The 113,702-nt window shown below is 70.6% G+C and carries 103 protein-coding genes, 5 tRNA genes and 3 pseudogenes (1 of these 111 cut by a window edge); 57 read left to right on the top strand and 54 right to left on the bottom strand.

Going from position 1 to position 113,702, the window contains the following annotated elements:
* Together ABD366_RS20020 and ABD366_RS20015 are read left to right on the top strand one after the other, a co-directional pair.
* A protein-coding gene (locus ABD366_RS20020) for an MFS transporter (protein WP_324774721.1) crosses the window boundary here: on the top strand, positions 1 to 942 show its 3' portion. Its footprint begins 264 nt before the window's first position; the window shows 942 of its 1,206 coding nt (coding positions 265-1,206); the start codon falls outside the window, past its left edge; its stop codon occupies positions 940 to 942.
* 99 nt (positions 943 to 1,041) lie between these two features.
* The gene (locus tag ABD366_RS20015) at positions 1,042 to 1,464 is read left to right on the top strand and encodes a GlcG/HbpS family heme-binding protein (RefSeq protein WP_324774723.1); all 423 of its coding nucleotides are present in this window, start codon (positions 1,042 to 1,044) and stop codon (positions 1,462 to 1,464) included.
* 77 nt (positions 1,465 to 1,541) lie between these two features.
* Here the strand turns inward: ABD366_RS20015 and ABD366_RS20010 are convergent, their stop codons facing one another.
* The gene (locus ABD366_RS20010; protein WP_324774725.1) at positions 1,542 to 2,408 is read right to left on the bottom strand and encodes a GNAT family N-acetyltransferase; all 867 of its coding nucleotides are present in this window, start codon (positions 2,406 to 2,408) and stop codon (positions 1,542 to 1,544) included.
* 316 nt (positions 2,409 to 2,724) lie between these two features.
* Here ABD366_RS20010 and ABD366_RS20005 point away from each other — a divergent pair, with 316 nt between their 5' ends.
* Positions 2,725 to 4,143 carry a globin domain-containing protein gene (locus tag ABD366_RS20005; RefSeq protein WP_324774727.1) on the top strand — a complete coding sequence of 473 codons (1,419 nt, stop codon included), beginning with the start codon at positions 2,725 to 2,727 and terminating at the stop codon, positions 4,141 to 4,143.
* Positions 4,144 to 4,207: 64 nt separating this feature from the next.
* On the opposite strand, the gene ABD366_RS20000 is transcribed toward ABD366_RS20005, so the two are convergent.
* The 4 genes from ABD366_RS20000 to ABD366_RS19985 all read right to left on the bottom strand — a co-directional run bounded on the left by ABD366_RS20000 (position 4,208) and on the right by ABD366_RS19985 (position 6,783).
* Positions 4,208 to 4,690 (bottom strand): NUDIX hydrolase, encoded by a 483-nt coding sequence (locus tag ABD366_RS20000; RefSeq protein WP_324774729.1) that lies wholly within the window; start codon positions 4,688 to 4,690, stop codon positions 4,208 to 4,210.
* Positions 4,691 to 4,748: 58 nt separating this feature from the next.
* The gene (locus tag ABD366_RS19995; RefSeq protein WP_324774731.1) at positions 4,749 to 5,654 is read right to left on the bottom strand and encodes a LysR family transcriptional regulator; all 906 of its coding nucleotides are present in this window, start codon (positions 5,652 to 5,654) and stop codon (positions 4,749 to 4,751) included.
* A gap of 247 nt (positions 5,655 to 5,901) precedes the next feature.
* Positions 5,902 to 6,396, bottom strand: coding sequence for a low molecular weight protein-tyrosine-phosphatase (locus ABD366_RS19990; protein WP_324774733.1), 495 nt, complete (start codon positions 6,394 to 6,396; stop codon positions 5,902 to 5,904).
* A 9-nt stretch (positions 6,397 to 6,405) separates the two neighbouring features.
* A complete protein-coding gene (locus ABD366_RS19985; protein ID WP_324774735.1) occupies positions 6,406 to 6,783 on the bottom strand; it encodes a phage holin family protein in 378 nt (125 codons plus the stop codon).
* A 71-nt stretch (positions 6,784 to 6,854) separates the two neighbouring features.
* On the opposite strand from ABD366_RS19985, the gene ABD366_RS19980 reads away from it, so the two are divergent.
* From ABD366_RS19980 to ABD366_RS19965, 4 genes are all read left to right on the top strand, one after another.
* Complete coding sequence (locus ABD366_RS19980; protein WP_324774737.1) at positions 6,855 to 7,172, top strand: cupin domain-containing protein; 318 nt, start codon at positions 6,855 to 6,857, stop codon at positions 7,170 to 7,172.
* A 146-nt stretch (positions 7,173 to 7,318) separates the two neighbouring features.
* Positions 7,319 to 7,531 (top strand): DUF5326 family protein, encoded by a 213-nt coding sequence (locus ABD366_RS19975; RefSeq protein WP_324774739.1) that lies wholly within the window; start codon positions 7,319 to 7,321, stop codon positions 7,529 to 7,531.
* 184 nt (positions 7,532 to 7,715) lie between these two features.
* The gene (locus ABD366_RS19970; protein WP_324774741.1) at positions 7,716 to 8,492 is read left to right on the top strand and encodes an IclR family transcriptional regulator; all 777 of its coding nucleotides are present in this window, start codon (positions 7,716 to 7,718) and stop codon (positions 8,490 to 8,492) included.
* Between the two features lie 100 nt (positions 8,493 to 8,592).
* Positions 8,593 to 9,060 carry an SsgA family sporulation/cell division regulator gene (locus ABD366_RS19965; protein WP_324774743.1) on the top strand — a complete coding sequence of 156 codons (468 nt, stop codon included), beginning with the start codon at positions 8,593 to 8,595 and terminating at the stop codon, positions 9,058 to 9,060.
* Positions 9,061 to 9,133: 73 nt separating this feature from the next.
* Here ABD366_RS19965 and ABD366_RS19960 read toward each other — a convergent pair whose 3' ends face one another.
* Entirely contained in the window at positions 9,134 to 10,513 is a 1,380-nt protein-coding gene (locus ABD366_RS19960; protein WP_324774745.1) for a YibE/F family protein, read from the bottom strand.
* Between the two features lie 227 nt (positions 10,514 to 10,740).
* Here ABD366_RS19960 and thiC point away from each other — a divergent pair, with 227 nt between their 5' ends.
* Positions 10,741 to 12,519: a phosphomethylpyrimidine synthase ThiC gene (gene thiC / locus ABD366_RS19955; RefSeq protein ID WP_324774747.1), complete on the top strand. Its 1,779-nt coding sequence runs from the start codon at positions 10,741 to 10,743 to the stop codon at positions 12,517 to 12,519.
* A gap of 77 nt (positions 12,520 to 12,596) precedes the next feature.
* Here thiC and ABD366_RS19950 read toward each other — a convergent pair whose 3' ends face one another.
* The 3 genes from ABD366_RS19950 to ABD366_RS19940 all read right to left on the bottom strand — a co-directional run bounded on the left by ABD366_RS19950 (position 12,597) and on the right by ABD366_RS19940 (position 16,071).
* Complete coding sequence (locus ABD366_RS19950) at positions 12,597 to 13,481, bottom strand: hypothetical protein (RefSeq protein WP_324774749.1); 885 nt, start codon at positions 13,479 to 13,481, stop codon at positions 12,597 to 12,599.
* A gap of 182 nt (positions 13,482 to 13,663) precedes the next feature.
* Positions 13,664 to 14,731, bottom strand: a complete 1,068-nt coding sequence (locus tag ABD366_RS19945; RefSeq protein WP_324774751.1) for a metallophosphoesterase — start codon at positions 14,729 to 14,731, stop codon at positions 13,664 to 13,666.
* Between the two features lie 227 nt (positions 14,732 to 14,958).
* On the bottom strand, positions 14,959 to 16,071 hold the full coding sequence (locus tag ABD366_RS19940; protein ID WP_324774753.1) for a LacI family DNA-binding transcriptional regulator: 1,113 nt from the start codon (positions 16,069 to 16,071) through the stop codon (positions 14,959 to 14,961).
* 377 nt (positions 16,072 to 16,448) lie between these two features.
* Here ABD366_RS19940 and hisC point away from each other — a divergent pair, with 377 nt between their 5' ends.
* The 6 genes from hisC to ABD366_RS19910 all read left to right on the top strand — a co-directional run bounded on the left by hisC (position 16,449) and on the right by ABD366_RS19910 (position 26,864).
* On the top strand, positions 16,449 to 17,528 hold the full coding sequence (gene hisC, locus ABD366_RS19935; RefSeq protein ID WP_324774755.1) for a histidinol-phosphate transaminase: 1,080 nt from the start codon (positions 16,449 to 16,451) through the stop codon (positions 17,526 to 17,528).
* A gap of 252 nt (positions 17,529 to 17,780) precedes the next feature.
* Complete coding sequence (locus tag ABD366_RS19930) at positions 17,781 to 19,292, top strand: cytochrome ubiquinol oxidase subunit I (protein WP_324774757.1); 1,512 nt, start codon at positions 17,781 to 17,783, stop codon at positions 19,290 to 19,292.
* 21 nt (positions 19,293 to 19,313) lie between these two features.
* Complete coding sequence (gene cydB / locus ABD366_RS19925; protein WP_324774759.1) at positions 19,314 to 20,318, top strand: cytochrome d ubiquinol oxidase subunit II; 1,005 nt, start codon at positions 19,314 to 19,316, stop codon at positions 20,316 to 20,318.
* A gap of 57 nt (positions 20,319 to 20,375) precedes the next feature.
* Positions 20,376 to 23,879, top strand: a complete 3,504-nt coding sequence (gene cydD / locus ABD366_RS19920) for a thiol reductant ABC exporter subunit CydD (protein WP_324774761.1) — start codon at positions 20,376 to 20,378, stop codon at positions 23,877 to 23,879.
* Positions 23,880 to 23,945: 66 nt separating this feature from the next.
* On the top strand, positions 23,946 to 25,682 hold the full coding sequence (locus tag ABD366_RS19915; RefSeq protein ID WP_324774763.1) for a sensor histidine kinase: 1,737 nt from the start codon (positions 23,946 to 23,948) through the stop codon (positions 25,680 to 25,682).
* A gap of 141 nt (positions 25,683 to 25,823) precedes the next feature.
* Positions 25,824 to 26,864, top strand: a complete 1,041-nt coding sequence (locus ABD366_RS19910) for a M23 family metallopeptidase (protein WP_324774765.1) — start codon at positions 25,824 to 25,826, stop codon at positions 26,862 to 26,864.
* 40 nt (positions 26,865 to 26,904) lie between these two features.
* Here ABD366_RS19910 and ABD366_RS19905 read toward each other — a convergent pair whose 3' ends face one another.
* The 6 genes from ABD366_RS19905 to ABD366_RS19880 all read right to left on the bottom strand — a co-directional run bounded on the left by ABD366_RS19905 (position 26,905) and on the right by ABD366_RS19880 (position 33,365).
* On the bottom strand, positions 26,905 to 27,801 hold the full coding sequence (locus ABD366_RS19905) for an HAD-IIB family hydrolase (protein WP_324774767.1): 897 nt from the start codon (positions 27,799 to 27,801) through the stop codon (positions 26,905 to 26,907).
* Positions 27,802 to 27,890: 89 nt separating this feature from the next.
* Positions 27,891 to 28,832: an LLM class flavin-dependent oxidoreductase gene (locus ABD366_RS19900; protein ID WP_324774770.1), complete on the bottom strand. Its 942-nt coding sequence runs from the start codon at positions 28,830 to 28,832 to the stop codon at positions 27,891 to 27,893.
* A 142-nt stretch (positions 28,833 to 28,974) separates the two neighbouring features.
* On the bottom strand, positions 28,975 to 29,517 hold the full coding sequence (locus ABD366_RS19895) for an RNA 2'-phosphotransferase (RefSeq protein ID WP_324774772.1): 543 nt from the start codon (positions 29,515 to 29,517) through the stop codon (positions 28,975 to 28,977).
* A 124-nt stretch (positions 29,518 to 29,641) separates the two neighbouring features.
* Entirely contained in the window at positions 29,642 to 30,598 is a 957-nt protein-coding gene (locus ABD366_RS19890) for a MerR family transcriptional regulator (protein ID WP_324774774.1), read from the bottom strand.
* 143 nt (positions 30,599 to 30,741) lie between these two features.
* Positions 30,742 to 32,523, bottom strand: a complete 1,782-nt coding sequence (locus ABD366_RS19885; protein WP_324774776.1) for an SDR family oxidoreductase — start codon at positions 32,521 to 32,523, stop codon at positions 30,742 to 30,744.
* Complete coding sequence (locus ABD366_RS19880; RefSeq protein ID WP_324774778.1) at positions 32,523 to 33,365, bottom strand: M24 family metallopeptidase; 843 nt, start codon at positions 33,363 to 33,365, stop codon at positions 32,523 to 32,525. The genes ABD366_RS19885 and ABD366_RS19880 overlap by 1 nt, the downstream gene beginning before the upstream one ends.
* Positions 33,366 to 33,659: 294 nt before the next feature.
* On the opposite strand from ABD366_RS19880, the gene ABD366_RS19875 reads away from it, so the two are divergent.
* The 5 genes from ABD366_RS19875 to ABD366_RS19855 all read left to right on the top strand — a co-directional run bounded on the left by ABD366_RS19875 (position 33,660) and on the right by ABD366_RS19855 (position 37,630).
* Positions 33,660 to 34,685, top strand: coding sequence for an ABC transporter ATP-binding protein (locus tag ABD366_RS19875; protein ID WP_324774849.1), 1,026 nt, complete (start codon positions 33,660 to 33,662; stop codon positions 34,683 to 34,685).
* Positions 34,675 to 35,577 (top strand): ABC transporter permease, encoded by a 903-nt coding sequence (locus ABD366_RS19870; protein ID WP_324774780.1) that lies wholly within the window; start codon positions 34,675 to 34,677, stop codon positions 35,575 to 35,577. The genes ABD366_RS19875 and ABD366_RS19870 overlap by 11 nt, the downstream gene beginning before the upstream one ends.
* Positions 35,574 to 36,485 (top strand): ABC transporter ATP-binding protein, encoded by a 912-nt coding sequence (locus ABD366_RS19865; protein WP_324774782.1) that lies wholly within the window; start codon positions 35,574 to 35,576, stop codon positions 36,483 to 36,485. The genes ABD366_RS19870 and ABD366_RS19865 overlap by 4 nt, the downstream gene beginning before the upstream one ends.
* A gap of 9 nt (positions 36,486 to 36,494) precedes the next feature.
* Complete coding sequence (locus ABD366_RS19860) at positions 36,495 to 37,214, top strand: ABC transporter permease (RefSeq protein WP_324774784.1); 720 nt, start codon at positions 36,495 to 36,497, stop codon at positions 37,212 to 37,214.
* A gap of 329 nt (positions 37,215 to 37,543) precedes the next feature.
* Positions 37,544 to 37,630 (top strand) — tRNA-Ser (locus ABD366_RS19855).
* 60 nt (positions 37,631 to 37,690) lie between these two features.
* On the opposite strand, the gene ABD366_RS19850 is transcribed toward ABD366_RS19855, so the two are convergent.
* The 9 genes from ABD366_RS19850 to ABD366_RS19810 all read right to left on the bottom strand — a co-directional run bounded on the left by ABD366_RS19850 (position 37,691) and on the right by ABD366_RS19810 (position 47,673).
* Positions 37,691 to 38,515: an HAD family hydrolase gene (locus tag ABD366_RS19850; protein WP_324774786.1), complete on the bottom strand. Its 825-nt coding sequence runs from the start codon at positions 38,513 to 38,515 to the stop codon at positions 37,691 to 37,693.
* 24 nt (positions 38,516 to 38,539) lie between these two features.
* Positions 38,540 to 39,811, bottom strand: a complete 1,272-nt coding sequence (gene serS, locus ABD366_RS19845) for a serine--tRNA ligase (RefSeq protein WP_324774788.1) — start codon at positions 39,809 to 39,811, stop codon at positions 38,540 to 38,542.
* A 631-nt stretch (positions 39,812 to 40,442) separates the two neighbouring features.
* Complete coding sequence (pheA, locus tag ABD366_RS19840) at positions 40,443 to 41,375, bottom strand: prephenate dehydratase (protein WP_324774790.1); 933 nt, start codon at positions 41,373 to 41,375, stop codon at positions 40,443 to 40,445.
* A gap of 49 nt (positions 41,376 to 41,424) precedes the next feature.
* Positions 41,425 to 42,699, bottom strand: coding sequence for an iron uptake transporter deferrochelatase/peroxidase subunit (gene efeB / locus ABD366_RS19835; RefSeq protein ID WP_324774792.1), 1,275 nt, complete (start codon positions 42,697 to 42,699; stop codon positions 41,425 to 41,427).
* Between the two features lie 6 nt (positions 42,700 to 42,705).
* Entirely contained in the window at positions 42,706 to 44,679 is a 1,974-nt protein-coding gene (locus ABD366_RS19830; RefSeq protein WP_324774794.1) for a copper resistance CopC/CopD family protein, read from the bottom strand.
* Between the two features lie 16 nt (positions 44,680 to 44,695).
* Positions 44,696 to 45,073 carry a copper chaperone PCu(A)C gene (locus tag ABD366_RS19825; protein WP_411293863.1) on the bottom strand — a complete coding sequence of 126 codons (378 nt, stop codon included), beginning with the start codon at positions 45,071 to 45,073 and terminating at the stop codon, positions 44,696 to 44,698.
* 92 nt (positions 45,074 to 45,165) lie between these two features.
* Positions 45,166 to 45,819 (bottom strand): SCO family protein, encoded by a 654-nt coding sequence (locus ABD366_RS19820; protein ID WP_324774798.1) that lies wholly within the window; start codon positions 45,817 to 45,819, stop codon positions 45,166 to 45,168.
* Positions 45,820 to 45,909: 90 nt separating this feature from the next.
* Complete coding sequence (locus ABD366_RS19815) at positions 45,910 to 46,659, bottom strand: YcnI family copper-binding membrane protein (RefSeq protein WP_324774800.1); 750 nt, start codon at positions 46,657 to 46,659, stop codon at positions 45,910 to 45,912.
* A gap of 210 nt (positions 46,660 to 46,869) precedes the next feature.
* A complete protein-coding gene (locus ABD366_RS19810) occupies positions 46,870 to 47,673 on the bottom strand; it encodes a hypothetical protein (protein WP_324774803.1) in 804 nt (267 codons plus the stop codon).
* Positions 47,674 to 47,864: 191 nt separating this feature from the next.
* Between ABD366_RS19810 and ABD366_RS19805 the strand changes: the two genes are divergently transcribed.
* A complete protein-coding gene (locus tag ABD366_RS19805) occupies positions 47,865 to 48,320 on the top strand; it encodes an ATP-binding protein (protein WP_324774805.1) in 456 nt (151 codons plus the stop codon).
* 73 nt (positions 48,321 to 48,393) lie between these two features.
* On the opposite strand, the gene ABD366_RS19800 is transcribed toward ABD366_RS19805, so the two are convergent.
* Positions 48,394 to 49,857, bottom strand: a complete 1,464-nt coding sequence (locus tag ABD366_RS19800; protein WP_324774807.1) for an aminopeptidase P family protein — start codon at positions 49,855 to 49,857, stop codon at positions 48,394 to 48,396.
* A 129-nt stretch (positions 49,858 to 49,986) separates the two neighbouring features.
* Positions 49,987 to 51,495 (bottom strand): PP2C family protein-serine/threonine phosphatase, encoded by a 1,509-nt coding sequence (locus ABD366_RS19795; RefSeq protein WP_324774810.1) that lies wholly within the window; start codon positions 51,493 to 51,495, stop codon positions 49,987 to 49,989.
* Positions 51,496 to 52,008: 513 nt separating this feature from the next.
* Between ABD366_RS19795 and ABD366_RS19790 the strand changes: the two genes are divergently transcribed.
* Positions 52,009 to 52,704, top strand: coding sequence for a bifunctional DNA primase/polymerase (locus tag ABD366_RS19790; RefSeq protein WP_324774812.1), 696 nt, complete (start codon positions 52,009 to 52,011; stop codon positions 52,702 to 52,704).
* A gap of 203 nt (positions 52,705 to 52,907) precedes the next feature.
* On the top strand, positions 52,908 to 53,495 hold the full coding sequence (locus ABD366_RS19785; protein ID WP_324774814.1) for a hypothetical protein: 588 nt from the start codon (positions 52,908 to 52,910) through the stop codon (positions 53,493 to 53,495).
* A gap of 185 nt (positions 53,496 to 53,680) precedes the next feature.
* Here ABD366_RS19785 and ABD366_RS19780 read toward each other — a convergent pair whose 3' ends face one another.
* The 3 genes from ABD366_RS19780 to ABD366_RS19770 all read right to left on the bottom strand — a co-directional run bounded on the left by ABD366_RS19780 (position 53,681) and on the right by ABD366_RS19770 (position 56,284).
* The gene (locus ABD366_RS19780) at positions 53,681 to 54,643 is read right to left on the bottom strand and encodes a DUF5926 family protein (protein ID WP_324774816.1); all 963 of its coding nucleotides are present in this window, start codon (positions 54,641 to 54,643) and stop codon (positions 53,681 to 53,683) included.
* A 104-nt stretch (positions 54,644 to 54,747) separates the two neighbouring features.
* Complete coding sequence (locus ABD366_RS19775; protein WP_411293864.1) at positions 54,748 to 55,299, bottom strand: ATP-binding protein; 552 nt, start codon at positions 55,297 to 55,299, stop codon at positions 54,748 to 54,750.
* A 160-nt stretch (positions 55,300 to 55,459) separates the two neighbouring features.
* On the bottom strand, positions 55,460 to 56,284 hold the full coding sequence (locus tag ABD366_RS19770) for a glycerophosphodiester phosphodiesterase (protein ID WP_324774820.1): 825 nt from the start codon (positions 56,282 to 56,284) through the stop codon (positions 55,460 to 55,462).
* 302 nt (positions 56,285 to 56,586) lie between these two features.
* On the opposite strand from ABD366_RS19770, the gene ABD366_RS19765 reads away from it, so the two are divergent.
* Together ABD366_RS19765 and ABD366_RS19760 are read left to right on the top strand one after the other, a co-directional pair.
* Entirely contained in the window at positions 56,587 to 58,002 is a 1,416-nt protein-coding gene (locus ABD366_RS19765) for a S1C family serine protease (protein WP_324774822.1), read from the top strand.
* 73 nt (positions 58,003 to 58,075) lie between these two features.
* Positions 58,076 to 58,160: transfer RNA gene (locus ABD366_RS19760), tRNA-Ser, on the top strand.
* 145 nt (positions 58,161 to 58,305) lie between these two features.
* On the opposite strand, the gene ABD366_RS19755 is transcribed toward ABD366_RS19760, so the two are convergent.
* Positions 58,306 to 59,199, bottom strand: coding sequence for a bifunctional DNA primase/polymerase (locus tag ABD366_RS19755; RefSeq protein ID WP_324774824.1), 894 nt, complete (start codon positions 59,197 to 59,199; stop codon positions 58,306 to 58,308).
* 362 nt (positions 59,200 to 59,561) lie between these two features.
* On the opposite strand from ABD366_RS19755, the gene ABD366_RS19750 reads away from it, so the two are divergent.
* The 11 genes and pseudogenes from ABD366_RS19750 (at position 59,562) to ABD366_RS19710 (ending at position 68,922) form a co-directional block, all read left to right on the top strand.
* Positions 59,562 to 59,873, top strand: coding sequence for a hypothetical protein (locus ABD366_RS19750; protein ID WP_324774826.1), 312 nt, complete (start codon positions 59,562 to 59,564; stop codon positions 59,871 to 59,873).
* A 300-nt stretch (positions 59,874 to 60,173) separates the two neighbouring features.
* On the top strand, positions 60,174 to 61,373 hold the full coding sequence (locus ABD366_RS19745; protein WP_324774851.1) for an acyl-CoA dehydrogenase family protein: 1,200 nt from the start codon (positions 60,174 to 60,176) through the stop codon (positions 61,371 to 61,373).
* On the top strand, positions 61,370 to 62,335 hold the full coding sequence (locus tag ABD366_RS19740) for a bifunctional MaoC family dehydratase N-terminal/OB-fold nucleic acid binding domain-containing protein (RefSeq protein WP_324774829.1): 966 nt from the start codon (positions 61,370 to 61,372) through the stop codon (positions 62,333 to 62,335). Before ABD366_RS19745 ends, ABD366_RS19740 begins: the two co-directional genes overlap by 4 nt.
* A gap of 1 nt (position 62,336) precedes the next feature.
* A pseudogene (locus ABD366_RS43490) lies at positions 62,337 to 62,597 on the top strand (acyl-CoA dehydrogenase family protein); the annotation flags it as partial.
* Positions 62,598 to 62,772: 175 nt separating this feature from the next.
* Positions 62,773 to 62,916, top strand: a pseudogene (locus ABD366_RS43485) (hypothetical protein); the annotation flags it as partial.
* Complete coding sequence (locus ABD366_RS43480) at positions 62,853 to 63,644, top strand: acyl-CoA dehydrogenase family protein (RefSeq protein WP_425576966.1); 792 nt, start codon at positions 62,853 to 62,855, stop codon at positions 63,642 to 63,644. The pseudogene ABD366_RS43485 and the gene ABD366_RS43480, both read left to right, overlap by 64 nt.
* A complete protein-coding gene (locus ABD366_RS19730; protein WP_411293865.1) occupies positions 63,641 to 64,075 on the top strand; it encodes a MaoC family dehydratase in 435 nt (144 codons plus the stop codon). The genes ABD366_RS43480 and ABD366_RS19730 overlap by 4 nt, the downstream gene beginning before the upstream one ends.
* Positions 64,072 to 65,238 (top strand): lipid-transfer protein, encoded by a 1,167-nt coding sequence (locus ABD366_RS19725; RefSeq protein ID WP_324774833.1) that lies wholly within the window; start codon positions 64,072 to 64,074, stop codon positions 65,236 to 65,238. Before ABD366_RS19730 ends, ABD366_RS19725 begins: the two co-directional genes overlap by 4 nt.
* Positions 65,239 to 65,479: 241 nt before the next feature.
* Positions 65,480 to 66,223 (top strand): DUF1906 domain-containing protein, encoded by a 744-nt coding sequence (locus tag ABD366_RS19720; protein ID WP_324774835.1) that lies wholly within the window; start codon positions 65,480 to 65,482, stop codon positions 66,221 to 66,223.
* Positions 66,224 to 66,462: 239 nt separating this feature from the next.
* The gene (locus tag ABD366_RS19715) at positions 66,463 to 67,134 is read left to right on the top strand and encodes a SigE family RNA polymerase sigma factor (protein ID WP_324774837.1); all 672 of its coding nucleotides are present in this window, start codon (positions 66,463 to 66,465) and stop codon (positions 67,132 to 67,134) included.
* Positions 67,135 to 67,266: 132 nt separating this feature from the next.
* Positions 67,267 to 68,922 (top strand): long-chain fatty acid--CoA ligase, encoded by a 1,656-nt coding sequence (locus tag ABD366_RS19710; protein WP_324774839.1) that lies wholly within the window; start codon positions 67,267 to 67,269, stop codon positions 68,920 to 68,922.
* A gap of 82 nt (positions 68,923 to 69,004) precedes the next feature.
* Here ABD366_RS19710 and ABD366_RS19705 read toward each other — a convergent pair whose 3' ends face one another.
* Positions 69,005 to 73,276 (bottom strand): PAS domain-containing protein, encoded by a 4,272-nt coding sequence (locus tag ABD366_RS19705; RefSeq protein WP_344442176.1) that lies wholly within the window; start codon positions 73,274 to 73,276, stop codon positions 69,005 to 69,007.
* 195 nt (positions 73,277 to 73,471) lie between these two features.
* Positions 73,472 to 74,002 (bottom strand): SSI family serine proteinase inhibitor, encoded by a 531-nt coding sequence (locus tag ABD366_RS19700; protein ID WP_411293747.1) that lies wholly within the window; start codon positions 74,000 to 74,002, stop codon positions 73,472 to 73,474.
* Positions 74,003 to 74,168: 166 nt separating this feature from the next.
* Here ABD366_RS19700 and ABD366_RS19695 point away from each other — a divergent pair.
* From ABD366_RS19695 to ABD366_RS19655, 9 genes are all read left to right on the top strand, one after another.
* Positions 74,169 to 74,259, top strand: a tRNA-Ser gene (locus ABD366_RS19695).
* A 190-nt stretch (positions 74,260 to 74,449) separates the two neighbouring features.
* Positions 74,450 to 74,522: transfer RNA gene (locus ABD366_RS19690), tRNA-Arg, on the top strand.
* A 124-nt stretch (positions 74,523 to 74,646) separates the two neighbouring features.
* Positions 74,647 to 75,528 (top strand): DUF2797 domain-containing protein, encoded by an 882-nt coding sequence (locus ABD366_RS19685; protein WP_344442273.1) that lies wholly within the window; start codon positions 74,647 to 74,649, stop codon positions 75,526 to 75,528.
* A 112-nt stretch (positions 75,529 to 75,640) separates the two neighbouring features.
* Positions 75,641 to 75,997 carry an antibiotic biosynthesis monooxygenase family protein gene (locus tag ABD366_RS19680; RefSeq protein WP_324766551.1) on the top strand — a complete coding sequence of 119 codons (357 nt, stop codon included), beginning with the start codon at positions 75,641 to 75,643 and terminating at the stop codon, positions 75,995 to 75,997.
* Complete coding sequence (locus ABD366_RS19675; RefSeq protein ID WP_411293624.1) at positions 75,954 to 76,925, top strand: amidohydrolase family protein; 972 nt, start codon at positions 75,954 to 75,956, stop codon at positions 76,923 to 76,925. The genes ABD366_RS19680 and ABD366_RS19675 overlap by 44 nt, the downstream gene beginning before the upstream one ends.
* A 113-nt stretch (positions 76,926 to 77,038) precedes the next feature.
* Positions 77,039 to 77,788, top strand: a complete 750-nt coding sequence (locus tag ABD366_RS19670) for a response regulator transcription factor (protein WP_324766553.1) — start codon at positions 77,039 to 77,041, stop codon at positions 77,786 to 77,788.
* A complete protein-coding gene (locus ABD366_RS19665) occupies positions 77,785 to 79,329 on the top strand; it encodes a sensor histidine kinase (RefSeq protein ID WP_324766554.1) in 1,545 nt (514 codons plus the stop codon). The genes ABD366_RS19670 and ABD366_RS19665 overlap by 4 nt, the downstream gene beginning before the upstream one ends.
* Positions 79,330 to 79,355: 26 nt before the next feature.
* Positions 79,356 to 80,822 carry a bifunctional glycosyltransferase family 2/GtrA family protein gene (locus tag ABD366_RS19660; protein WP_324766555.1) on the top strand — a complete coding sequence of 489 codons (1,467 nt, stop codon included), beginning with the start codon at positions 79,356 to 79,358 and terminating at the stop codon, positions 80,820 to 80,822.
* Positions 80,819 to 83,008 carry an ArnT family glycosyltransferase gene (locus tag ABD366_RS19655; RefSeq protein WP_411293625.1) on the top strand — a complete coding sequence of 730 codons (2,190 nt, stop codon included), beginning with the start codon at positions 80,819 to 80,821 and terminating at the stop codon, positions 83,006 to 83,008. Before ABD366_RS19660 ends, ABD366_RS19655 begins: the two co-directional genes overlap by 4 nt.
* 122 nt (positions 83,009 to 83,130) lie before the next feature.
* Here the strand turns inward: ABD366_RS19655 and ABD366_RS19650 are convergent, their stop codons facing one another.
* Positions 83,131 to 83,997 (bottom strand): endonuclease/exonuclease/phosphatase family protein, encoded by an 867-nt coding sequence (locus ABD366_RS19650; RefSeq protein ID WP_324766556.1) that lies wholly within the window; start codon positions 83,995 to 83,997, stop codon positions 83,131 to 83,133.
* A 138-nt stretch (positions 83,998 to 84,135) separates the two neighbouring features.
* Here ABD366_RS19650 and ABD366_RS19645 point away from each other — a divergent pair, with 138 nt between their 5' ends.
* Together ABD366_RS19645 and ABD366_RS19640 are read left to right on the top strand one after the other, a co-directional pair.
* On the top strand, positions 84,136 to 85,650 hold the full coding sequence (locus ABD366_RS19645; RefSeq protein ID WP_324766557.1) for an MFS transporter: 1,515 nt from the start codon (positions 84,136 to 84,138) through the stop codon (positions 85,648 to 85,650).
* 82 nt (positions 85,651 to 85,732) lie between these two features.
* Positions 85,733 to 86,509 carry a TetR/AcrR family transcriptional regulator gene (locus tag ABD366_RS19640; RefSeq protein ID WP_324766558.1) on the top strand — a complete coding sequence of 259 codons (777 nt, stop codon included), beginning with the start codon at positions 85,733 to 85,735 and terminating at the stop codon, positions 86,507 to 86,509.
* Between the two features lie 32 nt (positions 86,510 to 86,541).
* On the opposite strand, the gene ABD366_RS19635 is transcribed toward ABD366_RS19640, so the two are convergent.
* Both ABD366_RS19635 and ABD366_RS19630 read right to left on the bottom strand, forming a co-directional pair.
* On the bottom strand, positions 86,542 to 87,012 hold the full coding sequence (locus ABD366_RS19635) for a PPOX class F420-dependent oxidoreductase (RefSeq protein WP_324766559.1): 471 nt from the start codon (positions 87,010 to 87,012) through the stop codon (positions 86,542 to 86,544).
* A gap of 72 nt (positions 87,013 to 87,084) precedes the next feature.
* On the bottom strand, positions 87,085 to 87,450 hold the full coding sequence (locus ABD366_RS19630; RefSeq protein ID WP_324766560.1) for an STAS domain-containing protein: 366 nt from the start codon (positions 87,448 to 87,450) through the stop codon (positions 87,085 to 87,087).
* 255 nt (positions 87,451 to 87,705) lie between these two features.
* Here ABD366_RS19630 and ABD366_RS19625 point away from each other — a divergent pair, with 255 nt between their 5' ends.
* Together ABD366_RS19625 and ABD366_RS19620 are read left to right on the top strand one after the other, a co-directional pair.
* A complete protein-coding gene (locus tag ABD366_RS19625) occupies positions 87,706 to 88,398 on the top strand; it encodes an ANTAR domain-containing protein (RefSeq protein WP_324766561.1) in 693 nt (230 codons plus the stop codon).
* Positions 88,399 to 88,426: 28 nt separating this feature from the next.
* Positions 88,427 to 89,224, top strand: a complete 798-nt coding sequence (locus tag ABD366_RS19620) for a GAF and ANTAR domain-containing protein (protein WP_324766562.1) — start codon at positions 88,427 to 88,429, stop codon at positions 89,222 to 89,224.
* Positions 89,225 to 89,242: 18 nt separating this feature from the next.
* Here ABD366_RS19620 and ABD366_RS19615 read toward each other — a convergent pair whose 3' ends face one another.
* The 3 genes from ABD366_RS19615 to ABD366_RS19605 all read right to left on the bottom strand — a co-directional run bounded on the left by ABD366_RS19615 (position 89,243) and on the right by ABD366_RS19605 (position 93,363).
* Positions 89,243 to 90,061, bottom strand: a complete 819-nt coding sequence (locus ABD366_RS19615; RefSeq protein ID WP_324766563.1) for a YceI family protein — start codon at positions 90,059 to 90,061, stop codon at positions 89,243 to 89,245.
* A 238-nt stretch (positions 90,062 to 90,299) separates the two neighbouring features.
* On the bottom strand, positions 90,300 to 92,756 hold the full coding sequence (locus ABD366_RS19610) for an MFS transporter (protein WP_458860706.1): 2,457 nt from the start codon (positions 92,754 to 92,756) through the stop codon (positions 90,300 to 90,302).
* A 100-nt stretch (positions 92,757 to 92,856) separates the two neighbouring features.
* Positions 92,857 to 93,363, bottom strand: a complete 507-nt coding sequence (locus tag ABD366_RS19605) for a MarR family winged helix-turn-helix transcriptional regulator (RefSeq protein ID WP_324766565.1) — start codon at positions 93,361 to 93,363, stop codon at positions 92,857 to 92,859.
* A gap of 197 nt (positions 93,364 to 93,560) precedes the next feature.
* Between ABD366_RS19605 and ABD366_RS19600 the strand changes: the two genes are divergently transcribed.
* Complete coding sequence (locus tag ABD366_RS19600; protein ID WP_324766566.1) at positions 93,561 to 93,773, top strand: hypothetical protein; 213 nt, start codon at positions 93,561 to 93,563, stop codon at positions 93,771 to 93,773.
* 78 nt (positions 93,774 to 93,851) lie between these two features.
* Here the strand turns inward: ABD366_RS19600 and ABD366_RS19595 are convergent, their stop codons facing one another.
* The 9 genes from ABD366_RS19595 to ABD366_RS19555 all read right to left on the bottom strand — a co-directional run bounded on the left by ABD366_RS19595 (position 93,852) and on the right by ABD366_RS19555 (position 99,449).
* Positions 93,852 to 94,685, bottom strand: a complete 834-nt coding sequence (locus ABD366_RS19595; RefSeq protein ID WP_324766567.1) for a hypothetical protein — start codon at positions 94,683 to 94,685, stop codon at positions 93,852 to 93,854.
* A 105-nt stretch (positions 94,686 to 94,790) separates the two neighbouring features.
* Entirely contained in the window at positions 94,791 to 95,738 is a 948-nt protein-coding gene (locus tag ABD366_RS19590) for an RNA polymerase sigma factor SigF (protein ID WP_324766568.1), read from the bottom strand.
* A gap of 247 nt (positions 95,739 to 95,985) precedes the next feature.
* Positions 95,986 to 96,804: an RNA polymerase sigma factor SigF gene (locus ABD366_RS19585; protein WP_324766569.1), complete on the bottom strand. Its 819-nt coding sequence runs from the start codon at positions 96,802 to 96,804 to the stop codon at positions 95,986 to 95,988.
* 207 nt (positions 96,805 to 97,011) lie between these two features.
* Positions 97,012 to 97,305, bottom strand: a complete 294-nt coding sequence (locus ABD366_RS19580; protein WP_324766570.1) for a Dabb family protein — start codon at positions 97,303 to 97,305, stop codon at positions 97,012 to 97,014.
* 45 nt (positions 97,306 to 97,350) lie between these two features.
* On the bottom strand, positions 97,351 to 97,521 hold the full coding sequence (locus ABD366_RS19575; protein ID WP_324766571.1) for a hypothetical protein: 171 nt from the start codon (positions 97,519 to 97,521) through the stop codon (positions 97,351 to 97,353).
* 197 nt (positions 97,522 to 97,718) lie between these two features.
* Positions 97,719 to 97,803: transfer RNA gene (locus tag ABD366_RS19570), tRNA-Ser, on the bottom strand.
* Between the two features lie 10 nt (positions 97,804 to 97,813).
* Complete coding sequence (gene tadA, locus ABD366_RS19565; protein WP_324766577.1) at positions 97,814 to 98,272, bottom strand: tRNA adenosine(34) deaminase TadA; 459 nt, start codon at positions 98,270 to 98,272, stop codon at positions 97,814 to 97,816.
* Positions 98,273 to 98,459: 187 nt separating this feature from the next.
* On the bottom strand, positions 98,460 to 99,038 hold the full coding sequence (locus ABD366_RS19560) for a tRNA adenosine deaminase-associated protein (RefSeq protein WP_324766572.1): 579 nt from the start codon (positions 99,036 to 99,038) through the stop codon (positions 98,460 to 98,462).
* Between the two features lie 204 nt (positions 99,039 to 99,242).
* Positions 99,243 to 99,449 carry a hypothetical protein gene (locus tag ABD366_RS19555; protein WP_324766578.1) on the bottom strand — a complete coding sequence of 69 codons (207 nt, stop codon included), beginning with the start codon at positions 99,447 to 99,449 and terminating at the stop codon, positions 99,243 to 99,245.
* A gap of 121 nt (positions 99,450 to 99,570) precedes the next feature.
* Between ABD366_RS19555 and upp the strand changes: the two genes are divergently transcribed.
* Complete coding sequence (upp, locus tag ABD366_RS19550; RefSeq protein ID WP_324766573.1) at positions 99,571 to 100,206, top strand: uracil phosphoribosyltransferase; 636 nt, start codon at positions 99,571 to 99,573, stop codon at positions 100,204 to 100,206.
* 153 nt (positions 100,207 to 100,359) lie between these two features.
* Here upp and ABD366_RS19545 read toward each other — a convergent pair whose 3' ends face one another.
* The 4 genes from ABD366_RS19545 to ABD366_RS19530 form a co-directional block, all read right to left on the bottom strand.
* The gene (locus tag ABD366_RS19545) at positions 100,360 to 101,013 is read right to left on the bottom strand and encodes a LytR C-terminal domain-containing protein (protein WP_324766574.1); all 654 of its coding nucleotides are present in this window, start codon (positions 101,011 to 101,013) and stop codon (positions 100,360 to 100,362) included.
* A gap of 112 nt (positions 101,014 to 101,125) precedes the next feature.
* Entirely contained in the window at positions 101,126 to 101,422 is a 297-nt protein-coding gene (locus ABD366_RS19540; RefSeq protein ID WP_003955420.1) for a type II toxin-antitoxin system VapB family antitoxin, read from the bottom strand.
* 286 nt (positions 101,423 to 101,708) lie between these two features.
* Entirely contained in the window at positions 101,709 to 101,846 is a 138-nt protein-coding gene (locus ABD366_RS19535) for a hypothetical protein (protein ID WP_324766575.1), read from the bottom strand.
* Between the two features lie 272 nt (positions 101,847 to 102,118).
* Positions 102,119 to 102,475: a hypothetical protein gene (locus ABD366_RS19530; RefSeq protein WP_324766195.1), complete on the bottom strand. Its 357-nt coding sequence runs from the start codon at positions 102,473 to 102,475 to the stop codon at positions 102,119 to 102,121.
* 190 nt (positions 102,476 to 102,665) lie between these two features.
* On the opposite strand from ABD366_RS19530, the gene ABD366_RS19525 reads away from it, so the two are divergent.
* Positions 102,666 to 105,413 (top strand): GNAT family N-acetyltransferase, encoded by a 2,748-nt coding sequence (locus tag ABD366_RS19525; protein WP_324766196.1) that lies wholly within the window; start codon positions 102,666 to 102,668, stop codon positions 105,411 to 105,413.
* 34 nt (positions 105,414 to 105,447) lie between these two features.
* Here the strand turns inward: ABD366_RS19525 and ABD366_RS19520 are convergent, their stop codons facing one another.
* Entirely contained in the window at positions 105,448 to 106,209 is a 762-nt protein-coding gene (locus tag ABD366_RS19520; RefSeq protein ID WP_324766197.1) for a sulfite exporter TauE/SafE family protein, read from the bottom strand.
* Positions 106,210 to 106,380: 171 nt separating this feature from the next.
* Between ABD366_RS19520 and ABD366_RS19515 the strand changes: the two genes are divergently transcribed.
* The 3 genes from ABD366_RS19515 to ABD366_RS19505 all read left to right on the top strand — a co-directional run bounded on the left by ABD366_RS19515 (position 106,381) and on the right by ABD366_RS19505 (position 109,924).
* Positions 106,381 to 107,304, top strand: a complete 924-nt coding sequence (locus ABD366_RS19515) for a LysR family transcriptional regulator (RefSeq protein ID WP_324766198.1) — start codon at positions 106,381 to 106,383, stop codon at positions 107,302 to 107,304.
* 336 nt (positions 107,305 to 107,640) lie between these two features.
* On the top strand, positions 107,641 to 107,967 hold the full coding sequence (locus ABD366_RS19510) for a cupin domain-containing protein (RefSeq protein ID WP_324766199.1): 327 nt from the start codon (positions 107,641 to 107,643) through the stop codon (positions 107,965 to 107,967).
* Between the two features lie 52 nt (positions 107,968 to 108,019).
* The gene (locus ABD366_RS19505; protein ID WP_324766200.1) at positions 108,020 to 109,924 is read left to right on the top strand and encodes a propionyl-CoA synthetase; all 1,905 of its coding nucleotides are present in this window, start codon (positions 108,020 to 108,022) and stop codon (positions 109,922 to 109,924) included.
* Here ABD366_RS19505 and ABD366_RS19500 read toward each other — a convergent pair.
* Positions 109,898 to 110,569, bottom strand: a complete 672-nt coding sequence (locus ABD366_RS19500; protein ID WP_324766201.1) for a sensor domain-containing protein — start codon at positions 110,567 to 110,569, stop codon at positions 109,898 to 109,900. The two genes, ABD366_RS19505 and ABD366_RS19500, sit on opposite strands and share 27 nt — an antisense overlap.
* A gap of 485 nt (positions 110,570 to 111,054) precedes the next feature.
* On the opposite strand from ABD366_RS19500, the gene ABD366_RS19495 reads away from it, so the two are divergent.
* From ABD366_RS19495 to ABD366_RS19485, 3 genes and pseudogenes are all read left to right on the top strand, one after another.
* On the top strand, positions 111,055 to 111,270 hold the full coding sequence (locus ABD366_RS19495) for a hypothetical protein (protein ID WP_324766202.1): 216 nt from the start codon (positions 111,055 to 111,057) through the stop codon (positions 111,268 to 111,270).
* A 43-nt stretch (positions 111,271 to 111,313) separates the two neighbouring features.
* On the top strand, positions 111,314 to 112,435 hold the full coding sequence (locus ABD366_RS19490) for an endonuclease NucS domain-containing protein (protein ID WP_324766204.1): 1,122 nt from the start codon (positions 111,314 to 111,316) through the stop codon (positions 112,433 to 112,435).
* Positions 112,436 to 112,709: 274 nt separating this feature from the next.
* Positions 112,710 to 112,883: pseudogene (locus tag ABD366_RS19485) on the top strand (MFS transporter); the annotation flags it as partial.
* 22 nt (positions 112,884 to 112,905) lie between these two features.
* Here ABD366_RS19485 and ABD366_RS19480 read toward each other — a convergent pair.
* On the bottom strand, positions 112,906 to 113,682 hold the full coding sequence (locus tag ABD366_RS19480) for an SDR family NAD(P)-dependent oxidoreductase (RefSeq protein WP_324766205.1): 777 nt from the start codon (positions 113,680 to 113,682) through the stop codon (positions 112,906 to 112,908).
* Positions 113,683 to 113,702: the final 20 nt, after the last annotated feature.

The following is a 113,702-nucleotide window of genomic DNA, read 5'->3' as shown; positions in this document are numbered from 1 at the left end:
CCCGTCTTCGCCGTGATGCTGATCGGCCGAGTGGTCGCCTCGCTCGCCCACGGCGCCTTCTTCGGTATCGGCTCGGTCGTCGCGGCCGAACTGGTCGCCCCGCAGAAGAAGGCCGGAGCGATCGCCATGATGTTCACCGGCCTGACCGTGGCCAACGTCGTCGGCGTGCCGCTCGGCACCCTCATCGGCCAGTCCGCCGGCTGGCGCTTCACGTTCACCATCGTGGCCGCGCTCGGTGTCATCGGGCTCATCGGCATCGCCAAGCTCGTACCGGATCTGCCCAAGCCCGAGGGCGTACAGCTCCGCCACGAGCTCGTCGCGTTCAAGAACGTGCAGGTCCTGCTCGCTATGGCGATGACCGTGCTCGGCTTCGGCGGCGTCTTCGCGGCCATCACCTACATCGCGCCGATGATGACGCACGTCGCCGGCTTCGCCGACGGATCGGTGACGTGGCTGCTGGTCCTCTTCGGCCTCGGCATGGTCGGCGGCAACCTCGTCGGCGGCAAGTTCGCCGACCGGGCCCTGATGCCCCTGCTCTACGTCTCCCTGGGCGCCCTCGCGATCGTGCTCGGCCTCTTCACGGTCACCGCGCACAACAAGATCCTGGCCGCGGTCACCATCGCGCTGATCGGCGCGCTCGGCTTCGCGACCGTGCCGCCGCTGCAGAAGCGGGTCCTCGATCAGGCCTCCGGCGCGCCCACACTCGCCTCGGCCGTCAACATCGGCGCCTTCAACCTTGGCAACGCACTCTCCGCCTGGCTCGGCGGCATGGTGATCTCCGCGGGCCTCGGTTACACCGCCCCGAACTGGGTCGGTGCCGTGCTCGCCGCGAGCGCCCTAGTCCTCGCCGTCGTGTCAGCCGCGTTGGAGCGCCGCACGCCCGGGCCGACCCCGGTCGCCGCCCCCGCCGAGCAGCGTCACGCCGAGCCGGCCCACCACTGACGTAGCTCTCGACAACGCCCGTCGTACGGCGCCCCGCCAGACGTCCGCGCCAGAAGCCCCCACAGAAGCCCCCACAGAAGCCCCCGCAGGAGCCCGATCATGAGCACCACCACCGCCATCGCCCCGCTGACCACTCAGGACGCCGAGACGCTCGTGGACGCGGCCCGTCGCGCCGCGGAAGCGGCCGGAGTCACCGTCAGCGTCACCGTTCTCGACGCCGGCGGTCACCTCCTCGCCTTCCGTCGCGACGACCGTGCCGTCCTCATCTCCGGAGAGACCAGCACCCGCAAGGCGTACACCGCACTGCAGCTGAACGCGCCGACCGCCGACCTCGTCGACCTGGTCAAGCCCGACGGGCCGTTCCACAGCCTGCCCACCGCGCTCGACCGGCCGCTGCTCTTCATCGCGGGCGGCCAGCCGATCCACCGTGACGGCCGGCTCATCGGGGCGATCGGTGTCGGTGGCGGCGCCCCCGAGCAGGACCACGGCTTCGCCGCGGCAGCCGTGCAAACGCTCGCGTAGCCAGCGACACACACGGACGGGCCCGCTCCCGAGAGGCCGCTGCACAGCGACGCTCGGAAGCGGGCCCGTCGGGCTTCTCAGCCGGCCGCGACCGTCAGCGGGGCGAAGCGGCGGGTCCAGTCACCGGGCAGGTCCTGGGCGCCGTAGTTCATCACCGCGTTCAGGGCGATGCCCTCGAGGCCGCGCTCCTTGAGCCAGGCGAGCAGCTCCTCGTGGCGTACGTCGATGTCGGTCCGCAGCGGCCGGTCCGTGCCTGCCGCGAGGGCGGCGACCAGGGACTTCGCCGTCTCGGTGTCGCGCGCGACGAGCGGGCCGATGACGTGCGTGTCCATATTGGGCCAGGCGGCGGCGTAACCGATGAGCCGACCACCGTCCTCGGCGACCCGCAACTGGTCCGCGAAGGCCGGAAGGCGTGCGATGACGTGGGTGCGGTCAGGACCGAACACCTCGGCGTCCAAGCGCAGGATCGCCGACAGATCCTCAGCGGTGGCCGGGCGCGTGACAACAGCGGGCTCCGTGCCGCCGGCGATGAAACGGCCGCGCACCATCTCCGCCCGGCCGGTGACCTTGAAGCCGAGTTCCTCGTAGAGCGGCTGCCCGTTCGGCGTCGCGTGCAGTGTCAGCGGTGTCGTGCCCGCCTGCTCGACGACGTACCGCATCAGACGTCGGCCCACCCCTCTGCGCGCGTGCCGCTCGGCGACCAGGACCATGCCGATCGCGCCAAGTTCGGGCCGTTCTCGGGGTCCGTATTCGGTCACCACGCAGGCGGTGACGAGTCCGCCGTCAGGGTCGTCGATGCCGTAGCCGGTACCGGCCGCGAGCAGCAGGCCCCATTTGTGTTCCTCGCGTGGCCAGCCCCGGTTCTCGGAGAGGTCGGCGCACGCGTGCTTGTCACGCGGGGTGAGACGGCGAATGGGTAGGTCGGAGAGAAGAGGTGTCGACACGCAGGTCAGGCTGTCGGACGGAGCGGGCTGGCGTCCACCGCTTTGCGGGCAGTGGCCCGATGCTGTCGACCATGTCGGCCCGGCCCCATGGGGAAGTTTCACGTGAAACAAGGCGTGGGGCCTACGTCTCAACAAAAAGGGGACTGCGGAGACCAAAGGGGCGCGCACCCAGGCCGTTGCAGCGTAACCGGACATCAAGATCGAAAACACGAACTTTCCTGTTTGCGTTCGATACGAGCGAATCTGATGGCAAGCTGCGGTGAGGGGACTGCGGACCAGGTCATCGACCCAGGATTGTTCGAGGCGAGGCATAGCAATGGACGCTCCGACCACTACGCCGACCGATTCCGGTTTGGGCGCCGGGGACGGCTGGTTCACACCGCGCATCACCCCGGGACCGCATCAGGCCCCGTCGGTTCCTGACGGGGCGCCCGGTGACGGCCGCCGGATCTCTTCGATACGTCCCGTGGGCAGGCCCAGGGCCGCCTCGGACGGGGCGGACGAGGAGCGAATACCCCAGCAGTCGCGCTCGCGCAGCCAGCCCGAGCCACCTCAGAGCTCACCCCTGGCGCGGTCCACCACCGCAGAGCCCCGCTCCAGACGTTCCGTTCGTGACAACACCACATCCGACGCGGACCTCATCCGCCGCACCATGGACGAAGTCGGACCTGTCGCGGACAAGGTCACCTCGTACTTCTACGCGCTGCTCTTCGTCCGCCACCCCGAGCTGCGCCAGCTCTTCCCTCCCGCGATGGACGCGCAGCGAGACCGCCTTCTCAAGGCACTGCTGACGGCCGCGGAGCACGTCGACAACAAGCTCGTCCTGGTTCCGTATCTGGCGAACCTGGGCCGCGGTCACCGCAAGTACGGCACGCGGACCGAGCACTACCCGGCCGTCGGCGAGTGCCTCATCGCGGCGCTCACCCGGTACGCCACCACCACCTGGGACGCGCCGACCGAGGCCGCGTGGATCCGTACGTACACGACGATCTCCCAGGTCATGATCGACGCGGCGGCCGAGGACGAGTTGAAGGCGCCCGCCTGGTGGCTGGGGGAGGTCGTCGCACACGATCTGCGCACACCCGACATAGCGGTGGTCACGGTGCGGACCGATCACCCGTACCCGTTCCTGGCCGGGCAGTACACGACGCTCGAGACGCCGTGGTGGCCGCGCATTTGGCGGCACTATTCGTTCGCGGCGGCGCCCCGTCCCGACGGGCTGTTGTCGTTCCACGTGAAGGCGGTCCCGGCCGGGTGGGTCTCCAACGCCCTGGTGCACCGTGCCCGCCCCGGCGACGTGCTGCGGCTCGGCCCGCCCGCCGGCTCCATGACCGTCGACCACAGCACCGACAGCGGCCTGCTCTGCCTTGGCGGCGGCACCGGCATCGCACCCATCAAGGCGCTCGTCGAGGACGTCGCCGAGCACGGTGAGGGGCGGCCCGTCGAGGTGTTCTACGGCGCCCGCACGGACCTCGACCTGTACGACATCGACACGATGCTGCGGCTCCAGCAGAGCCATCACTGGCTCTCGGTCCGCCCGATCATCGACCAGCTGGCCCATCTGCAACTCCCGGACGCCGTGCGGGAGTACGGCCCCTGGTACGAGTACGACGCCTATTTATCCGGCCCGCCCGGCATGATCCGCAACGGTGTCCACGCCCTGCGATCCATCGGTATCCCGTTCGACCGCATCCGCCACGACTCGATCGAGGAACTGGTCACCGTCGCGAACTGAGTCCCGTCCGCGTAGGAAGGCGACTGCGGAGAAGGCCGGTCCCTGAGAGTCGTACGGAAGAGGTTCAGCCGAGATCCGGCGCGTGCATCGCCCGTACGCCCTCGATGTTGCCGTCCAGGTAATGACGCAGGGACAGCGGCACCAGATGGACCGAGGCGATGCCGACGCGTGTGAACGGCACGCGCACGATCTCGTACTCGCCGCACGGCTCCTCGATCTCGGGGCCGTGGCGCTGGTCGAGGTCCATCGACTCCAGTCGGCAGACGAAGAAGTGCTGGACTTTCACCCCCGTCGTGGCGGCGTCCTCGCCGATGTGTTCGACGGTGTCCACGAAGCAGGGCACCACATCGATGATCTTGGCGCCGAGTTCCTCGTGCACCTCTCGGTGCAGAGCCTCCACGACAGTGGTGTCCTCCGGCTCGACGCCGCCACCTGGGGTCACCCAGTACGGATCGACACCAGGCTTGGTGCGCTTGATCAGGACGAGATCATCGCCATCGAGCAGAACGGCGCGTGCGGTGCGCTTGACCACGGGTCGGACGGTCATGGGAGAAATGTGGCCCGGCCGGTTCCACGTGAAACATTTCGCACCGGGTGCGCCCCGCTCACGACCAGTCGACAGCAGCGCGCAGCAGCCACTCGTGCGCCCGCGCGATATGCGGCAGAGCGAGTGTGCCGGTGCGTACGACGAGGAAGTACGTGCGCAGGGGAGGCACCGGCGGATCGAGCAGGGTGACGACCTCGCCGCGCTCCAGGGCGGGTGCGCAGAGATATCGGGGCAGGACGGCGAGGCCCGCCCCTGTGATCACACACGCCAGTACCGCTCGCAGATCCGGCACGACGACCGTGCCGGAGACGACGGGGCGGGAGTCGAAGACGGAGGCCCAGTAGCGCGAGACCAGCGGCAGCGATTCGTGGACCTCGACCATCGGGAACTTCTCGAGGGAGGGCGCAGCGTCGCGGTGCAGCGTGCCGGAGCCGATCCGGGCGGCCCAGCGAGGGCCGGCGACCAGTACATGCTCCTCGTCGCAGAGCGGAGTCGCCGTGAGCAGGGGGCCGCGCGGGCGGGCTGTCGTGATGGCCAGATCATGATGCCCGGCGGCGAGCCCTTCGACGGATTCCTCGGCGGTGCCGAAGGAGGCGCGTAACGCGATGCTCTGGCCGTTGTCCCTGGTCAGCGCCGTGAGCGCGGGCAGGGCTCGTTCCGCTGTGAACTCCGGGGGCCCCGCGAGGTGCAGCGTGCGGACGGCGGACTCCTCGTCGAGTCCGATCTCGGTGATCTCCACAAGGGCGTCGAGATGCGGGGCGGCCTTGTGCGCCAGCTCGTCGCCGATGGTCGTGGGGGTCACGCCACGCGCCTGACGCAGGAACAGCGGGCGGCCCAACTGCCGCTCCAGCGTCCGTATCTGAGAGGTCACCGCGGGCTGTGAGAGCCCGAGCAGCGCGGCGGCGCGGGTGAACGACCCGGCCCGGTGGACCGTCACAAAGGTGCGCAGCAGGGCGAGGTCCATGACGACGCGTCTCCCCTCCGGCCTTGGGTCGCGCTCAACTATAAATAAGTCGATAGGTCTCTGTCGCTACTGTGATTGGACACTGACACAGAGTCAACTAGCCTTGTTCGCGCGGTTCTTCGCGCGCAGAACCGGGGCGGTCCGAGCCACGAGGGGGGAGGCTCGGGCCGTCCGTTGTACGTAGCGCAGTACTAGTTGGCCGGTGAAGTACCGTCCGTGCCGACGGCTCGGCCGGCGGCCCCGGGGATCATGCCGCCCGGCCCTCCACCGTGTCGCGCACGGCGTCGAGCAGTCCGTCGCTCGCCGCCTCGACCATCCTCAGACACTCCTTGAAGCCGTCCAGATCGCCGTAGTACGGGTCCGGGACGTTCTGGTCGTCGCCGGCGGCCGCGGGATCGTAGGAGCGCAGCAGGCGCACCTTCTCCGCGTTTTGCGGAGTCGATGCCATCCGGCGCAGGGTGCGCAGGTGACCCGCGTCGAGGGCGAGGACCAGATCGTGGCGGTCGAACCAGTCCTGGTGGAACTGGCGGGCGGTGTGCTCGGCCGAGTAGCCGCCCTCCCGGAGGACCTGGACGGTGCGCGGGTCGGCGCCTTCGCCCACGTGCCAGCCGTCGGTGCCCGCGCTGTCGATCTCGACGGCGCCGGACAGACCGGCCTCCTCGACGCGGGCGCGGAAGACGTGCTCGGCCATGGGTGAGCGGCAGATGTTGCCGGTGCAGACGAAGCAGACGCGGAAGGTCATGGCAGGCGCTCAGTCCTTCTCGGGCAGGACGACGTTCAGTGCCCAGGAGACGATCGAGATGATGAGACCGCCGAGGACGGCCGTCCAGAATCCCTCGACGTGGAAGCTCAGGTCCAGCTTGTCGGCCAGCCACGAGGTCAGCAGCAGCATCAGGGCGTTCACGATCAGCGTGATCAGGCCCAGGGTGAGGATGAAGAGCGGGAAGGTGAGGACCTTCACGACCGGCTTCACAAGGAAGTTGACCAGGCCGAAGATCAGCGCCACCAGCATCAGCGTGCCGACCTTTTTGCCGGTGCTGTCCCCGGTCAGTGTGATCTTGTCGAGCACCCAGACCGCGACGGCCAGGGCCCCCGCGTTGGCGATCGTCTTGACTACGAAATTCATCATGTGTCTGATCGTGGCAGACGAGACCGGCGCGAGGCCGGTGACGAGCGTGGACAGCGAGGGCGACGAGGTCGATGAAGGCTTTCCGGCTGGACGAACTGGAGGCGGAACGCGTCGCCAACGACGGTGCGTATCTGCAGTTCCTGCGCGAGCGGAACATGTCGGTCGGGCTGTACGCGCTGAACGCGGGGGAGCACGACCCCCAGCAGCCGCACCAGCAGGACGAGGTCTATCTCGTCGTCAGCGGGCGCGCCTCGATCACCGTCGGCATGGAGACCACACAGGTCGGCCGCGGCAGCGTCGTGTACGTACCGGCGGGCGTCGCGCACAAGTTCCACCACATCAGCGAGGACCTGCGGGTTCTGGTCGTCTTCTCTCCCCCGGAGAGCTGACCCCGGACCCTGGGATTCCCTAAGGGTCGGGTCAGGGGAGGACAAGGGATCGCGAAGCCCCACGCGGGGCCCCGGCGTGTCAGCATCGGGTGCAGGAAGTCAGAAGAGTCCCGACAAAGGGCCTCGAAAGCGAAGGAGCGATGGCTGTGCGAGAGATATTCGCGGGCATGCCGTGGTGGGTGAAGTGGGTCGCGGTGCCGGTCATCGCCCTGGTCGTGTTCGGCGGGCTGATCGCCAGCGTCGTCGGATTCGTGATCGGCCTGCTCTTCAAGGTGCTGGTGTTCGCCGCGCTGGTCGGTGGACTCATCTACGTCGTACGGAAGTTCATGGCGGGGTCGTCCTCGCGCGGCGACTGGTGAGGTGCGGCGTGGACGCGGGTGAGGGCCCCGGTGGTTGCGCGGTGCGACCGTTCGCACGACCGGGGGAAGTTTCCGTACAGGACCCGCACCAAGCGGTGGCCAAGGGTTAAAGTCCGGAATCCGACGGCTCCACCCCCGTGAGCCCGGGGGTACGCGGGGGACTCACGCGTATCGGGAGTGAACCTTGGCCACGGCTGATCCCCCACCCGCAGCCCCGCAGACGCTCATCGGCTCCGTCCAGCGAGCGTTGCGGCTGCTCGAGGCGGTCGCCTCGCACAGCGAAGGTGCTCCCGCCAAGCAGCTCGCCCGGGAGGCCGGGGTCGCCCTTCCCACGGCCTACCACCTGCTGCGCACGCTCGCCCACGAGGGCTACCTCCGCAAGGAGAGGGGCGTCTTCGTGTTCGGGGACGCGGCCGAGCGGCTGAGCAGCAGCGGAGCGCGGCAGAATCGTCGCGGCATGATCACCGAGGCGCTGCGGCACTGGGGGGACGCCCTCGGCGTTCCCGTCTACTTCGCGATCTACCGCGACGGCGAGATCGAGATCGTCGCCGTCGCCGACACCCCGGCCAGTCCGGCCGTCGAGGAATGGGCCGACTTCCGCGAGACCGGCCACGCCCACGCGATCGGCCAGTGTCTGCTCTCCCAGCTCGACGAGGACGCACGCCGGGACCATCTCGACCGCTATCCGGCCCGGTCCCTCACCCCGTACACGGTGCGTGACGGCCGGGCGTTGCTGCGCAAGCTGAGGACCGTGGGGCGGATGGAACCGTTTATCGAGCGTCAGGAGTACGCGCTCGGCACGGCCTGTGCCGCGTTCCCGGTCACCATCGGCTCGACCGCGGCGGCGCTGGCCATTTCTCTCCCCACCCATCAGGCCGGGAGACTGCTGCCCGCCGCCCGTCAGTTGCAGGACGAGATCGGCAGCCTCGTAGGGACACTCGCCTTCTCTATCAGCATCTGAAAACTCACTCCTTGTAATCCCCCGTGTACGTTGAGCAAGATGCCAGCAGTGTCAGGAAGGTCATTCCTGGCCAATCGACGGCAAGTTGACGGGGTAGGCGATGCGCGAGTCGGTACAAGCAGTTCAGGCAGAGGTCATGATGAGCTTCCTCGTCTCCGAGGAGCTCTCCTTCCGCATCCCGGTGGAGCTCCGGTACGAGTCCGGGGACCCGTATGCGGTACGGCTCACCTTCCATCTTCCCGGGGACGCGCCTGTGACCTGGGCGTTCGGCCGGGAACTCCTCGTCGACGGGGTCAACGGGGCGACCGGTGACGGCGATGTCCGGATTTCCCCCGTGGAGCTCGCCGAGGGCGGCGGCACCGACCAGATGCCGGGCGAGGTGCACATCCGGCTCCAAGTGGGCAGCGATCAGGCGCTGTTCCGGGCCGGCGTCGCCCCCCTCATCGCGTTCCTCGACCGCACCGACAAGCTCGTCCCGCTCGGCCAGGAGCAGGCCCTGGTCGACTACGAGGCCGAACTCGACGAGGCGCTCGACCGGATTCTCGGCGAGGAGCAGAACGCGGGCTGACCCCCCGGCCGGCCGTCAGGGCAGTTGACGTAACGCTTCAGCAGCGCGGTGCACCCGAGCCGTTCCGCGCCGCTCAGCGCTTGCGTCGCCGCCCCCTGCCGCCGCCACGCGCCGGAGGAGCGGCCTGCGCGGGCTCCTGAGACCCCGGCCGGTCGGCGGAGACGACCAGTGCGGCCAGCGCGGTCGTCACCGGTACCGCGGCCACCAGGCCGATCGAGCCGACCAGCGTGCGCACGATCTCCTCGGCCACCAGCTCACTGTTGGCCACGTCCACCACGCTGCTCTGCGCGATCGAGAAGAGCAGCAGCAGGGGCAGCGCCGCGCCCGCGTACGCGAGGACCAGGGTGTTGACGACGGACGCGATGTGGTCGCGGCCGATGCGGATGCCCGCCCGGTACAGGCCGCGCCAGCCCATCGTCGGGTTGGCCTCGTGCAGCTCCCACACCGCGGATGTCTGCGTCACGGTCACGTCGTCCAGGACACCGAGCGAGCCGATGATGACGCCGGCGAGCAGCAGACCGCTCATGTCGATGCCCGGGTACAGCCCGTGGATCAGGCCGGTGTTGTCGTCCGTGTTGCCGGTCAGCGCCGCCCAGCCGATGAACAGTGAGCCGAGCAGCCCGATCAGCAGCAGCGACACCAGGGTGCCTAGGACGGCGACCGAGGTTCTGGCCGTCAGCCCGTGACACATGTAGAGCGCGATCAGCATGATCGCGCTCGCCCCGACGATCGCTACCACCAGGGGATTTGATCCCTGAAGGATCGCCGGGAGGATGAACAGCGTCAGCACCAGGAAGCTGACCGCGAGCGCCACCAGCGCCATGACGCCACGCAGGCGGCCCACCACGACCACGACCACGGCGAAGATCCCGGCCAGCAGCGCCATGGGGACCTTGCGGTTCACGTCGGTGACCGAGTACTGCAGGTTGTCCGGGGCGTCGGGCGCGTAGGCGACGATCACCTTCTGGCCCTCGTGCAGCCGCCGGGGTGAGTCCGGCTGCACGATCTCCGTGAACGTACGGCCCTTGTCCTTGCCGGTGTCGACTCGGATGGTGGCCTTCCCGCAGGTGCCGGTGGCCTGTTGCAGCGCGGACGAGCCCTCGGCCGTGGAGGTGTCACCGGTCGGGGTCTCACCCGAGGCGTTCACGGACTTGCAGTCGACTTTCTCGACCACGGTGACCGTGGCCTGCTGCGTCTGCCGGTCGAAGCCGACACCGGTGCGCTCATGGCCCGGGGCGCCCCCGGGCCACAGGACCGCCAGTCCGACGACGACCGCGACGGAGAACGGCACCAGGATGGCTGCGATGACCTTGCGCAAGTGCTTGGAGACGGGTGCGGCGGGGCCGTGGCTGTGGGAATGGCCGTGTCCATGGCCGCCGTCCCCTATGCCCGACGGGCCTGACCCGTGCGGCGGTTGAGGCGGCGGGGGCGGGGGCTGCTGGGTGGTGGTCACCGCCCGATCATCGCAAGAACGGCAGGGGCCCTCTATTCAACGCGTCCGAACTGACGCTAGCGTGGAGGCACCTTTGCACACGCGGGAGCTCGGAGCACCGGGCTGAGAGGGCGCTGACCTTCGTCCCAGTGCGTTTCACGTGAAACAGCGTGAAGCGCGACGACGAACAACGCTGCGTCGACCGCCGAACCTGTTACCGGGTAATGCCGGCGTAGGGAGTAGGTCTCATGACCACAACGGACGCACGCACGCCTGCCTCCAGCGGCTCGGAGCCGGAGGCCGGGAAGTCCATCGGCTGGCACAAGGGGTACATCCAGGGCTCGCGCCCGGACCTCAACGTGCCGGTACGCCAGGTGCATCTCACCAATGGCCAGGCCGTCACGCTGTACGACACCTCAGGCCCGTACACCGATCCGACCGTCGACACCGACGTCCGCCGGGGCCTCGCGCCCCTCCGAGAGAACTGGATCATCGCCCGCGGCGACACGGAGGAGTACGCGGGCCGGCCCGCCCGCCCGGAGGACGACGGCATCAAGCACACCTCGCCGCGCGGCGGACTACGCAACCTCGACGCGGTCTTCCCCGGTCGTCCGCGCCAGCCGCGGCGCGGCAGGAACGGCGAGCCCGTGACCCAGCTCGCGTACGCCAGGCGCGGCGAGATCACCCCGGAGATGGAGTACGTGGCCATCCGGGAGAACGTCACGCCCGAGGTCGTCCGTGAGGAGATCGCGGCAGGCCGAGCGGTCCTGCCCGCCAACGTGAACCACCCGGAGATCGAGCCGATGATCATCGGCAAGCGGTTCCTGGTGAAGGTCAACGCCAACATCGGCAATTCAGCGGTCACTTCGTCCATCGAGGAGGAGGTGGAGAAGATGACATGGGCGACCCGCTGGGGCGCCGACACCGTCATGGACCTCTCTACCGGCCGCAACATCCACACCACGCGTGAGTGGGTGCTGCGCAACTCCCCCGTCCCCATCGGCACCGTGCCGCTCTACCAGGCCCTCGAAAAGGTCGACGGCAAGGCCGAGGAACTGACCTGGGAGATCTACAAGGACACGGTCATCGAGCAGGCCGAGCAGGGCGTGGACTACATGACGGTCCACGCCGGCGTCCGTCTCCCGTACGTCCCGCTGACCGCCAACCGCAAGACCGGCATCGTCTCGCGCGGCGGCTCGATCATGGCCGCATGGTGCCTCGCGCACCACAAGGAGAGCTTCCTCTACGAGCACTTCGAGGAGCTGTGCGACATCCTCGCGGCGTACGACGTCACGTACTCGCTCGGTGACGGACTACGCCCCGGCTCCATCGCGGACGCCAACGACGAGGCGCAGTTCGCCGAGCTCAGGACGCTCGGGGAGCTCAACTCCATCGCGAAGCGCCATGGCGTCCAGACCATGATCGAGGGCCCGGGGCACGTCCCGATGCACAAGATCAAGGAGAACATCGACCTTCAGCAGGAGATCTGCGAGGAGGCGCCGTTCTACACGCTGGGCCCGCTGACCACGGATGTCGCTCCGGCGTACGACCACATCACCAGCGGGATCGGCGCCGCGATGATCGCCTGGTGGGGCACGGCGATGCTCTGCTATGTCACGCCCAAGGAGCACCTGGGCCTGCCCAACCGCGACGATGTGAAGACCGGCGTCATCACGTACAAGATCGCGGCCCATGCGGCGGACCTGGCCAAGGGGCATCCCGGCGCGCAGGACTGGGACGACGCGCTCTCCGACGCCCGCTTCGAGTTCCGCTGGGAGGACCAGTTCAACCTGGCTCTCGACCCGGACACGGCACGGGAGTTCCACGACGAGACGCTGCCCGCCGAACCGGCGAAGACCGCACACTTCTGTTCCATGTGCGGTCCGAAGTTCTGCTCCATGAAGATCTCGCAGGACATCCGCCGCGAGCACGGCTCCACGAAGGCCGAGGTCGAGGCGGGTATGGAGCAGAAGTCGAAGGAGTTCGCCCAGGCGGGCAACCGCGTCTATCTGCCGCTCGCCGACTAGAGCGCGCCCGCACAAGGTGAGGGGCTCGGGGCGTACAGCCCCGAGCCCGGTTCATGGCTCCGTGCTCAGCCCGGCCGTCAGTCGGGCTGGTGCTCGGGGCCGCCGTAGTCCGGGCTCGTGAAGTCCGGGCTGGAGAAGCCGGCGCGCTGTCCCGTGGCGGTGCCGCCGCCGTCGGGACTGCTGAACCCCGGCCGGTTGTAGCCGAGCTGGGGCATGCGGCTGTTGGAGCCGCCGCCCCGGCCGCCACCGAGCGGCGTGCCACCCGTCTGCGGGCCCGCCTGGGCGTTGCGCAGGAACGGCAGGATGCCGCGCTCGAGCAGTGCCTTGCCCCAGACTTCCCTGGCGCGCGTCACCTCCTCGCTGGCCTCGCCCGGGGCGTTGGCCTGGAGCGAGGTCGACCCGTTGCGCAGGGCCGTCAGGAGCAGGCAGACCGCGGCGACGAGGATGCCCGCCGCGGTGACCGCGCCGAAGACCCAGCCGACCGACAGCAGGGTGTCGGCGAAGTCCGGCGGCGGGTTGAGCATCTTCAGGATGTAGCCGACCAGCAGGAAGATCGCGGCCGCGGTCCCGGCGAGGACGGGGGCCAGCACGACGGCGACCGCGGCGATGCCGGGTCCCGTGGTCTCCGCGACCTCGCCCACGGTGGCGGCGATCCCCAGTGAGCTGCCACCACCGGATTCGGACGTGCTGGAGGTGCCTCCTTCACGTAGCGGACGGACGGGCTGTGGCGCGGTGCGCAGCTCGTCGCGGACCTTGGTGTAGTGCTCGTACTCGGTGGCGGCCGCCGTGCTGATGATCGCGGCCGCGTTGAGCGCCATGGTGCGCAGTTGTTCGGGGTTGAGCCGCTGGCCCACTGCGGCGAGATCAGGCCGGTTGGGTGCGGTACGCAGCGCCTCATCGAGGATCCGCTCGAACTCGGGGCGGTCCTCGTTCAGCAAATGCGGAGCGCTGTTCATGTGCATCCCCCGATGCTCCGTAGGGCTTGGTGGCCCGCATGGTTACGAGCCGTCGGGCAGAAACGGAGGGGAGCCTGCTACGGATAAGCCGATGGTAGAGCGGTCCCGGCACGCGGTGACAGGGGGTTTCCGAAAATTGCCCCCTGGCCTGCCGGTCCCCGCGTGCACCGCGCCTGCCCGGTGAACTGTCAGATATCCATGGGGAGTTGCTGGACCAGTAGCTTTCCGGCCATGGTCACGCCGCCGTCCATGGCGATGGCGAGGCCGCCCGCGTACACGTGAGGACCCTCGACCACCGGCCCGTTGTCCTCGCCGTCGGCGTCCTCGGTGCCGACTTCGCCCAGCAGGTACGGAATCGGGCTGTGGCCGTGCACGACGCGTGAGCCGCCGTAGGCGCCGAGCAGTTCCCGTACGGCGCCGGGGCCCGACTCGCCGTCCCGGAACGCGAAGCGCTTGGTGAACTTGCGGAACAGGTCCCAGCACTCGTCCGCGTCGTTGCGCGTGAGCGTCTCGCGGACCGTGTCGTTGACCGCCTCGATGGAGTCGCCGTAGTCGAGGTAGGCCGTGGTGTCCGAGTGCATGAGCAGGTGGTCGTCCTCGATCTCGATCGCGTCGAGCCGGGACATCCACTGCAGATGTACGTCCTGAAGGCGGTCCATGTCGGACTTCTGGCCGCCGTTCAACAACCAGGCCGCCTGAAAGGTGGCGGTGCCCGCGCCGGAGTTGACGGGCGTGTCGCCGAAGCGCTTCGCGCCGAGCAGCAGCAGCTCGTGGTTGCCCATGAGCGCCTTGCAGTAGCCGCCCGCGGCGGCCGCCTCGGCGCTCAGACGCATCACGAGGTCGATGACGCCGATCCCGTCGGGCCCGCGGTCGGTGAAGTCGCCGAGGAACCACAGGCGTGCGTTGTCCGCGGCCCAGGTGCCCTCGGCGTCGACCAGGCCCTTCTCGCGGAGCGCGGCGAGCAGCTCGTCGAGGTAGCCGTGCACGTCCCCGACGACGAACAGCGGCCCCATCTCGTCGCTCGGCCGGGACACCGGCTGAACGACCTCGACCTGCACCGTGTCCCCCCGGTTGATGACCGGCAGATCACGCTCGGTCGGGGTGTAGCCGTCGGGAAACTGCGCCGGCTCGGGGGAGTCGGGAACAGGATCGGTCGGCATCACGTTTGCCGGTACGTCATGGACGTACGCGGGAACGCGGAAGTCACGCAGCGTCTCCGTGCGCGCTGCGGGTCCCTGACCGGCCCCCTGAGTCATCGACCCCTCCACCATTGCGCCGCCTGTGCACCGGATCGGACTGCCTGGTCGCAGCGGCCCGCGGTGTCGTCCGCCCATCATAGGAATGCGGCTCGCGCTGTGTGATGCACCAGGGGTGGTGAATCGGTGACGGGCGGCTGTTCACCACACTTTTCTCCCGAATTGGTGTGGACTTTTCCTCTCGTCCGCGGGGGCGGCGGTGGGCGTCGGCGGCCGGCCGGGGCCGGTCAGCCCGGTCCCGGGGAGCGGGGCGGGCTGACCGTGGTGCGCTGTGGGCGGCGCTGTGAAGACGTCCGGACGATGAGTTCGGTCGGTATCACCTGCTCGACCGGTTGGTTGGAATCGACCCCCTCGATGGCGTCGATGAGCAGTTGGACGACGGCCGTGCCGATCCGTCGCGGTTTGAGCGAAAGGGTCGTGATGGGTGGTTCCGTGGTGGCGTACACCGTCGACTCGCTGCAGCACACGAGCAGCAGGTCGTCCGGGACGCGCAGACCGTAGCGGCGGGCCGCGGCGAGCAGATCGGTGCCGTTGGGGTCGAAGAGGCCGTAGACCGCGTCGGGGCGGTCGGGCCGGGCGAGCAGCCGGTCGGCGGCGACGGCCCCCGCGCACGGGTCGTGCGCGGGATAGGACTCGTAGACCGGCTCCTGCCCGATCCGCTCGCACCAGCGCAGATAGGCGGAGGTGGAGAGGTGCGTGTAGGTGTCCGTGGTGGTGCCGGTGAGCAGGCCGATGCGGCGCGCGCCGGCCTCGGCGAGGTGGTCGAGGATGCCGAGGACGGCGGCCTCGTGATCGTTGTCGACCCAGGCGGTCACGGGCAGGGTGCCCGCGGGACGTCCGTCCGAGACGACGGGCAGGCCCTGGCGGACCAGCTCGCTGACGACCGGGTCGTGGTCGGAGGGGTCGATGACGACGGTGCCGTCGAGGGCGACGTTCGACCACACGTCGTGGCGTGAGGTGGCGGGCAGGATGACGAGGGCGTAGCCGCGGGCCAGGGCTGCGGAGGTCGCGGCTCTCGCCATCTCCGCGAAGTACGCGAATTCGGTGAAGGTGAAAGGTTCATCCCCGTAGGTCGTCACTGTCAGGCCGATCAGGCCCGACTTGCCGGTACGGAGCGTGCGGGCGGCCGCGGAGGGGCGATAGCCCAACCGGTCGGCGACCTCGCGGACATGGCGTCGGGTGGCGTCCGGGAGCCTGCCCTTGCCGTTGAGCGCATCGGAGACAGTCGTGATCGAGACCCCGGCGGCGGCGGCAACGTCTCTGATGCCTGCCCGGCCCGGCCGGGTGCCCCTGCGGGTCGTCTCAGCCCGGCTCACCTGGTGCTTCCCTGCTGCTGTCATGGCAGGCCGATAGTAGGGCTCATGTGGCTGCATGGCGGGGGCGCATATGCACGCGTTGACAGGCACGTTTCTGCAAGGTGATATGCCGTCAGTTGCCTTTCATTGTAAGGCAGTTGGCGGTCCCGACAAGGGTGCGTCACGTGTCGGCACGCACCCGCCTGCCAAGTCGGCGATGTTGCGAGTAGGTCTCAACTCACCTTCACGGGTGATGCGCGCCACGGCGCGAGCCACCGGCGTGCGCCATGGGACGGAGCGCTCCCCCTCCCCGTACGCCTTCACGCACCTTCTGGCGGACGGCAAGGACCGGCCCATTGGGGCGGGCGGCCAATCCTCTTAAGGTGTGCAGTATTGGAACGGTGGCCACAAGGAGGACTGCGGTGAGCGAGACGAACCCCAAGCTGCGTGCGGAGCTGGCGGGGATCCCCACCTACAAGCCGGGCAGACCGGCGGCTGCCGGGGGCCCGGCGGCGTACAAGCTGTCCTCCAATGAGAACCCCTATCCCCCGCTGCCCGGTGTCATGGAGCGGGCGATCGCCGCGGCCGGCACCTTCAACCGCTACCCGGACATGGCCTGCACGGGGCTGATGGACGAGCTGGCTGACCGCTTCGGCGTCCCGGTCACGCACCTGGCCACCGGCACGGGCTCGGTCGGCGTCGCCCAGCAGCTGCTCCAGGCGACCAGCGGTCCGGGCGACGAGGTGATCTACGCCTGGCGGTCCTTCGAGGCGTACCCGATCATCACGCAGATCAGCGGCGCCACGTCGGTGAAGGTGCCGCTCACGCCGAGCGAGGACCATGATCTCGACGCCATGGCCGACGCGATCACCGACCGCACGCGTCTCATCTTCGTGTGCAACCCCAACAACCCCACGGGCAACGCCATCCGCCGGCCCGAGCTGGAACGTTTCCTCGACCGGGTGCCCTCCGACGTACTGGTCGTGCTCGACGAGGCGTACCGGGAGTTCATCCGGGACGCCGAGGTGCCGGACGGCGTGGAGATCTACCGGGACCGGCCGAACGTGGCGGTGCTGCGGACCTTCTCGAAGGCGTACGGGCTCGCCGGGCTGCGGATCGGGTTCGCCATCGCGCACGAGCCGGTGGCGGCGGCGCTGCGCAAGACGGCGGTCCCCTTCGGGGTCAGCCAGCTCGCCCAGGACGCGGCGGTGGCCTCGCTGCGCGCGGAGGACGAGCTGCTGGGCCGCGTCGGTTCGCTGGTGAACGAGCGCACCCGGGTCGTCGAGGCGCTGCGCGCGCAGGGCTGGAGCGTGCCCGAGACGCAGGCCAACTTCGTGTGGCTGCGGCTGGGTGAGCGGACCATGGACTTCGCGGCCGCGTGCGAGCAGGCCGGGGTCGTCGTGCGGCCGTTCGCCGGAGAGGGGATGCGGGCCACGATCGGGGAGACCGAGGCCAACGACGTCTTCCTGCACGCGGCGGAGGCGTTCCGCAAGGAGCTCTGAGCCGGGCCGGTCCGGGCGAGCAAAGACGCGGGGTGGCGTGGGCCGCCTCGCGTTTTCGTTGGCCCGCTTTGCCGGCCCACTGTGGCGTTGCTCGCAGTAGGGGGACCCCGCTTCGGATTCCGACAACCAGTACGACATAATGCTTGTGAATGTGAACGCGTTCACAAGCGTGTCCCGGTTCCTCCGGAGAAGTGCGGGATCTAAGGGGCAAATCGCTGCCGTGTGGCCGCGGTGATGTAAGGAGATGACGCAGTGGACCTGGCTCTGGCGCCGGAGACCCTGGCGCGATGGCAGTTCGGCATCACCACCGTCTACCACTTTCTCTTCGTCCCACTGACGATCTCGCTCGCGGCGCTGACCGCCGGGCTGCAGACCGCCTGGGTGCGCACGGAGAAGGAGAAGTACCTCAGGGCCACCAAGTTCTGGGGGAAGCTCTTCCTGATCAACATCGCGATGGGCGTCGTCACCGGCATCGTGCAGGAGTTCCAGTTCGGTATGAACTGGTCCGACTACTCGCGTTTCGTCGGTGACATCTTCGGAGCGCCGCTGGCCTTCGAGGCGCTGATCGCGTTCTTCTTCGAGTCGACCTTCATCGGTCTGTGGATCTTCGGCTGGGACAAGCTGCCGAAGAAGATCCATCTGGCCTGCATCTGGATGGTGTCCATCGGCACGATCCTGTCCGCGTACTTCATCCTCGCGGCCAACTCCTGGATGCAGCACCCGGTCGGCTACAAGTACAACAAGGCCACAGGCCGCGCCGAACTCACCGACTTCTGGCAGGTGCTGACGCAGAACACCGCGCTCACCCAGGCCTTCCACACGCTGTCCGCCTCGTTCCTGACCGGCGGCGCATTCATGGTCGGTATCGCGGCCTTCCACTTGGCGCGCAAGAAGCCGAAGAACATCGCGACGATGAAGACCTCGCTGCGGCTGGGTCTGATCACCCTCGTCATCGGCGGCATGCTCACCGCGATCAGCGGCGACCAGCTCGGCAAGGTCATGTTCAAGCAGCAGCCGATGAAGATGGCCGCGGCCGAGGCGCTGTGGGACGGGCAGGACGCCGCCCCGTTCTCGATCTTCGCCTACGGAGACGTGAGCAAGGGCCACAACAGCGTCGAGTTCTCCATCCCCGGAGTGCTGTCCTTCCTCGCCGACGACAACTTCACCTCGCACATCCCCGGCATCAACGACACCAACAAGGCCGAGCAGGAGAAGCACGGGCCCGGCGACTACCGGCCGATCATTCCCGTCACCTTCTGGGCCTTCCGCTGGATGATCGGTTTCGGCATGGCGTCCTTCGCCATCGGCCTGGCCGGACTCTGGCTCACCCGCAAGAAGTTCATGCTGCCGCAGCATCTGCGGACGGGTGAGGACGAAGCGCCGAACCTCGTGCTCTTCAAGAACAAGGCCCTCAGCCCGAAGTTCACCAAGCTCTACTGGCTCGTCGCCCTGTGGACCATCGGCTTCCCGCTGATCGCCAACTCCTGGGGCTGGATCTTCACCGAGATGGGCCGCCAGCCGTGGGTCGTCTACGGCGTCCTGCAAACCCGCGACGCCGTCTCCCCCAGCGTCTCGCAGGGCGAGGTCATCGCCTCGATGACCGTCTTCACCCTGCTCTACGCGGTGCTCGCCGTCATCGAGGTCAAGCTCCTGGTCAAGTACATCAAGGCCGGGCCGCCCGAGCTCACCGACGACGACCTCAACCCGCCCACCAAGATCGGCGGCGACCGTGACGCCGACAAGCCGATGGCCTTCTCCTACTAGGGCCAAGGGAGCGCTTCAGTCATGGAACTCCACGACGTCTGGTTCGTCCTCATCGCGGTCCTCTGGATCGGCTACTTCTTCCTGGAGGGCTTCGACTTCGGGATCGGCATCCTCACCAAGCTCCTGGCGCGCGACCGCACCGAGCGGCGGGTGCTGATCAACACGATCGGCCCCGTCTGGGACGGCAACGAGGTGTGGCTGCTCACGGCCGGCGGCGCGACGTTCGCCGCCTTCCCCGAGTGGTACGCGACGATGTTCTCCGGCTTCTACCTGCCGCTGCTGATCATCCTGGTCTGCCTGATCGTGCGCGGTGTCGCCTTCGAGTACCGCTCGAAGCGGCCCGAGGAGAAGTGGCAGACCAACTGGGAGCACGCGATCTTCTGGACCTCGCTGATCCCGGCGCTGCTGTGGGGCGTGGCCTTCGGCAACATCGTGCGCGGCGTGAAGATCGACAAGGACTTCGAGTACGTCGGCAACTTCTGGGATCTGCTCAACCCGTACGCGATCCTGGGCGGCCTGGTCACCCTGACGCTGTTCACCTTCCACGGCGCGGTGTTCGCGTCGCTCAAGACGCTCGGCGACATCCGGGCGCGGGCTCGGAAGCTGGCGCTCACCCTCGGTCTGGTGACCGCGGTGCTGGCGCTCGTGTTCCTGGTCTGGACCCAGACCGACAAGGGAGACAGCGGTTCGCTCATCGCGATGATCGTGGCCGTGGTCGCGCTCTTCGGAGCGATCGGCGCCATCAAGGTGGGGCGTGAGGGCTGGTCGTTCGCGTTCTCCGGCATCACCATCGCGGCGGCCTTCGCGATGCTCTTCCTGACGATGTTCCCGAACGTCATGCCGTCCTCGCTCAACGCGGAGTGGAGCCTCACGGTCTCCAACGCCTCGTCGAGCCCGTACACGCTGAAGATCATGACGTGGCTCGCGGCGATCGCTACACCGCTCGTGCTGCTCTACCAGTCGTGGACCTACTGGGTGTTCCGCAAGCGGATCGGCACGAAGCACATCGCCGACGCCGCGCACTGAACCCCGTCCTGCCTGCATGACCAGGTACCTACGCGCCTACGTGAGGGTGTGTTTCACGTGAAACCGATCGACCAGCGCCTGTTCCGGTACGCCCGGGCCACCCGCCTCTTCCTGTTGGCCGTGGTCGTCCTCGGTGCTGCCGGGGCGGGCCTGGTCATTGCCCAGGCGATGCTTGTCGCCGAGGTGGTGGTGGGGGCCTTCCAGCACGGCTTCGACGTGGCTGACCTGCGCACGCCGTTGCTGCTGCTGGTCGTCGTCGCGGCCGGGCGGGGGCTGGTGAGTTGGCTGACCGAACTGGCCGCCCACAAGGCCGGCGCGGCGGTCAAGTCGGAGCTGCGGGGCCGGCTGCTGAAGCAGGCCGCGCAGCTCGGTCCGGGCTGGCTGAGCGGCCAGCGCACCGGTTCACTGGTGGCGCTCGCCACGCGGGGCGTGGACGCGCTCGACGATTACTTCTCGCGCTACCTGCCGCAGCTGGGGCTCGCGGTGGTGGTCCCGGTGGCGGTGCTCGCCCGGGTCGTCACCGAGGACTGGGTGTCGGCGGCGATCATCGTCGGCACACTGCCTCTCATCCCGATCTTCATGATGCTCATCGGCTGGGCCACCCAGTCCCGGATGGACCGTCAGTGGCGTCTGCTGTCCCGGCTGTCGGGGCACTTCCTGGACGTGGTCGCGGGCCTGCCGACCCTGAAGGTGTTCGGCCGCGCCAAGGCGCAGGCCGAGTCCATCCGTACGATCACCGACCAGTACCGCAGGGCGACGATGCGGACCCTTCGGATCGCCTTCCTGTCGTCCTTCGCTCTGGAGCTGCTCGCGACGCTGTCGGTCGCCCTGGTCGCTGTCACCGTCGGCATGCGGCTCGTGCACGGCTCCATGGACCTCTACGTAGGACTCGTCATCCTGGTCCTCGCGCCCGAGGCATATCTGCCGCTGCGGCAGGTCGGGGCGCAGTTCCACGCGGCGGCCGAGGGGCTCGCGGCGGCGGAGGAGATCTTCGCCGTACTGGAGACGCCGTTGCCGCAGTCGGGCTCCGAGCCGGTCCTGGCGACCTCGGGTGTCGTCTTCGACGACGTCTCCGTCCGCTATGAAGGACGCCTCGACGACGCGGTCTCCCATGCCTCCTTCGAAGTCGCTCCCGGCGAGACCGTGGCCCTGGTGGGGCCCAGCGGAGCCGGCAAGTCGACGCTTTTGAGCGCCCTGCTGGGGTTCGTACGTCCCAGTGGCGGGCGGGTCCTCGTCGGGGGCGCCGACCTCGCCGTGGTGGAGCGGGAACAGTGGCACGCGCGCGTGGCGTGGGTTCCGCAGCGGCCGCAGCTGTATGCCGGGTCGATCGCGGACAACGTGCGGCTCGCCCGGCCCGAGGCCGACGACGCGGCGATACGGGCCGCGCTACGGGAGGCCGGAGCGTTGGAGTTCGTCGAGGCGCTGCCCGACGGCGCGGACACCGAGCTGGGTGACGACGGCGCGGGGCTCTCGGCCGGACAGCGGCAGCGGCTGGCGCTGGCCCGGGCGTTCCTCGCCGACCGGCCCGTCGTGCTCCTCGACGAGCCGACGGCCGCGCTGGACGCTGAGACCGAGGCTGGCATCGTCGAGGCGGTGCGCAAGTTGGCCGTGGGCCGCACCGTGCTTTTGGTGGTGCACCGGCCGGCCCTGCTGGCCGTGGCCGACCGGGTGATCCGACTCGAGGCGCCCGCCACCGGACGATCGCAACAGCCGCTCGAGGTGGCTGCGAAGAGCATGCCCGAGCCGCTCGCGGCCGAGGCCGAACCCGTGGACCGGCGGACGCAGGACGCGCCCGCCGGTCGGCGTCACGCCCTCACCCGGCTCCGTGCCGCGGCGCGCCCGCGCCGCTCGCGGCTGGCTCTCGCGCTGCTGCTCGGGGCGCTCGCGCTCGGCAGCTCGGTGGGTCTGATGGGGACCAGCGGGTGGCTGATCTCGCGGGCCTCGCAACAGCCGCCGGTGCTCTACCTGATGGTCGCGGTGACGGCCACGCGCGCGTTCGGCATCGGCCGGGCCTGCTTCCGGTACGCGGAGCGGCTCGTGTCGCACGACGCCGTGCTGCGGATGCTGGCCGACACCCGGGTCGCCGTCTACCGGCGCCTGGAGCGGCTCGCGCCCGCCGGGCTGCGCACGACGCGGCGAGGAGATCTCCTCTCCCGGCTCGTCGCCGACGTGGACGCCCTCCAGGACTACTGGCTGCGCTGGCTGCTGCCCGCGTCGGTTGCGGCCCTTGTAGGCGTGGGTTCGGTGGCGTTCACCGCATGGCTGCTGCCCGCGGCCGGCGCCGTACTGGCCGCGGGACTGGTGCTCGCCGGAGTCGGTGTGCCGCTGCTTTCGGGCGCCGTGGGCCGGCGCGCGGAACGGCGGCTGGCTCCCGCGCGCGGGGTGCTCGCGACCCGGGTGGCCGAACTGCTCACCGGGACCGCGGAGCTGACCGTCTCCGGCGCCCTCCCGCGCCGTACGAAGGACGCCGAGGAGGCCGACTCGGTGCTCACCCGGATCGCGTCGCGCGCCGCCACCGCGACCGCGCTCGGCGACGGGCTCACCGCGCTGATCACCGGCCTGACCGTGGCCGCGGCGGCACTCGTCGGCGTGCAGGGCGTCCGGGCCGGACAGCTCGACGGGGTGACCATGGCGGTCGTCGTCCTGACCCCGCTGGCCGCGTTCGAAGCCGTACTCGGACTGCCGCTCGCCGTGCAGTACCGGCAGCGGGTCCTCAAGAGCGCCGAGCGGGTCTACGAGGTCCTGGACGCCCCCGAACCCGTACGGGAGCCCGAACGGCCCGCTCAGGCGCCGCAGGACCCCTTCCCTCTCGTCGTACGGGACCTCGCCGCCCGGTACGAGGGAGCGACGCGGCCCGCGCTCGCCGGGGTCGACCTGACGCTGGAGCGGGGCCGCAGGATCGCCGTCGTCGGACCCTCCGGGTCGGGCAAGACCACCCTGGCCCAGGTGCTGCTGCGTTTCCTGGACGCGGATGCCGGGTCGTACACGCTCGGCGGAAGCGACGCGTACGTCCTCGAAGGCGACGACGTACGGCGGCTGGTCGGGCTGTGCGCTCAGGACGCCCACCTCTTCGACAGCAGCGTCCGCGAGAACCTGCTGCTCGCCAAGAAGGACGCCACCGAGGACGAACTGCGGGCCGCGCTCGGCCGCGTACGCCTTCTGGAGTGGGCGGACGCGCTGCCCGAAGGGCTCGACACCCTGGTGGGCGAGCACGCGGCGCGGCTGTCCGGCGGGCAGCGGCAGCGGCTCGCGCTGGCCCGCGCTCTTCTCGCCGACTTCCCGGTCCTGGTCCTGGACGAGCCCGCCGAACACCTCGACCTGGAGACGGCGGACGCCCTCACCGCGGATCTGCTGGACGCGACCCAAGGGCGCACGACCGTGCTGATCACGCACCGGCTCGCCGGTCTGGACGCCGTCGACGAGGTGATCGTGCTCGACGAGGGGCGGGTCGCGCAGCGCGGCTCCTACGCAGAACTGGCCGCTGTCGACGGCCCGCTGCGGGAGCTGCGGGAGCGGGAGGACGCGGCGGAGCTGCTGGTCGGGGTGGGAGCGGGGCGGTGAGCCTGTCCAGGCCGCACTGACGGCACCGACTTTCCTCCGTAAATGGGACTAACTAGGCTCAAGGGCATGGCAGCACCCACGGGATCCTCCGCCCCGCACCCGGCCAAGACCTCCGCGGACTCCGTGGAGACAGCGGCCCAAGCCACCCGTAGCCTCCAAGGGCTGTCCACGGAGCTGACCGCGCGGGTGCCCCAGCTCCTGGAAGCGATGCGTTCCGTGGGCACGGGCCTGGAGCTGCACTCCACGCTCGACCGGATCTGCGAGACCGCCGCCGAGCTGGCGGACGCCACGTATGCGGCGATCGGCGTCGTGGCCGAGGACGGCGCCGGGCTCTCGGACTTCGTCTACTACGGCGTCGACGAGGAGACCGCGCTGCGCATCGGACGGCTGCCCGACGGGCACCGGGGACTGCTCGGCGCACTCATCCACGACCCCGTGCCGATGCGTTTGGCGGACCTCGCGGACGACCGGCGCTCGTGCGGCTTCCCCGCGGGGCATCCACCGATGCGGACGTTCCTAGGCGTCCCCATCCGCGTACAGGGAGAGATCTTCGGAAACCTCTACCTCACGGAGAAGCGCGGAGGCGGCGAGTTCAACGACTACGACCTGAACATGGTCCGGGTGCTCGCCACGGAGGCAGGTATCGCGATCGGCAACGCGCGTCTCTACGAAGCGGCCAGACAGCGGGAGCGGTGGATCGACGGATCGGTGGCCGTGACCACCGCCCTGTTGTCGGGCGGAGACGCCGACGACGCGCTGCAGGTGGTCGCCGAACAGGCGCGCAGGCTCTCGGATTCGGCGGCCGGCATAGTGCTGCTGCCGACCGCGGAGGGCGGCATGGAGATCGTCGCCGTCGCCTCGGACGAACCCTCCGTCGCACTCGGGATGATCGTCCCGCCGGAGAACGAGATCGTCTCCGAACTGCTCGACGGGGAAGCCGTGTTCATCAAGGACACGGCCACCGATCCGCGCGTGACGACGGACCTCGCGCGGGGTTACGGCCCTGCCATGCTGCTGCCGCTCCAGAGCGACGGACGCGTGCTGGGGACGTTGGTGACGCCCCGCGCGCGTGGGGGGCGTCCTTTCACGGAGGGGGAGCGCACGCTCGCCACGCAGTTCGCCTCGCAGGCCGCGCTCGCGCTGATGATGGCCGAGGCGCAGCGCGACCGGGAGCGGCTCGCCGTCTTCGAGGACCGCGACCGCATCGCGCGTGATCTGCACGACCTCGTGATCCAGCGGCTGTTCGCCACCGGGATGATGCTGGAGACGGCCCAGCGCCGGTCCGAGGCGCCCGAGGTGCAGCGGGGCGTCGGCAAGGCCGTCGATGAGCTGGACGTCACCATCCAGGAGATCCGCACGGCCATCTTCGCGCTGCACCAAGGCCCTGCGGAAGCACCGTCGAGCCTGCGCACGCGCGTGCTGCGGGAGATCAACACGGCTGCTGTGCCGCTCGGTTTCAAGCCCTCGCTCCGGTTTCTGGGTGACGTCGACACGGCCGTCGGCGAACTCAGCGGGAAGAACCTCATCGCGGCCCTGCGGGAAGCCCTTTCGAACGCGTTCCGGCACGCGGGGGCCTCGCGGATCGATGTCGTCGTGGACGCGACTGTCCTCCTGCCGGAGGGTCCGCAGGGCGTCCGCCTGACCGTCTCCGACGACGGTGTGGGCATCCCTGAGGGCGGGCGGCGCAGCGGCCTGAAGAACCTCAAGAGGCGGGCCGAGTCGCTCGGCGGCGACAGTTGGAACGGGCCCGGCCTCGGGGACGACGGGGGCGGCACGACGGTGGTCTGGCAGGCGCCGAACTGAGCGGACGGGTGGGGAGGCCGGGAGCCGGGAGGTGGCGGTACCTGGTTCGGCGGTACGTTCCTGCGCCGTACGGGGCACGCGTTCCCCCAGCCGCACGAGTCCCCTGGGAGGGCGGCGGCGCGGCGGGCAACCATCCGGGACATGCGCCCACGACCCCGCCGCTCCTTCGTCGTCCTGGCGCTGTTGTGCGCTCTTGCCGCACTCGGCGGTCCGCCCACGCTCTCGCAGGGCGCGGAAGGCCCCGAGGCGAGTGCCCGAGTAGCGCGCCTCTTTGAGGAGGCGTCCGCGGCGACGCAGCACTACGAAGCAGGCCGCCGGGCCGCCCGCGTACAGAAGGGCGAGGCACGGAGGATGGAGCGGCTGCTGGTCCGGGAGCGGAGCGAGATCACCGTGCTCCACAACGACCTGGGCCGCATCGCCCGCGCCCAGTACCGGACCGGCGGCGACCTCCCGCTCACCGCGCAGATGCTGCTCGCGGACGAGCCCGAAGAGCTGATGCGCGGGCAACATGCCGTCTGGCAGGCCGACCTGGCGCTCAACAACGCCGTGAGCAAGAGCCGTCGTGCGGAGAAGAAGCTCGCCGAAGGACAGCGCGAAGCGGCAGCCCAATGGCACGCCCTACAAGAGCGCAACGTACAACTCGCACAACTGAAGAAGAGCATCACGAGGAAACTCGAACAGGCGCAGTGGGAGCTGCAAGGTGACGCCGACCGGTCGGTGGCGGCGGGGCGGTGCCGTGGTGCCGTGCGCCTGGAACAGCGGGACCTGCGCCCCACGCGCGCGTGGGTGCCGCCCGTGAAGACGTACACACTGTCCGCGGGCTTCGACAGCGCGGGCGAGCGCTGGGCGCACCGGCACACCGGACAGGACTTCGCGGTCGGTATCGGCACGCCCGTGCGGGCGGCCGGCGACGGGCGTGTGACACGGGTGTCCTGCGGCGGCGCGTTCGGCATCGAGGTCGTCGTGCGGCACCGGGGCGGCTACTACACGCAGTACGCGCACCTCGCTGCCGTCACCGTCGATCAAGGCCAGAAGGTGCGGGCCGGGCAGTGGGTCGGGCAGTCGGGGACCACCGGGAACTCGACGGGGCCGCACCTGCACTTCGAGGTGCGGCTCACGCCGTATCTGGGGTCGGGGGTGGACCCGGTGACATGGTTCGCCGAGCGAGGCGTGCGGCTTTAGCGGCCGGGACGCCCGGGACGGGCACCATGTGCGGGCCCGTTCAGCGAGCGGCCAGGATGGACTCGATGACGCGGGCCACGCCGTCCTCGTTGTTGGTCGCTGTGACGCCGGTCGCCGCGGCCAGTACGTCGGGGTGCGCGTTGCCCATCGCGTAGGAGGTGCCCGCCCAGGTGAGCATCTCCATGTCGTTGGGCATGTCTCCGAAGGCGACGACCTCGGCGGGGGAGATACCGCGTTCCGCGCAGCACAGTTCGAGCGTGCTCGCCTTGGAGACGGCCCGTCCGCTGATCTCCAGGAGGGCACTGGGGCTGGAGCGCGTGATGGCCGCCAGATCACCGGCCGCGGTGCGCGCCAGGGTCAGGAACTCGTCGGGACCGAGCTCCGGGTGGTACGCGAGGAGCTTCAGGACGGGCTGGTCCGCGACGGCGGAGTCCTCGAAGTCCGCGGCGAGCAGCTTCTCGGCGGGCGCGACGCTCTCGCCGGGGTCGAGGTGCAGCGGCGGGTACGTCGGCTCGTGGTGCAGGCCGCCGGTCCGCTCGACCGCGAACGCCGTGCCCGGGGCCGCCGCGCGCAGGACGCCCACGACGTCGAGCGCGTCCGGGACGGCCAGCTCCCGGATGGTGACGAAGCGGTGGTTGCCGGGCCCGCCGTGCAGATCCACGACGGCGGCTCCGTTGCCGCAGATCGCCAGGCCGTGACCGTGCAGGTGATCGCTGACGACGTCCATCCAGCGGGCGGGGCGGCCCGTCACGAAGAAGACCTCGATGCCGGCTTCCTCGGCGGCGGCGAGCGCGGCGACCGTCCGTGGAGAAACGGTCTTGTCGTCGTGGAGCAGCGTGCCGTCGAGGTCCGTGGCGATCAGCCGGGGCGCGGGGGCGGAGGGGGCCGGGGTCCGGGGCCCAGGAGTCGGTGAGGTCACCGCTCTATGGTCGCGCATATGCGCGCACGGGCGTGCGGCGGGGCGCGCAGATGAGTACGTTGCCGCCACATGCGCCCCGCCCGGCCCGTGCTGTCGTAACCCGTGGGTCAGCCGAGCTGCGCGAGGGCCTGCGTCGCGATGGCTTCGAAGACCTTCTGGTCGGCCGCGAAGGCGGTGTCGGGGATCGGCCAGTGCACGACGATCTCGGTGAAGCCCAGCTCACGGTGGTTGCCCGCGAAGTCCACGAAGGCGTCGACGGACTCCATGGGGAGGCCGCGGTCCGGAGTGAAACCGGTGAGCAGGGTCTTGTCGAGTTCGGACACGTCACGGCCGATGTCGTCACATGCGGCAGTCAGCTTTCCGATCTGACCGCGAATGGCTTGAATCGACTGCTCAGGGGTGCCGTTTTCGTACAGTTTCGGGTCACCGGTGGTCACCCACGCCTGGCCGTGACGGGCGGCGAGCTTGAGGCCGCGCGGCCCGGTCGCGGCCACCGCGAAGGGCAGCCGGGGACGCTGCACGCAGCCCGGAATGTTCTGGGCGCCGCCCGCCGAGTAGAAGGTGCCGTCGTAGGAGACCGTGTCCTCGGTGAGCAACCGGTCGAGCAGGGGCACGAACTCGCCGAACCGGTCGGCCCGTTCGCGCGGCGTCCACGCTTCCTGGCCGCTGTGGGAGAGGGCGCTCGCGTCGAAGCCCGTGCCGCCCGCGCCGATGCCGAGCGTGATCCGGCCGCCCGAGATGTCGTCGAGGGTGATCAGTTCCTTGGCGAGGGTGACCGGGTGCCGGAAGTTCGGCGAGGTCACAAGGGTGCCCAGGCGCATCCGCTCGGTGATCCCCGCCGCGGCGGTCAGCGTAGGGACCGCGCCGAACCAGGGGCCGTTGCGGAACGGTACGCGCCAGGACAGGTGGTCGTACGTGTACGCGGTGTGGAAGCCCAGTTCCTCGGCGCGCAGCCAGGTCTCGCGGGCGCCCTCGTGCCAGCGGCGGTGGGGCAGGATCACGGTGCTCAGGCGGAGCGGGGTCTGGGGCGTGCGGGCCGTGTCGTTCATGCCTGCGAGCGTATGCGGAGGGCTCCGCCGGTGCTTGGGGTGGTTGGGGCGGTAGGGGCGGTAGGGGTGGTTGGGGTGATGAGGCGCTTGGGGTGATTGGGGCGGCAGGGGTGTGGGCGCAGGGAGACCCCGGCCCCGCACCTCAGCCAGGCAAGCGCAGATAACGCGGGGGGACGGTGGCGGTGAGCCAGACACCGTTGGCACTCACGTAAAACGTATGACCGTCGCGGTGCATCGCCCCCGCGTCGACCGACAGCACGAGGGCCCGGCTGCGTCGGGCCCCGACCCGGGTGGCGGTCTCGCGGTCCGCGGACAGGTGCACGTCGTGCCGGTTCATGGGCCGCAGTCCTTCGGTGCGGATCGCGTCGAGGAAACGGGCCACGGTGCCGTGGTACAGGTACGGCGGTGGCTGCTCCGGCGCCAGGCCCAGGTCGACGCCGACCGTGTGGCCCTGGTTGGCGCGGATACGGGTCCCGTCGACGGCGAAGCGCCGCTTGTCGTTCTCCGCGACCGCCTGGTCCAGCTCGGCCCGGCTCACCCGGAAGCCGTGCGCGGCGGCCGCGGCGAGCAGGTCGTCGATCTCCACCCAGCCGGCCTCGTCGAGCGTCAGCCCGATGCGGTCCGGTTGATGTCGCAGATGCTTCGAGAGGTACTTCGACACCTTGACGGTGCGTTGCTCATTCATGGCGTCAGGGTGCCCGGGGAGCCGCCCGCGGTGCACCCACATTTCATCCGGGAGATCGCACTCGCATGTTTGATCCACAGCCAACTCGGTTTATCCACAGGCAATTTGAGAATTCTGTGGACAACTAACGTCCACCTTGCGGCACTTGCCCAATTTGACGATTATTTGCGGCTTTTGTAGTCAACGCGTCCAATGCTCGGGCTTGTACCTCGCGTTCGGCAGCCGTAGCCACGAAGGCCGAGACGTTCTCAGCACCAACCAGTTCTCGCACTGCGCGCATTGTGTCTGCCGGTATGGCGACGAATTGCGGCTCCTCCGACGCCGTGGCCGCCGGACCGTCCGCGAGGTGGCGGTGCAGGTGCTTGTTGGCGAACAGGCGCATCGCGCGCGCCAGTTCGGCGTCGACCGACTGCTGAGCGAGGGGACGCAGGCGTCGTACGAGCGAGGCGGCTTCGGCGGCTTCCATGTCGGTCGGCGGGTACGAGCCGAGGTAGCGGGCGAACACATGCTCGGTCGTGAACTCCAGGAACCGCGCCGCAATATGCTCCACCTGCCCCCTCAACTCCCGCAGGTGACCGGAGATCGCGGACAGCGGCACACCCGCAGCGTGCAACTCCACAGCTACAGCGAGCTCTTGAGGGCTCGGGATGAGGAACTCGTCGTCCCGTCCCGGTACCGGTTCGAGCACGCCGAGCTCGAGCGCGTCCTGCACGGCAGCCTCGTCGGGGTGGCCGCCGAACCGCTCGTCCAGCTCCGCCCGGGAGATGCGGCCCGCCCGCTCGTCCGTCCACGGCCCGTCCACCTCGGCGACCAGGCCGAGCACACCGCCCAGGCCACGGCCCGCGTCCCAGGCCTCCAGGAGCTCCTTGATGGAGGCCAGGGTGTAGCCGCGGTCGAGGAGGTCGGCGATCTGGCGCAACCGGGACAGATGCGCGGCCGTGTACACATTGGCCCGGCCACGGCGCTCGGGCCGCGGCAGGAGCCCACGATCCTGATAGGCGCGGATCGTGCGGACCGTGGCGCCGCTGTGATGGGCCAGGTCCTCGATCCGGTACTCGGTGACCGACTGCTGCTCCGTCACACCTCACGCCCCTCGGCCTTGACCCCGGCCGCAGGCCGGACCGTCAGATCTTCGACGGCACCGGTCGAGCGAACCTCTTGTGAGGGATGGTACGACCGGCGCAGGCGGCGGGGTACGGCTGGACCCGGCTGCCGTCGGCGGGCTCACAACGGCGGCTCCATCCGCGCGACCGCCCGCAGGGCTTTGGGCGTGAAACGGGACATGAGACGCGCCGCGCGAGCCTCCGGGGTGACCGGAACGACCGCCTTGTTGTGCGCGACGGCGCCCAGGATCGCGTCGGCGACCTTCTCCGGCGGATAGTTGCGCAGGCCGTACAGGCGGGAGGACTTCTTCTGGCGCCGCTTCTCCTCGTCGGCGTCGACCCCGGCGAAGCGGGCTGTCGCGGTGATGTTCGTGTTGACCAGGCCGGGGCAGATCGCGGAGACCCCGATGCCCTGTCCGGCCAGCTCGGCGCGCAGGCACTCACTGAGCATGAGGACGGCGGCCTTGGAGGTGGAGTAGGCGGGGAGCACCTTCGAGGGCTGGTACGCCGCCGCGGACGCGGTGTTGACGATGTGGCCGCCCTGGCCGCGCTCGGCCATCTGCCTGCCGAACAGGCGGCAACCGTGGATCACACCCCACAGGTTCACGTCGAGGACCCTTCTCCAGTCCTCCGGTGTCGTGTCGAAGAACGAGCCGGACAGACCCACTCCCGCGTTGTTCACCAGCACATCGAGTACGCCGTACTCGGCGGCGACCCTGTCGGCGAGCTTCTCCATGGCCTGCTCGTCCGAGACGTCCACGGTCTCGGCCCAGGTCTCGGGGGCCCCGATGAGCCGCGCCATCTCGGCGGTGCGTCGGGCGCTCTCGGCGTCCCGGTCGACGGCGATCACGCGCGCGCCGGCCTCGGCGAACGCGAAAGCGGTGGCCCGGCCGATCCCGCTGCCCGCGCCGGTGACCAGGACGAGCTGGCCGCCGAACCGGTCGGCGTACTTTCCGTCGGCCGCCTTGCGGAGGGCCGGTACACCCGCTTCCCGCTCCTCGTGGGCCGTGACGAACTCGCCGATCCAGGCGGTGAGCTGATCGGGCCGGGTGCGCGGAACCCAGTGCTTGGCGGGCAGCGACCGGCGCGTCAGCTGCGGCGCCCACTGCTCGAGCCGGTCGTAGAGCCGGGGAGAGAGGAACGCGTCCCCGAGGGGCGTGATGAGCTGCACGGGCGCGTGCGCGTACGCGTCCTCGCGCGGCCGGCGCAGTCTCGCCCGCACGTTGTCCCGGTACAGCCATGCGCCGTGTGCCGCGTCCGAGGGGAGCGAAGCCGTCGGGTAGTCGCCGGCCGGGATCCTCTCCACGCGCTCCAGGATCTTCGGCCAGCGCTTGCCGAGCGGCCCGCGCCAGGCCAGCTCCGGGAGGACCGGGGTGTGCAGCATGTACACGTACCAGGACTTGGCACCCTGCCCGAGCAACTGGCCCACCTTGCGGGGTGTGGGCCGCTTCATGCGCTGCTTGATCCAGTGCCCGAAGTGGTCGAGCGAAGGCCCCGACATCGAGGTGAAGGACGCGATGCGGCCCTCCGTGCGACTGACCGTGACGAACTCCCACGACTGCACCGAACCCCAGTCGTGCCCCACCACGTGCACGGGCCGGTCCGGACTCACGGCGTCGATGACCGCCACGAAGTCGTCGGTCAGCTTCTCCAGGGTGAAACCGCCGCGCAGGGGAGACGGCGCCGTGGAGCGGCCGTGCCCGCGAACGTCGTAGAGCACGACATGGAAGCGGTCCGCGAGGCGTGTGGCCACCTCGGACCAGACCTCCTTGGAGTCCGGGTAGCCATGGACGAGGACGACGGTCGGTCGCGTCGTGTCGCCCAGTTCGACCACGCACAGCTCGACCCCGCCCGTACGCACCCAGCGCTCGTGCGCGCCGTGAATCTTCGTGAGGTCCGTCATCAGATGCCCTCCGCCCAGCGCCGCACGTGCGGCAGATCGTCGTCCAGCCAAAAAGCGCTCTCTTCGGGGTCCTTGGAGTCGGTCACCACGAGGAGCTCCTCGAACTTGGCGCCCGTGCCGCGGAATCCCAGGTGCGGCTCCACCGCCCACAGGCCGGGCCGCGGGGGATGGTCGGAGAACCGGTACGGCGACCACAGCGGCGACCAGCCGTCCCGGTGCCCGTGCAGCGCGTCGCTCGCGAGGCCCTTCAGCGACTGGGTGCCGAAGCCGAAGAGCGTGGGATTCATCCGCCGTTCCCTGACCCGGTCGACCTTGTGCGCGATGACGCCGAAGGGGTACGCGCGATGCCGGTTCGCATAGCCCTGGCGGACCATCAGCCGGTCGACGTCCTCATAGATCTCGCGCAGGGGGCGGCGCTCGCGCACCTCCCGCAGGAGCAGCTCGCGGTGCGCCTCCAGATCCGCGAGGAGCCTGTCGTGCATGGGATTGAGGCCGAGACAGCCGGAGTACCCGATGTCCGCCGGGAAACCGTGGTGGATGGGGGCCATGTCGAGGATGAACGGCATGCCGGGCTCGAGCTCGCGGTTCGTGGGGAAGAACTGCAGCGGGATCCGGAAGTTCGCGAACGCCGTGCGGTCCCCGAACCAGGCGAAGGGCAGATGGAACCAGTCCCGCACCCCGCGCTCGCGCAGCCAGTCCCGCTGCATCCGCGCCGCTTCCCGCTCCGTCACGCCGGGCTTCAGCTGAGCCGCCACCGCTTCCGCGCACTCGTACGCGAGCCTCTGGACCGCTCTGAACCCCCGTAGCTCCGCGGAGAGTTCCCGTACCACTGCTGAGGTCATGCCACCGTCCGTCCGTGTCCCGGCCGCCCGGGACCGGACCGTCGCCGTACGCGCTCGTAACTTGACACTGATGAATGTGACAATGCCTGGCGGCGACGTCAAGGGGCCTGCGGCAGACTGTGGAAAACGTCCGCGATGTGTACAGAGTCACCACCGCGTCGGGTGAGGGGCCGGAGCGCGGAAGGCTACTCAGGGAGGACCCCTAGGGACCCGTAATACTCAGGTCTCATAAGAGGTCGACCCTGTGGTCTGACGATTTCGTGCGGCCCGCGACACTACGGTCGAACCGTGACTGTGATCGCGACCGAAAGCCTGAGCAAGCGGTTCCCCCGGGTGACCGCGCTTGACCGGCTGACCATGGATATCGGGCCCGGGGTGACCGGACTCGTCGGAGCCAATGGAGCCGGCAAGTCCACCATGATCAAGATCCTGCTGGGTCTGTCCCCCGCCTCGGAGGGCCGTGCCGAAGTGCTCGGTCTCGACGTCGCGACCAAGGGCGGTGAGATCCGCGAGCGCGTGGGGTACATGCCCGAGCACGACTGCCTGCCCCCCGACGTCTCGGCCACCGAGTTCGTCGTGCACATGGCGCGCATGTCGGGGCTGCCGCCCACCGCCGCCCGCGAGCGCACCGCCGACACGCTGCGCCACGTCGGCCTGTACGAGGAGCGTTACCGCCCCATCGGCGGCTACTCGACGGGCATGAAGCAGCGCGTGAAGCTCGCCCAGGCGCTCGTCCACGACCCGCAGTTGGTCTTCCTGGACGAGCCGACGAACGGCCTGGACCCGGTCGGCCGCGACGACATGCTCGACCTCATCCGCCGCGTCCACACGGACTTCGGCATCTCGGTCCTGGTCACCTCGCACCTGCTCGGCGAGCTCGAGCGCACCTGTGACCACGTCGTCGTCATCGACGGCGGCAAGCTGCTGCGCTCCAGCTCCACCACCGACTTCACGCAGAACACGGCGACCCTCGCCATCGAGGTCACCGACAGCGACGAACACCCCGACGGGACCACCGCGTTGCGCGAGGCGTTTGCCGCGCGCGGCATCGAGACGACCACCGGTGGCGAGCTGCCCGGCGCGGGCCACACCGTGCTCCTCACCGCGCAGGGCGAAGAGACGTACGACATCGTGCGCGACGTCGTCGCGGACCTCGGCCTCGGTCTGATCCGCATGGAGCAGCGCAGGCACCACATCGCGGAGGTCTTCCACCCCGCCGACAAGCAGGACGAGCCGCAGCAGAAGCAGACCTCCGAGCGCGCCGCGGCCTGGGCGGCCACCGCCGCTCAGCAGACGGGAGGGTCGCGCGATGACCACTGAGCCCATGGCCACGGACCGTGCGTCCACCCAGATCCACAACATCGGCTACCGCCACTACGACGGCCCCCGCCTGGGCCGTGCGTACGCCCGCCGCTCGCTGTTCTCGCAGAGCCTGCGCGGAGCGTACGGACTCGGCCGCTCGGCCAAGTCCAAGGTGCTGCCGATGCTGCTCTTCGTCGTGATGTGCGTCCCCGCGCTGATCATGGTCGCGGTGGCCGTCGCCACGAAGGCGAAGGACCTGCCCCTCGACTACACGCGCTACGCGGTCGTCCTCCAGGCGGTGATCGGCCTCTACGTGGCGTCGCAGGCGCCCCAGGCCGTCTCCCGCGACCTGCGCTTCAAGTCGGTGCCGCTGTACTTCTCGCGCCCCATCGAGCGTGTGGACTACGTAGTCGCGAAGTACGCCGCCATGGCGTCGGCCCTCTTCATCCTCACGGCCGCTCCGCTGCTCGTCCTCTACGTAGGCTCTCTGCTCGCCAAGCTGGACTTCACCGAGCAGACCAAGGGATTCGCCCAAGGACTGGTTTCCGTGGCGCTGTTGTCGCTGCTCTTCGCCGGGATCGGGCTCGTCGTCTCCGCCGTCACTCCGCGCCGCGGCTTCGGTATCGCCGCCGTGATCGCCGTCCTGACCATCTCCTACGGAGCGGTCTCCACGGTCCAGGCGATCGCGGACACGCAGGACAACGGGATGGCGGTGTCCTGGCTGGGCCTGTTCTCGCCGATCACGCTCATCGACGGCGTACAGACCGCCTTCCTGGGTGCCACCTCCGCCTTCCCCGGCGCCGACGGCCCCTCCGGCGGCCAGGGCGTGGTCTACCTGCTCGTCGTACTCGGGCTCATCGCCGGCTCCTACGGGCTGCTGATGCGCCGCTACCGGAAGGTCGGAATGTGACCGCCATCAACATCGACCACGTCTCGCGCTGGTTCGGCAACGTCGTGGCCGTCAACGACGTCACGATGACGATCGGCCCCGGCGTGACCGGCCTGCTCGGTCCGAACGGCGCGGGAAAGTCCACCCTCATCAACATGATGGGCGGCTTCCTGGCCCCGTCGAACGGGACGGTGACGCTCGACGGGCAGCCGATCTGGCGCAACGAACAGATCTACCGCCACATCGGGATCGTCCCCGAGCGCGAGGCGATGTACGACTTCCTCACGGGCCAGGAATTCGTCGTGGCCAACGCCGAACTGCAGGGCCTCGGCAAGAAGGAGGCTCAGAAGGCGCTCGCCACGGTCGAGATGGAGTACGCGCAGGACCGCAAGATCTCCACGTACTCCAAGGGCATGCGGCAGCGCGTGAAGATGGCGTCCGCGCTCGTCCACGAGCCGTCCGTGCTGCTCCTGGACGAGCCGTTCAACGGCATGGACCCGCGTCAGCGCATGCAGCTCATGGACCTGCTGCGGCGCATGGGTGCCGAGGGGCGCACCGTGCTCTTCTCCTCGCACATTCTCGAAGAGGTCGAGCAACTGGCCTCGCACATCGAGGTGATCGTCGCCGGACGGCACGCGGCCAGCGGCGACTTCCGCAAGATCCGACGGCTGATGACCGACCGCCCGCACCGCTACCTGGTCCGCTCCAGCGACGACCGGGCACTGGCCGCCGCGCTGATCGCGGACCCGTCGACCGCGGGCATCGAGGTCGACCTGAAGGAAGGCGCCCTGCGCATCCAGGCCGTCGACTTCGGGCGGTTCACGACGCTGCTGCCGAAGGTCGCACGGGCGCAGGGCATCCGTCTGCTCACGGTCTCGCCGTCCGACGAGTCCCTCGAGTCCGTCTTCTCGTATCTCGTCGCGGCGTAGGAGGCCCTGATGTACGACCCCACTGTCGCCCGGCTCACCTACCGGGCCCTGCTCGGCCGCCGCCGGGCTCTCATCCTCTTCGCGCTGCCCGTACTGCTCGTCGTGATCTCCGCGCTGGTGCGCGGACTCACCGGAGCCGACGACCAGACCGCGTCCGACGTCCTGGGCGGCTTCGCGCTCGCCACGATGGTGCCGCTCATCGGCGTCATCGCGGGCACCGGCGCCATCGGCCCCGAGATCGACGACGGGTCCGTGGTCTATCTCCTGTCCAAGCCGGTCAAGCGCCCCACGATCATCTTCACGAAGCTCATCGTGGCAATCGCCGTGACCATGGTGTTCTCGGCCGTCCCGACGCTGATCGCGGGCCTGATCCTGAACGGGAACGGGCAGCAGATCGCCGTCGCCTACACGATCGCGGCCCTCGTCGCCTCCATCGCGTACGCGGCGATCTTCCTGCTGCTCGGCACGGTGACCCGGCACGCGGTCGTCTTCGGCCTGGTCTACGCCCTCGTGTGGGAGGCGCTCTTCGGCTCCCTGGTAGCCGGGGCCCGCACTCTCAGCGTCCAGCAGTGGTCCCTCGCGGTCGCCCACAAGGTGGCCGGTGGCGACCTCATCACCTCGGACGTGGGACTGCCGCTGGCGACGGTGCTGCTGGTGGCCGTGACCGTGCTGGCGACCTGGTACGCGGGGCAGCGGTTGCGGTCCCTGAAGCTGGCGGGGGAGGAGTAGGGATCCCCTGCGGCCCGCGGCGACACCCTCGGCGCGGGCCGGCCCGGGTGCTCACCGCGGCGCCGGTGAGCACCCCCGGGTAATTCGGTGGCGCCGAAAACGACGCCACGGCACAGTAGTTGGCGTAACACCGCGCCGGTCGACCACCGGCGCCCGTCCACTGGGAGAGGAGCGCGGCGATGTCTGTCAGTAGTCCGTCGAGCTCCCTGCAGGGCAGCCCGAGGCAGGCTCCGGAGTAGTCATTGCACTCCGTCGAGCCCCGCCCAGGGGTGTTGCCCGGGGCGGCCGCTTCGAGCGCGTGTCCTCAGCGGCACGCGGGCCGCCCACCCGGAGGATTGGCCGAGTGGTAAGGCAGCGGCTTGCTAAGCCGTCGTCGGGGTTGACGCCCCGCGCGCGTTCGATCCGCGCATCCTCCGCAAGTCACCCGCGCCGCACCACGGCGCCGCAAGATCCCGCTCGGGGCGACGGACCCCGGCTCAGCCCAGCAGGCGCTCGAGCACCACGGCGATGCCGTCGTCCTCGTTCGATGTCGTGATCTCGTCCGCCACGGCCTTCAGGCCCTCGTGGGCGTTGGCCATCGCGACGCCGTGAGCCGCCCAGGCGAACATCGGAATGTCGTTGGGCATATCGCCGAAGGCGATCGTGTCGGAGGACTTCACGCCCAGACGGCGGGCCGCGAGGGAGAGCCCCGTGGCCTTGGAGAGACCGAGCGGGAGCAGCTCGACGATGCCCTCCCCCGCCATCGTGACGCCCACCAGATCGCCGGCGACGGTACGCGCGACCTCCGCCAGCTGGTCGTCGCTCAGGCCGGGATGCTGGATGTACACCTTGTTCAGCGGGGCCGCCCACAGTTCCGCGACGTCCGTGAACGGAGTGGCGGGCAGGTCGCCGCCCCCCTCGCGGTAGCCGGGGCCGACGATGACCTCGCCGTCGAGCCCGTCACGGCTCGCGGCCAGCGCCAGCGGACCGATCTCCGCCTCGATCTTGGACAGCGCGAGCCCGGCGAGCTGCCGGTCGAGCGTCACCGACGTGAGGAGACGGTGCTCCCCCGCGTGGTAGACCTGCGCGCCCTGGCCGCACACCGCGAGACCGTCGTAGCCGAGGTCGTCGAGGATGTGGCGGGTCCAGGGCACGGCCCTGCCGGTCACGATGATGTGCGCGGCGCCCGCCGCGGTGACCGCGGTGAGCGCCTCACGCGTCCGCTCCGAGACCGTGTCGTCGGGGCGCAGAAGCGTTCCGTCGAGGTCGGTCGCGACGAGCTTGTACGGGAAGGCGGGGGCGGGGGGAGCGGGGTGGCTCACTTGGTGTTCGGCTCCAGGCTGCGGTTACTTGGGGTCAAGAGTGGTGCGTCCCCCGAGGTAGGGCCGCAGCATCTCGGGCACGCGCACCGAGCCGTCGGCCTGCTGGTGGTTCTCCAGGAGGGCGACGATCGTGCGGGGCACCGCGCACAGCGTCCCGTTCAGGGTCGCGAGCGGCTGGACCTTCTTGCCGTCCCGCATCCGGATCGACAGGCGGCGCGCCTGGAAGCCGTCACAGTTCGACGCCGACGTCAGCTCGCGGTACTTGCCCTGCGTCGGGATCCACGCCTCGCAGTCGAACTTGCGCGAGGCCGACGAGCCGAGGTCGCCCGTCGCCACGTCGATCACCTGGAAGGGCAGCTCGAGGCCGGTCAGCCACTGCTTCTCCCACTCCAGGAGGCGCTGGTGCTCGTTCTCCGCGTCCTCGGGGGCGACGTAGGAGAACATCTCGACCTTGTCGAACTGGTGCACGCGGAAGATGCCGCGGGTGTCCTTGCCGTACGTGCCCGCCTCGCGCCGGAAGCAGGGCGAGAAGCCGGCGTAGCGCATGGGCAGCTGGCCCGCGTCGAGGATCTCGTCCATGTGGTAGCCGGCGAGGGCGACCTCGGAGGTGCCGACCAGGTAGTAGTCGTCCTTCTCCAGGTGGTACACGTTCTCCGCGGCCTGGCCGAGGAAGCCCGTGCCTTCCATGGCGCGGGGGCGCACCAGGGCCGGGGTCAGCATCGGCGTGAAGCCGGCCTCGGTGGCCTGCGCGATCGCCGCGTTCACCAGCGCGAGCTCCAGGAGCGCGCCGATGCCCGTCAGGTAGTAGAAGCGCGAGCCGGAGACCTTCGCGCCGCGCTCGACGTCGATGGCGCCGAGCGCCTCGCCGAGCTCCAGGTGGTCCTTGGGCTCGAAGCCCTCGGCGCCGAAGTCGCGGATCGTGCCGTGCGTCTCCAGGACGACGAAGTCCTCCTCGCCGCCGCGCGGGACGTCGGGGTGCACGATGTTGCCCAGCTGGAGGGCGAGACGCTGGGTCTCCTCCTCCGCCTCGCGCTGCTCGGACTCGGCCGCCTTCACGCGCGCCTTGAGGCCCTCGGCCTTCTGGAGCAGTTCGGTGCGCTCCTCGGGCGTGGCCTTGCCCATCAGCTTGCCGAGCGACTTCTGCTCGGAGCGGAGTTCGTCGAAGCGCAGCCCGGACGACCTGCGCCGCTCATCGGCGGACAGGACGGAGTCGACGAGCGCGACGTCCTCTCCACGGGCGCGCTGGGAGGCGCGAACACGGTCGGGGTCCTCACGGAGCAGGCGAAGGTCAATCACCCCTCCAGGCTACCGGTGCGGGGTTCCGGCTCTCGACCCGATATCCGTTGCGTGGCTTTATGCCCTAATTGCCGGAATGTGAATTTGAGGCGGAACCTGGCCGAAAAAGATCAGGACGAGCCCTTGTGGTGCACGTCAATAAGAACGTCACCTTTTCCCGAAAGGGCCAGGTGGGGCGAGACGGCTTGACTCGACTCCCTTGTGCCGGGCGGGACTTGACGGCCCGTTGTCCACAGGAGACCGAGATTCCGGAGGGTTATCCACAGGCTGTGAGAAACGGTTGTGGACACGGGAAGGGAACGTTGCGAAAGCCGCATGTATCGCGAACGATTCCCGATCCAAACCGGCCCCATGCTCACTTTCGGGTGGAAATGCTTCACTCCAAAGAGTTGATCAAGGGAAAAGGATGGACGAGGGGTGACGTGTGGGGCTGTGGACGCACTTGACGGCTGTAGGGCGATTTGTCGACCATGTCACGGCTTCCTGTCGACTTGTCCCCAGGTCGGTATCCCGCCCTGTGGATAACTCTTGTGGATGAAGAAAATCCGCTGGTCGGACCGGGTCCGGAGGCAGCCGGGAGTCGGCTGCGACGGTGGACAACCCCGGATGCGGGAGGGACACGGGAAGCGGGCTAGAACCGGCCGTCCTGGCAGCGCGCCAGCCAGTCGGACGCCGTCACGAACTCGCCGTCCGACGTCCCCGTCCGCGGCGGCCGTACGTCCTCGACGGCGACACCGGCCCTCGGATACGAGCCGAGGTAGCGCACCTCCGGGCACGCCCGCTTCAGGCCCATCAGCGCCTCCGCCACCCGGCGGTCCGAGATATGGCCCTCCGCGTCGATCGCGAAGCAGTAGTCACCGATGCCCTTACCGGTGGGCCGGGACTGCAACAGCATCAGGTTGACCCCGCGGATCGCGAACTGCTGGAGCAGCTCCATGAGCGCGCCGGGGTGGTCCTCGCGCTGCCAGATCACCACCGAGGTCTTGTCCGCACCCGTCGGGGCCGCGGGCCGGGCGGGCCGGCCGACCAGGACGAACCGGGTCTGCGCGTTCTCCGCGTCGTGGATCTCGGTGACCAGCGGCTCGAGCCCGTAGCGAGCGGCCGCGAACTCCCCGGCGAACGCGGCGTCGTAGCGCCCCTCCTGCACCAGGCGCGCACCGTCCGCGTTCGACGCCGAGGACTCCCAGGTCACGTCGGGAAGGTGGGCCTTCATCCAGTTGCGCACCTGCGGCTGGGCGGCCGGGTGCGCGGTGACCGTCTTGATGTCGCTGAGCTTCGTGCCGGGTCGCACGAGCAGCGCGAAGGTGATGTCGAGCAGCACCTCGCGGTAGATCATCAGCGGCCGGCCGGCGACCAGCTCGTCGAGGGTCGTGGTGATGCCACCCTCGACGGAGTTCTCGATCGGCACGAACGCGGCCTCGGCCTCGCCACCGCGGACGGCATCGAGCGCCGCCGGCACGGACAGCATGGGAACGAGTTCCCGGGTGGCCGCCTCGGGGAGCGTGCGCAGGGCGACTTCGGTGAAGGTGCCCTCGGGGCCGAGATACGCGTAGCTGGCTGGCATGAGGTCACCCTAATGGGCCCTGTGCGGCCCGGCTCCCGGATGCGTCCGCTCAGCCCTCCAGCAGCTCCTGGCCCACGTATCCGCCCTTCTGCGCCCCGCCCGGCACCGCGAACAGGCCGCTCGCCTCGTGCCGGATGAACTGCGACAGGGCGTCCCCGCGATCGAGCTTGCGCTGGACGGGCACGAAGCCGCGCAGCGGGTCCGCCTGCCAGCAGACGAACAGCAGGCCGGCGTCCGGGGTGCCGTCCGCGTCGAAACCGTCGTGGAAGGAGAACGGACGGCGCAGCATCGCGGCGCCGCCGTTCTGGTCGGGGCGGCTGATGCGGGCGTGCGCGTTGATCGGGACGACGAGGTCGCCGTTCGCGTCCGTCTTCTCCAGGTCCGGCTCGGTCGTCTCGTCACCGCCGGTCAGCGGCGCGCCGGTCGACTTCTTGCGGCCTATGACGTCCTCCTGCGCCGCCTTCGACTGCTTCTCCCAGTCGTCGAGGAGCATCCGGATCCGGCGTACGACGACGTACGAGCCGTTCGCCATCCAGGCGGGGGAGCCCGAAGCCGGCACGAAGATCCGCTTGTCGAAGTCGGACTCCGCGGGCTTGGGATTGTTGGTGCCGTCGATCTGGCCCATCAGATTGCGGGCCGTCATCGGCTGGGCTGTGGCCCCGGGCGAGCGGTTGAAGCCGTTCATCTGCCAGCGCACCTTCGCCGCCCCGCCCGCGTCCTTCTGGAGCGCGCGCAACGCGTGAAAGGCGACCAGGGAGTCATTGGCGCCGATCTGGACCCACAGGTCGCCATTGCTGCGCGCCTTGTCGAGGTGGTCGGAGAAGAAGTCCGGCAGCGGGTCGAGAGCGGCAGGGCGCTGCTTCGTCAGGCCCGTACGAGAGAAGAAGCTGTGGCCGAAGCCGAAGGTGACCGTCAGGGAGGACGGGCCCGCGTCCCGGGCGACGTCGGTGTCCTCGGACGTCGGTGCCTCGCCCGCCATCAGCCGCTCGGCCGTCGCCGACCAGCGGCGCAGCAGGGCAGCGGCTTCCTTGCGGCCCGCCCCCGCGGCCAGATCGAAGGCGACGAGATGGCCGCGGGCCTGCATCGGGGTGGTGATGCCGGGCTGATGTTTCCCGTGAAACATCGCCTTGTCGGCGCCGAGCGACGCCAACGCGGTGGACTGCTCGGGCGAGTTGGACGAGGCCACCGCGTATCCCGCGCCCGCGCCGACGGCTCCGAGGGCGACGCCGGTGGCGCCCGCCGTCCCGATCAGACGGCGCCGGGTGATGCCTCCGGGCGTCGCGGAGTCCGTCTCCGGTGCCGTACGGCTCTGGGTGTCAGCCATGCTGGTTCAGCCGATCTTCGCGTTCTTGGTGACCGTGACCTGGTCGATGTCGGAGGTGCGCACGGTCACCGCGATCTTCCACTCGCCGGCCACCGGGACCTGGACGCCGCTCGCGCTCCAGTGTCCCGTGGCGATGTGGTCGGGCACGACGGGCAGGGGGCCGAGTTTCTTCGCCTCCAGGGTGAAGGCGACCTTCACCTCGGGGACGTCGAAGGCCTTGCCGTTCGGCCGCTCTACGTAGACGTGCATTTCGTTGTTGCCGGTGCGGCCGGGGTCCAGGTCGAGCAGGACCGTGCCCTTGCCGTCCGCGGCGCCCGTGTCGAACGGCAGCTTCAGGGACAGCGGGCCGGACTGGGTCTGAGCGGCGGAGGTGGCGGACTTGGCCTCTTCCTCCGTGCGGCCCGGTTCGGTCGAGGTCAGCACCGTGGTGACGGCGAGCAGGACGACCGCGACACCCGCCTCGGCGAGCACGGAGCGACGCAGGCCGAAGCGGTGCGGGTCGGCGTCGCGGACGCGCTTCTCACGGGCGGTGGCGACCGCGGCGCGCTGGCGGGCGAGCTGGGCGGCCCGCTCGGGGTCGGCACCGTCGGCACCGTCGGCACCGGCGGAGCCGTCCGCGCCGGGAACGGCCGCCTCGGAGCCGTCCTCCTCCGGGCCGCTTTCCTTGGCACTGGCGCCGACCGTGACCGGCGTCTTCGTCTCGGACGTGCGCTGCTCCACGACGGCGGTGGCGGCGGCCTCGGGAGAGAGCCGCTCGGAGAGCCGCCCCGTCCACCTGCGGGAGAACCACGCGATGCCGAGGAGTACGGCGATGAGCCCGACCTTGAGGAGCAGCAGCTGCCCGTAGCGCGTCCCGGTCAGCGCGGACCAGGAGCCGACCTGGCGCCAGGACTGGTAGAGCCCGGTCGCGGCAAGCACGACGACGCTGCAGAACGCCACCCGGGAGAAGCGGCGTACCGCCGAACCCTCGATGGAGGGCGCCCGGTACAGCGCGACGAGCAGCGTCGTCAGGCCGCCCAGCCACGCGGCCACGGCCAGAAGATGCAGCACGTCGACGGGCATCGCGATACCGGCCTGGATGCCGGTGGAGGCGTGCTCCGCCATGGCCCAGGTCGCGCCGAGCCCGGCGGCGACCACGGCGCCGCCGATGGCGAGCCCGAAGGTGAGGTCCTTGACCTCCTTCTCGTCGCCGTCCTCGGTCCTCTTCACGTAGGCGCCGAAAAGCACGGCGATGAAGAGGGCCGCCGCGGCGAGCAGCAGGAGACGGGACGTGAGCGCCGCGCCGGTCTTGGTCTGCAGCACCTGCCCGAGCAGCGTCATGTCGAAGAGGTCGCCGAGCTTGCCCGAGCCGGTGTACGAGCCGCGCATCAGCAGCAGGGCGAGGGTGGCCGTGGTGAGCGCGGTCCAGCCGCCGACGACGACCCGCTGTACGGGCTTGATCGCGGCGCCGCGGGGCCAGCAGCCGAGGACGAACGCGGCGCCGCCCACGAGCAGGGTGAAGCCCGCGTACGAGACGTAGCGGGCGATGCCGTAGAGGCCGCCGACGAGCCCTCCGCCGGCGTTCTGGTCGGTCAGGACCGCGGTGGTCTTGGAGGGGGCGCCGACGGAGAAGGTGAAGGCGCCGGAGACGGGATGGCTGTCGGCGGAGACGACCTGGTAGGCGACGGTGAACGTGCCGTCCGGCAGGCCCGCGTGGAGCCCGACCGTGTAGGTCGTGCCGCCGGGGTGGCCCACCTTGCCGTTGTCGACCCGCTTGCCCGCGGGGTCGAGCACGCGCACCGCGCCACTGGACATGGCGACGCCTTCGGAGAAGGTCAGCGACACCTGCTCGGGTGCCGTCTGGACCACCGCTCCCTGCTGGGGATCGCTCCCGGTCAGCGCGGCGTGCGCGGACGCGGGGGCGGCACCGGCCAGGAGCGCGCCGGTGACGGCGAGGAACAGCAGCACCAGGTGCCGGAAACGGGGAGCGATGGTCTTCACGTACGGGTCAGCCCCTTCAGTGAGAAGCGTGCGACGCGTGCGACGTCGGGTTGTAGGTCGCGGCCTTCACCGGGAAGGAGACGGTGACGGTGCCGGTTTTCGTGAAGTGCAGCTTCACCGACACCTTGTCGCCCTCCTTCGGCTTCCGCTTCAGGTTCTCGAACATGAGGTGGTTGCCGCCCCGTTCGAAGTCCAGCTCGCCGTCCGCGGGCACGGCGAAGGACTTCTGCTCCTTCATCGCGCCGCCCTCGGTGGTGTGCAGGGTGACCTGCCCGGCGATGTCACTGCTGGCGGAAGAGAGGGTGTCGGCGCCGCCGCTGTTGTGGACGAGGAAGAACCCGGCCGCCATGTCACCGGAGGCGGGCTCGGGGATGAACGCGCCCTCTACCTTCACTTCCGGTGTGCCATCAGAACTGTCAGACCCACAGGCGGTGAGCCCGAGCCCGCAGGCCAGCACTATGGCGCCCAGAGCCAAGGGGGTGCGCTTCACGGCTTGGCCCCCTGGATGAGCTTGGGGAGGTCCTTGGTGTAGTCGTCGACGGTGGCTTCCTCGCCGTACAGGACGTAGCCGCCGTTCGTCTTCGGCGAGAACGCCATGACCTGCGTGCCGTGCATCGACACGAGTTTGCCGTTCTTGTCCTTCTGCGTCGGCTCGATGGAGATGCCGAGCGTGCGGGCGCTGCCCTGGATGGTGGCGAAGTCGCCGGTCAGGCCGATGAAGTCGGAGTCCTGCGCCTTGAGCCACTTACCGAGCACGGCCGGAGTGTCACGGTCGGGGTCGGTGGTGACGAAGACGACCTGGAGCTTGTCCTGCTCGGACTTGGGCAGGGCCTTCTTGGCGACGGCGATGTTGCTCATCGTCAGCGGGCAGACGTCCGGGCAGTGCGTGTAGCCGAAGTAGATCAGCGTCGGCTTGTCCTTGGTCTGCTCACGCAGGTCGAACTTCTTGCCGTGGGTGTCGGTCAGGACCAGGTCCGGCTTCTCGAAGGGCTTGTCGAGGACCGTCGCGGCCTTCTGCGAACCGGCCTCGGTCGACACGTCGGCGACGGCCTTGCCGCTGTCGTCACCGCTGCCGCAGGCCGACAGGGTGAGGGTGGCCGCCAGGACCAGTCCGGCGGCGGCGAGCAACTTCTTGTTCATGGTCTTGCGCATAGAAAAATGTCCCAGATGTGAGGGGGCCGGCGGTTGCCGGGGTCGCCCACCGCGACCTCGGCAACCGCCGCGGGTGGTTCAGCTGGTGGTGCGCCGACGGCCCGCCAGCACGCCGAACGCCACACCGGCGGCACCGATGACGATGCCGACGATGCCGAGGACGCGGGCGGTGGTGTCGCTGTCGGAGCTGTCGGACGACGTGCTGGAGGCCGCGGTGGCCTCCTTGTCGTCGCCCTTGTCGTCGTCGGAGGCGCCGGACGCCCCGTGCTCGTCATCGGCCGCGGCCGTCAGCGCGAGGGTGGGCGCCGGGTTCTCCGGCTCCTCCTCGCCCTTCTGCTGCGGCTCGATCCAGCGCACGACCTCCTTGTTGTCGTACGTCTGGATGGCCTTGAAGACGAGTTCGTCGGCGTCGGTCGGCAGGGCGCCGATGGAGACCGGGAACTTCTGGAAGTAGCCGGGCTGGACGCCCTTGTCGGCGCCGGAACCGGTCGCGGTCCAGGTGACCTTGGAGACCGCCTCGGTGATCTTCTCGCCGTGCATCTCCAGCGGCTTGTCGAGCTTCGACTTGGTGACCTCGGCCTTCCAGCCCGGGATCGGCTGCGGCATCACCGAGGCGAGCGGGTGGTCCGTCGGGAAGCTGACCTCGAGCTTGGTGGTCGCGGCGTTGTCGCGCTCGTTCGGGACCTTGAAGTCGACCACGGCGTAACCGCCCTTGGCGGCGGCGCCCTCCGGCTGCACGCTCACGTGCGCGAAGGCGGGAGCGGAGACGAGGACGACGGAGGAGACGGCGGCGGCACCGACGAGAGCGGCGCGGGACATCTTCTTCATGACAGAGAGAACTCCACGTTCAGCGGGATCCAGCGAAGGGTGAGGGGCGCGTCCGCGCAGCACCGCACCAAGTAGCGGTGCAGCACCGCACCAGGTAGCGGCGGAACACCGCACTAAGTAGCGGCGGAAAACGCGGGTACGCGCGCGTGCCGCACAGCACGCCTCACCCACAGGGACCACTCGGGTCGCGCAGGAGTTACGGGAGCTGTGTCAGGCGGCGAGAAGGAACGTGTCGGCAGCGGCCGGTGGCCCGCGCCGGATCACGGAGTGCTGAAGTTCCGCCGTACGCAGGGCGGGCAGGGCACGGAGCCCGGCGCGGGGCGCGCACAGAAGCGCCTCGGGCGCCCCGGGAAGGCCCGCCCGCAGAGCGCGTACGAGACCCAGCGCGGCCCGCAGGGAACGTACGAGCGTGGCTTCCGCGACTCCCTGCGCCGACAGCTTCGAGAGCCGCACGATCCGGCCCACGGCGAGATCGCCGCGGCGCAGCAGCCACCCGGCGCCGACCGCGGCCAGCAAGTGCCCGATGAGCATGGGCAGCGACGGCAGCAACGGCATCGAGGAGCCGGCCACGACCGCCACGTCGTGGTGCATCCCGCCCGCGGCGTCCGCGGGGACGCGCGCGTGGTCGAGGATCCGCTGCGCCTGCACAGGGCTGAGCGCCGAGGCACCCGCCCCGCACATCAGGTGCGCGGCCCGCTCCACGACGGAGGGTTCCGCCGCGCCCGTGGCCATCGAGGCCTGCTGCCCGAGCCCGAAGAGGCTGTGCAGACCGATCTGCCCGATCCCCAGCGTGACGGCGATGCCCGGCAGCGACCGCTCGCGGCCGGCCAGCGGAACGGCCACACAGAAGACGGCGAGGAAGCCGAGCGACAGCGTCCACAGCGGAACGGTGGCGGTCGAACCGAGGACGTGCCCCGCCGCGGACAGCACGACGCAGACCGCGGCGAACACCGCGGCCCTCAGCAGCCGGAGATCGGCCGCACTGCGCGCCTTGCGCTGGCGGGGGGCAGACATGGCGGGGTCATCATCCCACTGGCCTTTGCCGTCCCATACGGCAGGTCCACAAGGTCCGGAATCTCCCCTACCGCGCCGGGTGTCCCGCTCGCGTCGGCCATATGGGCGGTATCACGTCAACTGAGCGATTGCAGAGGGCCTCTGGCGGCAATACGTATCGGTATGTCAAGCCGCGGCCAGGAGGCTGGAGCATGAGCATCTGGTGGTCCCTCCATCTGCGGCGCGAGGCTGCGAGCGTGCCGCTCGCCAGGCGCCTCTTCGTCGGCACCATGGAGACGGCGGGCGTCGACCCGGACATCTCCTACGACCTGTCGGTCGCCCTCAGCGAGGCGTGTGCGAACGCCGTCGAGCACGGGGGCGGCGCGGCCGAGAGCGAGACGTCGGACGCGTACAGGGTCACCGCGTACCTGGACGGCGAGATGTGCCGCATCGAAGTGGCCGACTCCGGTCCGGGCTTCCCCCCGCTCCGGGGCCGTGCGCCTCTCCGCCAGGCATCCGACGACGCCGAGAACGGCCGGGGCCTCTGTCTCATCCACGAACTCGCCGACCACGTGCACGTAGACAACAGGCCCGGCAGGGACGGTGTGGTGGTCAGCTTCGACAAGATGCTCAAGTGGCGGACGGACACTCCGCTCATGGCGGTCTGAGAACGCGATCGGGCGGGGCCGTGAACGCCGACCGCGTCCACGACCCCGCCCGATCGCGTCTATATGCCGAGGGTCAGCCCTTCAAACGTGCCATCCAGGCCTCGACCTCGTCGGCCTGCCGCGGCAGCCCCGCCGACATGTTCCGGTTGCCGTCCTCCGTGACGAGGATGTCGTCCTCGATGCGGACACCGATGCCGCGGTACTCCGCCGGCACGGTAAGGTCGTCGGCCTGGAAGTAGAGACCCGGCTCGACGGTGAGGACCATACCGGGCTCCAGCGTGCCGTCCACGTACGTCTCGGTCCGCGCGACCGCGCAGTCGTGGACGTCCATGCCGAGCATGTGACCGGTCCCGTGCAGGGTCCAGCGGCGCTGCAGACCCAGCTCCAGGACGCGCTCGACGGGCCCCTCGACGAGACCCCACTCGACGAGCTTCTCGGCGAGCACGCGCTGCGAGGCGTCGTGGAAGTCGCGGTACTTGCCACCCGGCTTGACGGCCGCGATACCGGCCTCCTGGGACGCGTACACGGCGTCGTAGATCTTGCGCTGGATCTCGCTGTACGTGCCGTTGATCGGCAGCGTGCGCGTGACATCGGCGGTGTAGTACGTGTGCGTCTCCACACCGGCGTCGAGCAGCAGCAGGTCGCCGGAGCGGACCGGGCCGTCGTTGCGGACCCAGTGCAGGGTGCAGGCGTGCGGACCGGCGGCGCAGATGGAGCCGTAGCCGATGTCGTTGCCCTCCACGCGTGCGCGCAGGAAGAACGTGCCCTCGATGTAACGCTCGCTCGTCGCCTCGGCCTTGTCGAGGACCTTCACGACGTCCTCGAAGCCGCGCACCGTCGAATCGACGGCCTTCTGCAGCTCGCCGATCTCAAACGCGTCCTTCACGATCCGCGCTTCGGAGAGGAAGGTCTTCAGCTCGTCGTCGCGCTCGGCGGTGACCTTGTCGGTCAGCGCCTCTTCGATACCGGCGTCGTAGCCACGTACGACGCGTACGGGGCCGGTGGCCTCGCGCAGCTTGTCGGCGAGCTCGCGCACGTCGGCGGCGGGGATGCCGTGGAGCTTCTCGGCCTCGGCCAGGGAGTGCCGGCGACCCACCCACAGCTCGCCGTCGCCGCCGAGCCAGAACTCGCCGTTCTCCCGGTTCGAGCGCGGCAGGAGGTAGATCGTCGCCCGGTGGCCGCCGGCGACCGGCTCGAGGACGAGGACGCCGTCCTCGGTCTGGTTGCCGGTGAGGTACGCGTACTCGACCGAGGCGCGGAAGGCGTACTCGGTGTCGTTCGAGCGGGTCTTGAGGTTGCCCGCGGGCACGACGAGCCGCTCGCCGGGGAAGCGGGCGGACAGGGCGGCGCGGCGGGCGGCCGTCTCGGCGGCCTGCGCGATCGGCTGCAGGTCGTGCAGCTCGGTGTCGGCCCAGCCGGACTTCATGTTCTCGGCGAGCTCGTCGGACACGCCCGGGTAGAGGCCGTTCTTGCGCTGCTTGATGGGCTCGTCGCCCTCAGGGGCCTCCGGGTTCTCCGGGGTGAGCTCCTCCGACACGGTTCCTCCTCGACGGGTCCGTTGAATGACCTGGGTATGGCCGGATATGGCAGTGGACCCCCTCCATCGTACGAGCGTACGGAAGGGGGTCCAGGGCCGGAGGGCCTCTTACCCGGAGTGCGGTGGCGGCTACGCGAAGCGGGCCGCGAGCAGCACGACGTCCTCGTCGCTGTCGACGGCGTCGAGGCCCTCGGGGAGCATCGCGTGCAGCACATGGTCGGCGATCGCGCCCGGGTCCTCGCGCAGCGCCTTGGGGACGCCCGCCGCGGCCGCGTGCAGCCGGGCGAAAGCACGGTCCATGGGGTCGCCGGTGCGGTGCAGGAGACCGTCCGTGTACAGCAGCACGGTCTCGCCCGGGTCCGGCGCGATCTCCACGCTCGGCGCCTCCCAGCAGGCGAGCATCCCCAGTGGCGCGGAGAGCGTCGTCTCCGCGAACTCCGTCCGCCGCTCGCCGATCACCAGGGGCGGGCTGTGCCCCGCGCCCGCGAGAACGATCTTGCGTAGCGCGGGCTCGCAGTAGGCGAAGAGAGCGGTCGCGCTGCGCGCAGGCTCGGTCAGCCGGAGCAGCAGCTCCAGATCGGACAGGACCGCGACGGGGTCCTCGCCCTCCATCACCGCGTACGCGCGCAGCGAGGCGCGCAGCCGGCCCATCGCGGCGAGCGCGCTGGCGCCGGATCCGGTGACGGAGCCGACCGCGAGGCCGAGTGCTCCTTCGGGCAGCGGCAGCGCGTCGTACCAGTCGCCGCCGCCGCGCGGTCCGCTGCGATGGCGCACGGCGAGCTGTACGCCCGCGACGCGGGGCAGCCGCGCGGGCAGCAGTTCGTCGGCGACCGTGCGCGACCACGCGCGCGTGCGCTCCAGTTCGAGCAGGCGGGCCAGGTGCTCGGTGGCGTAGCGCGCGTACAGGCCGATGAGGTGGCGCTGGCGTTCGACGGGCGCGGCCGGCTCGTCGTAGAACCAGACCGCGGCGCCGAGCCGGCCCGCGTCGTCGGTGGCGAGGGGCAGCGCGTAGCTCGCCGCGTAGCCGAGGCGGGCGGCGACCTCGCGGTGGCGCGGGTCGAGCCCGTCCTCGGCGAACAGGTCGGCGCGGGTCTCGTCCTCGGTGCTGAAACCGTCGAGGATGCGCCCGTACGACGTCGCGCCGCGCGGGACGGTCTCGATGTGGCCGAGGTCGGGGCGGGACAGGCCGAGGCCGACGGTGGTGTCGGGGCCGAGCCCGTCGCCCGGCTCCAGGACGACGAGACCGCGCCGGGCGCCCACCAGGGCGGCTCCGGCGCGCAGGAGTTCGTGCAGTGCTTCTTCCAGTGCCGCTGTGCGGGCCAGCCGTTCCGTGAGTTCGTGCAGTGTCGTGAGGTCGGAGACCCAGCCGGCGAGTCTGTCCTGGATCACGGCTCCCGGGGCGGCCGGTGCGGGAGGGGCCGGTGAAGCCGCGGGCGCGGGCGCGACAGTGTGGGCGGGAGGGGGAACCTGTCCAGGAGGGGAATCGATTCCGGCCACTTTCGGCAGACGTGGGGTTGTCATGGCTTCCGGCTTTCCGACCGGCGCGTATTGCTCGATAGCATCGCAAACCCCCATGTCATTCTGCGTCGCCAGCAATGTCTCCACATGTACACGCACTGGAGAGGGGATGTCCAGCATTGTCCTGCTGGGATTCCTGGTGTCTGTGGTGTTCAAGTGGTTTTTGCGGTAATGCGATCTCTGTTCTCCCCCGGCCGCCCTGCAGCCATCCAGATCGTTCCAAGATGGCCGAAAACCGACTCGGTGAACGGTGTATTGAGGTCGACTGGCATTGTTCGACGGAGCGTCATAGCGGCCGCGGTGGGTACGTACTCGGTGAAGACCAGGGGCAGTTGGGATCAACCCGGAACCTGGTGACGGACCCGGGCGTCTTAACCATCGACGACCGTGCCCCATCCTCCCGTGGGGGAGGCGACGAGAAATACGCGGGACGGCAAACGCCAGGCGCCGCCACCCCACGCCAGGCTTTTAAAGGACACGGCAGGCGCTCGGACTATAGGGGTTACCCCTGCCTCAGGCCGGCAGCACAGGCTGAGGTCAAGCGCTCCAGCTCGTACGCACAGTGACTGTTCGACACATGGTGTGATGTGGCCCACAGCGTTCTCTTCGGTCAACGGAAAGGAACGAGCGCTCATGCGCGAGATCCTCGGAAGGCGACGCAGGCTCCTGTCCAGGCGTGACAGCGGGAAGTCTGACCTGATCAGCGCGGCCCTCACGTACGCGACATCGTGGCAGTGGCCGGTTCTGCCCGGCATAGCGCTCGCGGCGGCGGGACGCCGCGACGGAGTCCGCTGTGCCTGCCCCGACCCGGAGTGCACAGTGCCCGGCGCCCACCCCTTCGACCCGGGACTGCTCGCGGCGACGACCGATGAGCGCATGATCCGCTGGTGGTGGACCAACCGGCCCGGAGCACCGGTCGTGCTCGCTACTGGTGCCTCGTCCGGGGCGTCCGGGGGGCGCGCACCCTGCGCCGTGAGCCTTCCTGCTGTCGCGGGCGCCCGCGCGCTCGCCGCGCTCGACCGTGCCGATGTCCGGCTCGGCCCGGTCATCGCCACCCCGGAGCGGCTCGCGATCCTCGTGGCGCCGTACTCCATGGAGCAGCTCGGCGAGCTTCTGTACGCGCAGGACTTCGTCCCCGGCTCGCTGCGGTTCCACGGCGAGGGCGGCTACCTCGCTCTGCCGCCGTCCGCCACGGGCGCGGGGCAGGTCCGCTGGGAGCGCGCGCCGCTGCCGGGTTCGGCGGCTCCCTGGACACCCGATGTGGAGGCCGTGGTCGACGCGGTCGTGGACGCGCTCACTCGTACGGGTGTGAGCGCGCCCGAGTTGTAGCGGTATGCGGCGCGCGGCGAGCCACCGTGACGGGCGTGCGCCGATATCTTCGGCGCATGCCTGCCGCGCCCCCTCCCCCCACGGTTCCGAACGGGCTCGAGCAGGGGAGGCCCAGGCCCCCTTCGCGCCTTCGACTGCTCGGTCTTGTCTCCGGGGTCGTACTCACCGCCGCGCTGCCGTTGGCGGGCGCGTCCGCGGGCCCCGTGAGCGACGAACCAGGTCGGCAGTCCGCATCTAAGACGTCCGCACCTAAGACGTCCGCACCTAAGACCTCCGCATCGAAGAAGTCCGCATCGAAGACGGAGGCCGCGCCGGCGGGCACGGCCGAAAAGGGTGACGACCGGACGGACGGCGCCGCGAGCGTCCCGGCCGACGGCACCGCGGACGAGAAGTCCGGCGCCGCGGCTGATCGCCCGTCCTCCTCCCTGCTGACCGGCCTGGGGCTGGCCGCTGCCGCCCAGTGCGGCCCTCAACTCACCTCTCCCGAAGGGATCGAGGCGCAGACCTGTGTCCTGCGGCAGGAGCGGGACACCTGGGCGCGTACCTACTACCGCAACACGACGGGCGGAGGGCTGAGCGCCGTACTGACCCTGATGGCGCCCGGCGGACGCACCGTGCAGATCACCTGCGTGGTGGGCGCCGAGGACGAGCCGGGTATGTGTGAGACACCGCGCGGACGGACCCGGGCGGAGCCCGCTCGGTACGCCGCGGTGGCGGAGTACGCGGCGCACGGCGACGGGCCGCTGCTGCTCCGGTCGGGGAGCAACTCCGCGCCTGCGTACGGGCGTTGAGCGGCGTCGGGCGGACGCGGACATGAAAGCGCCCGGTTGCTGGCGACGGGGGATGCACCAGCAACCGGGCTACTTGAACGGTAACAAGAGATCGGCAGTTAGCAAATTCGATCTCTTCTATTCGGACATGGATTTACCTGCAACTACCGGGAGTTGTGACCGGAGTCACCCGCTCCGGTACGGCTTCAGCTGAGCGTCACCTGTCGGTTGGTGAGCCCCCCACGCGCGCGACGCTCGTCCGCGGTCAGCGGCGCGTCCGTGGCGAGCGCGGCGGCGAGCCGCTCGGCGAACTCGGCGGCCGGCTTCTCGACGTCCTCCGCCTTCACCGCGCTCGGCAGGTCCCACACGGGAACCGTCAGACCGTGCGCCCGGAACGAACCGACGAGACGCGTGCCCTCGCCGAGCGAGGACGTGCCCGCCGCGTGCAGCCGCGCGAGCGCGTCGAGGAGCTTCTCCTCCGGGTGCGGCATGACCCAGCGAAGGTGGTTCTTCTCCGGGGTCTCGCACCAGTAGGCGCTGTCGACACCGGTGAGCTTCACGGTCGGGATGGCCGCGGCATTGGCCCGCTCCAGTGAGGCGGCGACCTCACCCGACGCGTTCTCCGAGTCCGGCACCCAGAACTCGAAGCCCGTGTGCACGACCGGCTCGAAAGTGCCGTCCGCGTCGAGGAGGTCCTGCAGACGCGGGCCGTCGGCGGGCGCTCGGCGGGCCTGCACCGGGCTGCCCGGCTCGGCGGTCAGCGCGCGCTGCAGGGTGTCGGCCAGGTCGCGGCTGATGTCACCCGACGACGTGTCGTTCTGCAGGCCGAGCAGGACCGTGCCGTCGTCACGGCGCAGGGCCGGCCACGCCATCGGCAGCACGGTCGCGAGGGTCACCGACGGGACGCCCTCGGGCAGCTTCTCCTTGAGAGGCAGCTCGACCGTCGCCGCGGGCACCAGCTCGCGCAGCGCGACCCAGTCACCCTCGCCCGGCAGGCCCTCGAAGGGGCGCTGCACCAGCTCGGTCACCGCGTGGGCGGCGTCCCGGCCGTGGCAGGCCTTGTACCGGCGGCCGCTGCCGCAGGGGCAGCGCTCACGGGCACCGACGACCGGGATCTCTCCACTGGTGACTTGCGGCTTGCCCTTGGTCTGCGGGCGCTTCTTGGCCATCTTGGACGTCTCCCGGATACGGCTCTCGTACGTACGGGCGCGAGCCTAGCCGCTCGTACTGACAAGGGTGGGATTCGGTTCGGGCGCCCCCACCGCGACAGTGCTCAGCCCAGCTCGTCGAAGGCGTCCGCGAAATCGAGCCCCACCAGCTCCGCGGCGGGCGGTGAGGTGATGCGGGCCGCGAAGTCGTCACGGCGGTGTGCCGCCGCCTCCGCATGCACGTCCTTGTGCACGACCACCCAGACGGTGACCTCTCCGCGCGCGTCGTCGCGTACGCCCCAGTCGTCGGCCAGCGCCGTGATGATGTTGAGACCGCGGCCGCCGCGCGCGGTCACCGAGGGGGTGGCCGGAACCGGGCGGGTGGGCCCGCCGCCGTCCGTCACCTCGACGGTGAGACATCCCAGGTCATCCACTCGCCACGCGACTCTTACGTCCCCGTCGCCCGCCATGTCGTCGCCCAGCGGTCTGCCGTGCCGGCAGGCATTGCTGAGCAGCTCGGAAAGGATCAGAACCGCATCGTCGACGACCGAGTCCGACACCCCGCGGCAACGCAGCTGATCACGCATCCTGTGTCGTGCTGCGCCCACGCCCGCAGGGCCATGGGGAACGGCCATGCTCGACGACGCGGGCACCTCCTGTGCCACCACCAACGCCACCCCCGAGACCTCCTTTGCCCCACGCCACGGTGTGGATGCCCCAATGGACTGGACCGGAAACCGGCCAATCAGCCCCTGGTGACGCACTCGAGACGATCGAACACGCAACGAACGCGCCGGAGCACTCCCTGTGATGAAAGGGAGCGAAGGTGGCCGGAAATCAGTCCCTGCCGAGGTGACGCAGGACCGCCGCGGGCCGGTTCGTGATGATCGCGTCGACACCGAGCCGGACACAGAGGTCGACGTCCTCCGGATCGTTCACCGTCCAGACGTGAACCTGGTGACCCGCGCGCGTGAGCTTCTCGATGTACGCGGGATGGTTGCGCACGATCCGGATGCCGGGGCCCGCGATGCGCACCCCTTCGGGGAGGCGCCCCTCGCGATGACGGGGCGAGACGAACTGCATCAAATAGACGGTCGGCAGTGTCGGCGACGCCTCCTGGACGCGCAACAAGGAACGGGCCGAAAAACTCATGACGCGTACCTGTGAAGGCTCGTCCGGAGGCGGTGCTTCCAAGCCGAATCGCTTGAGCAGCATCAGCAGCCGCTCTTCCACCTGGCCCGCCCACCGTGTGGGGTGTTTGGTCTCGATGGCCAGCTCGACACGGCGGCCGGCGTCGGCGACCAGCTCGAGGAGACGCTCCAGCGTCAGGACGGACGTCTCGGCCGAGGCTCCCGCCCAGTCGGGCCCTTCTTCCTGGTCCTTCCAGGAGCCCGAGAGGTCCTTCCAGGAGCCGAAGTCGAGAGCGGCAAGATCCGCCAGCTCCAGGGCCGAGACCGCTCCGCGCCCGTTCGACGTACGGTTGACACGGCGGTCGTGCACGCAGACGAGATGGCCGTCCGCCGTAAGCCGCACATCGCACTCGAGGGCATCGGCACCGTCCTCGATCGCCTTCTTGTATGCGGCCAATGTGTGCTCGGGGGCGTCCTGCGAGGCACCGCGGTGGGCGACGACCTGGATGCGCTTCTGTCGTGCGTGGGTCACCGCGTCATGGTGCCACCGCGCGGCCGGGCACCGAGAAAGTTCGGCCTAGCGGATGCGTCCGTTTCGCCCGGCATAAAGGATGGCGGCGGACGCACAGGAACGCCTTATGGTGCCCTGACGCCTTGTGGGAAAAGCTGACCACGTACAACTGCACACACTGGACCGTGACAGGACCATGCCGGAACGGCGGGTGACAGCGGTCGGCCAAGCGCCGCTGCAGAGACCGAACGGCGCTCAAGGACGATCGAGCGCCCACCCGGCCCGGACCGGCGAAAACAGCCGTGGATCGAGGAGAGAAAGCTGTGAGCACCGAGAACGAGGGCACTGCGGTCCCCCCGGCCCCGTCCGCACCTCCCGTGCCGGTGGACGCTCCCGCTGCTCCCGCACAGACACCGGCCGGGCCCCCGCCCGCGGGCTCCGAGGGCGGCGGGTACGCACCGGAGGCGGCTGCCGGTGCCACCGGTCCTGCCGGGCCCGCGCCCGTCGGGGACTGGCCCCCTCCGCCGCCGGTGGTCCCGTCGTACGCGGGCGGTGGCGGTGGCGGCGGTGGGTCGTGGGGCGCTTCCTACGAACCGCCGCAGCCCAAGCCGGGCGGCCGGCGCCGTGGGCTGCTCGCCGGAGTCATCGCGGCCGCCCTGATCGCGGGCGCCGTCGGCGGTGGCGTCGGCTACTGGGCCGCGGAGCGGGGCGAGAACTCGAGCACCGGTTCGACGACGGTCTCCGCCTCCAACCCCGCCGACCTCAAGCGCGACCCGGGCACCGTCGCGAACGTGGCCGCCAAGGCGCTGCCCAGCACGGTCACCATCGAGGCCGAGGGCAACAACGGCGAGGGCGGCACCGGTACCGGCTTCGTGTACGACAAGGAAGGCCACATCCTCACCAACAACCACGTGGTGGCGGAGGCCGTCGACGGCGGCAAGCTTTCGGCGACGTTCTCCAACGGTAAGAAGTACGACGCCGAGGTGATCGGCCACGCGCAGGGCTACGACGTCGCGGTCATCAAGCTGAAGAACGCGCCGGACGACCTCAAGCCCCTCGTGCTCGGCAACTCCGACAAGGTCGCCGTCGGTGACTCGACCATCGCGATCGGCGCGCCCTTCGGCCTGTCGAACACGGTGACCACGGGCATCATCTCGGCGAAGGACCGCCCGGTCGCCTCCAGCGACGGCACCGGCAGCAGCAAGGCCTCGTACATGAGCGCCCTGCAGACCGACGCGTCGATCAACCCGGGCAACTCCGGCGGACCGCTCCTCGACGGGAACGGCAACGTGATCGGCATCAACTCGGCCATCCAGTCCGCCTCCAGCGGCGGCATGGGCGGCGGCTCGGGCCAGGCCGGTTCGATCGGCCTCGGCTTCGCCATCCCGATCAACCAGGCCAAGATGGTCGCCCAGGAGCTCATCAAGACCGGCCAGCCGGTCTACCCGGTGATCGGTGCCTCGGTGTCCCTGGAAGAGGGCACGGGCGGCGCGAAGATCACCGAGCAGGGTGCGAGCGGCTCCGCGGCGGTCACGGCGAACGGCCCCGCGGACAAGGCCGGCCTGAAGCCCGGCGACGTCATCACGAAGCTGGACGACTCGGTGATCGACTCCGGTCCGACCCTGATCGGCCAGATCTGGACGCACTCGCCGGGCGACACCGTGAAGCTCACCTACACGCGCGACGGCAAGGAGCGCACCACCGACGTGACCCTGGGCGAGCGCAAGGGCGACAGCTGACGGACCCCGTTTCCGGACCCGCTACGCTGGTCCCGCGCCACCGGATCGCCGTCGTACGGCTTTCAGGGCGCGGGGTGGGTTGCCCGAGCGGCCTAAGGGAACGGTCTTGAAAACCGTCGTGGCGCGAGTCACCGTGGGTTCAAATCCCACACCCACCGCGTAGGTGAACGGCCCCGACCGGGCTTCCGGTCGGGGCCGTTCACGTCTCCGTATGCGGGCAGGTCCGCCTCCGGCGGTGCGGGGCATCTGTATGCGGGGCGGTGGGCCCTCGGCGTTGTGGGGCACCTGTATGTGGGGCATTTTTTACGGTCCCGATGTGAGGCGGCCCGCGGAGGCGATCGTCGAGCGGGCCTCCCGTTCCGTCAGGCCGGTGCGGGTAGCGGCGTCCACCAGGGCGTCCGTGAGGGTGCTTCCGAGGCCGCTTTCGTAGGCGCGGCATGCTGCCCAGAAGAGGCGGGTGTTGCGTTGCCCTTCATGGGCGCCGAGTACGAACTGCACGAGACCCGCCCCGTGTTGACCGGACCGGGTGGAGTCGGGGTGGTGTGTGCGCGGTGGGGGCGTGAGCAGCTGGAGGAGCGCCGGTGGGCAGGGCGCGGGGGCCAGGTTGGCGGTGCCGGGCACCGTGGCGTAGACGCCGTGCTCCGTGCGGGAGCCGGGGCCCACGAGGTAGCCGCCGGCGCCGCGGATGTCGATGCCGGGGGCGAGGCGGCCCGCGGAGTTGGGCACCACCACGTGCGGCGGACCGGCGAGCCACAGGTGCCGACCGCCGCTGGGGGTGGCCACGACCACGGTGTCGGGGATCGTGAACAGATGCCGTAAGGCCAGTTCACGCAGTGAAGCGGAGGAGTTCGTACCGGTCTTGGTGTCCAGGTCGACGCCGATGAGGTGGTGCGGGGGAAGGCCGCAGGCGATCCCGTATCCGGTCGCCCGGGGAGCGGCGGCGAAGAGCGCGCGCACGCGGCGCGGATCGGCCGTCGCGTCGTACACGCCATGGCCGGGGAGACCGCATTCGCCGTGGCAGCGCGGGGCCGTCGGGGGATCGTCGCGGTGCGGTGAGGGCAGGGCCGGCAGCTTGGTGCGGGAGAGCGGGATGACGGCGAACCCGCGCGCGGCGGCGGACAGGGCGTGCGCGAGGGCCAGGGTCGCCAGGGATGAGGTCGGAACGGATTGTGGCGGGTGCCGATCGGTGGTGGCCATGACCCCATTTTCGTACAGACGTTCGAAGTAAGGAAGAGGAGTGGGCCATGCGAGGTGCCTATTTACTAAAAATGTGCCGAAACGCTTCATCGCTTGGAGGGACTGGGGCGTGATCGCCCGGAACCGTCACGTTCGGGCCGAGTTGGCGTTCTGTGGGCTTGAAGCAGGTTTATCGACAAGTCCTCACGCTTGAGGGCGAATGGTGGCTTCCGGGGTGGTTCGCCGGGGATTCGGTGGGCAACTCTGGTCTCGCGACGTCGTCAACATCGCCGAGGCGGTCGGCCAACTGCCCCGGAAAAACCCGTACTTCCCGGGCACCGGACATGCGTCTCTGCCCCGGTGTACTGCCTTCTGGAGGAAACATGGCTTCCATCCGTACTGCCCGCGTCATCGCCGCCGTCGCCGCCCTGCCCCTCGCCGCGGCGCTGTTCTCCGGGGTGGCGATCGCGGACAACGGCTCCTTCGCGGACAACGGATCGAACGCAGGGGTGGCAACGGTCAACGGCAGCGGAGTCGGACATGACAACTTCGGCAACTCGTCCACCACGCAGCAGCAGGCGGTCGGCAACGGTGCCTCGAACCAGAACAACAGCGCCCAGGTGAACGGCTCCGCCTTCACGGCGATCGACCAGACCAACGAGAACCTCGTCGTGAACTTCAACGAGCTCTGGTGAGCCCGCGGCCCCTGCGCGACGGGGGTCTTCCGCGGGGTGCGTGAAAGTCTGCGCGGCGGTGCTTCGGCGCCGCCGCGCAGGCGTGTGAGCGGCAGGTTCACGGGCGGGTGTCGGGTGGTGGAGCGGCAGGTTCACGGGCGGGTGTCGGGTGGTGGAGCGGCAGGTTCACGGGCGGGTGTCGGGTGGTGAAGCGGTAGATCGCCGGACGGCGTCGGGCGGTGGGGCCGCTCTCTTGACACCTCGCAGTATCTGACGGACAGTCAGAAATCCTTGCCGTACGAGGTCCGGGAGGGCCGCCACGTGCACCTCGCTCCCACCGAGCGCCAGCGTGAGCTCCGTGTGCAACTCCGCGAACTCTTCCGCACGTTGATGCCGGAGGGCCCGCCCGAGGCGGACGACGCCGCCGGTCAGCGCCGTGTGTTGCGTCGTATGGGGGCCGAGGGGCTGCTGGGACTCGGCTGGCCCGTCGCGTACGGAGGCCGGGGCCGCGGCTCCGACGAGCAGTTCGTGTTCTTCGACGAGGCGTACCGGGCGGGCGCGCCGGTCTCCATGGTCACGCTCAACACGGTCGGCCCTACGTTGATGAGGTACGGGACCAAGGAGCAGAAGGCGTACTTCCTGCCCCGGATCCTCAGCGGTGACCTGGTCTTCGCGATCGGATACAGCGAGCCGTCGGCCGGGACCGATCTCGCGGCGCTGCGCACGCGGGCCGTGCGGGACGACGCCACCGGCGACTGGCTGATCGACGGGCAGAAGGTCTTCACGTCGAACGCGCAGAACGCCGACTGGATCTGGCTCGCCTGCCGCACCGACCCCGACGCACCCAAGCACCAGGGGATCTCGATCGTCCTCGTGCCGACCGACGCGCCGGGCTTCTCCTGGACGCCGATCGAGACGGTCGGCGGCCTGACCACGACGGCCACGTACTACGACGGGATCCGCGTCCCGGGCTCGCATCTGGTCGGCGAGGAGAACGCCGGCTGGGGGCTGATCACCAACCAGCTCAATCACGAGCGAGTGGCGCTCGCCGCGATCGGGATGCAGGCCGAGGACTTCTACGCCCGGGTTCTCGAGGCTGCCCGCGCGCCCGATCCGGTGACGGGCGAACGCCGGGTTGACGCCCCGTGGGTCCGGTCCCAGCTGGCCGAGGCGCATGCCCGGCTGGCGGCAACGCGCCTGCTCAACTGGCGTTTGGTGGGGGATGTCGGGGCGGGCCGACTCACCCCCGGCGACGCCAGCGGCGTGAAGTTCGCGGGAACTGAATCGGCCGTCGAGGCGTACCAGATGTGTCAGCAGATCGCGGGTGAGGCCGGGTGGTTGCGGAGGGGAGCACCCGGGGCGTTCGGAGGGTCGGGGGAAGACGGGCGCGCGGTGGGGGACGGGGAGCTGGAGCGGATGAACAGGGCGGCGCAGATCAACACGTTCGGGGGCGGGGTGAGCGAGGTGCAGCGGGAGATCGTGGCGACGATGCGGCTCGGGATGAAGCGGGGGAAGCGGTGAGTACGACGGCGGGGACGGATCGGGGGCCGCTGGCGTACGAGGGGTTGCAGGCATTCGAGGGGCTCGCCGCGGCCACGGCGGGCGAGGGCAGGGACCCGGTCAACGCAGCGATGATCCGGCACTGGTGCGAGGCCATGGGCGACGCCAATCCCGCCTACGAGGGGCCGGATGCCATAGCGCCGCCGACCATGCTGCAGGCGTGGACGATGGCGGGCCTGTCCGGGTACGCGGGACGTTCGGGCGCCTACGACGACCTGCTCGCGATGCTGGACGGCGCCGGGTACACCTCGGTCGTCGCGACCGATTGCGAGCAGGAGTATCTGCGTCCGCTGCGGCCCGGGGACGCGATCAGCTTCGACGCGGTCATCGAGTCGGTGTCGCCGCTGAAGACGACGAAGCTGGGGTCGGGGCACTTCGTCACGACACGCATGGATGTCCGGGCCGACGGTGAACTCGCGGGGACGCACCGGTTCCGGATCCTGAAGTACGCCCCGGTACCACGGGGGTCCGGGGCGTCCGCGCCCCCGGGCCCAGGTTCACCGGGCGCGTCGAAGGGGCTCCGCCCACGCCCTGTCGTGAACCGGGACAACGCCGGCTTCTGGGAAGGCGTCGCGGAGCACCGGCTGCTCATCCAGCGCTGCCGCGGTTGCGACACGCTGCGCTTCCCGTGGCTGCCGGGGTGCAATGCGTGCGGCGGCCAGGACTGGGACACGGTGCAGGCGAGTGGCGAGGGCACGGTGTTCAGCTACGTCGTCATGCACCACCCGCGCTTCCCGGCCTTCGACCCGCCGTACGCGGTGGGGCTGGTCGAGCTGGCGGAGGGGGTGCGCATCGTCAGCAACGTCATCGGGGTGCCCTACGACAAGGTGCGCATCGGGATGCCGGTCGGCCTCGAGTTCCTGCGTGTGGACGAGGAATTGGAGCTGCCTGTCTTCCGGGCTTCCGAGGGAGGCGAGGCGTGACATGGACTTCACCCCCACCCCGGAGCAGGCGGCGGCCCGGGAGCTGGCCGCGCAGATCTTCGGCGATCTCTCCACGCCGGAGCGGCTCACGGGCCTCGGCGGCGCCACGGACAGTGAGGTGTGGAAGGCGCTGATAGACGCTGGGCTGGTCGGTGCCGTGGAGGAGACGGGGCTGCTCGGGCTCGTGCTGATGCTGGAGGAGCAGGGCAGGACGACGGCCCAGGTCCCGTTCGCGACGAGTTGTGCGTACGGCCTGCTCGCGGTGGCCGCACACGGCAGCGCCGCGCAGCGGGAGCGGTTGCTGCCCTGCCTGCGGGACGGGTCGGCCGTGGCGACCGGAGCCTTTCCGGCGCGCGGCGGAATCGTGGTGAGCGCGGCCGAGGATCCGGGGCGGGCGCGGTTGAGCGGGGTCGTGCCGTGGGTGCCCTGGCTGCGGGATGCGACGCATGTGGTGGTGGCGGTGCGGGAGGGCCCCGCGCGGGCGGCCGGGGTTGCCCACAGCCTGTGGATGGTGCGGATGCCGGTTTCGAGGGTGCCGGTTTCGGGAGTGCCGGATACAGGGGTGCCGGATGCAGGGGTGCCGGATGCAGGGGTGCCGGGCACGGGGCTGCCGGGCAAGCGGATGCCGGGTACGCGGACGTCGGACACACGGACGTCGGACGCGCGGACGTCGGACGCGCGGATGCCGGGTACGCGGACGTCGGGTACGCGGATGTCGGGTACGCAGACGTCGGACACACAGACGTCGGGTACGCGGACGTCGGGTGCGAGCTGGGAGCCGGTCGAGCTCACCGCGCCATGGGCGGCCGGGCGGCTCGTGCTCGATGGGGCGGAGGCGGAGCGGCTCGGCGGACCGGAAGCGTACGAGGACGTGCGGGCGACGGCACGGACGGCGTTCGCGGGGCTGCAGGCAGGAGTCTGCGCCGGCTCCTTGGCCAGAGCGGTGGAGTACACGAATCAGCGGGAGCAGTTCGGACGTCCCCTCGCCGCCAAGCAAGGCGTGCAACTACGAGCAGCGGACGCGCATATGGATGTCGAGGCCATCCGGGTCACCGCCTACGAGGCGGCCTGGCGTCGCGACGAGGGGCTCGCGTACCGGAGCCATGCGCTGACCACGGCCTGGTGGGCTTCCGAGGGCGGCCGCCGCGTCGTGCACACGGGACAGCATCTGCACGGCGGGATGGGCGCTGACCTGGAACATCCGGTTCATCGGCACTTCTTGTGGGGCCGGCAGCTCGACGGGTACCTCGGCGGCGGCCGCGAAGTACTCGAGGAATTGGGCGACTTGATCGTAGGTGAATCCGCATGAGCGAGAGCGAGATCCTGCTGGAGGTGGGCGCCGAGCTGCCGCCGCTGGCGATCCCGGTCACCCGGACCCTGATCGTCGCCGGGGCGATCGCCTCCCGCGACTACCAGGACGTGCACCACGACGCGGAGCTGGCGCGGCAGAAGGGCTCCCCCGACATCTTCATGAACATCCTCACGACGAACGGGCTGGTGGGCCGCTACATCACCGATCACTTCGGTCCGACGGCAGTGCTGAGAAAGGTCGCGATACGTCTGGGGGCACCCAACTACCCAGGGGACACGATGGTGTTGACGGGTACGGTCGCCGAGGTCGCGGGCGAGGGAGGGGGCGACACGGTCCGGGTGAAGATCGTCGGGAAGAACGGCATCGGCAGCCATGTCACCGGCTCCGTGACGGTCACCGTGCCTCGCGCCGGGGGGAGCACGTCATGAGCGTGCGGAGCAGGGACCGGCTGGGCGGCAGGGCGGCGATCGTCGGCGTCGGCGCCACCGAGTTCTCCAAGGACTCCGGGCGCAGCGAGTTGAAGCTGGCGGTGGAGGCGGTCCGGGCCGCGCTCGACGACGCGGGCCTGTCCCCCGCCGATGTCGACGGGCTGGTCACTTTCACCATGGACACCAGCCCGGAGATCACCGTGGCGCAGGCCGCGGGGATGGGGGAGCTCTCCTTCTTCTCGCGCGTGCACTACGGAGGAGGCGCGGCGTGCGGCACGGTGCAGCAGGCGGCTCTCGCGGTGGCGAGCGGTGTGGCCGAGGTGGTGGTCTGCTACCGGGCGTTCAATGAGCGGTCGGGCAGACGGTTCGGCTCGGGGGTGCAGCACCGGGAGCCTTCGGCGGAGGGCGCGGCGCTCGGCTGGAGCCTGCCGTTCGGGCTGCTCACCCCGGCGTCCTGGGTGGCGATGGCGGCCCAGCGCTATCTGCACACGTACGGGCTGACACCCGAGGCGTTCGGGCAGGTCGCGGTGGTGGACCGCAAGTACGCGGCGACGAACCCGGCCGCGTATTTCCACGGGAAGCCGATCACCCTCGCCGATCACGCCGCGTCACGCTGGATCGTCGAACCGCTGCGCCTGCTCGACTGCTGCCAGGAGACGGACGGCGGCCAGGCGATCGTCGTCACCAGCGTGGAGCGGGCCCGGGATCTGCCGCATCCGCCCGCGGTGATCGCCGCGGCGGCTCAGGGCGCCGGGCGGGCGCAGGAGCAGATGACCAGCTTCTACCGGGACGGTCTGACGGGGCTGCCCGAGATGAGTGTGGTGGCCCGGCAGCTGTGGCGGACGGCCGGTATCGGTCCCGGTGACATAGACGTGGGGATTCTCTATGACCACTTCACGCCGTTCGTGCTGATGCAGCTGGAGGAGTTCGGTTTCTGCGCTCCCGGTGAAGCGGTCGGCTTCGTCGCCGAGGAGCGGCTGCCGATCAATACGCATGGCGGACAGCTGGGCGAGGCGTATCTGCACGGGATGAACGGCATAGCGGAAGGGGTGCGGCAGCTTCGGGGCACAGCCGTGAACCAGATACCCGGCGCGGCCACGGCTCTGGTCACCGCGGGCACCGGGGTCCCCACATCGGGTCTGATTCTGGGGTCGGACGGCTGAACCGGGCGCGTGTCCCCGCCTCGCGCGGCAGGGAGACGCCTTCACTCGGTCCATGGATCGGCAAAAGATGATCATTGGACTGGTGGCGCTTGTCCTCGGGATCGGCGTTCTGCCCACAGCAGTGCCGAAAGCCGGGGCGACGGTAGCCGGGGCGACGACGAACGCGGCGGACGGACCGTACCAGCCGAACCGGTCGGACAGGCCGGGCAGGCCTGGCGGGCTGGACAGGCCGGCAGGTTCCGTGGCCGGGGCATTCTGGGGCCCCAAGGTGCGCACCTTCCACGGCCGGGCGTTCGACGTCTGCAGGGCGCCGTCCCAGAACACCATGCGGCGCTGGAGGAGTTCCGACTACCGGGGTGTGGGCGTCTACTTCGGTGGCCGGGGCCGGGCCTGCCGGAGCCAGCGCGTGCTGAACCCGAGCTGGATGCGGGCGGTGGACGGCATGGGCTGGCGGGTGTTGCCGGTGTACGTGGGATCGCAGTCGCCCTGCGTGGGTTCGCGGCACAAGAAGAAGGTGCGGATCGGGCGGTACCCGTGGCAGCAGGGGGTGCAGGAGGGGAGGGACGCGGTGCGCCGGGCCGGCGCGCTGAACATTCAGCGGAGCAGCCCGCTCTACCTGGACATGGAGGCTTACAACTACCGAAAGCGGAAGTGCGCGAACACGACGCTGGCGTTCGTGCGGGCGTGGAACAGGGAGGTACGGCGACACGGTTACGTCCCCGGCTTCTACAGCAGCGCCGATTCAGGGGTGCGGCACATGGAGGCGGCGCGACGGGCGGGGGTGCGGGACCTGCCGTCGGTGATGTGGTTCGCCCGCTGGCACACCAAGGCTCATCTGTACCGGGAGCCCGCCCTCTGGAAGTACGCCTGGCATCCGCAGCGCAGGATCCACCAGTACGCGGGGAACGTGAAGGAACGGCACGGCGGCCGCACCATGGTCATCGACCGGAACCTGGTGCACGCCCCTGTGGCACGTATCGGATGAACCGGGCGACGGCCGGGCGGGCACCCGGCCCCCGGGCCGCATCCTCGGAAGGCCCCTCGGAACGCCCCTCGGAACGCGTGCTCGGGGCGCGCTTCTCGGGGCTGAACCCCCAGGAGCCCTCACCCCCCTCCTCCACCTTCAGGAGGTGGGGATACCACCCCTCGTACAACCTGAGGCGGAGGTCGCTTCGGGACCTCCGGCCGATCCCCAGGAGTAGGGGGCGCTCATAGCGTGGAGCCATGACCGCAACCCTGGCGCCTGTCTGCACCAGCGCATCGAAGCCGGTGACGCGTAACCCCGCGGCGACACACCCGGCGCACCCCGTGCCCGCTGCGCACCCCGCAGCCACCACGCGCTCCGCCTCCGCCGCCTCCGCCACGCACTCCGCGCAATCCGCGCAGGCAGCGCACTCGGCGTACCCGTCATTCGCGTCGTACGTGCGGGCGCGCCAGCCCGTGTTGCTGCGCACTGCCCGGTCGCTCACGGCGAACCCGTGCGACGCCGAGGACCTGTTGCAGACCGCGCTGACGAAGACGTATGTCGCGTGGGACCGGATCGAGGACCATCGGGCGCTCGACGGTTATGTGCGCCGGGCCCTGCTGAACACGCGGACCTCGCAGTGGCGCAAGCGCAAGGTCGATGAGTTCGTCTGCGACGAGCTGCCGGAGCCGATGACACCGGCGACCGGTGACCCGGCCGAGCAGCAGGCGCTGCACGACGCCATGTGGCGAGCCATCACGAAGCTGCCCGCGCGGCAGCGGGCGATGGTCGTGCTGCGGTACTACGAGGACCTGAGCGAGGCCCAGACGGCCGAGGTGCTCGGGGTCTCCATCGGCACCGTGAAGAGCGCCGTGTCGCGGGCGCTCGGCAAGCTCCGTCAGGACCCCGAACTGGTGCCGGCGCGCGGCTGAGCAGCGTGTCCTGTGGGGCACACGGTGGGACATGCGGTGATCGATCATTCCCGTGACTAGTGACATACCGCGTGGTATGTGGTGAGAATCTGCGGAAACCTACTGCTCCGTAGCGCCCACCGGGAGGACGCCGTGCTGAGCACGATGCAGGACGTACCGCTGACTGTGACCCGCCTGCTGCATCACGGGGTGCGTGTGCACGGCACCTCGCTGATCACCACCTGGACGGGAGAGGGCGAGCCGCACCGCCGTACGTTCGCCGAGGCGGGTGCCCGCGTGGCCCAGCTCGCGCACGCGCTCAGGGACGATCTGGGCGTCCGTGACGACGACCGTGTGGCGACGCTGATGTGGAACAACGCGGAGCACGTCGAGGCCTACTTCGCCGTTCCCGCCATGGGCGCTGTCCTGCACACCCTCAATCTTCGCCTTCCCGCGGCGCAGCTGACGTGGATCGTGAATCACGCGGCCGACCGCGTGATCGTCGTCAACGGTTCGCTGCTGCCGCTGCTCGCGCCCCTGCTGCCCGGTCTGACCACGGTCGAGCACATCGTCGTCTCCGGACCCGGTGACCGTTCGGTGCTCGAAGGCGCCCGGCCCCAGGTCCACGAGTACGAGGAACTCATCGCCGGGAAGCCGACGACGTACGACTGGCCGGAGCTGGACGAGCGCCAGGCCGCCGCCATGTGCTACACCTCCGGCACCACGGGGGACCCGAAGGGTGTCGTCTACTCGCACCGTTCGATCTACCTGCACTCCATGCAGGTGAACATGACGCAGTCCATGGGCCTGACCGACTCCGACACCTCGCTCGTCGTGGTCCCGCAGTTCCATGTGAACGCCTGGGGGCTGCCGCACGCCACATTCATGACCGGCGTGAACATGCTGATGCCGGACCGTTTCCTGCAGCCCGCGCCGCTCGCCCAGATGATCGAGTCCGAGCGTCCCACGCATGCCGCCGCCGTTCCCACGATCTGGCAGGGGCTGCTCGCCGAGCTCACCGCCAGACCCCGGGACGTCTCCACGCTCACCCAGGTCACCATCGGCGGCTCGGCCTGCCCGCCCTCGCTCATGAAGGCCTTCGACGACCTGGGCATGCGTGTCTGTCACGCCTGGGGCATGACCGAGACGTCGCCGCTCGGCACGGTCTCGCGGCCGCCGGCCGGGGTCGAACCGGACAGCGAGGAAGAGTTCGCGTACCGGCTCACGCAGGGCCGTTTCCCGGCGGGAGTCGAGGCACGGCTGAGCGGCCCCGGCGGCGAGCACCTGCCCTGGGACGGGAAGTCCGCGGGCGAGCTGGAGGTCCGCGGCAACTGGATCGCGGGCGCGTACTACGGAGGCGGAACGGACGGACAGCCGCACCGCCCCGCCGACAAGTTCAGCGAGGACGGCTGGCTGAAGACGGGCGACGTCGGCACGATCAGCCCGGACGGCTACCTCACCCTCACCGACCGCGCCAAGGACGTCATCAAGTCCGGAGGCGAGTGGATCTCCAGCGTCGACCTCGAGAACGCGCTGATGTCGCACCCCGATGTGGCGGAGGCCGCCGTCGTGGCCGTTCCCGACGACAAGTGGGGCGAGCGGCCGCTCGCCACGGTCGTGCTGAAGGAAGGGGCGAGCGCGGACTTCGAGGTGCTGCGCGCGTTCCTCGCCGAGAAGGTCGCCAAGTGGCAGCTGCCCGAGCGCTGGACCATCATTTCCGCGGTGCCGAAGACCAGCGTCGGCAAGTTCGACAAGAAGGTGCTGCGCAAGCAGTACGCGGACGGGGAGCTGGCCGTCACCCAGCTCTGAACCCGGAGCGGCGTTTCACGTGAAACAACTGACGCGTAAGGGCGGCCCTCAAAGGGCCGCCCTTACACGTCAGTTGAACCCGTCAGTTGGTGCCGATCTTCGCCAGTAGATCCACGATCCGGCTCTGCACCTCGGTGCTGGTCGAGCGCTCCGCCAGGAACAGCACCGTCTCCCCCGCGGCGAGCCGCGGCAGATCGGCATGGTCGACGGCGGCCGTGTAGACGACGAGGGGCGTGCGGTTCAGCTGCCCGTTCGCCCGCAGCCAGTCGATGATGCCCGCGCGCCGGCGACGTACCTGGAGCAGATCCATGACCACCAGGTTCGGCCGCATCTGGGCCGCCAGCGTCACCGCGTCCGCGTCGCTCGAGGCCCGTGCGACCTGCATCCCGCGCCGCTCCAGCGTGGCGGTCAGCGCGAGCGCGATCTCCTCGTGCTCCTCGATGAGCAGGACCCGCGACGGGTGCTGCTCGCTGTCGCGCGGCGCCAGCGCCTTCAACAGCACGGCGGGATCGGCCCCGTACGCGGCCTCGCGCGTTGCCTGTCCGAGGCCCGCGGTCACCAGGACCGGCACCTCGGCCGCGACGGCGGCCTGCCGCAGCGACTGCAGCGCGGTGCGCGTGATCGGCCCGGTCAGCGGGTCGACGAACAGGGCGGCCGGGAACGCCGCGATCTGCGCGTCGACCTCCTCGCGGGAGTGCACGGTCACCGGCCGGTAGCCGCGGTCGCTCAGTGCCTGCTGCGTCGTCACGTCCGGTGCGGGCCAGACGAGGAGCCGGCGCGGGTTGTCCAGGGGCTCGGGGGGCAGCTCGTCGTCCATGGGCTGCGGCTGCGGCCTGTTGGCGATCTCGACTGCGCCGCCCGGACCGTCCAGCGGCTCGGGGCCCTCGTCGGCGTCCTGGTCGGGGGCGCCGATCGCGTAGGAGCGACCGAGGCCCTCCGAGGAGTTCGAGGAGTTCGAGGAGTTCGGGGACAGCAGGGGCGGCTGGGGCTGAGGGTGCGGTCGGGCCGTGGCCCCCCGGGGGGCAGCGGGCGCCGCTCCGCGCGCGGGAGCCGGAGCCGTCCCCCGTGCCGGGGTCTGCGGGGTGCCCTTCGGCGGGGTTGCCGCTCCCTGTGCGGTGCCCTGCGCCGGAGTCTGCGTGTCGGCGGCGTCGGAGGGATCCTGTCGGTTCGACAACCTGCGCCGCCGCCCCGAACCGCCGCTCTGCGTCTGCCCCTCCTGCGTCACGCCCTGCGGAGGCGTTGCTCCCGGGCGGGCGGGCTGCTGCGTCGGCGCGGTTCCCTGCGGCCGCCGCTGCTGATCAGCGGCCTGGCGCCCGAACGGGACTCCCTGGCCGAGGGTGCGCACGCTGAAGGCGCGGCCCTGCGTCGAGTTCGTGTCCCCGGACGGCTGCTGGGGAGCCTCGGCCGGCTGCTGCGGAGCCTCGGCCGGCTGCTGCGGAGCCTCGGCGGGCAGCGGCTGCGCGGCACGCGGCCGCGGCGCGTTCTCCGGCGGCAGGGCGGCCGGGTGGGGAGTGCCCTGCGGGGGCGTGCCCTGTGCCGGATGCGGCTGCGGCGGCGTGTGGTCCTCGGCCGGGTGCCCCGCGGCGGCGTCGTGCCGCTGCGTGTCATCCGGCAGCGGCATGGGCTGCCCGCCCCCCTGCGCACCGGCGCCCTGCGCACCGCCACCCTGCGCACCGCCACTCTGAGCACCACCGGCCTGCGCACCAACGGCCCGCGCAGCATGCGCCTGCGCACCACCGGTCTGGGCGCCGCCAGCCTGGACGCCACCGGCCCGCGCGGCGTCGACGGCACCGGATGTGTCCTGCCGTACGTCGTCTGCCGGGCCCTGCTGTGCGCCGGCGCCGGCGGGGGCGGCCTGCGGCTCCGCCGCGTGGGTCGGCTGAGGAGCCGGCGGTGCGGATGTGCGGTCGGCCTGGGCGGGCGGCAGCGCGAACACCTCGCGGGGTGCCGCCTCTTCGTCCGTGGCGGCGGAGGCCTGTGCGGAACCGAGGGCGCGGCGCGCCCGGCGTCCGCCCGCAGGCTGCCCGGTACCGGCATGGGGACCGGCACCGGCCAGCTCCAGCTCGCCGTGGCCCGACTCGGTCCCCTGCGCGGAACCCGACGGCAGGGCGGGCAGCGCCGCCTGCTCGGAGTCGCCCGAGCGCCGGGCGCGTCGCCCGGTGGGTGCGGGAACGCCCTGCGGCGGCACTGTCTGGCCGAGCGCCGGTGAGCCCGCGGCGTGTTCGGCCGCTGTCAGTACGGAGCCCTCGGATGCCGCACCGGTCTCCGCGGAGCGCGCCCGGCGCCTTCCGGTACCGCCGCCAGGGCCCTCGGTCCCGGCGGCCGGCGCGGGCAGCTCCGGCTGCGGGGCGACGTCCGCGGAGGCAGCGGGTTCCTCGGCGGCGCGCCGACCGCGTCGCCGGCCGGTCCCACCGGAGGGGCCGCTGCCCGGCTGTCCGCTGTCCGGCTGTTCGCTGTCCGGAAGCCCGGTATCCGCCGGCAGTCCGCTGTCCAGGAACGAGTCGACCGAGGGCCCGGCGGTCCGCCTGGCCCGGCGCCGCCCGCCACCCGGGCTCGCGGTGGCCTGCTCGGGAAGGTTCGGGGTGGCCTCGGGGGCCTGATCGGCGTACGGCTCGACGGGGACGGCGACGACCCCGGCACCGCTTCCGATGGGCACCTCGAGCACGTACGCGCTGCCGCCCATTCCGGGCATCTCGTGCGTCTGCAGCACACCACCGTGCGCCCGCACGATGCCGTGGACGATCGGCTCGTGCACCGGGTCGCCGCCCGCGTACGGGCCGCGCACCTCGATGCGTACGCTCTCGCCGCGCTGCGCGGCGGCCACGACGACGGTCGAGTCGACGTATCCGGCACCGGCGGGAACGCGGGCGTTGCCCGTGGCGTCGATCCCGGCGACGTCGGCGATCAGGTGCGCGAGGGCGGTGGCGAGCCGTCCCGCGTCGACCTCGGCCTCGATCGGCGGCGCGTGCACGGCGAACTGGACGCGGCCCGGCCCGATCAGCTCCACGGCCCCGTCGACCCCGGCGGCGACGACGGCGTCCAGCATCACCGGCGTACGGACCAGCTGTTCACCGCCCGCGTCGAGAAGCTGGTAGGCGAGCACGTTGTCGACGAGGGTCGTGATCCGCGAGTAGCCCGCGGACAGGTGGTGCAGGACCTGGTTGGCCTCGGGCCACAGCTGTCCGGCGTCGTCCGCGGCCAGCTGGCCCAGCTCGCGCCGCAGTTCGTCGAGCGGCCCGCGCAGCGACTGGCCGAGGACGGCGAGCAGCTGGGAGTGGCGCGCGGCCAGCTCCTCGAACCGGTCCTTCTCCCGCTCGGCGAACGCGGCGCCCCGCTCCCGCTCGGCGGAGAGTTCCTCGGCGTGCTCCTCGCGGGCGGCGGCGAGTTCGGCGCTCAGCTCTTCGCGGGTGGTGGCGAGCTCGGCACTGAGTTCCTCGCGGACCCGCGCCAGCTCGGCGGCGCGCTCCTCGCGCTCCCGCTCGGCCGTCTCGTCGCGCCGGGCGAGCTCCTCGGCGTGCTCGGTGACCAGCTTGTCGTAGGGGCGCCGGTCGGTGAAGGTCATGACGGCGCCGACCAGTTGGTCACCGTCGCGCACGGGTGCCGTCGTCATGTCGACGGGCACCTTTTCGCCCTTCTTGTTCCACAGGACCTGACCGCGCACGCGGTGCTTGCGCCCGGAGCGCAGGGTGTCGGCGAGCGGCGATTCCTCGTAGGGGAACGGCTCGCCCTCGGGCCGGGAGTGCAGGACGAGCGGGTGCAGTTCCTGTCCGCCGAGATCGCTGGCACGGAATCCGAGGATCTGCGCGGCGGCGGGGTTGACGAGGACGATCCGCCCGTCGGTGTCGGTGCCGACGACTCCTTCGGCGGCGGCCCGCAGGATCATCTCGGTCTGACGCTGCGAACGGGCCAGTTCGGCCTCGGTGTCGAGCGTCCCGGACAGATCGCGGACGACGAGCATCAGCAGCTCGGAACCGCTGTAGGAACCGCCGCCGGCACCGTACGGATCCACCACGTCCCGGGCGCCGTCGGCGACGTTCGCGCTGGTCACCTCGACGGGGAACTCGCTGCCGTCGGTCCGCCGGGCGATCATCCGCGTCGGCTTCGTGCGTCCGCGCTCGTCGGTCGGCGTGTCGGGCCTGCGCATCGATCCGGGGATCAGCCGGGAGTCGAACTCCGGCAGCAGATCGAGCAGTCCACGCCCCACCAGGGCAGTCCCCGGAGCCTCGAAGGCTTCGAGGGCGATGGCGTTGGCGTTGACGACCGTCCCATTGGTGTTGACCAGCACCAACGCATCAGGGAGCGCATCGAGTATGGCTGCGAGGCGAGCAGCGCCTCGGGATGGCCTGCTGCTCACGACGACGCTTCCTCCCTGATTCACCGCGACTTGCCGACCGTGCGGGCCATCTTGCCTCGCGGCCCGCAGCGTGTCACGGGAGGGAGTCTACGGGCAGTGGTTGCGCCGGCGGCGCCGGATGAGAGGGAGCCCACGTAGAGGATGTGCGGACCCCGTGCACGCCGGGTCGCGGCGATGTGACCGGTGGACCCAGGGTTACGGGGCCGTCGCAGGCAGCACGGGGACCAGTCGGCGCCACCGCGAGATCTCGCAACCGTCGGTCAGTTTGTACGAGGAATCGACGGTGCGTCCGTGCCAGGTGCCGGTGATGTGCGCGGTGGCGTCCCCGCCGTACTGCATCGTGCAGTACGCCCCCTTCGGCACCGGCGCGAACGGGTCCTGACCTTCGACCGCGAGCTCGTCGAGCCGGCCGCAGGCCGCGCGCGGATCGGTGTGCGAACCGCCGTCGGGCCCGCACTCCAGCTCGTACGTGCCGTCGCGGCCGGCGCCCGAACCGCTGACGGAGACGGTCAGGTGGTCGCCGCCGAAGCCGCCGGGGCCACCGGGGCCGCCCATGCCGCCGGGTCCTCCGATACCGCCCACACCGCCGACACCGTCGAGGGAGCCGAACGGGGGCGGTGGCATCCGGGTCGGGCCGGTGTCGGCGTGTGCGGCGGCGGGCACGGCGGTGAGGGCCGCGGCCGAGGCGACGGCGGTGAGCAGCAGACGGGATGAGAGGTGTCGCATCAACATGCCCTGCCTAACGCGGGACGCGGCGCGACGTTGCGCCCGGCGTGAGGGCTTTGCTCTGCGCCCTGCCCGCCTAGTACCGTGGGAGGCGATTGGTGACACGGCGCTTAGCTGTGTCATCATCTGCACGCACCGGTTCGCGCTTGCGCGACACGGTTGTGCTGGAGGCGTCGCCTAGTCCGGTCTATGGCGCCGCACTGCTAATGCGGTTTGGGACTTAAATCCCATCGAGGGTTCAAATCCCTCCGCCTCCGCCGCAAGATCCGAAGCCCCGGTCCGCACGGACCGGGGCTTCGGCGTTTCCTCCCGCTCATGGAAGCGTTTCCGCAGGTCACAACGGGTGCGGCTAACGGATTTCACATGGCGGCGGCAGTCATGTAATGTTCTTCCTGTCGCCGGGAACGGGCCGAAAGGCCGGAGAGCGGAGACGAAAACAAAAGACAAGCACTCGTAGCTTAACGGATAGAGCATCTGACTACGGATCAGAAGGTTGCAGGTTCGAATCCTGCCGAGTGCACACAGAGAAGAAGCCCCCGGAGATCCTCCGGGGGCTTCTTCGTGTGCCCGAGGAGTGATTCGCCGTCGGCCCCGTTGTCAGTGGGGCGCGGCATGCTGGGCGTATGACGTGGTGGTGCACCGGGATGCGGTGGGGCGGGGGCGGGCCCGCGNNNNGGGGGGGGGGGGGGGGGGGGGGGGGGGGCGAGCGGGAGAGCGGGGTGCGGTTCGGGGAGCCGGTGGCTTTCCGGGTCGGTGGGGCGCGGCGGTGCCTCGGCGTGTGGCGCGGGGGACGGCGGACGCCGTGCCCGGAGCGGGAGGCCGTGCCGGTGCGGGGGACGCGGGCGCAGTGCGGGGAGTGCGCGGGGATCGACCGGGCGCGCTCGGTGGCCGCCGACACCGTTGCCGATGATCCGCGGCCGTACCACGTGTATCTGGCGTGGTTCGGGGACGGACTCGTGAAGGTGGGGATCACGGGGGTGGGGAGGGGGAGCGCGCGGCTGCTGGAGCAGGGTGCGGTCGCTTTTACGTGGCTGGGGCGGGGGCCTCTGATGGCGGCCCGGCGGGCCGAGGAGTTGTTGCGGGTGGCGCTCGGGGTGCCCGACCGGATTCCGTACGAGCGCAAGCGGAGTGTCCGAGCGGGCCTTCCGGGTGGGGAGGTGGGTGCGGACGGGCGGGGCGGGGAGCAGTTGGTGCGGGCGCACGCGGTGGCCGTAGGGCTCGCGGACTGGCCCGAGTCGTTGGAGCGGCTGCCGTGCCGGGTCGTCGATCACGGGGAGGCGTTCGGGCTCGCCGCGATCGACCGGGTGGACGCCGTGGTGAGCGGGCTCGCCGAAGGGGCCGTGGTGGCGGGCACCGTGGTCGCGGCGGCCGGGCCCGATCTGCATCTCGTCGAGCCGGCCGGGCGGCGGCTCGTGGTGGACACACGGGTGCTGGCGGGGTGGCCGCTGGAGCGGGCGGCGGCCGATGCGAGCGGCGAAGGGCTGGTGGTGCGGGAGGTGCCTGCTGTGCAGGGCGGACTGTTCTAGGGACGGCCGTTGCAGAGCGGGTTGCCGACCGGAGGGTCAAGTCTCCCCTCCCGTACGGCAAGGAACCGGCGGCAGGGTGGACAGGGCGCGGGGCACGGGTGACCGTGGGGGCATGAGTGATCACGTCGAGGTGTCCGCGGGGCAGCCGTTGCCCGCCTTTGAACTGCCCTACTACGTCGTGGTGTTCAGCTCCGTGCGGACCCCGGGCGATCTGGGGTACGGGGAGACCGCCGAGCGCATGGACGAGTTGGTGCGGGAGATCCCCGGGTACCTCGGGCACGAGTCGGCGCGGACGCCCGGCGGGCTCGGCATCACCGTCTCGTACTTCCGGGACGTCGACGCCATCGAGCGGTGGCGGGCCGCCGGCGAGCACCGGTCGGCGCAGAAGCAGGGCCGGGCCGAGTGGTACGAGGGGTACACGGTGCATGTCGCCAAGGTCGAGCGCAGCCACGGTTTCACCCGTGCCTGACCAGGAGCCGGAGCTGGCGCAGGGACAGGGGCAGGGGCAGGCGCAGAGGCAGGGGCAGGACGAGGCCGCGCTCGTCGCCGGGTTTCTCGCCAGGCACGGGCTGCCCGGCCTCGTCGACGTACACACGCATTTCATGCCCGAGCGGGTGTTGCGCAAGGTGTGGGCGTACTTCGACGCGGCCGGGCCGCTCGTGGGGACCGAGTGGCCGATCACGTACCGGGAGGAGGAGAGCCGACGGCTGGCCAGGCTGCGGGAGTTCGGGGTCGTCGCGTTCACCTCCATGCTGTATCCGCACAAGGCGGGAATGGCGGAGTGGCTGAACGGGTGGGCCGCCGACTTCGCCGCGCGGACGCCCGACTGTCTGCACACCGCCACCTTCTATCCGGAGCCGGGCGTGGAGACGTATGTGCGGCGGGCGGTCGAAGCCGGGGCGCGGGTCTTCAAGGCGCATGTGCAGGTGGGGGCCTACGACCCGAACGATCCGCTGCTCGATCCCGTCTGGGGGCTGCTCGCCGAGGCCGGGGTGCCGGTCGTGACGCACTGCGGTTCGGGGCCGGCGCCGGGCAAGTTCACCGGCCCGGAGCCGATCGCGCGGCTGCTCGCGCGGCATCCGCGGCTGCCGCTCGTCGTCGCCCACATGGGCATGCCGGAGTACACCGATTTCCTGGACCTGGCCGAGCGGTACGGGGAGGTGCGGCTCGACACGACGATGGCGTTCACCGACTTCAGCGAGCGGCAGGCGCCGTTCCCGAGGGAGGAGCTGGGTCGCCTCGTCGAGCTCGGGGAGAGGGTGCTGCTGGGCAGCGACTTTCCCAATATTCCGTACCCGTACGTGCATCAGCTGGAGGCGGTCGAGCGGCTGGGGCTCGGGAGCGAGTGGGTGCGTGGGGTGTGTCATGGGAACGGGGCGGCGTTGTTTCTCCGGTGAGAGACCGTGGCCTGTCATGCACAAGGGCCCGGCTGAGAGGCGCCTGTGCGTTTCTCAGGGAATTCACAGGTTCGGGAAAGGGTGTTCTCAGAGGCGGGTCGCAGGGTTGCAGTATGACGACGACCTCGCCCCAGGGGCGTACCGAACTGCTGAGGCCGGACGGGAGCCCCGTCCGGGTGCTTGTCGTGGACGACGAGCAGTCCATCACCGAGCTGTTGTCCATGGCCCTGCGTTACGAAGGCTGGCAGATCCGTGCCGCCGGTGACGGGGCCGGGGCCATGCAGACCGCGCGCGATTTCCGGCCCGACGCCGTCGTGCTCGACATGATGCTGCCCGACATGGACGGGCTGAGCGTGCTCGGCCGGCTCCGCCGCGAGCTGCCCGACGTGCCGGTGCTCTTCCTGACCGCCAAGGACGCCGTCGAGGACCGGATCGCCGGTCTGACGGCCGGCGGCGACGACTACGTCACCAAGCCGTTCAGCCTGGAGGAGGTCGTCGCGCGGCTGCGGGGGCTGATCCGCAGGACCGGGGCGGCCGACCGTCGAAGCGAGTCCGTGCTGGTCGTCGGCGATCTGATGCTCGACGAGGACAGCCACGAGGTGTCGCGCGGCGGGGCCAACATCCATCTGACCGCGACCGAGTTCGAGCTGCTGCGCTTCCTGATGCGCAATCCGCGGCGCGTGCTCAGCAAGGCGCAGATCCTGGACCGGGTCTGGTCCTACGACTTCGGCGGCCAGGCCAACGTCGTCGAGCTGTACATCTCGTATCTGCGGCGGAAGATCGACGCGGGGCGGGAACCGATGATTCACACGCGGCGCGGGGCCGGATACCTGATCAAGCCCGCGGCCACGACGGTTTCGTGAAGCGGGGCCGCGCCCGGACGCTGCGGACCCGGCTCGTCGTCACCGCGGTCGGGCTGATCGCGCTGGTCAGCGTGGTGATCGGGACGGTGACGACGCTGGCTCTGCACTCGTATCTGTACGACCAGTTGGACGGCAAAGTCGACCAGGTCGTGCGCATGGCCGGGGGTGGCCCCGGTGAGAACCGGCAGCCTGGCGGGGGTGCACGCGAGAACGACCTGTCGTTCCTGGGCCTGCCGGGCCCCGGCGGCGGGAACACCGTGGGCGCGCTGGTCGGCGCCGATGGCTCGTTCACCGACGCGCAGCGTTCCACCACCGACCGCGATTCCCTCACCCGCACCGCCGACCTGACCACCTCCCAGGAAGAAGCGCTCGCCACCGTCCCCCGCGACGGCCGGGCGCACAGCGTCAGCCTGCCCGGCCTCGGGGACTACCGCGTCCAGTCGTCCGGTGACGGCACTCTGCTCGTCGGCCTCCCCGCCGACGACGTCGAGTCCACCCTCAACACCCTCATCGTCATAGAACTGAGCGTCACCGGCGCGGGCCTCCTCGCCGCCGGAGTGACCGGCGCCGTCATGGTCGGCGTAGCCCTGCGCCCCCTCCGCCGGGTCGCGGCGACAGCGACCCGCGTCTCCGAACTCCCCCTCCACAGCGGCGAAGTCACCCTCTACGAGCGGGTGCCGGACGCCGAGGCCGATCCGCGTACCGAGGTCGGGCAGGTGGGCGCCGCGCTCAACCGGATGCTCGACCATGTGCACGGCGCGCTCCAGGCGCGGCAGCAGAGCGAGACGCGGGTACGGCAGTTCGTCGCGGACGCCAGCCATGAGCTGCGTACGCCGCTCGCCTCCATCCGGGGCTACGCCGAGCTGACCCGGCGCGGACGCGAGGAGACCGGGCCCGACACCCGGCACGCGCTCGGCCGTATCGAGTCCGAGGCCCACCGGATGACCGGCCTGGTCGAGGACCTGTTGCTGCTGGCCCGGCTCGATGCCGGCCGGCCCCTGTCGTACGAGCCGACGGATGTGTCGCCGCTCGTCATCGACGCGCTCAGTGACGCCCGCGTCGCAGGTCAGAGCCATGCTTGGCGCCTCGAACTGCCCGATGAACCGGCGACCGTGCTCGCCGACTCCGCGCGCCTGCACCAGGTTCTCGTCAACCTGCTGGCCAACGCCCGTACGCACACGCCGCCGGGCACCACCGTCACCGCGCGCGTGCACCGGCACGGGCCCTGGGTCTGTCTCGACGTACAGGACGACGGGCCCGGTATCCCCGCCGAGCTGCTGCCGCGCGTCTTCGAGAGGTTCGCGCGCGGCGACTCGTCGAGGTCGCGCAAGGCGGGCTCCACGGGGCTCGGGCTCGCCATCGTGCAGGCCGTCGCGGCCGCGCACGGCGGCGCCGTGACCGTCGACAGCGTGCCCGGCAGGACCGTGTTCACCGTGCATCTGCCTGCCCATGCGGAACCCCACCCCGGGCCCCGCCACGAACTCCGCCACGAACCCGTCATGTACTCACAGGCAGGGCATAGCGTCACCACACAGCGCTAACAGGGCAGTTGGCGAATGTCGATGGCATGCGAACCGACTCTTCTGAAAGCCTCGGCCCCACCGGCGAGGGCCTCGGTCTCACCGGCGAGGGCCTCGGCCCCACCGCCGCGAGGTTCGGGGCGCTGCCCGCGCGGGAGCACCTCCCCGCGGGCAGCGGCGACGTCCCGATCCTCGACGTCGTCATCCCCGTCTACAACGAGGAGAAGGACCTCGGCGCCTGCGTCCGCAGGCTCCACGACCACCTGGTCCGCACCTTCCCCTACCGCTTCCGCATCACCATCGCGGACAACGCGTCCACGGACAGCACGCCCCAGGAGGCCGGCCGGCTGACCGCGGACCTGCCCGAGGTCCAGTACTTCCGCCTCGAGCAGAAGGGGCGCGGGCGCGCGCTGCGTACCGTGTGGTCGGCGTCCGACGCGCCGGTCCTCGCGTATATGGACGTGGACCTGTCCACCGATCTGAACGCGCTGCTGCCGCTCGTCGCCCCCCTCATCTCCGGCCACTCGGACCTGGCGATCGGCTCCCGGCTCGCCCGCAGCTCGCGGGTGGTGCGCGGGCCGAAGCGCGAGTTCATCTCGCGCGCCTACAACCTGATCCTGCGCGGTTCCCTGCAAGCGCGGTTCTCCGACGCCCAGTGCGGCTTCAAGGCGATCCGGCGTGATGTGGCGCAGGTGCTGCTGCCGTTGGTCGAGGACACCGGCTGGTTCTTCGACACGGAGATGCTGGTGCTCGCCGAACGCGCGGGACTGCGTATCCACGAAGTGCCCGTCGACTGGGTCGACGACCCGAACTCGACCGTGCACATCGTCAGGACGGCGACCGAGGACCTGAAGGGCGTCTGGCGCGTCGGCAAGGCCCTCGCCACCGGCTCGCTCGCCCTCGACCGCCTCGCCCGCCCCTTCGGCGACGACCCACGCGACCGGCAGCTTCCGGGCGTGCCCAAGGGCCTGGCCCGCCAGCTCGTCGGCTTCTGCGTCGTCGGCGGCCTGTCGACGCTGCTCTACCTCCTGCTCTACTCCGGCTTCCGTACGTTCTCGGGGGCGCAGGTCGCCAACGCGCTCGCGCTGCTCGTCTCCGCGGTCGCCAACACCGCCGCCAACCGGCGTCTGACCTTCGGGGTGCGCGGCCGCGACCGGGCCGTCCGGCACCAGGCCCAGGGCCTCGTCGTCTTCGGCATCGGACTCGCGCTGACCAGCGGTTCCCTCGCCGCGCTCAACGCGGCGTCCGGCGAACCCGCGCACTCCGCCGAACTGGCCGTCCTCATCGCCGCCAACCTCGCGGCGACCGTGCTGCGCTTCCTGCTCTTCCGCGCCTGGGTCTTCCCCGACCAGGCGGCCACGGCCACGACGCAGCCCTCGTACCAGTCCCCGGCCCCCTCCCCGTCTTCGTCCCCGTCCCCGTCCCCTCAGGTTCCGCAGGCCTGGGACGCCACCGTGCGGGTGCCCATGGCGGGCTCGCGCACGTCCGACCCCGAACCCAGGAATCCCCGATGACCACAGAGATGACCACAGACATCCGCCCGTACGACGACGCCGGCGCGGCACCTCCCACCGGCTCGGGCCACGGCCGCCCGAAGGACCGTTTCGTCCGGCGCGTCTGGCGGGGCCGGCCCGAGGACGCGCGCTGGGTGCGCCCCGCGTTCCTCGGCCTGCTGCTCGTCGTCGGCCTCGCCTACCTCTGGGACCTGTCGGCCTCCGGCTACGCCAACTCCTTCTACTCGGCGGCCGTCCAGGCGGGCAGCGAGAGCTGGAAGGCGATGTTCTTCGGCTCGTCCGACGCGGCCAACGCCATTACCGTCGACAAGCCCCCGGCCGCGCTCTGGCCGATGGCCCTGTCCGTCCGTCTCTTCGGCCTGAACTCCTGGGCGATCCTCGTCCCCGAGGTCCTGATGGCCCTCGCCACGGCCGGTGTCCTCTACGGGGCCGTCCGCCGCAGGTTCAGTGCCGCAGCGGGCCTGATCACCGTCGCGGTGTTCGCCACGACGCCGGTCGCCGCGCTGATGTTCCGGTTCAACAACCCGGACGCGCTGCTCGCCCTGCTCATGACCGTCACGGTCTACTGCGTCCTGCGCGCCATGGAGCACACCCGCACGAAGTGGCTGGTCCTCGCGGGTGTCGCCGTCGGCCTCGCGTTCCTCACCAAGACGCTCCAGGCTTTCCTGATCCTGCCGCCGCTGGCTCTGCTCTACGCGGTCTTCGCGCCGACCCGGCTGCGCAGGCGGCTCGGCCAGCTCGCCCTCTCCGGGCTCGCGATGATCGTCGCGGGCGGCTGGTGGGTGGCGATCGTGGAACTGTGGCCCGCCTCCTCACGCCCGTACATCGGTGGCTCTCAGAACAACTCGTTCCTTGAACTGACCTTCGGCTACAACGGCCTCGGCCGGATCAACGGCGACGAGACCGGCTCCGTCGGAGGCGGAGGCGGCGGTGGCGGTACGGGCGGCGGCACCAGCCAGTGGGGCGAGACCGGCATCGGCCGGATGTTCAACTCCGAGATCGGCAGCCAGATCTCGTGGCTGATCCCTGCCGCGCTGATCCTGTTCGCCGCGGGTGTCGTCCTGACCTGGAAGGCCAAGCGGACGGACACGGCGCGTGCCGGGTTCCTCGCGTGGGGTGGCGCGCTGCTCATGACCGGCCTGGTCTTCAGCTTCATGGCCGGCATCTTCCACCAGTACTACACGGTGGCCCTGGCCCCCTACATCGCGGCGCTGGTCGGCATGGGCGCCACGGTCCTGTGGGAGGAGCGCTCGCGCGTCACGGCCTCCGCGACACTGGGTGTCTCCGTCGCCGTCACGGCGGTGTGGGCGTACGTGCTGCTCGGGCGGACCGCGGACTATCTGCCGTGGCTGCGCTGGGCGGTGCTCATCGGGGGCCTCGTGGCGGGCCTCGGCCTCGCCTTCGTCGGCCGCCTCAACCGGCAACTGGCGCTCGGCGCGGCCGGGTTGGGTCTCGTGGCCTCCCTCGCGGCGCCGACCGCGTACACCATCAGCACGCTGAACACCGGGCACACCGGGTCGATCGTCACGGCCGGTCCGTCCGGGGCGAGCATGATGGGCGGCCCCGGGGGCGGCGGCGGGGGCGGTTTCCCCGGCGGCGGCCAGGGCGGCCCTGGCAGTAAGGGCGGCCAGACGGGCCAGCCCCCGACCGGCGGCAACGGCAACCAGCAGGGCGGCGGCTTCCCCGGCGGCGGGACGCCCGGCCAGAACCAGAGCCAGAGCCAGAGCCAGAAGCAGGGCACCGGTAAGACCCAGCAGGGCGGCATGCCCGGCGGCGGCATGGCTGAAGGCGGAGCCGGTGGCGGTGGCGGTATGGGCGGTCTGCTCAACGGTGCCGAGGTCAGCTCCAAGGCCGAGAAGCTGCTGGAGAAGAACGCCGGGGACTACACCTGGGTGGCGGCCACGATCGGTTCGCAGAACCAGGCGAGCTACCAGTTGGCCACCGGGGACCCCGTCATGGCCATCGGTGGCTTCAACGGGACGGATCCGTCGCCGACGCTGGCGCAGTTCAAGCAGTACGTCGAGGACGGGAAGATCCACTACTTCATCGGGAGCGGTTCCGGTGGCGGTATGGGTGGGTCGAGCTCCGGTTCGGCGTCCAAGATCACGTCTTGGGTGGAGGACAACTTCGAGAAGGTGACGGCCGGGAGTGCGACGTTCTATGACCTGACCCAGCCGAAAGGTTGATCCCAGCTAGGCCGCATCGAGCCCCTCCGGCGGTGAGGGAGCGAAGGACGCGGGGCTCTGCCCCGGACCCCGCTCCTCAATCGCCGGAGGGGCTTGACGCGTATCGCCGGAAGGGCTTGATGTCAGCGCGGCAGAGCGATCTCCGCGACCACCGGGCGGTGATCCGACGCCGTGGGTTCGTCCGGCACCGATGCCGAGCGGACGCGGATCCCCTCCCCCACCGCCACGTAGTCGATCCGCTGCACCGGCGTGCTCGCCGGGTACGTGCCGCCCTCGGCCGGGCCCGAGTCCCGCAACTCGGTCCACAGCGGACCCAGTTCCGGAGCGGACGGCGCCGCGTTGAAGTCGCCCAGCAACACCTGCCGGGCCCCCGGAAGCGCACGTCGTTCGCTCGCCATGATGCGCCGGGTGTCCGCGACCTGCGCCACCCGTACCGCCGGGTCGGGCCGGTAGTCGAGGTGGGTCACGAACACCTGCACCGGCACACCCCGCACCTTCAGCGTGACCTCGCCGAAGCCGGGTGCCGGCGCCGGTACGGGGTTCGGGTCCTGCGTGGACAGGCGGGTGATCTCGTGGTTGGCGGCGGCCCGGATCGGATGGCGGGAGAGCACCGCCACCCCGAACTCGCGCCGCTGACCTCCGGCCTCCGCCGGGTCGAGGCTGTATATCGGCGCGAACGACACCCGCATCTTCAGCCGCTCCGCCAACTCCCGTGCCACGTCCAGGCTCTGGCTGCGCGCACCCCAGTGCACGTCGACCTCCTGGAGCCCGATCACGTCCGCGTCGAGCGCCCGCAGCGCCGCCGCCTGCCGGTCGAGATCGAAGACGTTGTCCATGCCGGACCCGGCATGGACGTTGTACGAGGCGATCCGGAGCGGGACCGAACCGTGGTGGCGGGTCGCGGCGGCGGCCGGCGGTGCCGCGGCTGCGATTCCCAGCAGGACTGCGGACAGGGCCATGGAAGGCAGTGCTCGAGTGCGCATCGGCATGCCGGAACCGTATGTCGAAAAGTTGTTGTACGCCGTACGTCCAGTCCTCTACGCTGTACAACAACGGTCAGCCATACACCGTAGAAGAACGTAGAGCGAAGACGCCGAAGAAGACACAGAAGCAGAGGGGGACGCGTGATGACGACCACCCAGAACGCGGAGAGCACCAAGCAGCCGAGCCCGCCGGGAAGCCATCCCCAGCGGTGGCTGATCCTCGGCGTCATCTGCCTCGCGCAGCTGACCGTGCTGCTCGACAACACCGTCCTGAACGTCGCGATCCCGTCCCTGACGAAGGAACTGCACGCGACGACGTCCGACATCCAGTGGGTCATCAGCGCGTACTCGCTCGTGCAGTCGGGTCTGCTGCTCACCGCGGGCAGCGCCGCGGACCGGTACGGGCGCAAGAAGATGCTCGCGGCCGGCCTCGTACTGTTCGGGGTGGGGTCGCTCGTCGCGGGACTGGCCGACTCCACCGGGCAGTTGATCGCCGCTCGCGCGGGGATGGGCGTCGGCGGCGCGCTGCTGATGACCACGACTCTCGCCGTCATCGTGCAGGTCTTCGACGACAGCGAGCGGGTGAAGGCGATCGGTCTGTGGGCCACGGTCGGCTCGCTCGGGTTCGCCGTCGGCCCGCTGCTCGGCGGCGTGATGCTCGACCACTTCTGGTGGGGCTCGATCTTCCTCATCAACATCCCGGTCGCGGTCATCGGAGTCGTCGCCGTCCTGGCGCTCGTGCCCGAGTCGAAGAACCCGCGCGGCGAGCGGCCCGACCTGCTCGGCGCCGTGCTCTCCACGATCGGCATGACCGGCGTCGTCTACGCGATCATCTCCGGGCCCGACGACGGCTGGACCTCGGCGACCACCCTCACCTCGGCCGCGATCGGCGTCGTCGTCATGGCCGCGTTCGTCACGTGGGAGCTGCGTATCCCGTACCCGATGCTGGACATGCACTTCTTCCGCAACCAGAAGTTCACGGGCGCGGTGGCCGGGGCCATCCTCGTCGCCTTCGGCATGGCCGGCTCGCTCTTCCTGCTCACCCAGCACCTCCAGTTCGTGCTCGGGTACGGGCCGCTGGACGCCGGTCTGCGGACCGCGCCCCTCGCGCTCACCGTCGTCGCCCTCAACCTCACGGGCATCGGCGCGCGCCTGCTGCCCAAGCTCGGCACACCGCTGACCATCGCGTCCGGGATGACGTGTCTGGCGGCGGGGCTCGCGGCGATCGCCCTGCTCGGCGGGGACAGTTACGGCGGCCTGCTGGCGGGCCTGATCATCATGGGCGCGGGGATCGCCCTCGCCATGCCGGCCATGGCCAACGCCATCATGAGCGCGATCCCGCCGGAGAAGGCGGGCGTGGGCGCGGGCGTCAACGGCACCCTCGCGGAGTTCGGCAACGGGCTCGGCGTCGCCGTCCTCGGCGCGGTCCTCAACGCCCGGTTCGCGGCGCTCGTACCGGTCTCCGCGGCCTCGCTCCCGGCGGCGCTCGCGGCGGCGGACTCGGCCGGGGAGCGGGCCCGGATCTCCGACGCGTTCTCCTCGGGACTGGAGACCAGTCAGCTGGTCGGGGCCGTCGCGGTGCTCATCGGCGGGCTGCTCGCCGCGGCGTTGCTGCGCAGGGCCGAGAGGGCAGACTCACCGGCGGTGGCTTCCACATAGCATCGACCAGGGCGGACGGGCGGGTTCCGCTGGAGTCCCGCCCGCACCCGCCGTGAACGAGGAACTTCTGGGAGGGTGCGCCATGACGAAGGCAGCGCGGATGAGCGTCTGGCTGGAGGACTCCGCGGTCAGGGCGCCGCGCACCAGGCGCAGCGAGCAGCCGAGCGGCCTGGACCGGGACCGGATCACCGAGGCCACGGTGAAACTGCTCGACGCGGAAGGGCTCGCCAAGTTCTCCATGCGGCGCCTGGCGAGCGAGCTCGGCGTCACCGCGATGTCCGTGTACTGGTACGTCGACACCAAGGACGACCTGCTCGAACTCGCCCTCGACCGGGTCTTCGCCGAACTGACCGTGCCGGCGCCGGAGGCCGTCGACGCCGGGGACTGGCGGGAGCAGCTGCGCGGCCTCGCGGCCACGTACCGGGCGGTGATCGTGCGGCATCCGTGGATCTCGCCGCAGATGGGCAACTACCTCAACATCGGGCCGAACTCGCTGCTGTTCTCGCGCGCGGTCCAGCGCGTCGTCGCCGCCACCGGGCTCTCCCTGACCCGGCAGCGGGGCGCCATCGCGTCCGTCTTCCAGTTCGTCTACGGCTACGGGACCATCGAGGGCCACTTCCGGCGGCGGTGCGCCGAGGCCGGTCTGTCCCAGGACGACTACTTCCGCGAGGCGATGGCGGCGTTCCGGGTGCCGGAGGAGATGGCCGAGGACTTCCGGCAGGCGGAGGAGATGGTCGCCGCGGTCGAGGGCGGCCAGACGGTCGAGGAGATGCGCGACGCGGACTTCCAGGTCGCGCTCGACCTGCTCGTCGCGGGCATCGAGGCCCTGGTCGCCGCCGAGGGCCCCGCTCCGTCCTGACCCCGGCCTCGTACAGCCTCTTACGGAAGAGTTCAGCTCTCCTCGGCCAGCCGTGCCGGGAAGCCGCCGGTGGCGATCGGGCCCCACTTCTCGGGGGTCACGCGGATGATCGACTTGCCCTGCTTGAGCATGGCCTCCCGGTACTCGTCCCAGTCCGGGTGCTCGCCCGAGATGTTCCGGAAGTACTCCACCAGTGGCTCGACCGAGTCGGGGGAGTCGAGGACCTCGGCGGCGCCGTCGACCTGGACCCAGGGCCCGTTCCACTCGTCGCTGAGGACGAGCACGCTCACGCGCGGGTTCCGCTTGGCGTTACGCGTCTTGGCGCGCTCGGGGTAGGTGGAGACGACGATCCGCCCGGAGTCGTCGACGCCGCAGGTCAGCGGGGAGGCCTGCGGGGTGCCGTCGGCGCGGGCGGTGATCAGGAGGGCGCGGTGGCGGGGGCGTACGAAGTCGAGCAACTCGTCGAGGGAGACACGGGTGTTGGTCGCGATGTTCGGAGCCATGGCCTCAGCCTATGCCGCACCGGGCTCCGGAGCCGCTCGGCGACACCTCGCGCGCACCGGCCCCGGAACCGCTCACTCCTCGCGGGCCCGCAGCGCCTCTTCCACGCTGTTGTGCACGGGCACGTCCCGCCGGGTCTGCGCGAGGGTCAGGACGCGACGCACCGGCCCCTCCTCGGGCACCGCCACCCGCATGAGGGCACCGTGCCGCTGCCGCAGATAGCGGCGCAGCTCCAGCAGCAGCCGGACACCCTGCGAGTCGAGAAACGCGGTGCGGGTCAGATCGAGGATGAACTCGGTGCGCCCGCCGGCCCGCTCGTCGGCCAGGGCGCATGCCTCGGCGAGCAGGACCGGCGCGTTGCTCAGATCGATCTCCGCCGGGAACGTGATGAGGGTGCGGTCCGCGATGTCGCGGGGCGCCAGATGAAGCGGGGTGGCCACAAGGCTCACCTGCCAGACCGGTACTGGTGGTCGGACGGTGGACGGTGAGCCGCTTCCTGACCCGCTTCCATTGGACCACCGACGGGAGGCCCACCGCCGCTCTCCTCCGCAAATCCACGTCGTCTTAAGGAAACGGCTAGAATTTGGTTCGTCCTGCGCTCGCAGTCGGGAATGTGCTGCGGAGCTCTCCCGCGCATGTCTATTTGGGCATGCTCGCTGAAGAGGTTCGTGGTGGTTGCGCCCAGTTTTTCCGAAGTGCCGTTCTCCCCTGCCGATTTCCGGCTGGCCGAGGCTCTCACCGTCGCAGCGCGGCAGCTGCACGAGCAGACCGGGCCCCAGGCCACCCTGCGCAACGCCGTGCGTCTTGCCGTGCACCTGGTGCCGGGGGCGGACCACGCCGGCATCGTCACCGTCGACCGAGACCTCGTACTCACCTCCGTCACCTGGAGCGACGACGTGGCGCGCAGCGCCCAGGAGCTGACCGGGATGCCGGGCCACCGTGCCTTCCGGGAACAGCTGTGGGCCGCGCCCGTCGCCACCCTCGCGGACACCACGGGTACGAACGGACCAGGTCAGAGCCTGTCCGTGCTCGGGGTGCGCGCCGTGCTCGCGCTGCGTCTGCGGACCGACCGGAACCGGCTGACGGCGCTCGTGCTGTTCGGCGGCAAACCGGACGGCCACGACGAGACGAGCCTGCGCATCGGCCGGATGCTCGCCGCGCACATCTCCGTCGCGCACGACTCCGCCACCGTGCAGGAACAGCTCACCGAGGCGATGCGCACCCGCGACCTCATCGGGCAGGCCACCGGACTGCTGATGGCGCGCGAGGGGGTTGACGCGGCCGAGGCGTTCGACCATCTCGTACGGGCGTCGCAGCAGCAGAACATAAAGCTCAGGGAGCTGGCGCAGAGGTACGTGGACGCCGCGGCGCGGCCCCGTGACGCGTGAGCACCCGTTTACGGGACACCCGTAATCAATGAACAGTCCAGCCGAGACCCCCGCCGGACGAAACGAGCGCCCCTACCTACAGACGCCCCGCCCGGAGATGCCCTACCCGCAGATGCTGGACACCGGGGCGCTCTACCTGGCTCTCGCCGAGAGCGACGGCCTCGACGGTTTTCTGCAGGAACTCACCGAACGCGCCGCGCACGTCGTGCGGCCGGGCGCGTGCAGTGTCACGCTGCACCGCGCCGACCGGCTGCGCACCGTCGCGGCCAGCGAGGGCCTGGTGAGCGGCCTCGACCAGATCCAGTACGAGGTCGACACCGGCCCGTGCGTGACGGCGGCCCGCGAGTCCACGGAGCAGCACGCGCCGGACATGGGGGCCGAGCAGCGCTGGGTCCCGTTCCCCGTCGAGGCCAGGGGGCGTGGTGTGCGGTCCATGCTGGCCCTGCCGCTCACCCTGAACCACGGCGTCCACGGCGCCCTCAACTTCTACGCCGGCCACCGGGACGCCTTCGTCGACCGGCGCGAGAGCGCCCGCCGGCTCGCCGCGCAGGCCTCCGGCGCGGTGGCCGTCGCGCTGCGGATCGAGCACGAGCGGGAGATCGGCCTCGACCTGCGCGCCGCGATGCTCTCGCGGGGTGTCATCGACCAGGCCATCGGCATCGTGATGACGCAGCGCCGGTGCGACGCGGACACCGCGCTGGGCCTGCTGCGCCGCTGCTCCCAGGACGAGAACGTCAAGCTGCGGGAGCTCTGTGTCCGGCTGGTGACCCGGGTCGGCGGAGTGCCGCCGCGCCGGGGGGAGTTCACCGAACGCCTCCCCGGCTGAGACCGGCCCCCTCGAGAATCAGACCTGCGGCAGCGCGTCGCCCTGGACCGCCTGGATGTCCAGCTCCACCTTCAGCGTCGCGCCGATCGCCGCGATGCCGGCCTGCACGACCTGGTTGTAGTTCATGGCGAAGTCCTCGCGCTTCAGCTCGGCCGTCGCCTTGAACGCCGCCCGGGTGCCGCCCCACGGGTCGGCGCCGGTGCCCAGGTAGCTCAGGTCGAGGTCGACCTGGCGGACGACGCCGTGCAGGCTCAGCTCGCCGTGCACGGTCCAGCGGTCGGGGCCGGCCGGGGTCAGAGCGGTGGACTTGTAGGTGATCTCGGGGTGCGTCTCGACGTCCAGGAAGTCCGGCGACTTCAGGTGGCCGTCGCGCATGCCGTTGCCGGTGTCGATGGACGCGGCCCTGATCACGGCCTCGACGCGGGACTTCTCCACGTCCTGCGCGATGTCGACGCGGGCGGTGAAGTCGGTGAACCGGCCGTGCACGCTGGTGATGCCCAGGTGCTGCGCGGTCGCCGCGACGGAGGAGTGCGCCGGGTCGACGGTCCACGGCCCGGGCGGCGGCAGTTCGGCGCCGCCCTGCCGGGCGAGCACGACCGTGCCCACCTCGGCGCGGCCGGTCGCCGTGACCAGCGCGGTGGAGGCCACGGGGGCGTACCCGACGGCGGTCACGATCACGGTGTAGGGGCCGGGGGTGAGGACGGCCGCGTCGTGCACGGCGCCCTCGTCGTCGGCCTCGGCCCGCAGCACCTGCGCGCCGGTCATGTCGGTCACCGTGACGACGGCGTGCGGCAGAGCCCAGCCGTCCCGCGTACGGATCCGCGCGCTCAGTCCCATCAGTCACAACTCCTAGCTCAAGTTCTCACATGCGTAAGGGATTCGGGTGGCACCCGAACGTGAACGGGCCCCGGCCCGTGACGTCTCCGGCCGTCCCCTGCCGTTAACGACGCCACCGGGTCCGGGGCCCATTTCCCACAACCGGTCCGGGAGGTCCGCGTCTCCGCTCGAAGCGCGGGCCGCCCGGTCCGGGGTCTTGAGGAGCCGGTCTTCGACAGGCTCCGAGGGACTGCGCGAACTACTCGCCGGGGTGCGAGAGTTCGATGTCGTGGCCGTCCACGCCGCTGCCCTGCACGCTGAGGTGCGTGGCCACCGGCGGGTAGCCGGTCGCGATGACGGTGTACTCGCCGCCGTCCAGATCGGTGAAGGCGTACGCGCCGTCCTCACCGGTGGTCGACGTCGCCACGACGTTGCCCGCGGCGTCGATGAGCGTGACCCGGGCGTCGTTCAGCGAACGGCCCGCGGCGCGCACGGTGCCCTGCACCTGCGAGCCGGAGTTCAGCTCGATCTCGACGCGGGTGACACCTGTGCCGCCGACCTCGACGGGCAGGGCGAGCGGGCGGTGGCCCGCGGCGTTCACCGCGATGGTCACCGGACCGGGCACCAGCTCGGCGAAGGTGAACTCGCCGTCCTGGCCGGAGAGCCCGGTGGCGAGGACGTCACCGCGGACGTCGGTCACGATGACCATGGCGCCGATGACGGCCGCCTTGGTCTCCGCGGCCCTGACGACACCGCTCAGCCCGCTGGTGCCGCTGAGCAGGATGTCGTACGCGACCGGCTCGTCGCCGACGAGGACCGTGGAGGCCTGCGGCTGGTAGCCGTCGGCCGAGGCGATCAGCACGTAGGAGCCGGCGCCGGGGGCGTCGATCCCGTAGGAGCCGTCGCCCTGGGCGACCGCGCGGCCCAGCTGCCGTCCCCCGAGGGAGATCAGCGTGACCGCGGCCCGCGGGACCGGGGCGGACTCGGCGCCGCGGACGAAACCGCGCACCGGGGTGCCGCTGCCGAGGGTCTGCGCCGGGATGTCACCGGCGGCGGACGCGACGGTGGCCAGTCGCTGGGTCTGGGTGTCGGCGGCGGGCTCACCCGCGCCGACCAGGCTCGGCACCTTCGCCGGCTCGGCGGCGGAGGCGGCGGTCGAGTCGGCGGGGGCGCCGGAAGCGGCCGCCTCGGTCTCCTTGGCCTGGTCCAGGCCGCCCGACGTACGCAGCGGAACCTCCTTGATGAACAGCGTGGCGATGAGGGCGAGCAGGGCGATCGGCGCGGCGATCAGGAAGACGTCGGCGATGCCGTGCCCGTACGAGCTCTCCATGATCGTGCGCAGCGGCTCGGGGAGCTTGGACAGGTCCGGGATGCCACCGCCGCCGGTGCCGCCGTGGCCCAGGGCCTCGCCCTTGGGGCCGAGGTCGGCGAGGCCGTCCTTGACGTAGTGCGTGATCCGCGTGGACATGATCGAACCGAGCGCGGAGACACCCATCGCACCACCGAGGGAGCGGAAGAAGGTGACCGTGGAGCTGGCCGAGCCGATGTCCTGCGGGGCGACCTGGTTCTGGGTGCAGAGCACGAGGTTCTGCATCATCATGCCGACGCCGAGACCCATGAGGGCCATGTAGATCGCTACGTGCCAGTACGGGGTGTCGTAGCGGATCGTGCCGAGCAGGCCGAGGCCCGCCGTGATGAGGACGCCGCCGGAGACCAGCCACGCCTTCCACTTGCCGGTCTTGGTGATGACCTGGCCCGCGACGGTCGACGAGATGAACAGGCCGCCGATCATCGGGATCGTCATGACACCGGACATCGTCGGCGACTTGCCGCGCGCCAGCTGGAAGTACTGCGAGAAGAACACCGTGCCCGCGAACATCGCGACACCCACGAAGAGCGAGGCGAGCGAGGCGAGCGTGATGGTGCGGTTGCGGAAGAGGCGCAGCGGGATGATCGGCTCGGCGGCCTTGGCCTCCACGAGGAGGAAGATCAGGGCGAGCACGACCGCGCCGCCCACCATCGCGCCGGTCTGCCACGACATCCAGTCGTACTTGTCGTCGGCGAAGGTCACCCACAGGAGCAGGGTGCAGACCGCGGCGGTGATGAAGAAGGCACCGGCCCAGTCGACCTTCACGTTGTCGCGCTTGACCGTCGGGAGCTTCAGCGTCTTCTGGAGGACGATGAGCGCGATGATCGCGAAGGGGACACCGACGTAGAAGCACCAGCGCCAGCCGAGCCACGAGGTGTCGGTGATGACACCGCCGAGCAGCGGGCCGCCGACGGTGGCGACAGCGAAGGTCGCGCCGAGGTAGCCGGAGTAACGGCCCCGCTCGCGCGGGGAGATCATCGCGGCCATCACGATCTGGGCGAGGGCGGACAGACCGCCGACGCCGATGCCCTGGACCACACGACAGGCGATCAGCATGGTGGGGCTCTGCGAGAGCCCCGCCACGACCGAGCCGCCGACGTAGACGATCAGGGCTATCTGGACGAGCGCCTTCTTGCTGAAGATGTCGGCGAGCTTGCCCCACAGGGGCGTCGTCGCGGTCATCGCGAGCAGTGAGGCGGTGACGACCCAGGTGTAGGCGGACTGGCCGCCACCAAGGTCGCCGACGATCTCGGGCAGGGCGTTGGTGACGATCGTCGACGACAGGATCGCGACGAACATGCCGAGCAGCAGCCCGGACAACGCCTCCATGATCTGCCGGTGGGTCATCGGAGCGCCGGCGTCGGGGGCGGCGCCTCCGTGCTTGGCGGCATGGCTGCCCCGCACACCGGACGGTGTGGATGTTGCCATGGGATTCCTTCTCTTACGTTTACGCGGGTGTACGGGTGGTCTGAACTGATGCCGAGGCCTGCGCGGCGACGGGGAACTGTCCGCGGGACGCTGTCGTCCGGCAGTCCCCGAAGCTGTCGCGCAGCCGCGTCATGAGAGCGATCAGCTGGTTGACCTCGTCGTCGGACCAGTCGCTCAGCCGGTCGGCGAGCAGCTCGGTCGTGCGGACGTTCAGGTCCTCCATCTGCTCGTGGCCCTCGGCGGTGAGGGTGAGGATGCGCGAGCGCTTGTCGGCCGGGTCGGGGCGTCGCTCGATCCAGCCGCGGTCGGCGGTGTGGGCCACGTGGCGGCTGGCCACGGACATGTCGACCGCGAGGAGCTCGGCCAGCCTGCTCATGCGCATGTCGCCGTACCGCTTGAGAAGCGTGAGGACGGCGGCCGAGCCGGCCGGGCAGTCATGGGGCAGGATGCGCGCCATATCCCTTTTGACGGCGCCGAAGGCACTGAGCTGACGAGCCAGCTCGTCGTAATGACGCTGTGCGGCCACAGCACCTCCTGACCAGTATCTTCTTATTCGTTGCTTAGGGCAACCATAGAAGCAGTTGGTTGCCGCAGGCAAACTAAAAGGGACGTTCAACCCTAAAATCACGGCAAAGGCGAGGTGTGCGAAGGTAAAGCCGCAGCTCAAGTGAGCTGTGGGCGGACTGTGGCGCCTGTGGCGCCGATTCGCTAGGGTCCTGCTCCATGGCACACAACCCCCAGGGCCCGACCCCCGAAGGCAACTACGACCCCGCGGGCAGCACCCAGATGTTCCGCGCCTTCGTCGACGAGGGCGGCACCCCCACTCCGCGCGCGCAGGCCGCTCCGGTGAAGTCCGGTCCCGGTGCGGGCCTGATCATCGGCATCGTTGTCGCGGTCGTCGTGATCGCGGCGGTGGCGTGGCTGGCGCTCAAGTAGCGCGTACGCGGCGGTAGGCGCGGCCCGTCCGGGCCGCCGCTTCCGGTCGGCTACTTCGAGTCGGCTGTTTCCGGTCGGCTACTTCCAGTCGACGGAGACGTCACGGGTCTCGACGTGCATCCCCAGCGGGACGCGCCAGGACTCGACGCACACGGTCCACGTCTTCTTCTTCTCCTCCCCGGCCCCCAGGGGTACGGGGAGCTTCTCGGTGGACTCCACGGTCGCCCAGTCGATCCCGAGCGAGCCGATGATGTGCGTCTTGAACGTCACTGTTCCCGAACGCACAGCGCTGCCACCGGAGTTGCGCAGCACCAGCGTCACGTCCTGGCACCAGCGCTTGTCGGCGTCCTTCAGGACGGGCTCGCTCACCTCCAGGGCGGCGGGGGCGGCGGGTGCCGACGGTGAGCTCTGCCCGCCGTTGCCAGGGGCCGAACTGCCGGGCGTGGTGGGGCCGTTGTGCCCGCCGGGCCCGGAGGCGCCGCCGGAGCCGGTACCGGTGTCGGAGCCACTGCCACTGCCACTACTGCTGTCACTGCTGTCTCTGCTGCCGTCGCGTTCGGCGGTACGGGGCGACGATCCACCGCCGGCCGCTCCCGTACCCGCTGTACCGCTTCCGGCGGGCGCCGATCCCTGGGAGTCCGCGGACGTGGAGCCCGCGGGCGACCCCGGTGCCTCGTGGGACGGGCGGGAGGATCCGGGCCCGGCCGGGTCCAGCGGTACGAGCCGTACCTTCCCGCTGGGCGCGACGCTCTCTCCGGGCCCGCCGGGCGCCCCTCCGGCGGCCCCTACCGCGACGTACCCGTCCGGCCCGTCGCCCCCACCGAGAGCGGCGACGGTCCCCAGGCAGACCATGGCGGCGGAGGCGGCCCCAACGGCGGCCCCACGACGCCCTCGCACCCACGTCCGTAACATCGCGCCAGTGTGTCTGACGCCCCGTCAATTAGGAAGAGGGCGGGCCGGTATGGGCGGTGGCCAGGGAGGGCGATGGGCCGGAGCGGACGGTGGCCCGGACGGGCGTCAGTCCGCGATCAGGCCTTCCCGCAGCTGCGCCAGCGTGCGCGTCAGCAGCCGGGAGACGTGCATCTGCGAGATGCCGACCTCCTCGCCGATCTGCGACTGCGTCATGTTCGCGAAGAAGCGAAGCATGATGATCCGGCGCTCGCGGGGCGGCAGCTTGGCGAGGAGGGGCTTCAGCGACTCCCGGTACTCGACGCCCTCCAGCGCCGTGTCCTCGTACCCGAGCCGGTCCGCGAGGGAGCCCTCGCCGCCGTCGTCCTCCGGGGCCGGGGAGTCCAGCGAGGACGCCGTGTACGCGTTCCCCACCGCGAGGCCGTCGACCACGTCCTCCTCCGATACGCCGAGCACCACGGCGAGTTCGGGGACGGTGGGCGAGCGGTCCAGCTTCTGCGCGAGCTCGTCGGAGGCCTTGGTCAGGGCGAGCCGCAGCTCCTGAAGGCGCCGCGGCACCCGCACCGACCAGGACGTGTCCCGGAAGAAGCGTTTGATCTCGCCGACCACCGTGGGCATGGCGAACGTCGGGAACTCGACGCCCCGTTCGCAGTCGAACCGGTCGATCGCCTTGATCAGCCCGATCGTGCCGACCTGGACGATGTCCTCCATCGGCTCGTTCCGGCTGCGGAAGCGGGCCGCCGCGTACCGCACGAGCGGCAGGTTCAGCTCGATCAGGGTGTCGCGGACATAGGCCCGCTCCGGGCTGTGCTCGTCGAGCGCGGCAAGGCGCAGGAACAGGGAGCGGGACAGGGTACGGGTGTCGATGGACGCCGATGACACGACAGGCGCCGGCGCCTCCGCGGTCCCGGACGCCTCGGGGGCCTCTGGCGCCTGCGCCGGGAGGGACACCGGAACAGGAGAGTCGATCAGCGCGGCGGTCGTGGACGCACTCGCGTCCTCGGACGCGCCGGGCGTGAGCGTGAGCACCTTCGAGCTGCCCTGGTCTGCGGACATGCCACCCCCTTGAGGTCGCGGACGGTCGCGGTCGACGCTCCCGTCAGGTAGGAGCGCAGCCTCCACCTGAATACCGGACGTGGGGCTGCGCCAAACGCGCTTCCAGCAGAATGTCACATGTCGGCAACACGCTGTAGTTACATGTCGACATGGAAGGGGCGAATCACCGCAGGATGCAGGGGGTGTGGCCAGAGTGGACGGGGACTTCTGTCGGGAAAACCCCGCAGGGTCGGTCTACCCGTTCCAGCTACGCGTCGATCCTATTTGCGGATCGAAGTCGGGCGAAACTGCGGGCGAGGAGCCTTGACACATGCATCTGGGAGACACCCAGCTCGGCGCTGATCTGTGACTGGGTCAGGTTGCTGTAGTAACGAAGCAGCAGGATCCGCTGCTCGCGCTCGGGCAGCTGGACCAGCAGGTGCCGGACGAGGTCGCGGTGTTCCACGCCGTCCAGTTCGGGGTCCTCGTAGCCGAGCCGGTCGAGCAGTCCCGGCATCCCGTCGCCCTCCTGCGCGGCCTCCAGGGACGTCGCGTGGTACGAGCGCCCGGCCTCGATGCAGGAGAGCACCTCGTCCTCGCCGATGCGCAGCCGCTCGGCGATCTCGGCGGTCGTGGGGGAGCGCCCGAAGGCCGTGGTCAGGTCCTCGCTCGCGGCGTTCACCTGCACCCACAGCTCGTGCAGCCGGCGCGGCACGTGCACGGTCCGCACGTTGTCGCGGAAGTACCGCTTGATCTCGCCGATGACGGTCGGCATGGCGAAGGTGGGGAACTGCACCCCGCGCTCCGGGTCGAACCGGTCGATGGCGTTGATCAGCCCAATGGTCCCGACCTGGACGACGTCGTCCATCGGCTCGTTGCGGCTGCGGAAGCGGGCCGCCGCGTACCGCACGAGCGGCAGGTTCGCCTCGATGAGCGCGCCGCGCACCCGGGAGTGCTCGGGGCTGCCCGGCGGCAGGTCCTTGAGCTGTGCGAAGAGGACCTGTGTGAGGGCCCGTGTGTCGGCGCCGCGCGTGGTCTTCGCGGGCGGTGCCTGAGGCGCAGTACTGGCCGGCACGGTCAACCCCACCTCTGTATCCGTCAACTCATCGGTCAAAAGCGGTCATAGCATCACAAGACATGTGCACTGTGTGCAAGCACCTTATAACTACGTGTTGAGGGGCAAGTTGGGACAGTTGACGATCGAGACATGAAAAAACCCCCCGCCGTTCCGGCGAGGGGCCGTTTGGCCGTACGGACCGAGTCGGAGCCCGGACCGGGTCGGACTCGGACCGGGTCAGAACTCGTAGTCGGCGATCACCCACGTGGCGAACTCCCGCCACAGCGCCACGCCCGCCTGGTGCGCGGGGTGTTCGATGTACCGCTTCAGCGCCTCGGTGGACTCGACCGCCGAGTTGATCGCGAAGTCGTACGCGATGGGGCGGTCGGTGATGTTCCAGTCGCACTCCCAGAATGTCAGCTCGGGGATCTGCCCGCCCAGCGCGCGGAAGGCTGCCACGCCCTCGACGACGCGCGGTTCGTCACGGCTCACACCGTCGTTGAGCTTGAAGAGGACCAGATGGCGGATCACGGCTGTGCACTCCCTCGAAGGGCTCGGGTCTGAGGGGACCGGGAACTACTTGCCGCCGTTGGCGACCCAGGTCATGAAGTCGCCTACCGACTGTGCGGCGGTCGAGACGCCTTCGAAGCCTATCTGGACGTAGTCGGCGGCCTTGGCGGGGTCGGTGATGACCACGTAGAGCACGAAGACGACCACGACGAACAGAGCAATTTTCTTCGGCTGCACTACGTTTGGCCTCCCCGTGCCCGCGCCTGCGCCACTTCTGATGCCCTTTGTGGCCCCTGTTGCCGCGCGCGAGTCTACTCGGCCATCTGTTCCCCTGACCTTGACGGACCAACCGTCATCCGCCGACGGCCGATCGCCGACCGGCATGCAGAACGCCCCCCTTCCTCGGTCAACCCGTGGAAGGGGGGCGTTGTCAGCGGTAGCGGAGGGATTTGAACCCTCGGTGAGTTTCCCCACACTCGCTTTCGAGGCGAGCTCCTTCGGCCGCTCGGACACGCTACCGAGAGGAACTCTAGCCCAAGGTGGGCCGTGGTCTGAAATCCGTTTCCCTGAAGAAGCGGGTGAGGGGTTTCGCGCACTCCTCGGCGAGTACTCCGGCCACGACCTCGGGCCGGTGGTTGAGCCGCCGGTCGCGGATCACGTCCCACAGGGAGCCGGCCGCTCCGGCCTTGTCGTCGCGGGCTCCGTAGACGACGCGGTCGAGCCGGGACTGGACGATCGTGCCCGCGCACATGGTGCACGGCTCCAGGGTGACGACGAGCGTGCAGCCGGTCAGCCGCCACTCCCCGACGGCCTCCGCCGCCCGCCGGACCGCCAGGACCTCGGCGTGGGCGGTGGGGTCGCCGGTCAGCTCGCGTTCGTTGTGCGCGGTGGCGAGCACGGTCGTCCCGTCCGGCGCCAGGAGCACGGCGCCGACGGGTACGTCACCGCCCGCCGCGGCGAGCCCGGCCTCGGCCAGGGCCTGCCGCATGGCCGGCTTCCAGGGGTCTCGTACGGGATCGGGGCTGGGGTCGGGGCCGGGGTCAGGACCGGGATCGGGACCGGGATCGGGATCGGTCACGGGTGCGGGCGGGGTGCCGGGCTCGGGGGGTGTCACGGTCGGGAATCTATCCCCGCCCGCTCCGCCCCCGCTCGGCCGGGAACCCGGCCCCGCCCCCTCAGCGCACCGTCTCGAGCACCTCCGCGGCGCCCAGCGCGTCCGCGATCTCGCTCAGCGCGTCCGCTCCGTCGAGGGCGAGCAGTTCCTTCTCGGGGAAGCCCAGGTCGGCGAGGATCCCGGTGTCCCCGATCGGGCCGGCGGGCACGACCTCGGCGTCCGCATCCACGTCCGCCTCCACGCCTCCGTCGTCCTCGCCCTCGTCGTCCTCCGTCGTCGTCCTCGTATCGCCGTCCTCCGTACCGTCCAGGTCGAGGGCATCCAGATCGTCGTCGACGGCGTCCGGATCCTTGCCGAGCAGCTCGTCGGTGAGCAGGATCTCGCCGTAGCTGCTGCGGGCGGCGGCCGCGGCGTCCGAGATGTAGATGCGAGGGTCGTCCTCGCCGTCCACACGGACGACGCCGAACCACGCGTCCTCTTGTTCGATGAAGACGAGGACGGTGTCGTCCTCGGCGCCGGCCTCGGCCAACGCCTCGCGGGCCAGATCGGACAGGTCCGACAAGGTCTCCACGTCGTCGAGCTCTGTATCGCTCGCTTCCCACCCGTCTTCGGTGCGCGCGAGCAGTGCGGCGAAGTACACCGTGACTCTCCCACTGGTCTCAGGTGCCGGTCGGGGGTCCCCCCGGCGGAGTCTTGGAGGCGGGGAGTGCAGTTCAAGCCCCGCCCACTCGGAATCGTGGCAGAAAGTGCGGCTCCAAGAGAGGTCTTCCGCGCGCTGTGTTCGTGGCGCGTCCCCGGCGGGAGGGTCCATTGTGAGGCGCGTCACCTGAAAGTCACCGGGGAGTCACCAGCGAAACGTGCGCATCCTCATCTGCCGGCGCATCCGTGCGGCCCGCGCGCGGCGCGGCTGGACGCGGGCGCGCAGCTCGCGTGCCTCGGTCAGCTCGCGCAGGAACAGGGCGCGTCGCCGCCTGCGTTCGGCGTCCGACTCCATGGGTTCGCCGGGCACCGGCCCCCGCACGAGCCGCTCCTGACGCTCCTGGTCGGACATCGCCTCACCACCACCCCGGTCCCGCGCTGTAGACGCGTTCTCTCCACTTTCCCCCCGCTGTGCTCCTTGATGCCACCGCGCGGGGGCGCCCGGCCCTTGGGGCCCGGTTACTGTTGATGACATGCGGATCCACGTCGTCGACCACCCGCTGGTGGCGCACAAACTCACCACGCTGCGCGATCGGCGCACCGATTCCCCGACCTTCCGGCGTCTCGCCGACGAGCTGGTCACCCTGCTCGCGTACGAGGCGACCCGGGACGTGCGCACGGAGCAGGTCGACATCGAGACCCCGGTGACCGGGACGACGGGCGTGAAGCTCTCGTACCCGCGTCCGCTCGTGGTGCCGATCCTGCGCGCGGGTCTCGGCATGCTGGACGGCATGGTCCGCCTGCTGCCGACCGCCGAGGTGGGCTTCCTCGGCATGGTGCGCAACGAGGAGACGCTGCAGGCCTCCACGTACGCGACGCGGATGCCGGACGATCTCTCCGGGCGCCAGGTCTACGTCCTCGACCCGATGCTGGCCACGGGCGGCACGCTCGTCGCGGCGATCCAGGAGCTCATCAAGCGCGGAGCGGACGATGTCACCGCCGTGGTGCTGCTCGCCGCGCCCGAGGGCGTCGAGATCATGGAGCGGGAGCTGGCGGGCACGCCGGTGACCGTGGTGACGGCGTCGGTCGACGAGCGCCTGAACGAGAACGGCTACATCGTCCCGGGCCTCGGTGACGCGGGCGACCGGATGTACGGCGCCGCGGAGTAGCCACCGGACGGACGCCGGCGAACGGACGAACGGACAGACGAACGGACAGGGCCCCGCAGAAATGCGGGGCCCTGTCCGTGTGTTCGGCCTCGTCCGTGTGGCCTCGTCCGTCCGGCTTCGTCCGCGCTGCTTCAGGCGGGCTCTGCGCGATCTCTAGGCGCAGCTCGGCGACGAGGACGGCGCCGGCTTCGGCTGGGTCAGCGCGTGCAGCGCCTTGTCCGCGGCGGGCTTCGCCGTCAGGGACTTGAACCCGGTGCCGATGATCAGGTCGACCTCGGTGGCCTTGGCGCGTCCGTCGGTCTTCTGCTCGGCGCCCGCCAGCTGCGTGCCGAGCATCGGCAGCGCCGCTTCGGTGGCGGTCTTCGCGCCCAGGAGTATCGCGACGCCCTTGACCTTCTTGTCGTAGGTCTTGTCCGCGTTGCCCACGTCCCCGATGGTGAAACCGCGTTTCTTCAGCTCGTCGGCGGTGTCCTTGGCCAGTCCGCCGCGGGGCGTGGCGTTGAGGACGTTCACCTTGATCTGGGCGGGGCCGGGGAGCTTGCCGTCCGCGGGTTTCGTGGCGCCGGGCGACGCGCTCGGCCGCTTCGTGCAGCCGGCGGGGCCCGAACCCGCGGCCTTGGCCTTGTCGCCGCCGGTGAAGACATGGACGAGCTGGAGCGATCCCCAGCCGAGCACGCCGAGCACGGCGAGGGACGCGACGACGGCGAGCACGATCCTGCTGCGTGGACGGCCGCGACGCATCCGGGGGTATTTGTCCCCCGTGATGCGGTACTTACCGCCCATGCCGGGGGGTGTGAGCATGCTCATGGGCGCAGCGTAATGCCGCGTGGCGGTGATGCCTATTAAATGATCACGGTCCGGCGCTCAGGCCAACCCAAAAGGGCCAATGCGGACTTGGCGCCCGGAACCTGAGATGCCGTCAGCCGAGCTCGAGGACGCGGGCGTGCAGCACCTGGCGCTGCTGGAGCGCGGCGCGGACCGCGCGGTGCAGGCCGTCCTCCAGGTAGAGGTCGCCCTGCCACTTCACGACGTGCGCGAAGAGGTCGCCGTAGAACGTGGAGTCCTCGGCGAGCAGCGTTTCCAGGTCGAGCTGGCCCTTGGTCGTCACCAGCTGATCGAGGCGGACCGGGCGCGGCGCGACATCCGCCCACTGCCGGGTGCTTTCCCGGCCGTGGTCGGGGTACGGCCGGCCGTTTCCGATGCGCTTGAAGATCACACGGAAAGCCTACCGGGCGAGCATCACCGGGCGCAGCCATGGAGACGGAGTGCGAGTCCAGGAAATACTCCCCTGAATGCGGACGAATTGGGAAGACTCCCGTCGGGGACACGGGCCGGAAATGAGTGACGCCGAGCCGATGGCGGGCGGACCGGTGCGTGGGGCGGGCTCATCCGGAGTAGCGGCGGGCGCCGTGTTGACGAGCGCCCGGGTGGCCGCGCGGGAAGGCGGTCGTGTGCGGGGTGTGGCGGGCCGGCCGCCGTTCGGACCGTCGGCCCGCCCTCCGTCAGCGTCCGTTCTTGTCCTGCGGGGCCGGCGCCCGCCGGTTCTTCGCCGCGGGTGCGGCGGCCTTCGCCGCGCGGGTGTCACGCGCGGCCTCCGCGCGCATCAGGGCGCGCAGCAGCGCGTACGGGTCCTTGGGCATGGGGGATTCCTTCCGGGGTCGTGCGTGAGTGGTCCGTGCGTCTGACGACGACGTGCGTCTGACGACGACGTGCGTCTGACGACGACGTGCGTCTGACGACGACGTGCGTCTGACGACGACGTGCGTCTGACGACGACGTGCGTCTGACGACGACGTGCGTTTGACGACGACGTGCGTTTGACGACGACGTGCGTCTGACGACGACACGCGTCGGATACGTGAGGGATCCGGGGCCGGTGCCGCATACGTGAAGGGCCCGGGACCGGAGACCGTCAGCAGCGCAGGACGACGGTGCGCAGGGCGCGGAGTGACTGGCGTGCGGGGTGTGCGCCGGGATCGGGGCAGGTGCCGGGCGCGGTCGCCGGGACCGGGCGGCTCCGGCGCGGATCTCCGGGCAGTCGCGTGGGGTGGCCCGTCGGGAGGCGGAGGGCCGCCTCGGGGCTGTCCTGTTGGAGTTCGCCGGGTTCGGCGGAGGCCGCCGCGGCGGGCGGCGGGACCGGAGCCCCTGCGGGCGCCGCGGTCGACGGCGCGACCAGCAGGGCGAGCCCGAGGGCGAGCAGCAGGACGAGCGCGCGTGCCCAGGCCCGGACGGGACGGCCCGGACCTGCGGTCGACGTGGCGACGCTCATACGAGGTGTTGTCCCCGGCCCCGCCCGTGACGTGCGCTCCGAGCGGACAGAACCGCCCTCATGGGCTACGGAGAGGTCGGCGGGATGACGGGGCGCCCGTCCGCTCGGACGCCCCCGGGCCGCTCCGCCGGGCCCTGTGGGGCTCTGGGTTAGGCTCCCCTAACGAACGTGGAGAGGAAGTGGGGGACGCGTGACCGTGGTGGGCAGGGCGGACTTCGAGATCTTCCGGGACGCGTGGGGGATACCCCATCTGCGGGCGGGCGACGCGTCGGCGCTCGCGTACGCGCAGGGGTATGTGACGGCTGTCGACCGCGCCTGGCAGCTCGAGGTCGAGCGGCACCGGATGCTCGGTACGTCGGCCGGGCTCCTCGGGGCGCAGGCGCGCGGCTGGGACCGGTTCGCCCGGCAGGCACGGCTCGCGGACACCGCGCGGCGCTGCCACGACGCCCTCGACGAGGCGACCCGGGCGTGGGTGGGCGCCTATGTCGACGGCGTCAATCACGGGCTTCGGCAGCAGGGCCACAAGGCGCCGGAGTTCGCCCGGGCCGGGGCCGCACCCGGCCGCTGGGAGCCGTGGACGCCGCTCGGCGTGTGGCTGTCGGCGCATGTGCTGTTCGCCGGGTTCCCGGCGAAGCTGTGGCGGGACGAGGTCACCCGGTGGCTCGGGGCGGACGCCGTCCGGCTGTTCGCCACCGACGGGCCCGGGACCTCGGGGAGCAACGGCTGGCTCGTCGACGGGGCGCGCGGCGCGGGCGGCGGCGCGCTGATCGGCGGGGACCCGCACCGGTTCATCGAGGACCCGGGCGTGTACCAGCAAGTGCGGCTCGCCTGCCCGGAGTTCGACGTCGTCGGGCTCGCCGTGCCCGGGGTGCCGGGCATCGGGCACTTCGGCCACGCGGGGTCGGTCGCCTGGGCCATCACCAACGCCATGGCCGACTACCAGGACCTGTACCGGGAGCGGCTGCGGCGTACGGACGGCGGGGGCGTGGAGGCGTTCGGGCCCGATGGCTGGCGGGCGGCGCACGTGCACGTGGAGGACGGCGTCGAGGTCATCGAGACGGAGCGCGGCGTCGTCGTCATCGGCGGCCCGGACGCGGACGCAGGCGTTGCTGTTGGTGCGGGCGTTGCCGTCGGTTTGGGCCCGGGCGCGGGCGAGGGTGCAGGTGTTGCCGTCGGTGTGGGCCCGGACGCGGGTGCAGGCGTTGCCGATGGTGAGGTCCCGGGCGAGGGCATCGGCATCAGCCTGCGGCAACCCGCCCGCGTCCACGAAGACCTGGGCTTCGCCGCGCTGCCCGCTCTGCTGCGCGCCCGCACCGTCGCCGACGTGGACCGGGCCTTCGACCGCTGGGCCGAACCGGTCAACGTCGTCCTGGCCGCCGACACCGAGGGCGGCCTCCTGCACCGCGTCGCGGGCACCGTCCCCGTACGCGACCCGGAGAACATGCTGCGGGTGGTGCCCGCATGGGAGGAGCGGTACGCCTGGCGGGGCCGGCACGAGACCCTGCCGCGCGCCGAGGTCGACGGGGTCGCCGTCATGGCCAACGAGCGGTCCCTGGCCGCGCCGCTCGGCGTCGAGTTCGCGCCGCCGCACCGGGCCCGCCGCATCCGCGAACTGCTCGACGAGCGGGAGACCTGGCACGCCGAGGACATGAGCGCCGTGCACACGGACACCGAACTCGCCTCGTGCGCACCCCTGCTGGCGCTCGTCGAGCGGCTCGACGGGCTGTCCCCCGAGGCGGCCGGGCTGCGGGAGCGGCTGCTCAACTGGGACCGGCGGATGGTGGCGGGCAGTGTGCGGGCGGCGGCGTACGCGCGCGTGCGGTCCAAGGTCGTGGAGCAGCTGACCCGGCACGAACTGTTCGCGCCGCTCGCGGACCTCACCCCGGCCTACCCGGAGGTGTTCCGGCCGTGGCTCGCGCTCGTGCCGCGGATCGCGTTCGGCCTGGAGTACCTGCTGGCCAGCGAGCGGCTGCCGGACGAGGACCGGCTCGCCGCCGTCCGCGCGGCGGTCGAGGAGACCGCCCGCGTCCCGGACGCCACCTGGGGCGAGCTGCACCGGCTCGCGCCCTGGCAGGCGCTGCCGGACCCGGACGCCGCCTGGCCGGGCCTCGACGGCGACCACGACTGCATACTGTCCACCTCCAGCGTGCCGGGACTGACCGACCTCAGTGTGCGAGGGCCCGCCGCCCGCTACGTGTGGGACCTCGCGCGGCGCGAGGACAGCCGCTGGATCGTGCCCCTCGGCGCGTCCGGCGTGCCCGGCTCCGCACACCACCGGGACCAGCTGCCGATGTGGCAGCGCGGCGAACTGACCCCCGTCGTCACCGACTTCGACCACCTCATCCAGGAGACCTCCGTGCCCGACCCCACTTGTGTGTACGAGGAGAACGTCGACGGGTTCGGCACCTTCCGGCTCGCGCGCCTCGACCCCGCCGGCGCCGACATCGACGTACTGCACCGATGGGTGAGCGAGGACCGCGCCGGGTTCTGGGGGATGACGGGCCTCGGCCGGGACGACGTACGCGAGATCTACGCGCACATGGACACCCTCTCCACGCATCACGCCTACCTCGTGCGCCTGGACGGCGTCCCTGTGGCGCTCTTCCAGACGTACGAGCCCGAGGCGGACCGGGTCAGCGAGTGCTACGAGGTACGGGACGGCGATGTCGGCGTCCACCTGCTGATCGGCCCCGCCGGAGAGGGCGGACCGGTGCCCGGGTTCAGCCGCGCGCTGGTGCGGGTGCTGCTCTCGTACGCGCTCGACGGCCTGGGCGGGAAGCGGGTCGTGGTCGAGCCGGACGCCCGTAACGACAAGGCGGTGGCACTGTTCGCCCGCGCCGGGTTCGAACTCGCGGGCGAGATCGTGCTCCCGGAGATCGATCTGCCCGAGGTGTACTTGGCGGAGAAGCGGGCGCAACTCGCCTTCTACGGCCGGTAGCTCGCGGGCGCCCTGCTCAGCGGGTCATAGTGGGTCATGAGCGGGCGATCAGCAGGGCCGACGCCGTGACGCCGACGGTGACGATGACCCCGCGCATCGCGGCCGGCGGCAGCCTTCGGCCGAGCCGGGCGCCGGCCAGGCCGCCCGCCGTGGAACCGGCGGCGATCAGCGCCGCCACGGTCCAGTCGATGTCGGCGACGGCGATGAAGACGATCGCCGCGACGCCGTTGACCAGCGAGGCCAGCACGTTCTTCGCGGCGTTCAGACGCTGTAGGTCGTCGCGGAGGACCGCGCCGAACATGCCCATGAGCAGGACGCCCTGGGCCGCGCCGAAGTAGCCGCCGTAGACGCCGGTGCCGAGGACGCCGAGCCACATGGGGACGCCGCCGTCGGCCCGCGAACCGGCCCGCTGCCGCCTCTTCATCCAGCGGTTCAGCCGCGGCTGGAGCAGGACCAGTACGCAGGCCGTCAGGATGAGGACGGGCACGATGGCGCGGAACGCCGCGTCCGGCAGGCGCAGCAGGAGCACGGCGCCCACGAACCCGCCGAGCAGCGAGGCGGCCCCGAAGCGGAGCAGACGCCGGCGCTGGCCGCGCAGTTCGCGCCGGTATCCGTACGCGGCGCTCAGCACGCCCGGGACCAGGCCGACATTGTTGGAGACGTTCGCGAGGACCGGCGGGTAGCCGAAGGCGAGCAGCGTCGGGAACGTGATCAGGGTGCCGGACCCGACGACGGCGTTCATCCCGCCCGCCGCGATCCCGGCGGCGCCGATCGCCGCTGCTTCCACTACGTCCACGAGGCCTCCGCTCTGCTCTCGGACCGGTGAACGGGTCGGCACCCGCCCGGAGTTCGCGACCTCCGCGACGGGTTGCCGCCCTGGGCCGTCCCGCAATGATCGTGGTCCCGCCTCCACCCCAAGTCAATCCTCGGGTCCCCTTGCACACCCCCAAGCTGTAGCTTGGCCCGCGTGACCCTCGACGACCTCCGCGTCTTCGTCGCCGTCTGCCGCGCGGGCAGTCTCAGCGCCGTCGCCCGCGAGCTGTCCTGCACGCAGTCCGCGGTCAGCCAGCACGTCAAGCGGCTGGAGAAGGAGGTCGGCATCGGCCTCCTCGAACGGCACGCGCGCGGCGTCGTCCCCACCCCCGCGGGCCGCATCCTGCGCGCCGCGGCCGCCGACGGTCTCGGCTCCCTCGACCACGCGCTGCGCCGCCTCGGCGATCTGGCGCGCGGCGAGAGCGGTTCGGTGCGGGTGACGACGGGCGCCACCTCCGTACGTCACTTCATGGCGGCGGCGATCGTCGAGTTCCGCCGCACGCACCCCCAGGTCAGCCTGGAGTTCCAGACGGTCAGCTCCAGCCGCAGCTGCTTCGAGGCGCTCGCCGCGCACGACCTCGACCTGGCATGGATCACGATGGGCGCGCCCGAGCGCGGCATCGAACTGCGCCCTGTGGTCGAGCTGCCCTGGGTCCTTGCGGTCCGCGACGACGACGACCTCGCGGCGAGCTCCCTCGCCGGCCCCGAAAACCTACGGGCGTCGGCCCAGCTGATCCTGCCGCCCGAGCACTCCACGTCCCGCGCGCACCTCGACGACAGCTTCGCCGGACTCGGCCTCGCGAACGGCCCCGCCTCCGGCACCGGCATCGCCGACTGGGACACCGCCGTGCACCTGGCCGCCCTGGGCCTCGGCCACGCCGTCGTCCCCGACCTGCCGGGCCTGCGCCGCCCCGGCGGCGACCCGCCCGCGGGCCTGACCCTGCTCCCGCTTCCCTGCCTCCCCCCGCTCCAGGTCGGCTGGGCGGTCCGCCGCTGGTCCGCCCTGTCCCCACTGGCCCGAGCCTTCGCGGACACGGTGAACCACAGCTGCCCGGGCCGCCGGGCGACGGAGTCGTGAGCCGTGGCTGCCCCGGGCCGCCGGGCGACGGAGTCGTGAGCCGTGGCTGCCCCGGGCCGCCGGGCGCCGGAGTCGTGAGCCGTGACTGCCCCGGGCCGCCGGGCGCCGGAGTCGTGAGCCGTGACTGCCCCGGGCGCCGGGCGCCGGAGTCGTGAGCCGTGACTGCCCCGGGGCGCCGGGCGCCGGAGTCGTGAGCCGTGACTGCTCCGGGCCGCCGGGCGACGGAGTCGTGAGCCGTGGCTGCCCCGGGCGCCGGCCCGCGGCCCCCTTACCGCCCCTGAACCGATCGGCTGACGCCACATCGCGCCCGGCGGCCAGCCGGGCGACGCTGGGCCCATGACCACCACGTACGACCTCACCACCCTGGCCGACGACCATCTGGCGGCCGCCCACCGCGACGCGCACGGCCGCAGCGCCGAACTCCTCGCCCGCGAGGACCCCCTGCGCCAGAGCGTCATCGCGCTGACCCAGGGCAGCGCCCTGGAGGAACACAACGCCCCGCAGGCCGCCTCCCTCCTCGTCCTGCGCGGCCGCGTCCGCCTGACCGCGGTCTCCGGCGACACCGACCTCGCCCAGCACGAACTCCGCGCGATCCCCCAGGAGCGACACGGACTCGTGGCGCTGACGGACGCGGTGGTGCTGTTGACGGCGGTGATGGCCTGACCGGATCGTGTTCCCGTCTCTCCGGGCGTGACGTGAAGGGAGTGCGGGGCCGATGACGTCGTACGAGGAAGTCTTCCGCGCGAGTACCGAGGACCCCGAGGGGTTCTGGCTCGGGGCTGCCCGGGGGATCGACTGGGATGTGGCTCCCTCGCGGGCCCTCGACGCGTCCCGGGCGCCGTTCTACCGGTGGTTCCCGGACGGCGAGCTGAATGTGTGCCACAACGCGCTCGACCGGCACGTGGCGGCGGGGCGGGGGGCGCAGCCGGCGCTGGTGTACGACTCGCCCGTCACCGGAGTGCGACGCACGTACACGTACGGGGAGTTGACGGACGAGGTCGCCGCCTTCGCCGGGGTGCTCGTCGGCCTTGGCGTGGGGCGCGGGGACCGGGTCGTCGTCTATATGCCGATGGTGCCCGAGGCCGTCGTCGCGATGCTGGCGTGTGCGCGGATCGGGGCGGTGCACTCCGTGGTGTTCGGCGGGTTCGCGGCGCCCGAGCTGGCCGTGCGGATCGACGACGCCGCGCCGAAGGTCGTCGTCTCGGCGTCCTGCGGGATCGAGGGCGCGCGAGTCGTCCCGTACAAGCCGCTTCTCGACCGGGCCGTCGAACTGGCCGCCCACAAGCCCGAGGCCTGCGTGATCCTGCAACGGCCGCAGGGTATGGCCGAGTTGGGGAAGCGGGACCTGGACTGGGCGGAGGCCGTGCGCGCGGCGAGCCCCGCGGCGCCCGTGCCGGTGGCCGCGACCGACCCGCTCTACATCCTCTATACGTCGGGGACGACCGGGAAGCCCAAGGGAGTGGTCCGCGACTGCGGCGGGTACGCCGTCGCCCTGCGCTGGACCATGGAGGCCGTGTACGACGTCGGCCCCGGCGAGGTGATGTTCACGGCGTCCGACGTGGGCTGGGTCGTCGGCCACTCGTACATCGTCTACGGGCCGCTGCTGGCCGGCGCGACGACCGTCCTGTACGAGGGGAAGCCGGTGGGGACGCCTGACGCGGGCCAGTTCTGGCGGGTGGCCGCCGAGTACGGGGTGAAGACGCTGTTCACGGCGCCGACGGCGTTCCGCGCGATCAAGAAGGTCGACCCGGAGGGGAAGTTGGCCCGGCGCTACGACCTGAGCCGCCTCGCGTACCTCTTCCTGGCCGGGGAACGCCTCGACCCGGAGACGTACCACTGGGCGAGCGACCTGCTGGGCATCCCGGTCGTCGACCACTGGTGGCAGACCGAGACCGGCTGGCCGATCGTCGCCAACCCGGTGGGGATCGAGGCGGCCCCCGCCAGGCCGGGCTCGCCCACCTATCCGCTGCCCGGCTGGGACGTACGGATCCTCGACGCGGGCGGCAACCCGGCGCCCACGGGGGAGGACGGCGCGATCGTGGTGAAGCTGCCGATGCCGCCCGGGGCGCTGCCCACCCTCTGGAACGACGACGAACGGTTCGTCGCCTCGTACCTCTCCGCCTACGACGGCTTCTATCTGACCGGCGACGGCGGGCACATCGACGAGGACGGCTACGTCTTCGTGATGGGCCGGACCGACGACGTCATCAACGTCGCCGGGCACCGCCTGTCCACCGGCAGCATGGAAGAGGTCCTCGCCGCCCACCCCGCGGTCGCCGAGTGCGCGGTCATCGGCGTCGCCGACTCGCTCAAGGGCCAAGTGCCGCGCGGCCTGGTCGTGTTGAAGGCGGGCGTGGAGGCGGACCCGGCCGCGGTGGAGGCCGAACTCGTCCAGCTCGTACGGGACCGGATCGGCGCCGTCGCCTCGCTCAAGGACGTCGCCGTGGTCGCCGCCCTGCCGAAGACCCGGTCCGGGAAGATCCTGCGCAAAACCATGCGCGGCATCGCCGACGGGCTCGACGAACCGGTGCCGTCGACCGTCGACGATGCGACGGTGCTGGACGCGCTGCGCCCGGTGCTCACGCGCGGAACCTCACTTCGCGGGCGCGGAGAGCAGTGAGCGGATCGCGGCGCGGTCGACGTTCGTCAGACCGCGCACCAGCTTCGGCGTGACGAGGACGAGCAGCAGACCGATCGCCGAGACAGCGGCGATCTGCGCGGGCGACTCGATGTAGTACGCGTGGTGCACGCCCGCGTCGGTCGTGAAGTCGTAGACGCGGTAGCCGGGCCAGTCCAGGTAGCGGTGGAACACCCAGGAGTACGCGGGGAACAGCGCGACCACCCAGCCCGTGACCAGGAACGTCACCGACACGACGAAGGACAGCACCCGCCACGGGAACATCACCGTGTGGAAGAGCAGCGCCTTCCATCCGGCGGCGTCCATGACCCGGGCACGCAGCCCCGCCGCGGGCGCCGCCGGGGCCGCCACGTCCAGGCCGAGGAGCGAGCGGGCCCGCCCGCGTTCGGCGCCGCCGAGCGCACGGGCCCCGGCCAGCGCGCCCACCAGCACCGGCAGCCCGATCCAGACGACGAGCGTGCTCAGCCCCAGGGCGAACATCGTCACGGCGAAGACGAACCCGGCGACCGCCACCGGCAGCGACGTGACCGTGTGCCCGATCTCGCGGTACGTGGCCCGGGCGAAGGGCCCGCGCCAGAAGGTCACGCGGTGGGTGCTGCCGGCGTAGGGGAGCGTCGTCGAGGTCATACGGAGAGCCTCGCGGAGGGGACCGACCGGGAACATGGGGAGGCTCGGTGTCTTGAGGGTGGGGCTATCCCCACTCTTCAAGCCCCTCCGGCGATCGAGGAGCGGGGCCCGGGCGGAGCCCCGCGACGACGCGTTTGCCGACCACGGCGGTCACGCGGCAGGCGCACAACTCACCGGCTTAGCAGCCGACTGGTCAACGCCGGGTGCACTCGTTCCTGGCCAATCCCGACCTGGTCCAACACCTGCGCACAAACACCACACTGAACCCCGTACGAGTCAACTTCTGATGTACGTAGGCGACGCAGAGGGCTACACGGACTACCCGACGCTGGCCTCGGGCCGGCCCAACACGTGACCGTACGACTCCGGTTGACCAAAAAACCATCGCCGCCGGTAGGAGCTCTTACGTACCGCCATAGATGCGTGCTGTCATACACCTGGGGTGCGGAGGCGTGCCGGTAGAACCGGCCGGGATGGGGGTCCCCATGGTGCTGACGCTGAATGTGGCGGTCCTGCTCGCCATCATCATCTTCCTGCGCGTACGCCGACGCGTGCAGGCTCGAAGCAGGGCGGACCAGTGGCTGACGGTGGCGATCGTGATGGTGTTCGGCTTGCTCATCGCCCCGACAGACTTCGGCCAGGGAGTCCTGAACGCCGTGGCTCAGGCGGCACAGGGCATCTCGGAGGCAGGAAGCCCGTGAGCCACTGACTCGCTGCGGGCGTCGGATCAGAAGGGAGCGCACGATGCCGTTGGAGTTCGGGCTGTGGCGGGTTGACGACAAGCCGGTTCGGGTGGCCACGCGGCCGATGCGGGTGGAGGCCCGGCTGGAAGAACTCATAGAGGCTGATCCGGAGATCCTGGGAAGACCGCTCCTCCTGATCGGGAGGCAGGTGCAGACCGATCACGGCAAGTTCATCGACCTGCTTGGCATGGACGCTGAGGGCGCGCTGCATGTCCTGGAGCTAAAACGGGACCGCACGCCGCGGGATGTCGTCGCTCAGCTGCTCGACTACGGTTCGTGGGTGCAAGACCTCAGTAATGAGCAAGTACGTGAGATCTACGGGGCGTATGCCCGGCGGCGCGGACTGGCGGAGGAGCTTGACGAAGCCTTCGCGCTGCGTTTCGGTGGCAGCCCGCCGGAGGCGCTGAACAGCACCCACACTCTCACCGTCGTGGCGAGCGAGATGGACGCGGCGACGGAGCGGATCGTCACCTACCTGTCGTCCGGGTACCAGGTCCCCCTCAACGTTCTGTTCTTCCGTCACTTCGAGGACGAGGGGCGTTCCTACCTCGCCCGCACCTGGTTGATCGATGACGGCGAAGTGGCTGTGGCGTCCACCGGAACCAAGGCCCGCGGGAAGCAGGAGCCGTGGAACGGCACCGATTGGTACGTCTCCTTCGGCGACGAGCCGGGCAGTCGCAGCTGGAAGGACGCGCGTCAGTACGGCTTCGTGTCGGCCGGGGGCGGGGACTGGTTCTCCCGGACGATCCGCTCCCTGCCTGTGGGAGCGCGGGTGTTCACCCACATCCCCAAGGTGGGGTACGTCGGCGTAGGAACGGTAGCGGGTGAGCCGCGCCCGTTCGTCGACGCTGTCCTCGCAGTCGACGGCGAAAGCCGGCCCATGCCTGGTCTCCCGCTCCAGGGAAGCTACCGGCCCGACAGCGCTTCCACAGTTCCGGAGCCGGTGCCGGAGGGCGACACGGCGGACCGCCGCGAGTGGATCGTTCCTGTTGCCTGGGAACAGTCCGTGCCACGAGAAGCGGCATTCTGGCGGCCGGGTCTCTTCGCGAACCAGAACTCCGCCTGCAAGCTGCGGGCCCGCTTCACGATCGAAGAGGTCTCCCGCCACTTCGACATCGCTTGACGCGTCCTGTCCGGGGGCGCCGCACCATCTGGATGACCCACGTCACACTGGGGCGACCGTTCTCGTGAGGGGTTGCCCCCAACACGCTTTCCAACTGTGGTGCGGGGCGCGGGCCTCGTATGGAGACGTTCACCTGCGTTCACGGCTGACCTATCCATGAACCGAGCGCCGTGCGTGGTCCGGGCTGAACGCCTATGTACGGCGCTGAAAGAGCTCAGTCAGCCGAGCCGATCGGTGGCATGTCCTGTGGACGACGGCCCCAGCCCTTTGCCCGCTCACGCTGTGGAACGTGGCGCTGGCGGGCGGCGGAGCGGCCGGCGGCATCCTGCTCGACGTGCCGGGTTCGGACTCGTTCCCATGGGCGGTGCTGCTGCTCCTGGCCCCGACGCTGACCCTGGTCCTGACGTCCCGCAGGCACGGCTTCCCGCCTGGGCAGGGCAGCCCCTGAACCAGCCCTCGCCGAACTCCCCCTACTCGGGAAAGGGCCCACGGACCGAGACGCCACCGTCCAGCACGATCTGCTGACCGGTGATGTAACGCGCCTCGTCCGACGCCAGATAGACGGCCGCGGCAGCCATCTCCTCCGACGTGCCGTAGCGTCCCGCCGGGATCTCGGGGACCCATTCATCGGAGACGCCGGCGTTGACGGCGGTGCTGATCGCTCCGCCCGTGACGACGTTCATCCGGATACCGTCGGCCGCGTACTCGGCGGCGACGGTCCGCGCGAGGCTGTTCAAGCCGGCCTTGGCGGCGCCGTAACCGGCCTGCCTGGGCGCGGCCATGATGCCGGTGACCGAGCCGATGCTGACGATGGTCCCGCCGGTGCCCTGTTCCAGGAACAGCCGCAGCACACGCCGCACCGCGCGCACCACGTAGCGCAGGTTCACTTCGTAGACGGTGTCCCAGTCCTCGTCGGCCATCTCATGAAGCTTGACCGCGGGTACGAACGCCACTTGCCCGCCGACCACCGTGACCAGGACGTCCAGGCCGCCGAGTTGTCCGGCCGCGCCGACGATCAGAGCTTCGAGCTGCTCGAGGGAGCGGACGTCACCGCTCAGCGCGTGGGCGACGTGTCCGGCTGCCCGCAGTTCGTCCGCCGCCTCGGCAGCCCGTGCGCCGTCCACGTCGACGACCACCACTGCCGCCCCGGCGGCCCCACAGGCACGGACGATGCTCCGCCCGATCCCTGCCCCGCCACCACCGATCACCAGAACCCGTCTGCCGTCGAGCCTGCTCAACCCGGACATGTGCCCCCCTCAGCAATTTG

Origin of the sequence: Streptomyces kunmingensis, from assembly GCF_039533535.1 — a bacterium.
Taxonomy (GTDB): Bacteria; Actinomycetota; Actinomycetes; order Streptomycetales; family Streptomycetaceae; genus Streptomyces; species Streptomyces kunmingensis.
The sequence above is the reverse complement of the archived record's forward strand: the minus strand, read 5'-3'. Positions and strand labels throughout refer to the sequence as shown.

Coding starts and splice junctions, on each gene's coding strand:
- ABD366_RS20015 (WP_324774723.1), top strand. CDS start 1,042: ATGAGCACCACCACCGCCATCGCCCCGCTGACCACTCAGGACGCCGAG.
- ABD366_RS20005 (WP_324774727.1), top strand. CDS start 2,725: ATGGACGCTCCGACCACTACGCCGACCGATTCCGGTTTGGGCGCCGGG.
- ABD366_RS20000 (WP_324774729.1), bottom strand. CDS start 4,690: ATGACCGTCCGACCCGTGGTCAAGCGCACCGCACGCGCCGTTCTGCTC.
- ABD366_RS19995 (WP_324774731.1), bottom strand. CDS start 5,654: ATGGACCTCGCCCTGCTGCGCACCTTTGTGACGGTCCACCGGGCCGGG.
- ABD366_RS19990 (WP_324774733.1), bottom strand. CDS start 6,396: ATGACCTTCCGCGTCTGCTTCGTCTGCACCGGCAACATCTGCCGCTCA.
- ABD366_RS19985 (WP_324774735.1), bottom strand. CDS start 6,783: ATGATGAATTTCGTAGTCAAGACGATCGCCAACGCGGGGGCCCTGGCC.
- ABD366_RS19980 (WP_324774737.1), top strand. CDS start 6,855: ATGAAGGCTTTCCGGCTGGACGAACTGGAGGCGGAACGCGTCGCCAAC.
- ABD366_RS19965 (WP_324774743.1), top strand. CDS start 8,593: ATGCGCGAGTCGGTACAAGCAGTTCAGGCAGAGGTCATGATGAGCTTC.
- thiC (WP_324774747.1), top strand. CDS start 10,741: ATGACCACAACGGACGCACGCACGCCTGCCTCCAGCGGCTCGGAGCCG.
- ABD366_RS19950 (WP_324774749.1), bottom strand. CDS start 13,481: ATGCACATGAACAGCGCTCCGCATTTGCTGAACGAGGACCGCCCCGAG.
- ABD366_RS19945 (WP_324774751.1), bottom strand. CDS start 14,731: ATGACTCAGGGGGCCGGTCAGGGACCCGCAGCGCGCACGGAGACGCTG.
- ABD366_RS19940 (WP_324774753.1), bottom strand. CDS start 16,071: ATGACAGCAGCAGGGAAGCACCAGGTGAGCCGGGCTGAGACGACCCGC.
- cydB (WP_324774759.1), top strand. CDS start 19,314: ATGGAACTCCACGACGTCTGGTTCGTCCTCATCGCGGTCCTCTGGATC.
- ABD366_RS19915 (WP_324774763.1), top strand. CDS start 23,946: ATGGCAGCACCCACGGGATCCTCCGCCCCGCACCCGGCCAAGACCTCC.
- ABD366_RS19910 (WP_324774765.1), top strand. CDS start 25,824: ATGCGCCCACGACCCCGCCGCTCCTTCGTCGTCCTGGCGCTGTTGTGC.
- ABD366_RS19905 (WP_324774767.1), bottom strand. CDS start 27,801: ATGCGCGACCATAGAGCGGTGACCTCACCGACTCCTGGGCCCCGGACC.
- ABD366_RS19900 (WP_324774770.1), bottom strand. CDS start 28,832: ATGAACGACACGGCCCGCACGCCCCAGACCCCGCTCCGCCTGAGCACC.
- ABD366_RS19895 (WP_324774772.1), bottom strand. CDS start 29,517: ATGAATGAGCAACGCACCGTCAAGGTGTCGAAGTACCTCTCGAAGCAT.
- ABD366_RS19885 (WP_324774776.1), bottom strand. CDS start 32,523: ATGACGGACCTCACGAAGATTCACGGCGCGCACGAGCGCTGGGTGCGT.
- ABD366_RS19880 (WP_324774778.1), bottom strand. CDS start 33,365: ATGACCTCAGCAGTGGTACGGGAACTCTCCGCGGAGCTACGGGGGTTC.
- ABD366_RS19870 (WP_324774780.1), top strand. CDS start 34,675: ATGACCACTGAGCCCATGGCCACGGACCGTGCGTCCACCCAGATCCAC.
- ABD366_RS19860 (WP_324774784.1), top strand. CDS start 36,495: ATGTACGACCCCACTGTCGCCCGGCTCACCTACCGGGCCCTGCTCGGC.
- pheA (WP_324774790.1), bottom strand. CDS start 41,375: ATGCCAGCCAGCTACGCGTATCTCGGCCCCGAGGGCACCTTCACCGAA.
- efeB (WP_324774792.1), bottom strand. CDS start 42,699: ATGGCTGACACCCAGAGCCGTACGGCACCGGAGACGGACTCCGCGACG.
- ABD366_RS19820 (WP_324774798.1), bottom strand. CDS start 45,819: ATGAACAAGAAGTTGCTCGCCGCCGCCGGACTGGTCCTGGCGGCCACC.
- ABD366_RS19815 (WP_324774800.1), bottom strand. CDS start 46,659: ATGAAGAAGATGTCCCGCGCCGCTCTCGTCGGTGCCGCCGCCGTCTCC.
- ABD366_RS19810 (WP_324774803.1), bottom strand. CDS start 47,673: ATGTCTGCCCCCCGCCAGCGCAAGGCGCGCAGTGCGGCCGATCTCCGG.
- ABD366_RS19805 (WP_324774805.1), top strand. CDS start 47,865: ATGAGCATCTGGTGGTCCCTCCATCTGCGGCGCGAGGCTGCGAGCGTG.
- ABD366_RS19795 (WP_324774810.1), bottom strand. CDS start 51,495: ATGCTGGACATCCCCTCTCCAGTGCGTGTACATGTGGAGACATTGCTG.
- ABD366_RS19790 (WP_324774812.1), top strand. CDS start 52,009: ATGCGCGAGATCCTCGGAAGGCGACGCAGGCTCCTGTCCAGGCGTGAC.
- ABD366_RS19780 (WP_324774816.1), bottom strand. CDS start 54,643: ATGGCCAAGAAGCGCCCGCAGACCAAGGGCAAGCCGCAAGTCACCAGT.
- ABD366_RS19755 (WP_324774824.1), bottom strand. CDS start 59,199: ATGGCCACCACCGATCGGCACCCGCCACAATCCGTTCCGACCTCATCC.
- ABD366_RS19750 (WP_324774826.1), top strand. CDS start 59,562: ATGGCTTCCATCCGTACTGCCCGCGTCATCGCCGCCGTCGCCGCCCTG.
- ABD366_RS43480 (WP_425576966.1), top strand. CDS start 62,853: ATGCCGGTTTCGAGGGTGCCGGTTTCGGGAGTGCCGGATACAGGGGTG.
- ABD366_RS19730 (WP_411293865.1), top strand. CDS start 63,641: ATGAGCGAGAGCGAGATCCTGCTGGAGGTGGGCGCCGAGCTGCCGCCG.
- ABD366_RS19725 (WP_324774833.1), top strand. CDS start 64,072: ATGAGCGTGCGGAGCAGGGACCGGCTGGGCGGCAGGGCGGCGATCGTC.
- ABD366_RS19715 (WP_324774837.1), top strand. CDS start 66,463: ATGACCGCAACCCTGGCGCCTGTCTGCACCAGCGCATCGAAGCCGGTG.
- ABD366_RS19700 (WP_411293747.1), bottom strand. CDS start 74,002: ATGCGACACCTCTCATCCCGTCTGCTGCTCACCGCCGTCGCCTCGGCC.
- ABD366_RS19680 (WP_324766551.1), top strand. CDS start 75,641: ATGAGTGATCACGTCGAGGTGTCCGCGGGGCAGCCGTTGCCCGCCTTT.
- ABD366_RS19675 (WP_411293624.1), top strand. CDS start 75,954: ATGTCGCCAAGGTCGAGCGCAGCCACGGTTTCACCCGTGCCTGACCAG.
- ABD366_RS19670 (WP_324766553.1), top strand. CDS start 77,039: ATGACGACGACCTCGCCCCAGGGGCGTACCGAACTGCTGAGGCCGGAC.
- ABD366_RS19660 (WP_324766555.1), top strand. CDS start 79,356: ATGCGAACCGACTCTTCTGAAAGCCTCGGCCCCACCGGCGAGGGCCTC.
- ABD366_RS19655 (WP_411293625.1), top strand. CDS start 80,819: ATGACCACAGAGATGACCACAGACATCCGCCCGTACGACGACGCCGGC.
- ABD366_RS19650 (WP_324766556.1), bottom strand. CDS start 83,997: ATGCCGATGCGCACTCGAGCACTGCCTTCCATGGCCCTGTCCGCAGTC.
- ABD366_RS19645 (WP_324766557.1), top strand. CDS start 84,136: ATGACGACCACCCAGAACGCGGAGAGCACCAAGCAGCCGAGCCCGCCG.
- ABD366_RS19640 (WP_324766558.1), top strand. CDS start 85,733: ATGACGAAGGCAGCGCGGATGAGCGTCTGGCTGGAGGACTCCGCGGTC.
- ABD366_RS19635 (WP_324766559.1), bottom strand. CDS start 87,012: ATGGCTCCGAACATCGCGACCAACACCCGTGTCTCCCTCGACGAGTTG.
- ABD366_RS19620 (WP_324766562.1), top strand. CDS start 88,427: ATGAACAGTCCAGCCGAGACCCCCGCCGGACGAAACGAGCGCCCCTAC.
- ABD366_RS19615 (WP_324766563.1), bottom strand. CDS start 90,061: ATGGGACTGAGCGCGCGGATCCGTACGCGGGACGGCTGGGCTCTGCCG.
- ABD366_RS19610 (WP_458860706.1), bottom strand. CDS start 92,756: ATGACCCACCGGCAGATCATGGAGGCGTTGTCCGGGCTGCTGCTCGGC.
- ABD366_RS19600 (WP_324766566.1), top strand. CDS start 93,561: ATGGCACACAACCCCCAGGGCCCGACCCCCGAAGGCAACTACGACCCC.
- ABD366_RS19595 (WP_324766567.1), bottom strand. CDS start 94,685: ATGTTACGGACGTGGGTGCGAGGGCGTCGTGGGGCCGCCGTTGGGGCC.
- ABD366_RS19590 (WP_324766568.1), bottom strand. CDS start 95,738: ATGTCCGCAGACCAGGGCAGCTCGAAGGTGCTCACGCTCACGCCCGGC.
- tadA (WP_324766577.1), bottom strand. CDS start 98,272: ATGCGGCAGGCCCTGGCCGAGGCCGGGCTCGCCGCGGCGGGCGGTGAC.
- ABD366_RS19555 (WP_324766578.1), bottom strand. CDS start 99,449: ATGTCCGACCAGGAGCGTCAGGAGCGGCTCGTGCGGGGGCCGGTGCCC.
- upp (WP_324766573.1), top strand. CDS start 99,571: ATGCGGATCCACGTCGTCGACCACCCGCTGGTGGCGCACAAACTCACC.
- ABD366_RS19545 (WP_324766574.1), bottom strand. CDS start 101,013: ATGAGCATGCTCACACCCCCCGGCATGGGCGGTAAGTACCGCATCACG.
- ABD366_RS19535 (WP_324766575.1), bottom strand. CDS start 101,846: ATGCCCAAGGACCCGTACGCGCTGCTGCGCGCCCTGATGCGCGCGGAG.
- ABD366_RS19530 (WP_324766195.1), bottom strand. CDS start 102,475: ATGAGCGTCGCCACGTCGACCGCAGGTCCGGGCCGTCCCGTCCGGGCC.
- ABD366_RS19510 (WP_324766199.1), top strand. CDS start 107,641: ATGACCACCACGTACGACCTCACCACCCTGGCCGACGACCATCTGGCG.
- ABD366_RS19505 (WP_324766200.1), top strand. CDS start 108,020: ATGACGTCGTACGAGGAAGTCTTCCGCGCGAGTACCGAGGACCCCGAG.
- ABD366_RS19500 (WP_324766201.1), bottom strand. CDS start 110,569: ATGACCTCGACGACGCTCCCCTACGCCGGCAGCACCCACCGCGTGACC.
- ABD366_RS19495 (WP_324766202.1), top strand. CDS start 111,055: ATGGTGCTGACGCTGAATGTGGCGGTCCTGCTCGCCATCATCATCTTC.
- ABD366_RS19490 (WP_324766204.1), top strand. CDS start 111,314: ATGCCGTTGGAGTTCGGGCTGTGGCGGGTTGACGACAAGCCGGTTCGG.
- ABD366_RS19480 (WP_324766205.1), bottom strand. CDS start 113,682: ATGTCCGGGTTGAGCAGGCTCGACGGCAGACGGGTTCTGGTGATCGGT.